We start from the raw sequence: 110428 nt of genomic DNA, 5'->3' as shown, positions 1-110428 counted from the left end.
GCCTCATCGAGGCCGCAGATCACCGGGATCTGCGTGTCCGAGAGGCATCCTTCCTTCGTTGTGAACGGTGGGGGTCCGCCGCCGGTGTGCAGACCTGCCTCAGACCGCTTCAGACCCCGGAGCGACGAACTCGACCTTCGTCTTCCGATGGTCCGTGATCGCGCGTGCCTCTCCCTCCAGCGCGACACGGAGGTCGTCGGCAGCGATCCAGTACTCCGGAGGATCGGCTTCCACGGTCTCGAGGTACGCGTTGCACGAGCGGTACATGGCGCGGAGCGGTGCGCGAGCGGGTGACCCGGTGCGTTCCTCCCGAATCGTGGCGCGGATCTCCTCTCGGATACTCAGCACGGACCTCCGCATGCGGTCGAAGTCCGAACCAGCGGTGATGTCGGGGGACGGGATCCGGCGGCGGTCGGGGATCAGGAACACGCGCCGCCGCCCCAGATCGAGGAGGAGCAGGTCGAGTGCGCCCCACTCGCGCTTGCGGTCCGTGGCGCTCCGCCGCCAGGACTCGATGTACAGCGTGGCGCCGGCTCCGACCACAGCACCGACGATCGCCGCGAGAAGCTCGTTCACAGCGCGCGGGTCACTCCGACGTCCCCATGCAGAACGCCGCGGCGAACGCGCCGGTGCTCGTCTGCTCCGCGATGATCTCGCCGTCGAGGGTGATGCGGCAGGTGATCGCGCCGGTGTCGTCGGCGCCGGTGGTCGCGGTGAGGGACTGGACCTGCACGGCGAACTCGCCGGCGGCGGGCACCTGCACCTCCTTCGTGAAGGGGAGGGGCTGATCGGCGGCGGCCGCGGTGCCGTCGGCGAGGTCGCTCGAGGTGGCGTAGCCGATGGAGGCGTCGGGGGCGTCGCCGGTGACCTCGAGGAGGAGGGTCCGGGTGGGGCCGGCCGGTTCCGTGCTCTCCGACAGGGGTGCGCGGCTCGACTCGGCGTCCTCGACGGCGTTCGTGACTCCGGTCACGAAGCCGGCCGTGTAGATCACGGCGAGCACGATCGACAGGATCAGCGCCACCAGGTTCAAGGCCGTGCCGGCGATCGCGGCCTTGCGGCTCCGGTTCTTCAGGAACAGGGCGATCACTCCGAGCACCAGACCCACGAAGGCGACGAAGCCCGAGACGTAGTTCACGATCGGGATCGCGGCGCCGATGAGCGCGACGATGCCGATGATGAGGGACGCGAGACCGAGTCCGTTCCCGGTCTTCCGCCCGGGCGGGGGCGTCGACGGGCCGGGAGCGGGCTCGGGGAAGACGGCGGGGTTGTACAGGGTCATGCCGCCAGTCAACCAGCAGTGGCATTGACCGGGCCATCTCTACATAGCTAGATTTGCGCCATGATCCCGCTCGCCCGCCTCACGCCCGCCACGGTCGACGTGCTGCGCGTCCTCCTCGACGACGGCGCCTCCGTCTGGGGGATGCTCGTCATCAAGCGCACGGGACGCCCGGCGGGCAGCGTCTACCCGATCCTCGAGCGGCTCGAGGGGGCGGGCTGGGTGGCCTCGTCGTGGGAGCCGGACACCGACCGCAGCGGTCCGCGGCGGCGGCTGTACGAGCTGACGGGCGACGGGGCGCAGGCGGCGCGCGCGGCGGTCGAGCGCTTTGCCGCGGCAGCGGTGGCGAAAGCATCCAAGGCAAGCCGGCCCGCTCCGGCCGCCGTCCGTCTCTCCGGAGCGGAGGCCCGCGCGTGATCGACCTGCTGCTGCGCCTGCTCGCCCGCCTCCTCCCGCCTCTCGCCCGTGAGCGCTACCTCGAGGAGTGGCGAGCCGATGCGGCCGGCGCCGCCGAGGCGGGTCTGCCCCGCCGCGACGTCGTGCTCGGCGCCCTCGTGCTCAGCGCGACCCTCGATCGCGCGCTGCCGGCGCACTCGGGGGAGCCGCGGTTCCTCCGCCCGCGCCGCCTTGCCCGCCGCGGGCTCGGGCTGCTGACGGCCACCGCGGTCGTGCTGATCGGCTTCTCTTTGACCGCCGGCGGCATCGTGCCCGAGAACGCTCCGGAGGGTGTCGTCGCCACAACGAGTGCGGTTCGCTGGCTCGTCGTCGCTCTCGCGCTCCTCGCGGGGGTCGTCGGAGTCGCGCACCTGATCGGCGCCGCCCGCTCGGCCGAGACCCGCACGGCCCGGGTGTCGCTGCTCCTGGCGGTCGTCGGGCCGCTGACGGTCGTCCTCGGCACCCTCCTCCCCGGGGCGCCCTGGTGGCTGACCCTGCTCGGCTTCGTGATCGTGCTCGCCGGGCTCGCGACCGGCCTCGCCGTCATCGGAGGCACGCGGCCGGTCGCTCTCGAGCACCGCGTCGCGACCCGGCGGCAGCGCCTCCCGGTCGCGGTCGCCGGTGCCGCGCTGATGCTCGCCGTCATCGTGCTCGGCTCGATCGACCTGCTCGTCTGGAATCCGCTCGCCAAGGTGCCCGGCACCGAGCTCTCGACGATCTACGCGCTGATGGCCGAGCGCGACGGGTTCTCGCTGCAGCCCACGCTCGTCGCGCTCGTGGTCTGGGTTGTCTTCTGGACGGTGCCGACCTTGCTCATCACCGCGCTGGCCGTGCATCGCGCAGGTGGCCCGCTCACTCCTCGACGCCTCGCGATCGCGATGCTCGCGCTCGTCGGCGCGGCGATCTTCTGCCGCTTCTTCACCGGATTCGGCATCGGCATGTCGATCGCCGACACGTTCTCCACCTCGGGCGGCGACGGCTCGGTCGTCTCGGCGGCGCTCGCGATCGTCGGCCAGCTGTCGTTCGCGGCGGCCGCGATCCTGCTTGGCTGGGCTCCGCGGGTCGTGGTGCGGCCGGCCGAGAGCGCGGTGGCGGCGTAGCTGCAGGGAGGAGCGCCTCCTTCTGCTGATCGAGTAGCCCGCGGAGCGGGCGTATCGAGATCCACGATGTCTCGGAGTGGGCGGGTCTCGATACGCCCCTCCGGGGCTACTCGACCAGCGAGCAACGGCCGCTGGCACGATGCACGCAGAAGCGGGGCCGACTCTCGTCGACCCCGCTCCGGCGTCCGTCCTACTGCTCGCTCGGGCGGCGGCGCCTGGTCAGGGCGAGCACCGCTCCTCCTCCTGCCACGAGGGCGAAGGCGAGGGCGGCGAGACCGGTCGTCCCCTCCGCTCCGGTGTGCGCGAGGGCTGCAGCGGGCTTCGCGGTGCCGGGGTTCGGAGTGGACGACGGCACGGGCGCGACGGGAGCCGCGGTCGCGGTCGGCGCCGCGGTCGGCTCGGCCGTCGGTGCGACCGTCGGCGTCACGGTCGGCTCCACCGTCGGCGTCACGGTCGGCTCCGGCGTCGGCTCCGCCGCCATCAGCTCCGGAGTCGACGCCGGCGCCACGCGGTGCAGCGTCGCCTGCTCGTAGTCGTACGACATCGCCAGCAGCGCCGCGTCCTGGCTGCGCGGGGCGGCCAGCTCGAGACCCGCGGCCGCTCCGGTCGAGGTGAACCCGGCGGGCAGCGAGACCGTCGGGATGCCCGTGTTCGCTCCCACATCGCAGAACGTCGTGCCCGCCCACTCCGGAGTCGCGGACGTCGCGCTCGTCGGCATGGCGAGGGCGTCGAGGTCGTGGTCGACGAAGTACTGGTCCATCGCGATCTTGCCGGCGTCCTGCTCGGCGACCGCCGCGTCGTAGGCGGGGTTCGGGATGTCCTCGTTGCTCTGGAAGTACTCGACGTCGCCGGGGAGCAGCGACGTCTTGCCGTCCGCGATGACGTCCGAGAAGGTGAGCGCATCGGCCGGCTCGGTGAGTGCGGCGAGGCCCTCGGGCCAGGTCGCGTCCGTCGAGGCGAAGAACGAGTCGATGCTCGGGCGCATGTCGATCCAGCCGCCGCTCTTCAGCGTCCCCGAGACGAACTCGCGGGTGAAGTCGGGCACGGGCACGATCTCGGCGCCCTGTGCGGCCAGATCGCGGACCGCCTGGTCGACCAGCGCGGTGGTCTCGGCGAGGCCCGGACGCGCAGGGTCCTCCTCGTAGTCCCAGCGCACGTAGCCGATCCGCTTGCCCTCGAGCGCGGTGTCGCTGAGGCCCTCGACGTACGAGTCGGTGTCCTGCTCCGCGGCGATCACGGTCTGCGGGTCGGTCGGATCGACGCCGGCGAGCACCTCCATCAGCAGCGCGGCATCCGTCACGGTCGTCGTCATCGGCCCCGACACGTCCTGGCGGAGCGACAGCGGCACGATGCCGGTGACGCTCGTGAGTCCCATGGTCGGGCGGTAGCCGACGAGGCTCTGGTGGGCGCTCGGCCCGACGATCGACCCGCAGGAGTCGGTGCCCAGGCCCGCGGGGGCGTAGCCGGCCGCGACGGCCGCGCCCGTTCCTCCGCTCGACCCGCTGGCGCTGTTCGCCTGGTTGTACGGGTTGGTGGTGCGGCCGCGCTCGGAGCTCAGCGTGTAGGTGCCGTGCCACGCGAACTCGGCCATGTTCGTCTTCGCGAGGATGATCGCTCCGGCGTCGCGCAGGCGCTCGACCGCGGTCGAGTCGAGCTTCGTCTGGTACGTGTGCAGCGAGGCGCTGCCGGCGGTCGTGGGCATGTCGAACGTGGCGTAGTTGTCCTTCACCAGGATCGGGATGCCGTGCAGCGGTCCGCGGATCGTGCCCTCGGCGCGCTCGGCGTCGAGCTCGGCGGCCGTGGCGAGGGCGTCGGGGTTGGCGAGGATCACGGCGGCGAGGCCGGGCTGGTCGCCGTACGGGTCGTCGTAGGCCGCGATGCGGTCGAGGTACTGCTGCGTCAGGGCGACCGACGTGGTCGCTCCGGACTCGAGGAGGGCGAGAGCGTCGGTGATGCTCAGATCGACGACCGCGGGGGCGGACGCGGGGGCCGTCGCACCGACGGCGGCGGGGGCGGTGATCGCGGCGCCGAGCGCGAGGCCCGAGCAGAGGGAGACGGCGGCGGAGAGTCGGGCGACCCTCCGGAAGGAGGAATGGGACAAGCGAGGACCTTCGGATCGAGTGGGAAGAGGCTTGGAACCTCCCCAGTCTTCGGGTCGCGTGTTGCGGATCCGTTTCCGACCGGTTTCGATCTCGGCCGATCAGGCCCGTCGCTGCGCTCAGCCGCGGTCGAGAAGCGCTGCGAGCACTCCGCTCGTCATGAGGGCCCAGCCCACGAGCAGGGCGGCGCCGACCGCCCCGAGCAGGATCGCGACCGCGCGCCGCTCGCTCCGGGTCACCGCGCGGCCTCGGGAACGGGGAGTTCCTCCGGAGCGAACGTTAAGATGTCGCCCGGCTGGCAGCCGAGCACCGAGCAGATCGCGTCGAGCGTCGAGAAGCGGATCGCCTTCGCCCGGCCGTTCTTCAGGATCGAGACGTTCGCCGTCGTGATGCCGATCGCCGAGGCCAGCTCGGTCACCGACATCTTCCGCTTGGCGAGCTCGACGTCCAGCTGCAGCACGATCGCCATCAGACGATCTCCGCCAGCTCGCTGCGCTGCTCGACCGCGAGGTGCAGGAGCCGCCGCATCACCATGACGAGAAGGCCCAGCGTCGCGCTCGACACCGCGACCAGCCCGAAGGCGAGCGCGGGGATCGGAGCGGGCACCACCGCGAGGACCGCGACCGCACCGCCCGCGGCGAGCACGGCCCCGAACAGGAAGGCGCCGATGGCCAGATCGACCCACAGGTCGGAGCGGTGATCGCCGGCGAAGAGCGCGTCGTCGCGCACCAGCGACACCAGCCGCCAGACCGCGACGAGCACGGCCTCGACGCAGAGGCCGCCCGCGACGAGGACGGCGACGAGCACCCCGTCGATCGGACCGCCGTCGAGCGCGGTCGCGGCGACCGGGCCGACGGCGACCTGCACGACGACGCAGCCGAGCAGCAGCACGGCGAGCAGGGCGCGGAGTGCGACGAGGAGTGAGCGGGGCATCGAGATCCTCTCGGAGGGTGCGGCGTATCGAAGATCGAGCGATTCGTATCGACATTCGATACTGCCAGCTCGTAGCGGGGCCCCGCAAGACCCTTCACCCGCCTTGTCAGCGCCCGAAGTCCTGCACAGATGAGGCTGAGCGCCGCGAGTCGCCGCGATCTCGCAGAATCGACCCTCCCAGCCTTATCTCTGCAGGAGCAGCGCCCCTCAGGCCCCGCCCGTCCCCGCCCCGAACACGTCCTCGTACAACCCGGTCAGCTCCGGCGAGCTCGGCCCCGTCAGTCCGCAGCCCAGCAGCGCGTTCTCGTCGGCCGCGAGCAGGTAGTCGGTCCCCGTCTGCCAGGTGACGCCTCGGCCCTGCGTCACGGTGACGCTGTCGCCGACCTCCCCGGCGAACCGCTCGAGCACCCTCAGCTCGACCGTGCCGTCGTCGATCGAGCGCACCTCGGCCCGGAACGCGACCTGCGCCGAGGCGAGCGCCGCCGCGGGATCCGCGGGGCAGCCGTTCGTCGCTCCCGACAGCCGTGCCGACGACGTGGCCAGGGCGAACGCGAGCGGCAGGAGGAGGGAGGCGATGGCCGCGACGGCGAGCGCGCCCACTCCCGCGATCAGCCAGGGCGAGCGGCGGCGCGGCGGTGCGTCGTCGCGGTCGGTGCCCGCGAGGACCACGGCCAGCTCGCGGTCCGAGAGCGGAGGCAGGCTCGCAGCCGGATCGATCGCGCGGAGGAGCGCGCGCAGATCGCCGTCCCTCTCGGGCGATCCCCGCAGGAGCTCCTGCCCGATGCGGCGGCGTCCGCGCTCGAGACGGTCCGTCGCGTCCTCCTCGGGCATGCCGAGCACGATGCCGATCGCGTGCGCGTCGAGGCCGTCCCACGCCCACAGGCGGAGCGGCTCCGCATCCGATTCCGCCACGCGCGAGAGGGCCAGGCGCACCCGGTCGTGCAGCCGCCGCGACTCCTCGTCGGTCTGCAGCTGCGGCGGTTCGACCAGCGCGAGCCGCTGCGAGAGGAGGGACTGCCGGCGCTGACCGCGGAGCGCGTTCCGCAGCAGGGCGCGGGCGATCGCGAGCGCCTGCGCGACCGGATCGGGCGGGGCGATCCTCCGCTCGCGCAGCACGGTGATCGTCAGCGCGAGGACGTCGTCGGCGGTGCCGGCGTCGGCGCGGCGCCACAGGTAGCGGCGGACCGGGTCGGCGACCGTGGCGGCGAGCACGGCGAACCGTTCGGGGTCGGCGAGAGGATCCTGCATGACCTCATGGTCGCCCCTCGCGCGCCGGATCGCACATCCGGGGTCTCGAGGGGCCGGTGGCGATCGGGGCCGGGGCGCGGGAGGCTGGAGGCATGGATCACGATGGACGCCCGGCCTCCGCCCGCCCGGTGGCGCCTGCTGCGGTGGCGAGCTCCGCTCTCGGCCTGGTCGCGCTCGTCGCGTTCCCGGTTCCGCTGCTGTCCGCGGCCGCGGGTCTCGTGGCGGTCCTTCTCGCCCGCTCGTCGCGGGAGCAGCTGCGCGCCGAGCCGTCGCTCCGCGGGGCCCGCGCGAGCCTGCTCGGCTTCGTGCTCGGGACGGCCGCGCTGGTCGTGGGCGCGGCGCAGGTGCTGGCGCCGTACGTGCTGATGGTGCTGTTCTTCCTGTAGTCGCGCGCCTTCTACGACGTCAGCGTCCCGATCACTGCGATGACCTGGATCGCGGTCAGGAGCCAGCCCACGATCACGGCGTAGGTCGCGAACCCCCAGCCCGCGCGCCCCGACCGGCGGATCCGCGCACGGCCGAGCAGGCCGCAGACGATGGCGGCGGGTCCCACCAGGAACGCGAGCACGAATCCGGCGATCGCCATCGGCTCCACGGCCGGATCGGTGACCAGCCCCGCGTCCCTCCGCGCCCGCCCCTGCGCGTACGAGACCGGCACGGCGATCGCGAGCACGATCACCGGCGAGAGCACGAGCAGGATGATCGCGATGTGCCATCCGACGAGTCCGTAGAACATCCGGCGAGCCTACGGACGCGGACCGGCGGAGTCGTCACCCGCGCGGGGGAGCCCGCTCGCTAGCCTGTACCCCGGCGATCCGCCCGCCCCGCCCCTTTCCCCGCCCGAGGAGCCTCATGCCCACCTGGTCCCTGCACGGAGACGGCCGCACCGTCGAGCCCGGCGCCGTCGTCGCCCCCGACGAGCGGCTCAGCTGGCCCGCGACGATCGCGATCGGCATCCAGCACGTCGTCGCCATGTTCGGAGCGACGTTCCTCGTCCCCGTCCTCACCGGCTTCCCCGTCGCCACGACCCTGCTCTTCTCGGGTGTCGGCACGCTCCTCTTCCTCCTGATCACGCGCAACAAGCTGCCCAGCTACCTCGGGTCGAGCTTCGCGTTCATCGCTCCCGTCACCGCCGCGACCGCCGTGGGCGGAACCGGGTCGGCGCTCGCCGGGATCGTCGCCGTCGGCCTCCTGCTCGCCGCGGTCGGGGTCCTGGTGCAGTTCGTCGGCCTCGGCTGGATCGACCGCCTGATGCCCCCGGTGGTGTCGGGTGCGATCGTGGCCCTGATCGGCTTCAACCTCGCTCCCACCGCCTGGGACAGCTTCGAGAAGGCGCCCGTCACCGCGACCGTCACGCTCGCCGCGATCATCCTCGGCGGAGTGTTCTTCCGCGGCTTCCTCGGCCGCGTCTCGATCTTCGTCGGCGTCGTGATCGGCTACGTCGTGGCGCTGCTGCGCGACGAGATCGACTACTCCGCGGTCGGTGACGCAGCCTGGATCGGCCTGCCGCCCTTCTCCTTCCCCGACTTCGCGTCCGGATCGACGTGGTCGGGCATCGCGATGTTCCTCCCCGTCGTGCTCGTCCTCATCGCCGAGAACGTCGGCCACGTGCGCGGCGTCGCGACCATGACCGACTCCTCCGTCAACGCCCACACCGGCCGCGCCCTGATCGCCGACGGCGTCGCGACCGCGGTCTCGGGCACGTTCGGCGGCTCGGGCACCACGACCTACGGCGAGAACATCGGAGTGATGGCCGCCACGCGCGTCTACTCGACCGCCGCGTACTGGGTCGCCGGCGTCACCGCCGTTCTGCTCAGCCTCTCGCCCAAGGTCGGCGCGGTCTTCAACTCCATCCCCGCGGGCGTCCTCGGCGGCGCGACCACCGCTCTCTACGGCCTCATCGGCGTCATCGGCATCAAGATCTGGGTCGACAACCGCGTCGACTTCTCGCGTCCGGTCAACCAGTACACGGCCGCCGTCGCCCTGGTCATCGCGATCGCGGGCTTCAACTTTGCCTCCGGTGGGTTCCAGCTCGGCGGCATCGTGCTCGGAGCGGGAGCGGCGCTGGTGATCTACCACCTGGGCAACGCGATCGCGCGCTGGCGCCGGACGGGCGCTGACGACGGCGGGCCGCTGCCGGCGATCGGGCAGCTGGGCGGGGACGTGCAGAAGTAGGGGAGGGGCGAGTCGCCGCTAAGGTGCCGGAATGGTCGACGATGCCCCCTCCGCTCTGTCCTTCCTCCGCTACGACATGAGCGAGGCGGGGTCTGCGGCGTCGCTGTTCACGGCGTCCGGCGCCGTAGGGCTGTGCGGGATCTACGTGCTCGAGTTCGAGAACGGCCAGCGCTACGTGGGCCAGACGACGAACATCGTGAGCCGGTACGCGTCGCATCGTCGTCACCACGGAGACGTGGTGGCCTTCCGTTTCGCGAAGTGCCCGCGAGCGCGGCTCGACGAGGAGGAGCGCGCGGAGATCCGCCGTCAGGAGCAGACGCACGGTCTGCGCAACCTCACGCTGACGGGCTGGCCGGGTGGTACCGGCGACCGTGCCGCGACGGTCGAGGAGGGCAAGAGCGTCCTGCTGCCGTGGGAGCGCGAGCGGCGCGGGAGGATCGGCGAGGAGGGGGCGTCGACGCTTCCGGGTCGCTTCTGGGAGCTTGCGCGCCGTGACGACTACGCGGCTTTGTCACGAGTACTCGCTCGATACACCGCCGAGACGATCGCCGATCCGTTCGGAACACAACGTGTGCTCTGGGTCCTGTCTGCCCAGCCGTCGACGAAGCGGTCCAAGACTTCGCGCCGTCTCTTCACGTTCAGCTGCGGAACGCTCGAGACCGTCTTCGCGGTCGAGTACTTCGACGGGGGCGAGTGGCACGTCGCGGTCAGGGCCAACGTCGATGCGCCGACGTTCGACGCGGCCGTGGAGGCGCTGGGCGAGATCCCGGTCGTCTTCTACGACGGCGAGGATGCCGCCTATCGCAGCGCTGACGTCGCGTCCTACCTGTTCGCCGGGTGGGAGGAGTTCGCTGCAGCGCTCGAGTACCCGCCGTTCCTCGAGGCCGCGTACAAGCTGAACACGACGATGATGCGCCGAGGCGGATCGCCTCTGCGCAGGCATCACAACGCGTTCTTCGCGGACGATGTGCTGCGTCGCGCCGCCGTCGAGACGTCCTTGAGTTGACTTCACACCTGCTGTACGCGTCTTCTTCTCCACAGATGAGCCGAACTCGTGTTCGAATGTCGGTGGTCGCTGGCATCATCCGTGTATGGCCACGATCGACCCGTACACAGCACCCGCCGAGGGCGTTCCCTCGGTGCACGCGTGCTTCGAGGAGGCGTACGGCGGCGCGATCGATGCGGCCGAGGCGCTGCGGCGGTTCCGGGGGCGGATCGACGGTGAGCAGGCCGAGCTGATCGAGCTGTCGCGGCGCCTCGCGATGGCGGTGCCGGAGGCGCTGGTCGACGCCGGCGTGCTCGGCAGGGGCGAGCGGATCGAGGCGGCGGCCCGTGCGCACATCGCCGAGATCGCCACGTCGTTCCGGCTGTCCGAGGCGCACGCCGGGGCCCTCGTCGAGGAGAGCCGCCTCCTCGTGAACGAGCTGCCGGCGACGCTCGCCGCCCTGAAGGAGGGGGCGTGCGCCGCCGAGCACGCGCGGGTCGTGGTCGCCGAGGCGGCGACCGTGCCGCCGGAGGTGCGCGGCCGGTTCGACGAGGAGGCGGCGGTCCTCGCCGCGTCGTGCACACCTCCGCAGCTGCGGCGTCGGCTCCGTGCGCTGCGCGAGCGGCTGCACCCCGAGACGTTGCGCGAGCGCCACCGCCGCTGCCGGGAGGATCGCGCCGTCTGGGTCGACGGCGAGCTCGACGGCATGGCGACGCTGCACCTCCATCTGCCCGCTCAGGACGCGTTCGGCGCGTACGACCGGATCGATCGTGCTGCGCGCTCCGTCCAGGAGGCGGGTTCCGACGCGACGCCCGACGAGCGCGACGCGCGGAACCTCCGGCAGGTCCGCGCCGATGTGGCGACGGCGCTACTGCTCGACGGCGAGACCGTGGCTGCTCCGGAGGAGGCGCACGATGCGCGAGACCCCCTCGCCGGGCCCGCCCGCACCGCCGTCCCGCGCGGCATCCGTGCTGTGGTCGCCGTCACCGTCCCGGTCCTCACCCTGCTCGGCCGCTCCGACGAGCCCGCGATCCTCGACGGCTACGGGCCGGTCGACGCCGAGACGGCGCGGGAACTCGCTGCCGGCGCCCCGAGCCTCATCCGCATCCTCACCGATCCGCACACCGGAGCGACGCTCGGCGTCGGACGCCGCAGCTACCGCCCGCCCGCCGAGCTGCGTCGGGCGCTCGCGCACCGAGACGAGACCTGCCGGTTCCCGGGGTGCCTCCGCACGGCGCGCACCGCCGACCTCGACCACACGGTCCCGTGGCAGCACGGAGGCGCGACCGACGCCGCGAACCTCGCCCACCTCTGCGCCTCCCACCACCGACTCCGGCACCTCAGCACCTGGAGTCCTGAGAACCTCGGCGACGGCGGCGTCCGCTGGCGCAGCCCGGCGGGACGAGTGCTGACGGTGGAGCCGCCGGGGCCACCGCCGATGAGTCGCGAGAAGGTGCCGTTCTGAGCGCGGGGGCAGTGGTCCACCGGGACTCCGACGCGCCTTGTGCGAGCAGCCCGCCTTCGCGCCCTCAGGACTCTGAGCCCCTCACGACTGCGAGCCCCTCACCCCGTCGCGCCCCTCAGATCTCCACCGTGCACAGCGCCTGCACCGCGCTCCGGAACTCCGCCTGCATGTCGAGCGAGTCGCGCTGCAGCAGCCACTGCACCTGCAGCCCGTCCATCGTCGCGATCGTCCGGATCGCCGCGCTGCGCGGGTCGACGCCGGGGAGGAGCTGGCCGCGGGTGAGCATGTCGCCGAACGCGTCGGTGAACAGGTCGATGATCACGCGGTACCGCTCGGCGAAGTACCCGTGCGCCGGGTGGTCGGCGTGCGTCGCCTCCGCCGAGAGGGCGCACTGCAGCTCGATGAGCCCGGGGATGCACGTGTTGTACGCCACGAGGTCGACGAGGGCGCGCACGGTGTCCACCCCCGGGATCGTCCCGCCGCTCGGCACCCGCGCGATCGACCTGTCGTCCCGCAGGGCCAGCACGGCCGAGAGCAGCTCCCACTTGTTCGCGAAGTGGTGCAGCACGCCGGCCTGGCTGAGCCCGACCTTCTCGGCGATCTCGCGGAGGGATGCGGCGTGGTACCCGCTCGCCGAGAACACCTCGAGCCCGGCGGCGACGATCTCGGCACGCCGGGCGGCGGTCTTCGCGTACTGGCCGCGCGGTCGCCGCGGAGGAGAAGTGGGGAGTGCCAACGTGTGCCTCCTGGCGCTTCGGTGCGGTGGTGAGGGGCGGACGGGTCGATGCGGGATGCGCTGGTACGCGGTCCGAGAAACCTAACTCCTCGTGGTTTCTCCGTCAAAGCCCCAGGGGTGCCCTGGCGGAACCACCCACTCCGACATCCTGCACGGTCCCTCCACGCCCTTCCCTGGTAAACCGAGCGGTGCTAGGTTTTCTGGGACGGTCGTCCGCCGCCCCCTTCAGCGTAGAAAGAGACTCCTCGTGACCGACAGCTCCACCGCCTCTCCGACCGGCACCGCCCTCTCCTCCGGCACCGCCCCGCGCCCCAGCGCCGAGGGCCCCGACGCCGACGCCCGCTTCACCGAGCTCCTCGGCCGACTCACCCTCGAAGAGAAGGTGCAGCTGCTCACCGGCCGCGACTTCTGGACCACCTGGCCGATCGAGAAGATCGGCCTGCGCCGCATGCTCGTCTCGGACGGCCCCTCCGGTGTGCGCGGCGAGGTCTGGGACGAGCGCTCGCCCTCGCTGAACCTGCCCTCGGCGACGGCGCTGTCCTCCTCCTGGGACCGCTCGATCGCGAAGCGCTACGGAGCCGCCGCCGCGGTCGAGGCCCGCCGCAAGGACGTCGACGTCGTCCTCGGCCCGACCATCAACCTGCACCGCTCGCCGCTGGGCGGCCGCCACTTCGAGGGCTTCAGCGAGGACCCGGTCCTCACCGCCGATCTGGCCGCGGCCTACGTGAGCGGCGTGCAGGAGAACGGCGTCGGAGCGACTCCGAAGCACTACATCGCCAACGACTCCGAGACCGACCGCTTCACCGTCGACGTGCGCGTGGGCGACCGCGCGCTGCGCGAGCTCTACCTCCTCGCCTTCGAGCGCGCGATCGTCGAGACCCGCGCCTGGCTCGTGATGAGCTCCTACAACTCGATCAACGGCACGACCGCCACCGAGAACGACCTGCTCGAGACCCCGCTGAACAGCGAGTGGGGCTTCGACGGCGTCGTCATCAGCGACTGGACCGCGGTGCGCTCCGTCGACAGCGCCCGCGCGGCGCAGGACCTCGTCATGCCCGGCCCCGACGGGCCCTGGGGAGCCGCGCTGGTCTCCGCGGTGCGCGCGGGAGAGATCGAGGAGTCGGTGATCGACCGCAAGGTGCGCCGCATCCTCCGCCTCGCCGCCCGCGTCGGCGCGCTTGAGGGCTTCGAGCCCGCCGTCGCCGAGCCGGTCCTCGTCGAGGACGGCCGTGCGTTCGCGCGCGAGGCCGCCGCGGCCGGCAGCGTGCTGCTGCGCAACACGGGGGAGCTGCCGTGGGACGCCTCCGCCCTCACCTCCGTCGCCGTCATCGGCCACAACGCCCGCGACGCCCGCACGCAGGGCGGCGGATCCGCGACGGTGCTGCCCGAGAAGGTCGTCACTCCGCTCGACGGCGTCCGGAACGCCCTCCCCGGCGCCCGCGTCGACTACGCGCTCGGCGCGGTCGTGCAGGACGGAGTCGCGCCCCTCGCGCTCGAGACCATCACGAACCCCGCCACGGGCGAGCCCGGCCAGCGCGTGCGCTTCCTCGACGCGGAGGGATCCGAGCTGTTCGTCGAGGACCGCCGCGCCACCGCGCTCGTCTGGTTCGGCGGCAGCGCGCCGATCGCGGCGTCCGCTCGCGTCGAGTTCTCCACGGTGCTGACCCCCGAGGCCGACGCGACCGTGCGCCTGGGCTTCGCGGTCGTGGGCACCGCGCGGATCTTCGTCGACGGCGACCTGTTCCTCGAGGAGACCCTCGCCCCGGTCGGCGCCGACCTCGGAGCCGCGCTCCTGGCGCCGCCGTCGGTCTCGGGCCCGCTGCAGGTCACCGCGGGCACGCCCGTCGACATCCGCATCGAGTACGACATCGAGCACACCGACGGCGAGCTCGAGGGCGCCCTCGGCTTCACCTACGGCATCGAGCCCGAGGACACCCCGGCCGAGCAGCTCATCGAGGAGGCGGTGGCGCTCGCCCGCGACGCCGACGTCGCCCTCGTGGTCGTCGGCACCAACTCCGCCGTCGAGTCCGAGGGCTACGACCGCAGCTCGCTCGACCTCCCCGGTCAGCAGGATGCCCTGGTGCGCGCCGTCGCCGCGGCGAACCCGCGCACGGTCGTCGTCGTCAACTCCGGATCGCCCGTGCTGCTGCCCTGGCGCGACGAGGTCGCCGCCGTGCTCGTCGGCTACTTCGGCGGCCAGGAGATGGGCGACGCGGTCGCCGACGTCCTGCTCGGCACCGTGGAGCCGGGTGGACGCCTCCCCACGACCTGGCCGGCCGCGATCGAGGACGTCCCCGTGCTGTCGACGCTGCCCACCGACGGCGAGCTGCACTACGACGAGGGCATCCACATCGGCTACCGCGCGTGGCTCCGGAGCGAGGTCGAGCCGGCCTACGGCTTCGGCCACGGTCTGGGCTACACCTCCTTCGACCTCGTCTCGGTCGCCCCGGTCGCGCCGACCCGCGCCGGCGAGGACGCCGAGCTGCTCGTCGACGTGGTCAACACGGGGGAGCGCGCGGGCAAGATCGTGCTGCAGGCGTACGCCGAGCGCCGCGACTCCGCCATCGAGCGCCCGGTGCGCTGGCTCGTCGGGTTCGAGAGCGCGCGGATCGAGGCGGGAGCGGCGGCTCAGCTCACCGTGACCGTGCCGACGCGCCTGCTCGCGACGTGGAACGACGGCTGGGACTACGAGGCCGGCGCCTTCACGATCCGCATCGGCACCTCGCTCGAGGACGTCCCGCTGACGACCCCGCTCGAGCTGGTGGTCTGAGACCGGAGCGGGACTCCCGGGCCGTTCCTGGGAGTTCCGCTCCGCCTTCCTGGGAGCGGGGTCCGGAGCGGGTTTCTATCACGTTCGGGTCATCCCGCAACCCGGTGCGTTCCCAGGCGGCTCGCGCTTAACGTCGAGGAAGACGGCCGCAAGAGCGGACCGCCGCACACCGAGTGAGACAGCAAGGAGCACCACCGTGCCGCAGATCATCGAGACCGTCGACGTCAACGTCCCCGTGTCCGTCGCCTACAACCAGTGGACCCAGTTCGAGGAGTTCCCCAAGTTCCTCGACGAGGTCGAGTCGATCCAGCAGGTCACCGACGTCCTCACCGTCTGGAAGGTGAAGGTCGGCCCCGTCGAGCGCGAGTTCGAGGCCAACATCACCGAGCAGCACCCCGACGAGCGCGTCGCGTGGAACAGCACCGGAGGCGAGACCGACCACGCCGGTGTCGTCACCTTCCACAAGCTCTCGGACTCCGAGACCCGCGTCACCGTGCAGCTGGACTGGGAGCCCAAGGGCTTCCTCGAGTCGATCGGCTCGCTCGTCGGCGCCGGCAGCCACGCGGTCAAGAAGGACCTGAAGAACTTCAAGGAGTACATCGAGTCCAAGGGCACCCCGGACGGCGCCTGGCGCGGCGACGTCGAGGCCTGAGCCGTGTCCGACAACGGCACGACCCTCAACGACTCCGAGGGTGAGAAGAAGGACGGCGGCCTCGGCGACGAGGGCACCATCCCCGACTCCGAGAGCGGCCTGGCCGTCGGCGTTTCGGGCGACTCCCACTTCAACCCCGAAGAGGACGCCCCCGCCGAGGACGAGTCCTAGGACTCACCCGGGTCACGACCCCGCGAGATGCCACTCGTGCGCACGCCTGACGGCGTGTCGCAGACGCGAGTGGCATCTCGCGTTTCCGCGCCCCGGGGATCACTGAACCCTCAGCGCCAGGCGCGCGTGTACTGCGGCGGCAGGACGGAGCCGAGGTCCGCCCCCAGCTCCTGCGCCATGCGCGAGGCGGCGTGCGGGTCGCGGAGCAGCTCCCGCGCGAGCAGCACCACGTCGGCCTCGCCCGCCGCGAGCACGCCCTCGGCCTGCTCCGCCGTCGTGATCAGGCCCACCGCTCCCACCGGCGCCCCGGTCGTCCGGCGCACCGCGCTCGCGAACGGCACCTGGTAGAGCGGGGCAACCGGGATCTCGGTGCCGCGGACCAGGCCGCCGGTCGAGACGTCGAAGAGGTCGGCCCCCGCCTCCCTCGCCCAGCCGGCGACCACGACGGTCTCGTCGAGGTCCCAGCCGCCCTCGGCCCAGTCGGTCGCCGAGAAGCGCACGAGCAGCGGCAGCTCGCCGATCTCGGCGCGCACCTCGCGCACGATCTCGAGCAGGAGCCGCGCGCGGTTCTCGAGGGAGCCGCCGTACTCGTCCTGGCGCCGGTTCGACAGCGGCGACAGGAACTGGTGCAGCAGGTAGCCGTGGGCGGCGTGCAGCTCGATCACGTCGAAGCCCGCCTCGACGGCGCGGCGAGCGGAGTCGCGGAACGCGCGCACGAGGCCCGGCAGCTCGTCCGCCGCGAGGGCCCGCGGCGCGGCGTAGCCCTCGAACGCCACGGCCGACGGAGCGACAGTTCTCCAGCCGCCCTCCTCCGCCGGCACCGTGCCGCGCCCGCTCCACTCGCGGTAGGTCGACGCCTTGCGGCCGGCGTGGGCGAGCTGCACCCCGGCGAGCGCGCCCTGCTCGTGCACGAAGTCGACGATCGGCGCCCACGCGTCGCGCTGCTCGTCGTTCCAGAGCCCGGTGTCCCAGGGGCTGATCCGCCCCTCCGGGACCACTCCCGTCGCCTCGGCGATCACCACGCCCACGCCTCCGCGGGCGATCGAGCCGAGGTGCACGAGGTGCCAGGTGGTGGGCACGCCGTCGCGCGCCTCGACCGAGTACTGGCACATCGGAGCCGCCCACAGGCGGTTGCGGGCGGTGAGGGAGCGGAGGGTGAGGGGCTGGAAGAGAGCAGGAGCGGTGGTCATCCAGGGGACAACCGCTCCCGCCCGCGGATTATGCCGGGAGCCGTCAGCTCGGCCAGGTCGAGCCGGGCGCCTCCTGCCAGACGGCGCTCGAGGGAGCCAGCGCCGCGAGCTCCTCGAACAGCGAGTCCGGGATCGCGAGCGCGTCGTCGGCGACGAACTCGTCGAAGTGCTCGGCGGTCGTGGCGCCGACCACGGTGGTCGTGATCCGCTCGTCGCGGGTCGAGAACTGCAGAGCGGCCGCGCGCAGCGGCACGCCGGCGCGGTCGCACGCCTCGCCCATCTCGGTGACCGCCTGCACGATCTCGGGGGGAGCGGGGCGGTAGGCGTACGTCTCGACCGGCTGCGGCCAGCGCGCGAGCGCCCCTCCTCCGTAGACCGCCGCGTTCACCACGACGACGCCGCGGTCGACCGAGACGTCGATCAGCTCGTCCGACGAGCGGTCGACCAGCGTGTAGCGGTTGTGGGTGATGACGGCGTCGAAGAGCCCCGTCTCGACGTAGTGCTGCAGCATGGGCGCCGGTCCGCCCGAGATGCCGATCGAGAGCGCGACTCCCGCCTCCTTCATCGCGACGAGGGCGCGCACGGGGCCGTCCTCGGCGAAGGCCTCCTCGTACGAGATCCGCTCCGGGTCGTGCAGGTAGAGGAGGGGGAGGACGTCCATGCCCAGGCGCTCGCGGCTCTCGTCGAGGCTGCGCCGCATCCGCTCGCCCGAGTAGCTGCCGGTCTCGGGATCGCGGTCGAGCTTGGTGACGACGGTGATGCCCTCGGGCACGCCGCCGTGCGCCCGCAGGGCCTCGCCGATCAGGCGCTCGCTGTGACCCTGGGCGTACTCGTTCGAGGTGTCGATCACCGAGACGGCGCGGTCGGCGGAGGAGTCGAGCACGCGTTCGAGGGCGGGCACCCGCTCGAGGTCGCGGACGCGCTCGGGCTTCCACGACGTGCCGAGGGTGAGGCGCGTGACCTGGGCGCCGGAGGGCCCGAACGGGCGGAGGAGGGGTGAGGCGGGAGTCGAGGACTGCGATGTCATGGCACCCAGCTTGTCAGTGCGCGCCTGTCAGTGCGGAGCCGTGCCCTCAGGTGCCCGCAGCTCCACGATCGCCTCGGCGACCCGCGACACGAGCTCGGCCGGCAGCTCCCGGTTCCACGGCAGCGCCACCGTGTCCTTCCCGGTGCGCAGCGCCGCGAGCTCGTGCTCGAGCTCGGGCGACAGGCGCGGCACCGGATGCAGGCCGACGTGCGTCTTCCACCCGGCCCAGTGGATCGCGTAGCGCCCGCCGAGCATCACGGCGGGCATGCCGTAGCGGATGCGCTCCTCGGCGTCGGGGACTGCCTGCAGGAGCAGGCGCCGCACCTCTTCCAGCCTCGCCCGCCGCTCGGGCGGGAACGCGGCGAGGTACTCCTCGACGGTGGCGACGGAGGCGCTCATGGCGCCATTCTGCTCCTCGCCGACGCGATCGGGAACTGTCAGGATCGGGAGCATGGCCTCCGCCTCCGCGCCCGTCCCCGCCCCCGCGCATGTCCTCGACGCCCTCGTGACCCCCGCGCTCGTCCTCGACGAGGCCGTCCTCGACGCGAACGTCGCGGCGACCGCCGACCGGGCTCGCGAGCGCGGCCTGGCGCTGCGCCCGCACGCCAAGACGCACAAGTCGCTCGAGATCGCGCGCCGCCAGCTCGCGGCGGGCGCCGTCGGCCTCACGGTCGCGACGGTGGCCGAGGCCGAGGTCTTCGCCGCGGGCGGCTGCGACGACCTCTTCATCGCCTACCCGCTCTGGCTCGACGCCGAGCGCGCCGGACGCCTGCGCCGGGTCCTGCGGACCGCGCGCGTGCGCATCGGAGTCGACTCCGCGGAGTCCGCCGAGCGCGCGGCCGCGGCGATCCCGGCCGCCGAGCGCGAGCGCCTCGAGGTCGTCGTCGAGGTCGACTCGGGCCACCACCGCAGCGGAGTCCCCTCGCAGGAGGCGGGCGGGGTCGCGGCCGCCGCCGTCGCCGCCGGGCTCGACGTGGTCGGCGTCTTCACGTTCCCCGGGCACAGCTACGCGCTCGAGGCGCGCGCCGCCGCGGCCCGCGACGAAGCGGAGGCGCTCGCCGCGGCCGCCGCGTCGCTCGCGTCGGTCGGCGTCCAGGCCCGCGTGATCAGCGGGGGATCGACTCCCTCCGCCGACTTCGCCGATCCCGGCGTGCTCACCGAGCTGCGACCGGGGGTATCGGCCCTCGGCGACGCGCAGCAGTGGGAGATGGGCACGATCGGCCCCGAGTCGATCGCGGTCACGGTCCTCGCCACGATCGTCTCCCGCCGCGCCGACCGGCTGATCGCCGATGCCGGGAGCAAGGTGCTCTCCTCCGACCGCGGCGCCGTGTCGAGCGGGTTCGGGCGCCTGCCCGAGCACCCGGAGGCGCGGGTCACCGTGCTGTCCGAGCACCACGCCACGATCACCGGGCTCGACCTCCCGGTCGGATCGCGCGTGCGGATCGCTCCGAACCACGTCTGCGTCGCGGTGAACCTCGCCGACGAGTACCGCGTGCTCACCCGCGACGGCGGCGCGGCCGTCTGGCCCGTGGACGCCCGCGGGCGCAACAGCTAGAGCGCGCGGCTCCGCGGGATCCGCAGTCCGACCAGCGCGGTGAGCGCGAGCAGCACGAACGCCGAGCCGAACGCGGCGGTCGGCGAGGCCGCATCCGCCAGCGCTCCCGCGAGGAGGGGCCCGATCACTCCGCCGAGGTCGGACGCCGCCTGGAACACCGAGACGGGCCGCCCGCCGCGTCGCCCACGAGAGCGCCCGGCGCCGTCCCCATGAAGGCGGCGGCCGCTCCGTAGAAGCAGAGCAGCAGCACGAGCAGCCAGAGCTCCGACACCAGCGGCATCGCGAGCATCGCCAGCGCCGCGACCGCGAATCCGCCGATCAGCGCCGGGCGGCGACCCACCGTGTCGACGAAGCGACCGGCCGGAGCGAGCGCGACGGTCTGCACGACCGCGGCGATCGCGAAGGCGATGCCGGTCCACGCCGGGTCGTCGCCGAGACCCTCGACCACGAGGACGGGCACGAGCGTCGCCCGCACCCCCATGGCCGACCAGCCGAGCGCGAAGTTCGCGAGCACGGCGCTCTGGTAGCGGCGATCGCGGATCACCTCGCGCATCGGAGTGACGACCGCCGCCTTCGCCGCGTCCGCGTCCCGCTCCGGCCGCCGCAGCAGGACCAGGCCGACGAGTCCGGCCACGGCCAGCGTGCCGGCGTAGAAGAAGAACGGCGCGGTCAGCGAGATCGCCGTCAGCACGCCGCCGACGGCGGGCCCGGCCATGCCGCCGAGCAGGAACCCGCCCTGGTAGAAGCCGATCGAGCGGCCCCTCCGCTCGGGCGCCGCCGTGCGCAGGAGGAGCGTCATCGCGGCGACCGAGAACATCGCCGAACCGATGCCGCCCGCGCCGCGCAGCAGCAGCAGGTGCGCGTAGTCGCCCGCCAGGCCGACCAGCGCGCTCGAGAGCGCCACGATGCCGATGCCCGTCGCGAGCACCACGCGCTCACCGAGCCGGTCGACGAGCGGTCCGACGAACGGATTCGCGACCAGCCGCATCAGCGCGAAAGCCGACACCACCGCTCCGACCTCGACGTAGCCGACCCCGAAGCTGCGCACGTAGACCGGCAGCACGGGCACGACGACGCCGAAGCCGAGCATGACGAAGAACGCCACGATCCCGAGGACGAGGACGTCGCGCGGAAGCCTCTCGCGCCCGCCCCGGTCCTGCCACGGAAGTCTCACCCCCCGACGCTACCGGTCATGTCCCCCATGAAGGGACGAGGCGCAAAGCCGTCAGCCGGCCAGCGGCACGACCGAGGGCAGGATCCCCGGGTAGCTGACGTAGTAGAGGACGCCGTCGCTGTGCAGCACGCCGCGTCCGGGGTAGCTCTCGTCCTCCACGTCCGGTCCGTTGAGGAATCCGGGTGCCGAGGCGTCGTCCACCGTGAAGCCCTCGGACAGGAACCCCTCCCGGGCGGTCGGCCACTGCTCATCGCTCAGGGCGAGCTGGCCGACGACGACGTACACGTCGCCCTGCCCGGTCCACCGGCAGAGCAGGCCGGCCTGCTGCATCTCCTCGACGATCGGGTAGTCGAAGTACGTCGCCGGCTCCGGATTCAGCCGCAGCCCCTCGGACTCGAGGTCGGCGAGCTCCGCCGCGATGAGCAGCTCGGGGCAGGGGGTGAGGCCGCCGGCGACCGGGGCCGCCGGGGCCGCCGGTGCTTCGGCTGCGGGTGCTTCCGCGGCAGGTGCCTCGGCCGCCGGCGCCGCCGTCTCGCCCGTCGGCGACTCCGCGGTCGGAGTGGCAGCCGCGGCGGTGGCGGTCGGAGTCGCGGCGGGAGCGCGGGTGGCCGTGGTCGTCGCCGTCGGGGCCACTGTGTCGACCGGCGCGGGCTCCGTGCACCCGGTCAGCGCGAGCACCCCCAGGAGGCCGAGGCCCAGCGGCACCGTGCGTGTCCGCATCGTGCTTCGTGTCGGCCCGATGCTGTCCCTCGTGAACCGGCTCATCGTCGTCCCCCTTCGTCGCGGGTGCTGCCCCTGCGCCGAGGCTACCCGCGACGCCCGGGTCCCGCACCGATCGACCAGACCCGCGGAGGAAGTGCCCCGGTCACGGAGTGATCGCCGACGATCCGCGCCTTGAAGACCCACGGGTTGTGGCTGGCGGCGGTGCGCGAGTTGCGCCAGTGCCGGTCGAGGTTCTTCGAGGTGCTCACTCCGGAGGCGCCGAGCGCGTCGAAGACGTCGGAGGTCGCGCGGGTGGCGAGCTGCGTCAGCACGATCTGCGCCTGGGCCGTCTCGAGCTCCGCGAGGTCGTTCAGGTGCTCCTCCTGCACGAGATCGTCGCCGGAGGCGGCGTCGTGCGCGAGCTGCAGGGCCTGCGCGGCCTTCTCGACGATCGCCGAGCCCGCCCACGCGGCCGCCGAGATCTGGCCGACGACCTGCAGGATCTGCGGGTCCGCCGCGTACGAGTCGGCGTTGCCGTGCGAGTAGATGCGGGTGCGGGCGCGGACCGCTTCGGCGAGCTCCCGCTCGGCGGCGGCGATCGACCCCGCGAGCACGGACAGCAGCACCGCCTGGTAGAACGCGGTCTGGTAGCGGAACCGGGTCCCGAAGTCGATCACGTCCTCGGCGGCGACCTCCGCGTCCACGAAGGTGCTGGTGCCGGAGCCCGTGGTGCGCTGGCCGAAGCCGTCCCAGTCGTCGGCGTGCGTCACTCCGCTCTGGTGCGCGTCGACGATCGCGATCACCGTCGCACCCGTGTCGGAGCGCTGGGCGAAGGTGTCGATCCAGTCGGCGAAGATGCTGCCGGTGGAGTAGTACTTGGTGCCGTTCACGCGGAACCGGGTCGGGTCGCCCTCGATCGGGCTGACCTTCGTGTTCACGTCGCCGATCGCGACGGTGCCGATCTCGGTCCAGGCGTTGCCGCCGAGCTGCCCGTCGGCGAAGCGCGACAGCCAGCGCTCGCGGGTGCCGTCGGTCGCGACCAGGCGGTCCTCGACGAGAGCGAAGTGGCCGCGCAAGGCCTGCGGGATGTTGGAGTCGGCCGCCGCGAGCTCGGTCAGCAGGCGGAAGAGCTGGGGGAGCGACGCCCCCGCTCCTCCGTTCTCGATCGGGACGCGGACGGCGCCGAACCCGGCCTCGGCGAGGGCTCGGATCTGCTCGGCGGGCAGCACGTGGTCGCGCTCGCGAGCGGAGGCGCCCGCCGCGATCTCGGCGAAGAGCGGCCGGAAGCGCGCGGCGAGGGTCTCGTAGGGGACCTTCTCGGTCGTCGCGGTGGGCGCGGCGGTGGTGGCGACAGGCATGTCGGCTCCTCTCGATCGGCGCGCCGGAGTGGCGGCACGGGTGCGACGGTAGCCGCCGGCGGTGGCGGGCCGCCGTCTGTGTCCAGGTGTTACGGGGAGGGAGGAACGGACGAGTCGCCTGGGGAGGACGGCCACGGCGGGACCCGGTAGGGAATGCCTCGCGGCGGTCGGCGTTGCCCCTGGGGATGACTTCGACGCACCCGTCCACCCCGTCCACCTCCTCCACCACTGCCTCCGACTCCGACGCCTCCGCGACCGACCGCCGCGCCCTCGTCGTCGGTGCGACCGGCATCGGCGGCTCCGCCCTCGTCGACCTGCTGACCGGGCAGGGCTGGCCCGTGACGGCCCTCTCCCGCCGGCCGATCGCCGAGCGGCCCGGTGTCCGCCCCCTGTCGGCCGACCTCCGCTCGGCCGAGGACCTCGCCCGCGTCCTCGCCGACGAGCGCCCCACCCACGTCTTCTTCACCGCCTGGTCGCGCCAGGAGACGGAGGAGGAGAACATCGCCGTCAACGCCGGCATGGTCCGCGACCTGCTCGCAGCACTGGCGCACGCGCCGCTCGAGCACGTCGCCCTGGTCACCGGGCTCAAGCACTACCTCGGACCCTTCGAGGCCTACGGACAGGGCGCGATGCCCGACACCCCGTTCCACGAGGAGGAGGAGCGCCTGGACGCTCCGAACTTCTACTACGCGCAGGAGGACGAGCTCTTCGCCGCCGCCGAGCGCGCGGGCTTCACCTGGTCGGTGCACCGCTCGCACACGGTGATCGGGCACGCGGTCGGCAACGCGATGAACATGGGACTGACCCTCGCGGTCTACGCCTCGATCCAGCGCGAGCTCGGAGAGCCGTTCGTGTTCCCGGGCTCGCTCACCCAGTGGAACGGCCTCACCGACATGACGGATGCCACCGTGCTCGCCGCGCAGATGGTGTGGGCCGCGACCTCCGAGGCCGGCCGCGACGAGGCGTTCAACGTCGTCAACGGCGACGTGTTCCGCTGGCGCTGGATGTGGACGCGCCTGGCCGAGTACTTCGGCGTGGAGCCGGTGGGCCCGGGGGAGCAGCCGCAGCCGCTCGAGCAGCAGATGGCCGACGTGCAGCCCGTCTGGCAGCGCCTGGTCGAGCAGCACGGCCTGATCGAGCCCGACCTCGCCCGCGTCGCCTCCTGGTGGCACACCGACGCCGACCTCGGCCGCGGGATCGAGGTCGTCACCGACATCAGCAAGTCCCGCCTCGCCGGATTCACGCTGCACCACCGCACGGTCGACTCCTTCACCGCGCTGTTCGACCGCTACCGCGCCGAGAAGCTGATCCCGTAGGGCGGGTCCCGGCGCCCCTCCCCGGTCTCCCGACCGTCGCCGTCCCGTCGTCTCCGCGTCACTCCGATGACACCGACCGCCCCTAGCGTCACGGCATGGCGGCGGCGGTGAGCGGAGCATGATCGAGCGGGTCGACCCGTTCCTCGGCACGGAGCCCACGGACCTCCCGGATCCCGTCGGCCTCGCCGCGACCTGGTGGTCGCCGAAGCCGCAGATCGGCAACACGCATCCGGGCGCGACGTACCCGCTGGGCATGGTCTCGGCGTGCTCCTACTCCGGGGCGTACCCGACGGGCTACGGACGCTACGACCTGGCGCTGGAGGGAGTCCCTCCGCGGATCCGCGAGGGCATCGAGGCGTCGGGCTTCACCCACTTCCAGCAGTCGGGCACCGGCGCGATCCGGAAGTACTACAACTACCTCCGCGTCACGCCGATGATCGAGCCGCTCGACGAGCTCGGCCGCAGCTGGGACGTCGTCGACGAGGTCGCCGAGCCGGGCTACTACGCCGCGACCCTCTCCTCGGGAGTGCGCGCCGAGCTCACGGTCGGCCCCGCCTCGGCGGTGCACCGCTACACGTTCCCGCGCCACCGCAGCGCCCGCGTCGTCGTCGACCTGTCGCTCGGCGGCCTCGCGATCCCGAGCGGAGCGACGATCCCGCTGCGCGCGCAGCTGCGCTCGATCTCGCCCGGCGTCGCGAGCGGCGAGATCGTGATGGAGGGCGCTCCGCTGGCCGTGCACCTCGAGTGCGACGCGCTGCAGTGGCGCCAGATGCTCTGGTACGACCGCCGGCTGATGCCGGGCGGCACGCGGCTCGACTTCGACCACATCCGGCCGACGACCCTCCGCCCGTTCGGCCTGATGTGGGCGGGACCGAGCGAGCCCGGCACGACCGTCGAGCTCCGGATGGGCTTCTCTCTCCGCGGCACGGAGCGCGCCCGCGAGAACCTGCACCGCGACGTGCCGCCGACCGGCACCGGCTTCGACCAGCGCCGCGACCGCACCCGCAAGACGTGGCGGAAGCACCTGCGCCGGATCGCCGTCGACACGCCGTCCGTCGACCGCGAGACCGTCTTCTCGACCGCGCTGTACCACTCGCTGATCAAGCCGTGCCTCGCTCCATCCGAGAGCCCGTTCTGGCCGACCGACGGTCCGTTCGTCTTCGACATCAGCACCATGTGGGACATCTACCGCACCCAGCTTCCGCTGCTCACGGCGCTGCTGCCCGAGCGCGCCGTCGAGATCGCGGCGGCCCTGCTGACCATCTGCGAGGAGGAGGGCAACTTCCCGATCGGCTACCGGATGGCGAAGGGCAGCGACCGCTTCTCGCGGCAGGGCAGCGCCCTCGCGCACACCTTCCTCGCCGACCTCTGCCGACTGGGTCTGCCCGGAATCGACTGGGAGGCGGCCCTCGTGCACATGGCGGAGGATCTCAAGCGCACCTACGGCGAGGAGTTCCTCGCGGCCGGCGAGGCGCATCCGATCAGCCACACCCTCGACCTCGCTCACGGCTACTGGTGCACCGCGGTCGTCGCGCGTCACGTCGGAGACCGGGTGCTCGCCGAGCAGCTCGAGGAGCGCGCGGCGCAGTGGGTGAACGCCTTCGACCTGCGGACGGGCCTGCTGAAGGACTCGACCTACTACGAGGGCACGCGGCACAACTACTCCTTCCGCCTGCTGCACGACATGGCGGGGCGCATCGCGCTGAGCGGAGGGGACGACTCCTTCGTCGCGCAGCTCGACGAGTTCTTCGGCTACGGCGCCGAGCCGGTGCGCCAGCCCGGACTCCGGCCCGAGCGCGCCGAGATGCTCGCGGGTGCAGCGCTCGGGCGCTTCGAGGGGCTCAACAACGAGCCCGACATGGAGTCGCCGTGGGCCTACCACTACGCCGGCCGGCCCGACCGCACGGCCGAGATCGTGCACGGCGTGCTGCACCAGCGCTTCGGCACCGGCCGCGGCGGACTGCCCGGCAACGACGACTCCGGAGGCCTGAGCTCCTGGTACGTCTGGGCGGGTCTGGGCCTGTTCCCCGTCGCGGGGCAGGGGCTGCTCCTCGTGAACGCCCCCGCGTACTCCCGCGTGTCCGTGGCCGTCGGCGGCGCCGACTTCGAGATCCGCACGACCGGCTTCGTCGAGCCCGTGCCCGGCGGGCCGGTGCAGTACGTGCAGTCGGCCGAGCTGAACGGAGCGCCGCTCGAGGCGAGCGTCCTGAGCGCCGCCGAGCTGCACCGCGGCGGCGAGCTCACCCTGCACCTCGGACCGGAGCCGTCGGACTGGGCGACCGCGTCGGAGCACCGACCGCCGTCGCATCCGGTGCGGCCGACCACGACCACCACCCCGACCAGCACCATCCAGTCCAGCACCATCCAGCCCTAGGAGGAGACCATGGACCAGAGCACTCACGCGAGCACCGTGCAGAACCGGCTCGTGATCGTCGTCCGGGCGGATCCGGTGATCTGCGGCCACTCGGTCGAGGCGCGCAACCTGGCCGAGACGGCTCGCGAGCGCGGCTTCGACGAGGTCCGCATCGTCACCTGGCCGATCGAGCGCCTCGAGGCGGCGGGCCTGCCGCTGAAGCCGCTGGACGCGGTGCTGCCCTACAGCGACGGCATCATCGTCGAGCGACCGGCTCCGGTGGGCGACTACAAGGTGCCGGACGGCCGCTACCTCGCCGGCATGATCGGCCGCCTGGTCGAGCTCTTCACCGACGGCGTGCCCACCGTCTGCCTCTCGCTCTACCTCAGCCCCCACACGATCGCGGTGGCGGATGCGCTGCGCGCGGCCTGGAGCACCGGACTGCCCGTCGACGTCACCACGGTCGCGGAGGCGGTCGGCTCGGACGTCACCAACGTCGTCCGCCGGGCCGTGGAGGAGGGGCGCCTGGGCGCCGCCGCCCACATCTTCGCCTCGTACCTCTCGCAGGACCACTGCGTCGCGGTGTCGGAGTACACCCGCGACCTCATCGTCGAGGAGGCCGAGCGGATCGACGCCGCGCACGGCACCCGCTTCGCCGAGCAGTGCCGCGCCCGCATCGAGATCTCGTACCCGGCGATCGACTCCGACGCCTACTCCGACCTCGACCCGGTCGCCCTCGAGGACCTCGTGCGCGCCCGCGGACTGCGCAAGGACGGCTACGTGCTGTTCCTCTCCCGCCTCACCGAGGCCAAGGGAGTCGAGGACCTCATCGCCGGCTACGAGCGCAGCCGCGTGCACGAGCAGCACGAGCTCGTCATCGCGGGCCGCGGACCCCAGGAGGCGGAGCTCCGCCGGATCGCGGCGGCGTCACCGCTGGCGCACCGCATCCGCTTCCTCGACGACGTGGGCGACGCCGAGAAGCCCTACCTGATGGCCGGATGCTCGGCCTTCGTGCTGCCCAGCAAGCCGCGCCCGGAGTTCGTCGAGACCTTCGGCATCGCGCTCGCCGAGAAGATGCTCGCCGGAGGCGGCCCCGTGATCACGACGCTCACCGGCGGGATCGGCGAGGCGATCGGCGAGCACGCGTTCATCACTCCCGTCGAGGACCCGGACGCGATCGCCGCCCTGCTGGACCACGCGATCCTCGAGCTCGACGACGCCGAGCGGGCACGACTCGCGGTGGCTGCGCGCGAGTACGCGCTGCGCTTCGACCGCCGGGCCGTGTTCGACCGGCTGTTCGCGCGGCTGCCGCAGTCGGTGCGACCGGAGCCTGCGCTCTAGGGGCGCCGAGGTCAGCGCCGGTCGCGTCGCTCCGGCGCCTCCTGCGGCTCCGGCGCGATCTCGGACGGCAGCGAGAGCCGGTAGCGCACGAAGCGGAGCGTGAAGCTGCGGCGCTCGGTCCCGGCGGGACTCGCGGCGCCCTCGAGGCGTTCGGCGAGCACGCGGATGCCGAGGACGGCGACGATCCGCCACTGCTCGAGGCCGCCCGAGGTGACGGCGGTGAACACCGCTCCGGGGTGCGCGAGGTCCTGCGCGGGCGCCGCGGCGGTCTGGTCGACAGCACCGCCGTCGGTGCCGTCGGTGCTGTCCGTGTCGTCGCTGTCCGTGTCGTCGGTGCTGCCGCTCGTGCGGGAGGTGGTGTCGAGGGTCATGTCGCCGGGCTCCTGAGGGGTGGCGGACCTGATCACGGCGCGTCGGATGCGCCTCGAATCCGGGCGCCGGCCTCGGGCAGGGGGACCCGGGCCGGCGACCGGCCATGCGTGCGGTGCGAGGACGAGCCCGCCGGAACGTCCCCTGCACCGCCCTCGAAGTGTAGGGCTCGTCATCACCCGGTGGCGGGAAATGTCAACCACCTTCGAGCGAATTGCGAGGAAGAGCCATCCGTGCTGTACCCGGACGCGACGAAGGCCCGCTCCAGGGAGAAGCGGGCCTTCGTGGGTGCTGCTGCCGGATCGGCTCGTCGATCGGGAGTCGTCGGATCCGGGGGAGTGGTGGCCGGTGGGGCTAGGCGGCGGGCTCGGCGCGGCGCAGCGGCACGGCGGCCTGCGCAGCGGGCTCGGGCACGATGCGCAGGCCCGCTCCGCTGTTCGCCCGCTCCATCAGCGACTCGACCCACTCCGGGTTGATCGTGGGCTGGCGGCTGCCCTTGAACTCGAACTGGATCGGGATGGTCGGGTGCATCCAGACCCCGCGGCGGCCGGTGCCGGCCTGGGGGGAGGCGTCCAGGGTCAGCAGGAAGCGCTCGTCGCGGCGGAACTTATTGATGATCACGATCTGGAGGTGGGCGAGTGCCCGGTCCTCGACCTCGATGGCGGCGGGAGGCGTTCCGTACAGGATGTTGCCCATGATCTTCTCCGATCAGACGAGTGGGTGCGGTCCGATCAGCATATCGCTAGACAGACTTCCTACTAGTCAAGCTAGCTAACAGCACCAGGGGGATTGACCGGATGCCGCTCCGCCGATAGTGCCCCGCCCCGTGTCGAAGAGGATGCGCCAGGCCTTGTGCGCACGACGGATCGACGGTATCGCCCGGAGGTGAACGGAGATCGAGAACTCCGAGTCGGCGGAGCGGGGTCGCGTGCGACCTCAGGCGCGTCGGCGCTCCTGCGTGCTGTCCACGAGCTCGTCGGCGAAGGCCTGGTCGGCGAAGGCGATGTCGGCCGTCTCGGTCGGGTTCTCGACGATGTCCCGCATCGTCTGGAGGAAGCGGATGATCGTTCCCGCCTCGGTCGCGTCGAGCCTCTCGGCCGCTTCGAGCATCCGGCGGTGCATCTCGTCGAGCGTCTCGCGCACCTCGCGGTGGGAGGTGGGGGTCGCGACGATGCGGATCGCGCGGCGATCGCTGGGGTGGGGCTGGCGCACGACGTGACCGCTCTTCGCGAGCCGGTCGATCAGCACGGTCGTCGACGCGGAGGAGATGCCGAGGTAGGCGGCGAGGTCCTTCGGGCTCACGTGCTGGCCGGTCTGCTGACGGCGCATGAGGAACTGCACCGCGAGGAGGTCGTTCTCGCCCATGCCCATCGATCCGCGCGTGCGGCGGCGCATCGCGGTCTCGGCGGTCCGGAAGGCTCGCATCGCGGCGAGGACCTCGACGGCTCCGGGCTCGCTCGTCTCGCCCGGGAACCAGAAGGCTCCGGGTCGAGGGGTCGCGACGTCGTCCATGCAGGACAGTCTAGACAGTCGTGTAGCAAGAACATCTAGTGATCGGGAACCCCGGGCGACCGGCTTGTGCGGGAGCGGTCCGTACCGATAGAACTCTCATAGCTAGTTAGACAAGCTAGCGATTCCGGAACGAGGAGGTGCGACGTGATCGAGACGATCGGCCTCCTGCCTCCGAGCGCGGTCGCCGACCCGCTCCTGGGCGCCACCCTGGCCGGCCGCTACCTGGTGCTCGAGCGCATCGGCGAGGGCGGCAGCGCCACCGTCTACCGGGCCCGCGACCAGCGCCTCGCCCGTCCCGTCGCCGTGAAGGTGCACCGCGCCGTCGCCGACACCCCCAACGAGCGCTCGCGCCGCGAGCGCGAGATCCGCTTGCTCATCGACTCCCGCCACTCGGCCGTCGTCGAGATCCTCGACCAGGGCGAGATCGCGCACGAGGAGGGCGAGCTGTCGTACCTCGTCCTCGAGTACTTCGACCCCGCCGACCCGGCCGCCGCCTGGTTCTCCTCCTCCGACGAGCGGATGATCGCCGAGGTCGGCGCTCAGGTCGCCGACGCGCTCGCCCACCTGCACGCCCGCGGAGTGCTCCACCGCGATGTGAAGCCCGAGAACGTCCTCGTGCGCTCGCGGCCCATGCCGGCCGGCGCCTCCCTCCGCGAGGCGAAGCTCAGCGACTTCGGCATCGCCCGCGCGGTCGACGACGCGCGGCTGACCCGCCCCGACCTGCTCGTCGGCACCGCCGGCTACCTGAGCCCCGAGAGCGTGGGAGCCGGCCCCGTCGGTCCCGCCTCCGACGTCTACTCCCTCGGTCTCGTGCTGCTCGAGGCGCTCTCGGGCCGCCGCGCCTACGAGGGCACCACGCTCGAGATCTCGCTGCAGCGGATGCACCACGCACCGGTGGTGCCCGCGAACGTCCCCGAGCGCTGGCGCCCGCTGCTGACCGCGATGACCGCGCTCGACCCTGCCGAGCGGCCCTCGGCGTCGGCCGTCGCCGACCAGCTCTGGACCGGACTGCAGGGCGGACAGGTCACCGCCCCGGCGCGGATGCGCCTGCACGGGCTGCTCGCGACCGTCGCCGCCGTCGCGGTGGGAGCGCTGTCGGCGCTGTCGCTGACGCACGTCCTGGGCTGAGTGCGCCATCGGTCGTCCGGCTCAGGTCCTCCGGAGCCGGGGTGCCGTAGTCTCCCGGCCATGAGCCCCCGTCGACTCTTCCGCGTCCTCTCGATCGTCGAGGCGGTGACCTGGACCCTCCTGATCGTCGGCATGCTGCTGAAGTACGCCGTCGGCGTCGGCGACTGGCCCGTCAGCGTCGCCGGTCCGATCCACGGCTTCGCCTTCCTGGCCTACGGCGCCGCCGCTCTCGTGCTCTCGGTGAACCAGCGGTGGTCGATCGGAGCGACGGTCCTCGCGGTCGCCAGCGCGGTGATCCCGTACGCCACCGTGCCGCTCGAGCGCGGCTTCGAGCGCCGCGGGCTCCTCGAGGGCGGCTGGCGCCGGGTCGCCGGCGAGGATTCGCGCGATCAGCGGGTGACGAGCAGGCTGCTGCGCTGGGCGCTCGTGCGGCCCGTGCTCGCGGGAGTGCTGGTGCTCGCGGCCGTGGCCGTCGTGTTCACGGCGCTGCTGATCGTCGGTCCGCCCGGGGGCGGCGAGGCGTAGGGATCCGCGGTCAGGCCGCTCGGCGCGCTTCGGCGTCGATCAGCACGACGGCCGCGCGGCGCGCCTGCAGGGCCGCCTCGGGCGTCCCGGCGATCGCGGCGGTCGTCTGCGCGCCCTCCGCGAGGATCGCGAGCTGCGCCGCCAGCTCGGCGTCGCCTCCGATCTGCTCGGCGAGCTCGGCGAGGAAGCGCTGGAACGACGCCTTGTGCTCGCGGGCGAGCTGCGCCACGGCCGGATTCGAGGAGCCCAGCTCGCCGAAGGCGTTGATGAACCCGCAGCCGCGGAAGGTGTCCTCCGAGAACCAGTCGAAGAGGAAGTCGTAGATCGCGAGCAGCTTCTCGCGCGGGCCGTCGGCTCCGGCGACCCGGGCGGTGACACCGGCGGTCCAGGCGTCGTGCCGGCCGTGCAGCACGGCCACGACGACGGCCTCCTTGCTCGGGAACTCCGCGTAGAGGCGCTTCAGCGAGACGCCCGAGGCGGTGCGCAGCTCGTCCATGCCCACCGACAGGATCCCGCGCTCGTAGTAGAGGCGGTCGGCCGCGGCCAGGATCGCTGCGCGGGGGGACAGGATCGCTGCGCGCGGGGAATGGATCGCTGCGCGCGGGGACGGGGCCTCGGCGCGCGACGAGGTCGTCGCTACGTCGGGATCGGCGGTGGGCGCGGGCATCCTCCCATCGTACGCGCCGAGGGAACGCGCGTTCTCGGACCGACGGGAACCGGCTGCCGCGATGTCGGCGGCCGGTGCTAGCGTCGGCCGCGCCCGGGCCTTCCCGGGCCGCGATCCCGGAGGGGGAACGGCATGGTCCTGGCGATGCAGGCGGACGACTACTCGGGCACCTCGCTGCGCGCGGTCGAGGTGGAGCTCGGCGAGCCGGGGCCCGGAGCGGTGCGCGTGCGCGTCCGCGCGGCGGGAGTGAACCCCTCCGACGCCAAGCTGCTGCAGGGCGTCTTCGGGCAGGGCCGCACTCCGGTGCGCCCGGGCTCCGAGGTGTCGGGAGTCGTGACCGCGGTGGGCGACGGCGCCGTCGGCCCGCTCGGTCCGCTGCACGTCGGCGACGAGGTCGTGGCCTTCCGGGTCGCGGGCGGCTGGAGCGAGGAGCTGATCGCGCGGGCGTCCTCCGTCCTGCCCAAGCCCGCCGGGCTCGGCTGGGAGGCGGCGGCCGGGCTCCTGCTGACCGGCACCACGGCCGTGCACCTGCTCGAGGCGGTGCGGGTCGCCGCCGGCGAGACCGTGCTCGTGCACGGGGCGAGCGGAGCGGTGGGGAGCCTGCTGGTGCAGCTCGCGGTCGCCCGTGGCGCGCGGGTGCTGGGCACGGCGAGCGCCCGGGGTGAGGCGGTCGTCCGGCGCTTCGGCGGCGAGCCGCTGGCCTACGGGCCGGGTCTCGAGGAGCGCGTGCGGGCAGCGGCACCCGACGGCGTCGATGCCGCCCTCGACACCGCGGGGACCGACGAGGCCCTCGACGTCTCGGTCGCCCTGATCGCCGACCGCTCCCGCATCGCCACCATCGCGGGCTTCGAGCGCGCCGAGCGCCTCGGCGGCGTGCTGCGGCTGGGCGGGGGAGCCGGCGCCGATCCCGGCACCGCGCTCCGCGACTCCGCCCGCGCCTCCCTCCTCGACGCGGCGGGCCGGGGGGAGCTCGAGGTCGTCCTCGCACCCTCGTTCCCGCTCGCCGAGGCGACCGCAGCCCTCGAGCTCGTCGCCTCCGGCCGCGCTCGCGGCAAGGTGGTGCTGGTCCCCTGAGCGAGGTGCGCACTCTCGAGCTGCGGGCGAACGGGCCGGTCGACCTCCCGGCGACCGCGAACCTCCTCCGGAACCACGCGCTGCCCGGAGCCGAGCGGGTCGCCGACGGCGGCCGCCGGCTCGAGCGGCTGCTGAGCATCGGCGGTCGCCCGCGGCTCGTCGTGCTCGAGCCGACGGCGTGGGGCGCGCTCGTCACCGCCGAGGCCGATGCGGTCGATGCTGCGGCGGCGCTCGTGCGGGCCTGGCTCGATCTCGACTCCGACGTCGAGGCGATCGGCCGCTCGTTGTCCGTCGATCCGCTGCTCGCGCCCTCCGTCGCCGCGCGGCCGGGGCTGCGGGCGGTCCGGTATCCCGAGGCGTTCGAGGCCGCGGTCGTCGCGGTGCTCGGCCAGCAGGTGTCGGTCGCGGCGGCGCGGACCTTCGGCGGCCGGGTGGTCGCGGCCTTCGGCGGTGCCGGCGCGGCGGGGCTGCGGTCGTTCCCGACTCCGGGCGCCCTCCTGTCCGTGCCGCTCGAGGAGCTGCGCTCGGCCGTCGGAGTCACGAACGCCCGAGCGCGCACCGTGCGGGCCGTCGCGAGTGCGTTCGCGGACGGGCTGGTGCTCGACCCCGACGCCGACCTGCCACAGCAGCGGCGGGCGCTGCTCGCGATCCCGGGGATCGGCCCGTGGACGGCCGACTACCTCGCGCTGCGGTTCCTCGGCGACCCCGATGCGTTCCCCGCGGGCGACCTCGTGCTGCGGCGCGCCCTGGGCGGGGTGACGACCGCGGTCGCCGACGCGCTGTCGGAGCAGTGGCGGCCGCATCGCGCGCACGCCGCGTTCCACCTGTGGGCCTCGACCGGGGCGATCTGAGGGCGGCGCCCCCGGCGTCCTCTAGCTCAGGTACTCGACGTCGTCGTAGTGGAACGGCGCGTCCTCGGCGTCCGGGTCCTCGGCCGGCACGTCCTCGTGCTCGAGGATCACGGCGACTCCGGGGGAGACCAGGACGCAGACCTCGCGCTCGCCGGCGACGGTGAAGCTCACCATGTCGCCGTGATCGCGGACCGCTTGGACGAGGCGCTTCTCGAGCGCCTCCGTGTCGAGCTCCAGGCTCAGCAGGAAGCGGCGTCCGTCGATGCTGAGGACCGTGCGTCTCATCGTGTCCTCCTGCTCCGGGCCGCCACCGCGCGACGAGCGACCGGGGGTGACCGCCTTGACGCGCAGCGAGGCGGCGTGCATCCGGATGACGGCGTTCATGTGCTCTCCGGTCGGGACTCGTGGTGACGGCGGCCCGCCGTTCGGCGGTCCTCCTTCATCTCGGACTCGAAGAGGTGGCGGCGGCCGTCGGCGAGCTCGTCGCGGGCGGCGCGCTCCTGCTCGCGGAACGCGCTGTAGTAGGTGTCGTCGTAGTCCTCGACGATCTGGAAGGTCCAGCGGCCCTCGATGACGTTGCGGCCGACCAGCTGCGACTCGAGGCGTTCGGCGACCTCGTCGTGCCCCGCCTCGCGGAACGCGTCGACGGCCTCGCCGAGCGCGAGGTCGGCGGCTCCGGTCAGGCGGTGGAAACCGTAGAGGAGGCCGCGGGCGTGCTCGACGGTCTCGAGCGCCTCCGAGAGCTTGCCCAGTGCGGCGACGGTGGCGTCGTCGAGCCCGGCCGGGCGGAGGTGCGCGGTGTCGGGGTTGTCGTGCGAACCGGTCATCTCAGTGAGCTTAGGCGGACCATACTTCGCTGCCACCCCCTTGCGCCGGGCTCGCGAAACGTCCCGGAACGAGCGCGAGGGGGTTCGTCAAGGCCCTCCCCGAACCCGACGGGCGTCGCTTAGCGTCGCGTCGTCGGGCCCCCCGAGCGACGACGTGGTCGCGGGGTCCGGCGATCGGGAGGCACCGTGCTCGGCTCCGGAATCGCGGAGGAGTTCGTCCTGCTGGACGCCACCGGCCTGCATCCGCTGGACCTGGGGAACGCGGTCTACTCCGAGTTCTTCGGCGACCCGAACTTCGGCGGGTGCCTCGGCCGCGAGTTCCTCGCCTGCCAGCTCGAGTTCACCTCGCCGGTGCTGCGGAGTCTCGCTGAGGCGCACTCCTGCCTGTCGAGGTTCCGCTCCCGGCTGACCGCGACGGCCGCGGCGTTCGACGCTCTCGCGGCCGGCGTGGGGGTGCCGTTCGCGTCGTCCGGGCAGCCGGCGCTTTCCCCGGAGCCGCGCTACAGAGAAGTAGGCGAGCGGATGGGCGCGCTGATCGACGAGCACCGGGTGCAGGCGCTGCACGTGCACGTCGAGGTGCCCGGCCGCGACGCGGGAGTGGCGGCGCTCAACCGGCTCCGGATCTGGCTGCCGACGGTGCTCGCGCTGTCGGTCAACTCGCCGTTCCGCTCGGAGGCCGACACCGGCTTCGGCAGCTGGCGGAGCGTGGCGCTGCGCCGGTGGTCGACCGCCGGATGCCCGCCGCGGTTCGCCAGCGCCGACGACTACGACCGCCGCGAGCGCGCGCTGATCGGCCTCGGGGCGACGGTCGACCGCGGAGCGATCGCCTGGCAGGCGCGGCTCTCGTCGCGCTACCCGACGCTCGAGATCCGGGTCGCGGATGCGCAGCTCGATGCGGCCGACGCCGTGCTGATCGCGGGGATCTGCTGCGCTCTCGTGCGCTCGGCGCTCGACCGGGCCGAGGGCGGGGAGCCGTGCTCGCCGATCGCCCCCGAGCTGCTGGACGCGGCCCTCTGGCACGCGGGCCGGTTCGGTCTCGACGGCACCCTGCTCTCGCCCGGCGAGGGCCGCGCCCTGCCGGCCGCCGAGGTCGTGGCCGAGCTGCGCGAGTGGATCGACGGGGCTCTGCACGACCTCGGCGACGCGGAGGCGGTGGACGACGGACTGGAGCGGCTGGCCCGTCTCGGCACGGGCGCCGCTCGGCAGCGCCGGGCCTTCGCGGAGGGGGGCACGCGCGGGCTGAGCGAGCTGCTGGGCACGCCGGGCAGCCCCGCACCGCGGAGCCTGCTGCGCGAGCTGTCGAGGAGGCGGGACTAGAGGGACTCGCGCGACGGCGCTCCTCGCGGCACGGCCGGTGCCCGCGGCGGCAGTTCCACGAGCCGGACGTCGTGCAGCGCGCCCGCCTCGGCGACCGCGGTGAGGTAGGTGCAGGCCGGCTGACGGCGTCGATCCGTCGGGGAGCCCGGATTGAGCAGGCGCAGGCCTCCCGGGCTCACCGAGTCCCAGGGGATGTGGCTGTGGCCGAAGACGAGCACGTCGACGTCGGGGTGCGCGGCGTCGGCCCGCGCCTCCCGGCCGCTCGCGGCGCCCGTCTCGTGGATCACGGCGACGCGCAGACCTCCGACGACCGCGTGGGCGACCTCGGGCAGGCGGGCGCGCAGCCCCTCCGGATCGTTGTTGCCCCAGACGGCGAGCAGCCGCGGCGCCCGTACCTCGAGGGCGTCGAGGCTCGCCTCGTCGACCCAGTCGCCCGCGTGCACGACGAGATCGGACTCGTCGACGGCGCGCCAGACCTCCTCGGGTAGCTCCCTGGCCCGCTTGGGCAGGTGCGTGTCGGCGAGCAGCAGGAGGCGGACCGGTCCGTCGAGGCGCGGGGGAGCGCCGGTGGCGTCCGGGACGAGGAGGGCCATCAGCGCCCGGGGGTCGGCTCGACCCCGCCCTCGGCGCCCGGCTGCTCGGGAGTGCCGCTCCGGTCCAGGCGCTCGTCCAGAGCGTCCAGCGCCGGCACGAACCAGAGGTGGTCGCCGCCGTTGGACTCGACGACGAAGTCGTGGAAGGTGCTCGACTCCGAGACCGCCGCCGTGATGTCTCCGACGACCACGAGGCGCTTGCGGTAGTCGACGAGTGTCTGCACGAAGCCGCCCGCGATCCCCGAGCGCAGGTGGAAGAACTCGGGATCGAGACGGCCGACCGGCACGACGACCGTCTCGACCTCGCCCTCGTAGCTGCCGCCGACGATCGCGAGCGCGTCCTCGGGGGTGGAGAGGGCGGGGCCGTCGTCGTCGACGAGGAGGAGGGGGACGCCCTGACGGGTCTCGGTGCGCATCGTCCCAGTCGATCACGGCGGAGTCGGGAGCGCCAGGGTGCGCCGGCGGGCACCCGGCCTCTGTGCTCAGCCCTGCGCTCGGAAGCCGCGCAGGCGCAGGCTGTTGAGCACCACGAACACGCTCGAGAACGCCATCGCCGCGCCCGCGACGAGCGGGCCGAGCAGTCCGGCCATCGCGAGCGGGATCGCCGCGACGTTGTACGCGAAGGCCCAGAAGAGGTTGCCGCGGATGATCCCGAGGGTCCTCCTGCCCAGCCGGAGCGCGTCGGGCACCCGGGCGAGGTCGTCGCCGACGAGCGTGATGTCGCTCGCCTCGATCGCGGCGTCGGTGCCGGCGCCCATCGCGATGCCCAGATCGGCCGCGGCGAGGGCCGCCGCGTCGTTCACTCCGTCGCCCACGAGCGCGACGCTGCGGCCCTCGGAGCGCAGGCGCTCCACGACCGCGAGCTTCTCCTCCGGGAGCACCTCGGCGATCACCTCGTCGATGCCGACGGCCGCGGCGGCCGCTGCGGCCGCGCGGGGGTTGTCGCCGGTGAGCAGCAGCACGCGGAGCCCGCGGGAGCGGAGCGACGCCACGGCGCGGGCGGCCTCGGGGCGCGGCTCGTCGCGCAGCACCGCCAGACCGCGGAGCTCGCCCTCCCAGCCCACGCCGACCACGGTCCCTCCGCTGCCTCCGGCCCGCTCGGCCTGCTCGGCGAGCGCTCCGGCAGCGAAGCCCCACTGCTCCTCGAGCCAGCGGAGGCGGCCGGCGACCACGAGTCGGCCCTCGACGCGGGCGCGGACGCCGAAGCCGGCGCTGGCGCGGAACCCGCTCGCCTCGGGCACGCTCAGGCCGCGCTGCTCGGCGCCCCGGACCAGTGCCGCCGCGAGCGGGTGCTCCGAGCCGCGCTCGACGGCGGCGAGCATCCGCAGCGCTTCGTCGCCGCTGGACTCGACGACCTCGAAGGCGCCGGTGGTCAGGGTGCCGGTCTTGTCGAACACGACCGTGTCGATCCGGCGGCCGGCCTCGAGGACCTCGGGTCCGCGGATCAGGATGCCCAGCTGCGCGCCGCGGCCGGTGCCGACGAGCACCGCGGTCGGAGTGGCGAGGCCCAGCGCGCACGGGCAGGCGACGACCAGCACGGCGACGGCGGGCGAGACGGCCGCCGCGAGGTCGGCGCCGGTGAGCAGCCAGCCGACGAGGGTGGCGAGCGCCAGTACGACGACGACGGGCACGAAGACCGAGGAGACGCGGTCGGCGAGCCGTTGCACCCGCGCCTTGCCGGCCTGCGCCTCCGAGACGAGGCGGCCCATCCGGGCGAGGACGGTGTCGGAGCCGACGCGGTCGACCCGCACGGTCAGCACGCCGTGGGCGTTGAGCACGCCGCCCGCGACGGCGGAGCCCGGGCCCACCTCGACCGGCACGCTCTCGCCCGTGAGCATGCTCGCGTCGATCGCGCTCGACCCCTCGAGCACGCTGCCGTCGGCGGCCACGACCTCGCCGGGGCGGACGCGGATCCTGTCGCCGACCGCGAGCGACGCCGCGGCGACCCGCTCCTCGGAGCCGTCCGCGGCCAGGCGCACCGCGTCCTTCGCGCCGAGGTCGAGCAGGGCGCGCAGCGCCGCTCCGGCGTCGCGCTTCGAGCGGGCCTCGAGGGAGCGGCCCGCGAGGACGAAGACCGGCACCGCCGCCGCGACCTCGAGATAGATCTCGTCGTGGCCCGAGCGCGAGCCGAGCAGCTCGAACGGCATGCTCATCCCGGCTCGACCCGCGTCGCCGAGGAAGAGGGCGTACAGCGACCAGCCGAACGCGGCGAGCACGCCGAGGCTGATCAGCGTGTCCATCGTCGTGGAGCCGTGCCGCAGCGCCTTCACCGCGTTCCGGTGGAACGGCCAGGCGCCCCAGACGGCCACCGGGGCCGCGAGCGCCAGGCACAGCCACTGCCAGTTCGCGAACTGCAGCGGAGGGATCATCGACAGCAGGACGACGGGCGCGGCGAGCAGGGTCGAGACGCCCAGGCGGGTGAGGAGAGTGCGGCGCTCGAGGTCGGCGGGGTCGGAGGCGGCCGGCTCGGCGCTCTCTCGGGCGGGCACCGTGGCCGTGTAGCCCGCCGCCTCCACCGCGGCGATCGCGTCGGCGGCCGTCGTGCCCTCGGGCAGCACGACCGTGGCGCGCTCGAGCGCGAGGTTCACGGTGGCCGTGACTCCGGGCAGTGCGACGAGGCGCTTCTCGACCCGGGCGACGCACGACGCGCAGGTCATGCCGCCGATCGCGAGCTCGAGCGCGGCGGGAGCGGTCGTGCCGGACGATCCGGGCGCGTCGGGCGAGGGCACGTCAGGAGAGGGGTGCGAGGCGGTAGCCGGCGTCCGCGACGGCGGCCGCGATCTCCTCGCGGCCGAGCGGGCGGAGCGAGCCGACGGTGACGGACGAGACGCCCTCGGGGGAGAGCGAGACGTCGACGCCGGTGACCTCGGGGTACGCGGCGAGCTCCTCCGTGACGCTGCGGACGCAGTGCTCGCAGGTCATGCCGGCGACGCCGAAGGTCTGCACGGAGGGGGCGGCCATCGAGGTCGAGGCGCCGTGCGATCCGCCGTGGCCGCCGCAGGCGCAGCCGCCGGTCGCGCCGCAGCCGCAGGAGCCGCCGGACGGCGCCTCCGCGGTCGTCTTCGCGGTCAGGCCGAGGTCGAGTCGAGTGGTCATGCCGGTGCTCCTCGTGGTGACGGCGGGGTCGGCGCCGTGGTGATGGGATACCCCAGGGGGGTACTCCCATCGTAGGTCGGAGCGGGCTCCCGGGCAAGACGCGGGACGGCGGGGGAGAATCGGGAGGGACAGCGCAACCGGAGGAGGGGACGTGGACGCAGGTGCACCGCCGCCGTGGGGCGCTCCGACCCGGGAGTCGACCCGGGGTCCCGTGCGGGCCGCGCCGCTCCCGCCGCGCACGCGGTTCGAGCCCACCGGGCTGCTCACCTCGCCCGGCGAGCTGCTGCGCGTGCGCGAGAGCGTCCGGGCACGGATCCACCACGCCGCTCCCGCCCGCCAGCGCCGGCTCGCCGAGCTGGCCGACGTGGGCGAGGGCTTCACGATCCTCGGCGCCCGCGAGCTCGAGCGCTCGCTGCACCGGGCCGCCGCCCCGCCGCCGCGCGGCGCCCCGACCCGGTCTCGGTCGTCGTGCTGGGCTCCGACGGGCCGGCGCTCGCCGCCGAGCGCTCCGACTCGCTCCGCATCGCGCTCTGGGAGGACGTGGTCTCGGTGCAGGTCGCGACGGTCGCCCTCGGCGCCCGGCGGGTGCGCGCCCTCGCCCTGGGAGTGCTCGCCCCGGGCCGCCGTCGCCGGCGCACCGTGCTCGTGCCCCTCGTCGTCGCCTCGCCCGGTCCGCTCGGCTGGAACGTCGCCGACGACCGCTCCTTCCTCCGCGCCCATGACCGGCTGCTCGCGGCTCGGCCCCGGGGCGGCCGGTGAGGGCGCGGGTGCCGTACCTGCTCGCCGCCGTGGCGGCCCTGGCGCTCGGCCTCGCCCTCCGCTTCCTCCTCGTCGGGCTGCCGGCCGATCTGGCGGGCGGCGTCCTCTACGTCGTCCTGGTCGCGCTCCTGGTGGCGGCGTGCCTCCCGCGACTCGCGGGCGTGCCCGCCGCGGGCATCGCGCTCGCCTGGTCGATCGCGATGGAGCAGCTGCAGGCGATCGGAGTCGCCGCGCGGCTCGTCGAGCAGTGGCCGCCTCTGCGCCTGGTCCTCGGCACGACCTTCGCGTGGCTCGACCTCGTCGCCTACGTGCTCGGCGCGGTGCTCGCGGCGGCGGTCTTCACGGCGCTCGGCCCCCGGAGGCGTCCCGATGTCGACCCGACCCTCGTCTAGGGTGAGCGGGATGGAGGCCCAGCAGAGCACCGTCGAGAACAGCGGCACCGTCGAGCGGGGCGGCAGCGTCGAGCAGAGCGGCACCGGCGAGCAGAGCGGCCGCGACCGGCACCACCGCGATCGCCGCACCGACCGCCGCATCCCCGAGCCCGTCGACCGCTTCGCCACGGGCGAGGACTTCCCCGAGTACCGGGTGGACCTCGAGCGGATCCGCTTCTCGCCCTATTTCGCGCGGCTCTCCGCCGTCACCCAGGTCATCTCGCCCTCGGGGGTCGGGCAGGTCGTGCACAACCGGCTGACCCACTCCATCAAGGTCACCGCCGTCGCCCGGGCGATCGCCATGCAGCTCACCACCACCGACCCGGGCCAGCGCGACCTCGTCGAGCGGCTCGGCGGCTGCGACCCGGTGGTCGTGCAGGCCGCGGCGAGCGCGCACGATCTGGGGCACCCTCCGTTCGGCCACCTCGGCGAGCAGGCGCTCGACCGCCTCGCGCGCGAGCGGCTCGGGCTCGAGGAGGGCTTCGAGGGCAACGCGCAGTCCTTCCGGATCCTGTCGGAGCTCGACGTCTGCGAGACCGTCGAGGCCGGGCTCAATCTGACCGCCGCCTCCCGCGCCGCGGTCCTGAAGTACCCCTGGGGCAGGACCGTCTGCCGGCCGGGCATCGAGTCGGCCGACCCCACCGAGCTGCCGCGCGGCTCGACCGCGAGCCGGTGGGAGACCGCGCCGCCCAAGTTCTCGGCGTACACCCTCGATCTCGACGACCTGCTCGATGCGCGGGGCGTCTTCGAGGCCATCGCCCCGTGGCAGCAGACGCTCGAGTGCTCGGTGATGGACGTCGCCGACGACATCGCCTACTCCCTGCACGACCTCGACGACTTCTACCGGGCCGGAGTGCTCCAGCAGGCCGCGGTCGCCGTCGAGTTCCGCGCGTTCCTCCGCGAGCAGAACGCGCTCGCCGCCCTCGACGCGGGCGAGCTCTGGGCCCGCGCGCCCGGGCACTCGCTCGAGATGCTGCGGCGCCGGCTCGTCGCCCGCGACCCGTGGATCGCCAGCGACGAGCACTTCCGCTCCTCCGTCGAGCGGGTGTCGACCGAGCTCGTCGAGGGACTGCTCGCGGTGCCGTTCGACGGCTCCACCCGCACGGAGCGGGCGATCGAGGCGTTCGTGTCGTCCTGGATCGGCCGACTGCAGCGCTCGGTGCTGGTGCTCGCCGAGCCGAACGTCCGATCGGGGCACGTGTCGCTGCTCCCGGACGCCTGGCACGACGTGGCCGTGCTGAAGTTCGTGCACACCCGCTTCGTCATCGACCGCCCCGACTTCGCGACCTACCAGCGCGGTCAGTCCCGCGTGCTCGAGACGCTCGTCACCCACCTCGACGACTGGCTCGACGACCCGCGCGACGGCTCGCGCGCGCCGCAGAAGCTGCTCGACCTCATCGAGCTCGCCACCGACGGGTACTTCCGCCTGCGCGCCGACCGGCCCGAGTGGCTGCCCGCGGGGGAGCGCGGGAGGCCGCGCGTGGATCCGGAGTCGCTGCAGCGGCTGGGCCGCGCCCGCGGCATCGTCGACTACGTCGCCACGCTGACCGACGAGCAGGCGATGGCGCTCGCCGCACGGCTGCGGGGCGACCGCGAGCCGTGGGCGATGGGCACCTGAGCCGTCGCGTCCGGGGAGGTTGACAGCGGCCTCCCGGTGTGACCGTCGGCCGCGATCCGCGCGGGGACGGGGGAGAGGTCGGTCGGAGGGGGTTCCCGTCGCACCCAGCCGCCGTCCAGGATTCACGGAGTGAACGAAAGCGTAAAATCATCGCGGCACCTGCCACGATCGACAACTCGACAGGGAGTTCCGTTGGACGGAAACGCAACGACCACGCACCGCAACGTCGCGTTGCTGTCCGTCGCGACCACGATCGCTCCGAACGTCACGACCTCCGAGGAGATCGACGCGCGCCTGGCGCCGGCCCTGAAGCGGCTGCGGCTGCCCACCGGCCTCCTCCAGCGGGTCGCCGGAGTGCACGAGCGCCGCAACTGGGGCGCCGGTCAGACCTTCGACGCCGCGGCGATCGACGCCGGCCGTCGCGCGCTCGAGGAGGCGGGGGTGCGGCCGGACCAGATCGGCCTCATCATCAACACCTCCGTCACCCGCAAGCACCTCGAGCCCTCCGTCGCCGTGCGCCTGCACCACGGCCTCGGCCTGCCGTCGTCGGCGATCAACTTCGACATCGCCAACGCCTGCCTGGGCTTCGTCAGCGGCATGACGCTCGCGGCGCAGCTGATCGACTCCGGCCAGATCCGCTACGCGATGATCATCGACGGCGAGGACGCCGACGAGATCCAGGTCAACACCATCGAGCGCTTGAGCCGCGACGGCGTCTCGCGCAAGGACTTCATGAGCGAGTTCGCCAGCCTCACCCTCGGGTCGGGCGCGGCGGCCGCCATCCTCGGCCCCGCCGACGCGCACCCCAAGGGGCACCGCCTCCTCGGCGGCATCACCCGCGCCGCGACCCAGTTCAACGAGCTCTGCGTCGGCAGCGTCGACGGCATGTTCACCGACGCGAAGGCCCTGCTCAAGGGCGGCATGGAGCTCGTCGTCTCCGCCTGGAAGGAGGCGAAGCGCGACTGGAAGTGGAGCGGCATGGACCGCTACATCATGCATCAGGTGTCCGAGGTGCACACGAGCGCGCTGGTGAAGGCCGTGGGCCTGGACCGCGATCGCGTCCCCACGACGTACGCGACGCTCGGCAACGTCGGCCCCGCCTCCATCCCGATCACCCTCGCGCAGGAATCGAAGACCCTGCAGCCCGGCCACCGCGTGCTGCTGATGGGCGTGGGCTCGGGCATCAACACCGCGATGCTCGAGATCGCCTGGTGACCCCGACCGCCGGCACCCATCCGGCCGAGCGGATCCGCTCCGCGCTCGGCTCCACCGCGCCGGCGCAGCTGCCGCCGCCCGGGCTGGAGGGGCTCGACCCGTCGTGGTCGCGGCTCGTCGACGCTCCGGACGCGCACGGCGCGACCCGGCGCTGGCACCTGCTCGACACGCTCGACGCCCTCGGCACCGAGCCCGTCGGCACGATCCTCTGCGTGCACGGCAACCCGACCTGGTCCTACCTCTGGCGCCGCCTCGCCGCCGCCACCCTCGAGACCGCACGGAGCGGCGGGCCCGCCTGGCGCGTCGTCGCCGTCGACCAGCTCGAGATGGGCTTCTCGGAGCGCTCCGGCGCGCTGCACACCCTCGCCGACCGCGTCCGCGAGCTCTCGAACCTCACCGACGTGCTGGGCCTCGACCACGACGTCGTCACCCTCGGGCACGACTGGGGCGGAGTCGTCTCGCTCGGCTGGGCCGTCGACCACCCCGACGCGCTGTCGGCCGTGATGCTGCTCAACACCGCCGTGCACCAGCCCGACGGCGAGCCGATCCCCGCGCCGCTGCGCCTGGCCCTCGCGTCGGGGATCCTCGGCGCCTCCACGGTCGGCACCCCGGCGTTCCTCGAGACCACGCTCGCGATCGCGCATCCGGCACTTCCCGCCGCCGTGAAGGAGGGGTACCGCGCCCCCTACCGAGGAGCGGAGCGACGGGGCGGGGTCGGCGGATTCGTCGCCGACATCCCGGTGGACGCCGCGCACCCGAGCCACGGCGAGCTGACCCGCATCGCGGCCGGCGTCTCCGGTCTCGCCGTCCCCGCGCTGATGCTCTGGGGCCCGCTCGACCCGATCTTCTCGGACCGCTACCTCGACGACCTCGTCACCCGCCTGCCGCACGCGCAGGTGCACCGCTTCGAGGGCGCCGGCCACCTCGTCGCCGAGGACGTCGACTACGCCCTGGCCGTGCTGACCTGGCTCGGCGACGCCTTCTCCGAGACGGGAGCCGCTCCGGACGTGCGTCGTCCGACGGCGCCGATCGAGCCGCTCTGGCGCCACCTCGAAACGCACGCTGACGACGACGGTCTCGCGCTCGTCGAGATGGCCCCGCCGAGCGGGGACGGCCCGCGCCGCGTCTCCTGGCGACTGCTCTCGCGCCGGGTGCACGAGCTGGCCGCGGGGCTCCGCGCCTCGGGCGTGCGCCCGGGCGACCGCGTCTCGCTCCTGGTGCCGCCGGGTGCCGATCTCACCGCGCTGCTCTACGCGTGCCTGCGCATCGGAGCCGTCGTGGTCGTCGCCGACGCCGGGCTGGGTCTGAAGGGCCTCACCCGCGCCGTCCGCGGTGCCTGGCCGGATCTCGTGGTCGGCGCGCTCCCGGGACTGACCGTCGCGCGCGCCCTCGGCTGGCCGGGCGGACGCGTCTCGACGCAGACGCTCCCGCGCGCGTCCGCGGCGGCCCTCGGCGTCGACTCCTCGATCGGCCAGCTGATCGAGCTGGGCCGCGCCGAGCTCGCCGCCGAGCCCGAGCTGCTCGCCGAGGCGCCCGCGGCCGACGACGTCGCCGCGATCCTGTTCACCTCGGGCTCGACAGGGCCGGCGAAGGGCGTCGTCTACACGCACCGCCAGCTCGCCGGCGTCCGCGACGCCCTGGCCCGCCAGTACGGCATCGGCCCCGGGACCGGACTCGTCGCCGGGTTCGCCCCGTTCGCTCTGCTGGGCCCCGCGCTCGGCGCCCGCTCCGCCACTCCCGACATGGAGGTCACGGCACCGCGCACGCTGACGGCCGCGGCGGTCGCGTCGGCCGCCGCGCAGGTCGAGGCGACCGTCGTGTTCCTCTCGCCCGCGGCGCTCGCGAACGTGGTCGCCACCGCGGAGCAGCTCACCTCCGACGACCGTCGGGTCCTCGCGGAGGTGCGGACCTTCCTCTCGGCCGGCGCGCCCGTGTCCGAGGGCCTGCTCGCGCAGGCGCAGGCGCTGATGCCGAACGCGTCGGCGCGCACCCCCTACGGCATGACCGAGGGGCTGCTCCTCACCGACGCGTCGCTCGAGGGCATCCGCGAGGCCGCCACCGACGACGACCCCCGCGGCGGCGTCTGCGTGGGCGTGCCCGCGGCGGGCGTGCGCGTGCGCATCGCTCCGCTCGACGCCGACGGCCGCGCCGCCGACTCCTTCGACGAGCTGGTCGGCACGACCGGCGAGATCGTGGTCTCGGCCGGGCACGTCGAGGACCACTACGAGCGGCTCTGGCTGACCGACCGGGCCGCGCGCATCGGCGCCGTGCCCGGTGAGCGCTGGCACCGCACCGGCGACGTCGGGCGCGTCGACTCCGACGGCCGGCTGTGGGTCGAGGGCCGACTGCCGCACGTCGTCGTGACCGCCGAGGGCGTCGTCACTCCCGTCGGCCCCGAGCAGCGGATCGAGGCGCGCGTCGCCGCGGTCGCCCGCGCCGCGATCGTCGGCGTCGGCCCGCGCGGCACCGCGCAGCTCGTCGCGGTCATCGAGCGGAGGGACGCCGTCGCGAGAACGCGCCTCGCCGATCCGGAGCTCGCGGCCGACATCCGGGCCGCGGTCGGCGCTCCCGTCGCCGCCGTGCTGGTCGTGCCGGCGCTGCCCACGGACATCCGGCACAACTCCAAGATCGACCGTGCGGCGCTCTCGCGCTGGGCGGGTGCGATCCTCGCCGGCGGACGGATGACGGCACCGTGACGGTCCTGGTCACGGGAGCGAGCGGGCTGCTCGGAGGAGCGGTCGCCGCCCTCCTCGCCGCGCAGGGTCACGAGGTCCGCACCTTCCAGCGCCGCCCCTCGGGAGTCGCCGGGGTCGAGGACGCGCGCGGCTCGCTGACCGACCCCCGTGCGGTGGCGGAGGCGCTCGAGGGCGTCGACGGCGTCGTCCACCTGGCCGCCAAGGTGTCGCTCGCCGGCGACCCGGGGGACTTCGACCGCGTGAACGTCGACGGCACGCGCCGCCTCCTCGCCGCCGCCCGACGAGCCGGAGTGGAGCGCTTCGTGCAGGTGTCGTCGCCGTCGGTGGCCCACGCGGGCTCCTCCATCACGGGGGACGACGCGGAGCCGGCCGACCCCGAGCACGCGCGCGGCGACTACGCCCGCACGAAGGCGCGGGGCGAGCTGCTCGCCCTCGCTGCCGACGCTCCCGGATTCGCCGTGGTCGCGGTGCGGCCGCACCTGGTGTGGGGTCCCGGTGACACGCAGCTCGTGGCCCGCATCGTCGAGCGGGCGCGCACGGGGCGCCTGCCGCTGCTCGGCGACGGGCAGGCCCTGATCGACTCGACCTACCTCGACAACGCCGCCTCGGCGATCGTCGCCGCCTTCGACCGGGCCCCCGAGGTGCACGGGCAGGCCTACGTGGTCACGAACGGCGAGCCGCGCCCGGTCGCCGAGCTGCTCGCGGGCATCTGCCGCGCCTCCGGAGTCGAGCCGCCGCGCTGGTCGGTGCCCGCCTCCGTCGCGCGCGTCGCCGGCTCGCTCGTCGAGCGGATCTGGGCGGTGCGCCCGGGCGAGGACGAGCCTCCGATGACCCGGTTCCTCGCCGAGCAGCTCTCGACCGCGCACTGGTTCGACCAGCGCCGCACCCGCGCCGATCTGCGGTGGGCGCCGGCCGTGACGCTCGACGAGGGCCTCGCCCGGCTGGCGGAGGCGTCGCGCTGAGCGCAGCCCGACGCCCGTGCCTCCGGTCGGACCCGATCAGTCCGCGAGGATGAGGTACAGCGCTCGGCGCGCCTCGTCCAGCTTCTCGGAGGCCGCGGCGCGCTGGGCGTCGCTCGCCCCGCGGAACTGCTGGATCACTCCCATCAGCTTGCCGACGTTCTCCATGAACGCGCGGGCGCTGTCGCTCGCACCGGGAGTCGCCTCCCACGCGGCGGCGAGCTCGTCGGCGTGCTCGCGCACGTAGGTGCCGCCCGCGTCGGTGAGCTGGTACTCGGTGCCGCGGCCCTCGCCGACGGCCGTGATCAGGCCCTCGTCGACGAGCTGCTGGAGGGTGGGGTAGACGGAGCCGGGGCTGGGGCGCCAGGCGTCGCCGGTCTTCTCGGCGATCGCCTTGATCAGGCCGTAGCCGTTCGAGGTCGTCTCGGCGAGGAGGGAGAGGAGGGCCGCGCGGACGTCGCCGCGGCGGGCGCGTCCTCCGCCGCGGCCGGGGCCGCCGAAGGGGCCGCCGAAGCCGGGGCCGAAGCCGAAGCCGGGACCGAAGCCGCGTCCGTGGCCGCCGGGGCCGCGGCGCTCACGGCGGCCGGGGTGGTCGTGGCCGGAACGGCCGGAATCGTGCTGCGCGCCGTCGTGGCGCGAGGAGTCGTGGTCGGGGAAGAAGTTCCTGGGGTGCATGTCTGCTCTGCTCTCGGTCGTGTGGACGCCTTCCGGAATCCGATCGCCCGTCTCGGAGCGAGTGCTCTTCGATCTGTCGGCGATGCAGTAAAGATATATCGCTACTGTTCGGTAAGTCAACACCCGATATCCTGGCGACGATGCGCACCGACGATCCCGACCTCGCCGCCGTCCTCGACTCCACCCTCCTGACCGGGGCCGTGCTCACCGACCGGTCGAGCAACCTCGGCAACCTGCGCAAGCTCGCCGCGCGCGATCCCGCCCACCTGTACGGCGTCGACGTCGCCGAGCACTGGGACCTGCCGGAGCTGCTCGCGCTGATGGGCGAGCGCGTCGGCATCAGCACGGACCCCGCGTTCGAGAGCGGGCAGGACCGCATCGACGCGACCCTCACCGTCGCCCGCCTCGACGCGTACCGCCGCCGTTTCGCCGAGTCCGTCCGCCGCGGTGACCTGATCCTCTTCGCCACCGCCCACCCGGCGACCCTGATGGACCTCTACCGGCGGCTGGCGTCGGCCGCGACCGAGGCGGGCGCGCGCGTCCTCGACGTCAACACCCTCCCGTTCGCGGCGGCCGACCGCATCCGCGTTCCGCTCGCCGACGAGCACCAGTTCCTCTGGTGCACCGGCGGCGTCACCTGCGTCTACCGCGGCGGCAGCCTGATGCACACGCACTCGCCCGAGCCGATGAACGCGCTGCTCGACCGCCTCGACGCCCTCGGCATCCGGCCCGACCTCGTCGTCGCCGATCACGGCTGGGCGGGCGCCGCCGGCCGCCGGGGCCTGCCGACGATCGCGATCGCCGACTGCAACGACCCCGCGGTGTTCGTGGCCGAGGCGCAGGGCTCGATCGAGGTCGTCGTCCCGATCGACGACGGACTCGCCGTCCACCTCTACGAGCCCGTCCTCCGCTACGTCCTGGCAGCCCTCTCCGAGCCCCGTCACGGTTCCGACTCGTAGACTCGTCACCTTCCCCACCTCTTCTGCAGTCGGAGCATCCGTGACCCAGCCCCAGGACGGCGTCCTCCCGCGCTTCGCCGTCGGCGTCGACATCGGCGGAACGTCGATCAAGGCGTCCCTCGTCGACGTGACCACCGGAGAGAGGGCCGCCCGCCGCTTCGCCGTCGCGAACCCGCTGGGCAAGGAGCCCGAGGACTTCGCCGCGGCGATCGCCGGCATCGTCCGCGACGTCTCGCCGATCGCGGGGACGCCCGTCGGAGTCGGCTTCCCCGGCATCGTCCGCGGCGGCGTCGTCCGGCAGACCACCCACGTCTCGCAGCGCTGGGTCGGCCTCGACGCCCAGGCCCTGCTGTCCGAGGCGACCGGGGTCGACGTGGTCGTCGTGAACGACGCCGACGCGGCCGGAGTCGCCGAGCGCGAGTTCGGCGCGATGCGCGACCGTGAGGGCCTGCTCCTGCTCACGACCCTCGGCACGGGCATCGGCACCGCGCTCGTGCACGAGGGCGTCGTGATCCCCAACTCCGAGCTCGGCCACGTGCACATCGACGGTCCCGACTTCGAGCCTCGCGTGGGCTTCTCGGCCGTCCGCCGCGAGGGCATCACGCTCGAGGAGTGGGCGGGCCGCCTCAGCGTCTACTACCGCCACCTCGAGATGCTGCTCTCGCCGCAGCTGTTCGTGATCGGAGGCGCCGCCGCGCACGTCTTCGACGAGTTCGCCGGCTTCCTCGACATCGGCACCGAGATCGTCCCGGCCCGCTTCGGCAACGACGCGGGCTTCACCGGCGCCGCGATGGTCGCGGTCTCGCCCGACCGGCTCGCCCCCTGGTACCGCTCGACGAGCGGCGCCCGCCTCGATCCGGGCACGGTGCCGGTCGTCGACTAGCGGGACGATCTAGCGGATCAGCCCGCGGTACAGCGCGTCGAGCTGCTCGGCCGCCGCACCCCAGCTGTGCGCCGCCGCCCAGGCGACGCCTCCGTGGCCCAGCCGCTCCCGCTCGTCGGGGTCGGCCAGCAGCTCGCGGATCCGCTCGGCCCACTCGCCCGGGTCGGCGGAGTCGATCAGCACGCCGCTCCCCGCGTCGCGCACCGCGTCGACCAGCCCGGTCGTCCGGCGGGCGACCACGGGCGTCCCCGACGCCGCGGCCTCGAGCGCGATGAGCCCGAACGTCTCGGCCGCCGACGGCACCAGGGCCAGGCGGGCGCGCCGGAGCCGCTCCGCCACCCCGTCGCGGTCGGCCACTCCGTCGAAACGGACGCTCGCGGCGACGCCCAGCTCGCGGGCAGCCTCCTGCACCTGCGCCAGGTACTCCTCGCGGCCGGGCGCGGGTCCGCCGACGATCCGGAGGAGGGGCCGCTCCGCGACCGGGATCCGGGCCAGGGCCTGCACCGCGAGCAGCTGCCCCTTGAGCGGCTGGACCCGGCCGACGAGCACGATCTCGTCGGCGCGCTCGCCGCCCCCGGGACGGAACCGCGGATCGACCCCCGGCGGCACGACGACGACGCGCGACGGATCCACGCCGTAGCCGCCCTCGACGTCCGCCCGCTCGGCCGCGCCCGCGACCACCACGGCGTCGGCCGAAGCGAGCACCGAGCGCTCGGCCTCGATCCGCTCGGGCGGCTCGGGCGAGTCGCCGGGGGCGAGGCGCGCGTTCTTCGCCAGCGAGCTCGAGTGCATCGAGTGCACGTGCGGCAGCCCGGTCAGGGCTCCCGCCAGTCCCGAGACCCAGTAGTGCGAGTGCACCACGTCCGCTCCCGCCGCGGCTCGCGCGAACACGGGGGCGGCCTGCGCCAGCGCGTACTTGTCGCCCGCCCCGACCGGCACGCCCACGACCTCGACGCCGGGAGCGAGCCGGCCGGACTCCTCGCCGCGGGTCAGCACCACCACGTCCCAGCCCCGCAGGGCGAGCTCCGGCAGCACCGCGGCGAGGTACACGTTCATCCCGCCCGCGTCCCCCGTCGACGGCTGCTCGAGGGGGGAGGTGTGCGCCGAGACGACGGCCATACGGGGCATCCGACCATCGTAGGCAGGCTGCACGCCTCCACGGATCCCGGCCCGCGGCTCGCAGCGGCTCCGGAATCGGGTTGAATGGACGGATGCGCTCCGTTCGGAGCGCGGAGAGCGTGAGGTCCATGGCCCGCCGGAGTCCCTCGAGCGACGCGCAGCCCTCGGCCGCGCCCGCCCCGCAGGAGACCGCCGAGGCCTCGGAGACCGCCGCGCAGGAGCCGTTCTCCGAGCAGGACATCCGTGCGCTCGTCGGCACCGCCGCGTTCGAGAAGGGCACCGTCTACGCCGACGAGGGCCGGGTCGGCGAGCTGCAGTGGTTCGGCGGCCGCACCCGCCTGTTCGGCCAGGTCCGCGGATCCGGGCGCTCGCCCTACGCCGTCAGCGTGCAGCTGCGCGAGGACGCCGGCCGCTCGATCCTCCTCGGCGGCGCCTGCAGCTGCCCGGTCAAGCACGAGTGCAAGCACGTGGCGGCGGTGCTCGTCGAGGCCCTGCGCCGCGAGCGCGAGGGCGGCCTCGCCGGCCCGTTCGCGGGCGAGACCGGCGCCGACGCAGTCCCGGAGTGGCGCAGCGCGCTGGCACCGCTGCTCGCCGGCATGGAGCGGTCGCGCTCCGGCATCCCGCTCGGCCTGCAGTTCGAGCTCCTCCCGGGCGAGCCCGTGCGGCGCCCGCCCGGCCGCTACAACAGCTACCGGCCGCCGCCCGAGCCGCGCCCGCGACTGGGCGTGCGCCCGGTGCGGATGGGCGACCGCGACCGCTGGGTCCGCACCGGCACCAGCTGGCGCGACCTCGGCTACCTGCACTACAGCCACGACTACGACGAGCGCCAGATCGACGTCGTCCGCGAGATCCAGGGGCTGCTCTCGGGGCACAGCGCCTCGAGCTACTACTCGCCCGACACCTGGCTCTACCTCGACGGCTGCCGGAGCGAGGCCATCTGGGCCGCTCTGCACGGCGCGGTCCGCGCGGGCATCGGCCTGGTCATGGGCGACCGCGACCAGACCCCGCTGCGGATCCTCGACACCACCGCGACCGCCTCCATCGACGTCACCCGCACATCGACCGGCCTCGAGCTGCGCTCGCTCGTTGCGATCGGCGACAGCCCCGCACCCGAGGAGTTCGGCTTCATCGGCGACCCCGCGGTCGGCCTCTACCTCTGGGAGCCCGGCGACGAGCTGCGGGCGCGCCCCGTCACCCTCGTGCCGTTCGCGGCTCCGCTGCTCTCCTCCGCCCGCACGTTCCTCTGGAGCCGCGAGCCCATCCGCATCCCGGCGCAGGAGGAGGCGGCGTTCCTCACCGAGCACTACCAGCGCCTGCACCGGCTGTTCGCGATCGTCTCGCGCGACGACTCCTTCGAGGCCCCCGCGGTGCCCGAGCCGCGCCTCGGCCTGACGCTCGAGCACACCGACGGAGCGGGTCTGCGGGGCTCGTGGTGGTGGCGCTACGGCGTCGAGGGCGCCCGCGGCGGCGACGCCGAGCGCCTGCCGCTGCGGCTGGACGACGAGACCGGCTACCGCGATCCCGAGGCGGAGCAGCGGATCCTCGACTCGCTCGGCGCGGCCGGCATCGACCCCGAGGCGACTCCCGCCCTCGTCTCGCCCTCGAGCAGGCGGCTGCGCCCGACCTTCGACCTGCGCGGCATGGCCACCGTGGGCTTCCTCACCGGCGAGGTGGAGCGCCTGCGCGAGCTCGGCTCGGTCGAGATCGAGGAGATCGGCGAGCGCGTCGAGTACCGCGAGGCCGAGACCGCGCCCGTCGTCGCCGTGCAGACCGTGGCCCAGCCCGACAGCCGCGACTGGTTCAACCTCGAGATCTCGGTCACTGTCAACGACGAGGCCGTGCCGCTCGCCGAGATCTTCCTCGCCCTGGCCCGCGGCGACGAGTACATGGTGCTGCCCAGCGGCGTGTACTTCGCCCTCGACGACGAGCGCTTCGGGCGGCTGCGCGAGCTCATCGCCGAGGCGCGCGAGCTCTCGGACGACCCGGGCGAGACCCTCCGCATCAGCCGCTTCCAGTCCTCCCTGTGGGACGAGCTCGTCGAGCTCGGTGTCGTCGAGGCGCAGGCCGCCGCGTGGCGCCGCGCCGTCGAGGGCCTCTCGGGCTTCACCGCCACCGGTGCGCTCGAGTCGCGCCCCCTGCCCGACGGCTTCCAGGTCGAGCTCCGGCCCTATCAGCAGCTCGGCTACGACTGGCTGTCGTTCCTCTACGACAACCAGCTCGGCGGCGTGCTCGCCGACGACATGGGCCTCGGCAAGACCGTGCAGTCGCTCGCCCTCATCGCCCGCGCGATGCAGGAGCAGCGGGCCGCCGCGGGCGACGCGGGCACCTCCCCGCGCCCGTTCCTGGTCGTCGCGCCGACGAGCGTCGTGCCCAACTGGGTCGGCGAGGCGAAGCGGTTCGCACCGGGGCTCACGGTCGTCGGCATCGACGAGACGTCGAAGAAGAAGCGCCGCGCCCTCACGAGCACGATCGGCGAGGCCGAGCTCGTCGTCACCTCCTACGCCCTCTTCCGCCTCGACTACGAGTCCTACGCGGGCATCCAGTGGGCCGGTCTCATGCTCGACGAGGCGCAGTTCGTCAAGAACCGGCAGTCGGCGACGCACCAGCTCGCCCGCCGCCTCGACGTGCCGTTCAAGCTCGCCATCACGGGCACGCCGATGGAGAACAACGTGATGGAGCTGTGGTCGCTGCTCTCCATCGTGGCTCCGGGCCTCTTCCCCTCGCCGGCCGGCTTCGCCGAGTACTACCAGAAGCCGATCGAGCGGGAGGCCGACACCGAGCGCCTCACGCAGCTGCGCCGCCGCATCCGCCCGCTGATGCTGCGCCGCACGAAGGAGCTCGTCGCCACGGAGCTGCCGCCGAAGCAGGAGCAGACCATCGAGGTCGAGCTCGGTGCGCGCCAGCGGAAGGTCTACGACACCTATCTCGCCCGGGAGCGGCAGCGGGTGCTGGGACTGATCGGCGACTTCGAGAAGAACCGCTTCGCGATCTTCCGGGCGCTCACGGTGCTCCGCCAGGTCGCGCTGGACGCCGCGCTCGTCGACGAGGCGCACGCCACCGTGCCCTCGACCAAGCTCGACCTGCTCGACGAGCTGCTCGCCGACGCGCTCTCCGAGGGCCACCGCGTCCTCGTCTTCAGCCAGTTCACCCGCTTCCTCGGCCGCGTGCGCGACCGCCTCGACGGGGCGGGGATCGAGTACGCCTACCTCGACGGCGCGACGAAGAAGCGCGACGAGGTCATCGACCGCTTCCGCTCGGGCGAGGCGGGCGTGTTCCTCATCTCGCTGAAGGCGGGCGGCTTCGGCCTCAACCTCACCGAGGCCGACTACTGCATCCTGCTCGACCCGTGGTGGAACCCGGCGACGGAGTCGCAGGCCGTCGACCGCGCGCACCGCATCGGCCAGACCCGCTCGGTGATGGTCTACCGCCTTGTTGCGAAGGACACGATCGAGGAGAAGGTCATGGCGCTCAAGGAGGCGAAGGCCGCCCTGTTCGCCGCGGTCATGTCGGACGACGGAGCGGCGTCAGCCGGCGGCATCACGGCCGAGGACGTGCGGGAGCTGCTGGGCTGACCCGCACGGTCGTCAGAGCTGACCCGCGCGGTCGTCAGCGCGAGGCCTGCTCCGCGGCCTCGCGCGCGGTGCGGACCGCGTGCACGACGTCGGCCGCGCGGCGACCGACCGCGGTGGCGGCGCGGAGCGACGGCGCTCGGTGCGGGTGCACGAGGCGCTGAGCGGCGGTGCAGGGCAGGCAGAACGCGCCGGTGACTCCCGCGTCGATGCCCTCGAGACCGCCGTCGTCCCTCCCGAAGATCAGCTCGCGGCCCTCGCGGGCGAGCGCCTCGGGCAGGTCGGCCTCGCCGATCGGGAGGTGGAGCGCCCAGAGCAGTGTCGCGGCCGCGATCCGGCCGGGCAGCGGGCGCCCCAGATGCGAGGCGGCGAGCTCGCCGAAGAAGTCGGCGTGGCGCTCGAGGATCCCCGTGACGGCCTCCGCGAGGCGCTCCATCTCGGGGTGCAGCGAGAGCCGTGCGAGGCGGCGGTAGGCGTGCAGCGCGATGTGGGAGTCGACCGCGAGCACGAGCGCGACCGGCCCGGGCAGGAGCCGCGCGACGCGGGCGCGCAGGGCCGACGGAGCGGCGACCGGCTCCGGCGGCGCGGTCTCGACGCCGCGGATGCGCGGCGAGGCGGTCAGCACGTCGCCGAGCGCGTCGGCGATGCGGTGCCGCTCGGCGGCCCAGGCGCTCGCGAAGCCGCGGACCCGGGCGTCCGGGTGCGTCCGGGCGACGGGCAGGACGCGCGCGATCACCGCGTGCTCGAGAGCGCGGAGGTAGGCGGTGGCGACGATCGCCTCGCGGTCGAGCGGCACGTCCTCGAACTCCCGGATCGAGAAGTCCTCCCGGAGACTGCCGTGGGCGCTCCTGCTGTAGCTCTCGACGTCGAACGGCTCCGCGATGCCCATGACCCCGCCTCTCCTGCCGACGGCGTCGACGCTACCCCTCATCCTCCGCCGCCCGCTCGACGGGATCCTGGGAAACGACGGAACGCGCGGCGCCGGGTGCGAGTCGGGTCGCGGGCGCGCGTCCTGGAAGACTGGTGCGGCGCGCCGACCGGTGCGGGATCGGGGACCGGATGAACGCGCGCCTGCCGGCGATCGGCGCCGTGGTCCTCGCCGCCGTCTGCTTCGGCACCACCGGAACCGCTCAGGCGCTGGGCGCCGAGGGACTCGATCCGCTCCTGCTCGGGGCTGCGCGCATCGTCCTCGGCGGTGCGCTGCTGGCGTTGCTCCTCGGCGTCGAGACCGCCCGGTCGCGTCGGGTCGCGCGGCCCTCCGCGGCGGTGCTCGTCCTCGTGCTGCTCGGGGCCGCGGGAGTCGCGGCGTACCAGCCCGCCTTCTTCACCGGCACGGCCGAGAACGGAGTGGCCGTCGGCACGATCGTGGCGCTGGGCTCCGCGCCGGCGTTCACCGGGCTGCTCGAATGGCTCGTGCTGCGCACCGCGCCCAGCGCGCGCTGGTTCGCGTCGACGGCGCTGGCGGCCGTCGGCGTGGTGCTGCTCGCGGGGCTCGTCACGGGCGGCGGATCCGCAGGCGTCTCGGTGCCGGGGCTGCTCGGCTCCGCGGGCGCGGGCGCCTCCTACGCCCTCTACGCCGTCTGCGGCAAGCTGCTGCTCGAGCGCGGGTTCACGCCCGCGGCGGCGATGGGGTCGCAGTTCGGGGTCGCCGCTCTGCTCTCGCTGCCGGTGCTGCTCGCGCGCGATGCGAGCAGGCTGGGCCCGGCACTCCCCGCCGTCCTCTGGCTCGGCGTCGTGACGGTGGCGATCGCCTACACCTTCTTCGCGCGGGGCCTCCGGGTCCTGCCCGCCGCGACCGTGTCGACCCTGACCCTCGTCGAGCCCGCGACGGCGACCCTCCTGGGCGTCGCGCTGCTCGGCGAGCTCCTCACGCCCGACGCGGTCCTCGGAGTGGCGGTGCTCGTCGCCGCGGTGCTCCTGCTGGCTGTGCCCGGCCGCCGTCGCGCAGGGGCGCTCGGCCGCTGACCGGGCCCGCCCGCACCTTCCCCTGCGCGACGTCTCCGCGACGGTCAGACGGACGGCTGGGGCGGAGCGGTGGCCGTGGCGCCCGTGCTCAGGCGCAGTCCGACTTCGGAGCCCTTGACGACCGACGTCCCCGCTGCGGGCTCCGTCAGCGCGACCTGTCCCGTCGGCACCTCCGAGTCGATCTGGGCGGTGTCGCCGACCATCAGGCCGGCCGCTCGGAGCGCACTCGTCGCCGCGTCGACGCTGCGACCGGACACGTCGGGGACGATCACCTGCGGTGCCGTCAGGAAGGACTCGTCCGCGCGCGTGAAGGCGCGGCCGCCGTAGGCGTCGTCGTACGCCGCCATCACCGGATTCCAGATCCGATGGCGCGCGAGGATCGCGGACCCGCTGTCGAAGTCGATCGAGTCCAGCGCCATCCGGTCGCCCGCGGGGTTCAACGGCGAGATGCTGCCGACCCACACGGCCAGCGCGACCTCAGTGGAGGCACCGAGCGTCCACCCGTCCGCCGCCGCATCGGTCGTCCCGGTCTTGGTGATGTGCTCGGTGCCGTCCCCCGGGCTCGCGGCCGCGCCGGTCCCCTGCGACGTGACCTGGAGGAGGGCGTACTGAGTCGCGTGGGCGACGTCAGAGCCCATCGAGCGAGTGCAGGTGGCTTCGGGTGCGGCGATGTCCTGTCCGTCGGGGCCCACGATCGAGTCGATCGCGACGGCCGAGCAGGTGACTCCGTCGTTCGCGATGCCGGCGTAGGCGACGGCCATCGTGAGCGGGGCGATCTCGTTCGTGCCGAGCACGGTCGCCGGCGACTTCAGGAGCGCCGTGGCATCGGCCCGGTGCACGCCGAACGCCTCGGCCGTCTCGCGGATCGCGCAGAGATCGAGCAGGTGCGCCATGCCGATGAATCCGGTGTTGATGGACTGGATCGTCGACTCGAGCGCGTTCAGCGAGTCGGGGAAGATCTGCCCGCCGTTGTTCTGCGGGTTGAAGGAGGCGTAGTTCTGCGTCCCGTCGCAGCTGTCGTGGAAGCCGGTCCAGTTCTGGTTCCGCGCGTCGAACTGCTCGAGCAGCGTGTGGTCGTTCTCCAGCCACTCGATGAGGGTGAAGACCTTGTAGGTCGAACCCGTCTGGAAGCCGTTCCCGCCCCCGTATGCCGCGTCGACGTTCAGATTGATCGCGGAGTACTCGCCGCCGTCCTCCGACGCGATCTGCTCGGGATCCTGGCTGTAGCGCTTGTTCTGCACCATCGAGAGGATGCGCCCTGTTCCGGTCTCGACCCCGACCGCGGCCGCGCCGACGTCGAAGCGGGGATCCGTCGCGGGGACCTGCTCGGACATGACGTCGGCCGAGCGCTCCTGCATCGCGAGGTCGATCGTCGTGTAGACCTTGAGTCCGCCGCGCTTCACCGCCGCGTACCGCTCGTCATCGGTGTCGCCGAGCGCGCGGTCGTTCCGCAGCACGTGCGAGACGTAGTCGCAGAAGTACGCCGCGTCCCCCGCGGTCTGGCAGCCGGTCGACGGCGGGGTGATGCGGGGCTGGAGCGCCTCCTCGACGGCGGCGTCGTGCGTCGCGGCGTCGATCCTCCCGTACTCGAGCATGCGGTCGAGGATGTAGTCGCGGCGGGCGGTGGTCAGCGGATAGCCGTTCGCCTCGCCGTTGTCCGCGTCGTCCGGACGGTCGAAGCGGAACTTCTCGGGATTGTTCACGATGGCCAGGAGCGCGGCGGACTGCCCCACCGTCAGGTCGGCGGCCGAGACGCCGTAGTAGTACTCGGCCGCAGCCTCGATGCCGTAGACCGTCCCTCCGAACAGGGCGATGTTGAGATAGCCGAGCAGGATGTCGTCCTTCGAGTACTCCTTCTCGAGTCCGATCGCGAGGCGCATCTCCCGGAGCTTGCGCTCCGGTGTCGTCGCCGTGGCGTCGGCGTAGGCCTTCTCGCGATCCGCCTCATCGCTGATCGTCTCGGCCTTCTGCACCAGCACGTTCTTGACGTACTGCTGAGTGATCGACGACCCGCCCTGCGTCTCGCTGTTCAGGACGTAGGTGCTCGCGATCGCGCGCAGGGTGCCCTGGAGGTCGATGCCGCCGTGGTCGAAGAACCGCGGATCCTCGCTGGCGACGAGCGCGTCCTTCACGGAATCGGCGATGCGGTCCGACGAGACCTCGATGCGGTTCTGGTCGTAGAAGGAGGCGAGGAGTGTCGGATCCTCCGGGTCGCCGGCGTAGACGTCGGTCTTCTGCATGAGCGCCCCGACCTCGAGGTAGCTCGGCAGCGACTGGAACGCCGAGATCGTCCCGGAGGTCGCCGCCCCGGTCAGGGCGACGGCAGGGGCGACCGCGAGGCTCGCCAGCAGGCCGGCGAGGACGCTGACGATGACGAATCCGAACAGCGCGCCGAGGGCTCCGTGGACGGTTCGACGGGGCTGGAAGACGGGGACGTTCGGTCGCTTCAGGATGGATCCTCTCGCTGCACCAGCACTGTAGGCGAGGCGGCGGTGCGACCCGGGCAGGCGCGCGGCGATCGAACGAGCGCCTCCCCGATCACTCGGTGAGCAGGTCGCCGTTGATGTCGGCGGCGTCGCTCGGGTTCACCGGCGCCTTGCCCGAGCTGATCTGCAAGGGGATCACGGCGCCGTCGACCGCGTCGAGACCGGCGCTCGGGGTCGTCCAGACCACGGATCCGGCGGGGACCGTCGCGGAGTCGACGACCTCCTGGTGCCCCGCGGTGAAGCCGACCGCCTGCAGCGCCGCGGTCGCCTCCGCGACGGTGGCGCCCGTCACATCGGGGACCTCGGTGACCGACGAGGCGCGGGTGGAGTAGCCCAGCATCGAGGAGGGCGGGTCGATGAAGTCGTCTCCGCCGTACTTGGAATCGAGCGCGGTCATGATCGGACGGAAGATCGCGTGCCGCGAGGAGGCCGCCTGGATGGTGCCCTCGTTGCCCGTGATGCGGACCTGCCGGAGGTTGGCCTTCTTGCCGTTGTCGAAGCCGTTGATGCTGCCGACCCAGACGGCGAGGGAGGCGGAGCGGCTGGCACCGGCGGTCCACACGTCGGCCGCGTCATCGGTCGTCCCGGTCTTGCCGATGTGCTCGATGCCGTCGTTCGGGTTCGAGGAGACTCCGGTACCGGAGGTCATGACGCGCTGCATCGCGTACTGCATGCCGTGCGCGACCTCGGCGGAGACCGCCGGGGCGCAGTCCGCTCCCGGCACGGCGACGGGGGCGCCGTCGGCGCCCGTTATGCGGTCGATCACGATCGGGTCGCAGGCGACTCCGTCGTTGGCGATGCCGGCGTAGGCGCCCGCGACCGTCAGCGGGGCGATGGTGTTCGTGCCCAGCACCGTGGCGGGGGTCGACCACATCTCGGTGTTCGTCGCGGTGTGCATCCCGAAGGCCTCGGCGGTGGAGCGGATGTCGCAGAGGTCGAGCTGGCGCGCCATGCCCATGAAGCCGGTGTTGATCGAGCCCTGGGTCGCCGTGACGGCGCTCATCGACTCGCGGTTGTCGGACGGGGAGTCGTTCTTCGGACGCCAGCTGCCGACGCCCGTCGTCCCGCCCGCGTCGACGTTGCACTTCTGCGGGTAGCTGCGGAAGCCGGACGTCGGGGAGGGGAAGCTCTCGTTCAGCGTGTGGCCGGCGGTCAGCCAGTTCGCCAGCGTGAAGACCTTGTACGTGGACCCGGTCTGGACCCCGCGGCTGCCGCTCATCGCCTCGTCGACGTTGAGGTTCACCGCACTGGTGCCGGGCGTCGCAGCGAGGACCTCGGGATCCTGGCTGTAGACCGTGTTCTGGACCATCGAGAGCACCCGGCCCGTGCGCGCCTCGACGCTCGAGGCGGTCGCGCCGATCTCGAACCGCGGGTCCGTCTGGGGCACGTAGGCGTTCAGCGCCGCCTGCGACACCTGCTGGATGTCGAGGTCGAGCGTGGTGACGACGTCGAAGCCGCCCTGACGGATCTTGGCGTAGCGCTCGTCGTCGGTGGCTCCGAAGACCTCGTCGTTGCGGAGCACGTTGAGCACGTAATCGCAGAAGTACGCGGCATTGCCGGCGGTCGCGCATCCCGTCGACGGCTGGGTGATGGCCGGGGTGATCGGCTCGGCGATCGCGGCGTCGTAGGTGACCTGGTCGATCTTCCCGTACCGCAGCTCCTCGCGGAGGATGTAGTCGCGGCGCTCCTTGGTCACGGCGTAGCCGTTGGCGGCGCCGTTCACCTCGCTCGAGGGGTCGTCGAACCGGAACTTCTCGGGATTGTTGACGATCGCGAGCAGCGCCGCCGCCTGCGAGGTCGAGAGCTGGCTCGCCGGGATGCCGTAGTAGTAGTTCGCGGCGGCCTCGATGCCGTAGACGGTGCCGCCGAAGAGGGCGATGTTGAGGTAGCCGAGGAGGATGTCGTCCTTCGAGTACTCCTTCTCGAGGCCGATCGCGAGGCGCATCTCCTTGAGCTTGCGCTCCGGCGTCGGCGCGGTGGCGACCTTGTACGCCGCGGCGCGCTCGGCCTCGTCGGCGATCGACTCCGCCTTCTGCACCAGCACGTTCTTGACGTACTGCTGGGTGATCGACGAGCCGCCCTGGAGGTCGTCGCCCGAGAGGGTCACCGCCAGAGCGCGCAGGGTGCCCTGGACGTCGATCCCGCCGTGCTCGTAGAAGCGCGGATCCTCGCCGGCGACGGCGGCGTCCTTGGCGGTCTGCGCCACCTCGTCCCAGCCGACCTCGACGCGGTTCTGGTCGTAGACGGAGGCGAGGAGCGTGGTGCCGTCGCCCGCGAAGATGTTGGTGCGCTGCATGGTCTGGCCGACGTCGAGGTAGCCGGGCAGGTTCTGGAACAGCCCGATCGTGTTCGTCGTCGCGAGGCCCGTCAGCGCGAGCGCGGGGGTCACCCCGACCGTGATCAGGACCCCGGCGACCGCGCTCATGCCGATGAACCCCATGACGGCCCTCAACGACATCCCGAGCGGCCTGTCGGAGCGGCGGGACGCGGTGGGGAGAGCCATGGAGCGGAGGTCCTTTCGGCGCGGCGGACCGCGGTCTTCGGAGGGGGACGGGCGGCGCAGAGCCTCGCGGCCGTCGCGCGATGTCCCCCGTGAGAATGGTACGTGACCGGCCCCGCGCGCAGGGGTCCTCCGACAGGACGACATCCGCTCTGGCGGGGGATGTACAGCGGACGCTCCGAGCTGATAGCGACAGGGGCGGATCGCCGTGGAGCGGCGCGGCGTCACAGGGCTTCCTCCGAGCCGATGCATCCGTATCGTGGGGGGTGCGGGCCCTCGTGAGCACCGCACCAGCACCTCGACCCAGCACCACTCGGCACCAGCGCCGGCCCGGGGCCCCGGGACGGCCCCTCCCGGCAGGAAGCACACACCATGGCACGCATCCACGACGACGTGACGCAGCTCGTCGGCAACACCCCGCTCGTCCGCATCAACCGCCTCTCGGGCGCCGAGAGCGCCACGGTGCTCGCGAAGCTCGAGTTCTACAACCCGGCGAACAGCGTGAAGGACCGCATCGGAGTCGCGATCGTCGACGCGGCCGAGGCCTCGGGCGAGCTGCCGCCGGGTGGCACCATCGTCGAGGGGACGAGCGGCAACACGGGCATCGCGCTGGCGCTCGTCGGCGCGGCGCGCGGCTACAGGGTGATCCTGACGATGCCCGAGACCATGTCGGTCGAGCGTCGGGTCCTGCTGCGCGCCTACGGGGCCGAGATCGTGCTCACCCCGGGCGGCGAGGGCATGCGCGGCGCGGTCGAGCGCGCTCGGGCGATCGTGGCCGAGACGCCCGGGGCGATCCTCGCGCGCCAGTTCGAGAACGCCGCGAACCCCGAGGTGCACCGCCGCACCACCGCCGAGGAGATCTGGAACGACACCGACGGCGAGGTCGACGTGTTCGTCGCCGGCATCGGCACGGGCGGCACCATCACCGGCGTCGGCCAGGTCCTCAAGGAGCGCAAGCCCGGCGTGCAGATCATCGGCGTCGAGCCGATCGACTCGCCGCTGCTGACGCAGGGCACCGCCGGTCCGCACAAGATCCAGGGCATCGGGGCGAACTTCGTCCCGGCGAACCTCGACCGCGACGTCTACGACGAGATCATCGACGTCACCCTCGACGACTCGGTCCGCGTCGCCCGCGAGATGGCGTCGCAGGAGGGCATCCTCGGCGGCATCTCCTCGGGCTCGATCATGTGGGCGGCGCTCGAGGTCGCGAAGCGGCCCGAGAACGCGGGGAAGACGATCGTCGCCATCGTGTGCGACTTCGGCGAGCGGTACATCTCGACCGTTCTGTACGAGGACCTCCGCAGCTGAGCCCCTCGGCAACCCGCCCCGGAGTGCTGACCCGGCTCCGGGAGGACGTGCGCAGCGCCCGAGTGCGCGATCCCGCCGCGCGCAGCTCGCTCGAGGTGCTGCTCTCGTACCCGGGTCTCCACGCCGTCTGGGCGCACCGCGTCGCGCACCGCTGGTGGCGGCGCGGCTCCCGCCTGCCGGCGCGACTGCTGTCGCAGCTGGCGCGGGCGCTGACGGGGGTCGAGATCCATCCGGGCGCGGTGATCGGCCGCCGCCTCTTCATCGATCACGGCATGGGGGTCGTGATCGGCGAGACGGCGCGCATCGGCGACGACTGCCTGCTGTACCACGGGGTCACGCTCGGCGGGCGCTCGACCCGGCGTGAGCGCCGGCACCCGTCGATCGGCGACCGGGTCGTGCTGGGCGCGGGATCGGTCGTGCTCGGGCCGATCGTCCTCGGCTCCGACGTGAGCGTCGGCGCCAACGCGGTCGTCGTCAAGGATGCGGGCGACGGAGCGGTGCTGGTCGGGATCCCGGCCCGCGACCTCCGCGCACTCGGCCGCGCCGAGGAGTCGGTGGCCGACCCGGCGTTCTTCATCGATCCCGCGATGTACATCTGACCCGTCGCGGGGCCGCCGCTCAGTCGTCCGAGGGGTGCGCGATGCTCCGCGGCGAGCTCTTGATCCGGGCGAAGGCGTCGAGCGCGTGCGCCCGCGTCTCCTTGAGGTCGAGGATCGGCGCCGGGTAGTCCTCGCCCTCCGGAGTGAGGGTCTCGGCGAGCGTCCACGGCTCGTGGATCGCGGAGCCCTCGACGGAGGCCAGCTCGGGCACGTTCTTCCGCAGGTAGTCGCCGGCGGGATCGAACTTGTGCGACTGCGTCACCGGGTTGAAGACGCGGAAAAACGGAGACGCGTCGGCGCCGGACCCGGCGACCCACTGCCAGTTGGCCGCGTTGCTCGCGGGATCCGCGTCGACGAGCGTGTCCCAGAACCACTCCTCGCCCACACGCCAGTCGACGAGCATGTTCTTGATCAGGAACGAGGCCGTGACCATCCGGACGCGGTTGTGCATGTACCCCGTCCGCCAGAGCTCGCGCATGCCGGCGTCCACGAGCGGATAGCCGGTGCGGCCCCGATGCCAGGCGTCGATGTCGTGCTGCGTCGCGTGCGCCCAGGGGAAGCGGTCGAAGCGGGTGTCGAAGTTGGCCGTCGCGAGATCGGGCCAGTGGAACAGCAGGTGGTAGGAGAACTCGCGCCACAGCACCTCCGAGGCGAAGCGCTCGCGCCCCTGCTCGTGGTGCGGTCCCTCGCCGCGCGACTCCACGACGGCCTGCCACACCTGGAACGGGCTGATCTCGCCCCAGCGCAGGTGCGCCGAGAGGTTCGAGGTGGCATCGTCGGCGGGTCGGTCGCGGCCGTCGGAGTAGTCGTCGAGCTGCTCGGCGATGAAGGCCCGCAACCGATCGGCCGCGGCCTTCTCGCCCGGCACCCAGCGCTCGCGGAGCCCGCCGGCCCAGTCGGGACGGGTCGGCAGCAGGCCCCAGTCGTCGAGCCGGTCGGACTCGACAGCGGAGGAGACTCCGTCGATCGAGCGCGGCCGGGGGAGCGGCGCGCGGGGCGCCTCCTTCTTCTTGCAGGCGCGGGCGAACGGGGTGTAGACGGAGTAGGGGCCGCCGCCGCCGGTCTTCACGGTCCACGGCTCGAACAGGAGCGATCCCTGGTGGCTCTCGGCCTCGGTGCCGCGCGAGCGGAGCCCCTCCTTCACCGCGGTGTCCACCGCGCGCTCCGCGCCGCCGTACCGCCGGTTCCAGTGCACGGCGCCGGCACCGAGCTCCTCGGCGAGCTGCAGGATCACGGCCTCCGCGGGTCCGCGGCGCAGGATCAGCGTTCCGCCGATCGCGGAGAGGTCGTCGCGCAGCGCGCTGAGGCTGCCGTGCAGCCACCAGCGGGCAGCGCCGCCCAGTGGCCGGATGCCCGGCGACTCGTCATCGAGCACGTAGCAGACCGCGATCGGGGCGCCGCGATCGATCGCCGCACGCAGCGCGGGATTGTCGGCCAGGCGGAGGTCGTCGCGGAGCCAGACGAGGGTCGGGGAGGAGGTGCTCATGGTCCCTCCATGATCCGCGAGGCCGACCGCACCGCGAAGTGCTGGCCGCGTCGTCCGTGGAGTGCTAGCGGCGAGCGCGCCTGGGGAGGAGCGGCCCGCGCGCTGTTCCCGATGCGGGGGTCAGGCGGAGGCGACGCCGGCGCGGAGCTTGTCGCAGAGTGCCGTCAGCTGCGCGAGCTCGTCGTCGTCGAGTGCGTCGCCGACGTGCTGCGAGATCGTCGTCATGTGGCGGAGCGCGACGGCGCGGAACAGGTCGTAGCCCTCGTCGGTGATCGCGATGACCGTGCCCCGGGCGTCGTTCGGATCCTCGCTCTTGCTGACGTAGCCGCGGCTCACGAGCCGGTCGATCAGGCGGCTGACGCTGGGCTGGGTGAGCAGCACGTGCTTGTTGAGGTCGCGCAGCCGGGCACGGCGCTCGGGCTGACGCGTGAGGTTGAAGAGGACGTCGTACTCGTTGAGCGAGATCTCCTTGGACGGGAACTCGCTGCTGAGCGCCCGCATCACGTGCACCTGAGCGCGGAACAGCGCCTCCCAGGCGGCGACAGCGCGTCTCGAACCCACCGGACCTCCTCCGTCGTGCCCAGGATACGGGGTCGCCCGCCCGCGGGGAGCGCGACTGCGCGATCGGTACGGCGCCCGTACCGGCGTCTCGGAGGCACCGCTACGGAACGACAGAAGGCCGGCCGCTGAGGCGAGCGGCCGGCCTTCATTCCCTTGCACCAAGAGTGTCCTGCAATCACATTCGCGCTTCGCCGCCACAGCAAACGACTAACGCTCTTGAACTATATAACGGATCGATAACGCCGCAAGCGCCCATTTCCTGACACTTCCCTGAGCCCCGCATCCGCCCGCGCGCTCACCCTCGAACGCGCGCCCGAGCTCCTCCGTCCGGAGCTGCAGACCATGCGTCCCGCTCCTGATGAGGGCCACCGACGGCTCGCCCGCTCCCGGTACCGAGGCGCGCTGGAGTTCCCACGAAGAGAGCGTTCTCGGCCTGCTGGAGCGGGCCGCCCACCAGCCTCTCGTCCGAGCAGGGCACCGGTCCGACCGGACTTCCGTCGCACCGTGCCGGCGAAGCCGCACCTCGTCCAGACCGTGCCGGCCAAGCCGCACCTCAGGCTTCGCGCCTCGACCAGCCGCCGGTCTCGAAGGCGATGGGCGAGAAACGCGTGCCAGCGTTTCGAGCGAGCCGAAGGCACCCCGCTCCATGGAACGCGGCCCGTCGCGAAGCCGACTGCGGTTGAGGGAGCGCTCGCGCTTCCTCAACGAATAAGCACCGCCCGACCCCTGAGGGAGGAGCGCTCGCGCTCCTTCCTCAGAAAAGGTCGGGCGACGGCGTGGACGCGTACCGGATGGCGACGTCGGCGTGACGGTCGAAGCGGTAGCCGACGCCGCGGACGGTGCGGACGATGTCCTCGTAGCGGCCGAGCTTGGCGCGGAGGCGGCGGACGTGGACGTCGATGGTGCGCTCGTTGGGCGCGTCGTCGTCGGCGGCTCCCCAGAGGGAGGCGATGAGCTCGGCGCGCTCGATGGTGCGGCCCTCGCGGAGGACGAGGTACTGCAGCAGCTCGAACTCCTTGTAGGTGAGGGCGGTGGTCTCGTCGTCGAGGATGACGCGCTTGCGGGAGATGTCGATGACGACTCCGCCGGGTGCGCGGTCGAGGTCGGGCTCGGCGTCGGCGCGGCGCTTGGCGACGGCGGCCGGGTCCTGGAGGGCGAGGCGGACGACGTCCACGTCGCGGCCGCCGGCGCCCTGGGGCGCGAGGGCGACGGAGGCGTAGGTCTCGGCGTCGGGGGCGAGGAGGGCGGTGACGCGCTTGAGCTCCTCGACGAGGCGGCCGAGGTCGACTCCGGCGGCGCGGGCCTTGGCCTCGTCGATGCCGACGTAGAGGGCGAAGCCGCGGGCCTCGGTGCCCTGGGGCACGGCGCGGAGGCGGGGGGTGGTCGGGGTGCTCTCGGGAGCGGCCTGGAGGCGGGGGGCCTCGAGGGCGGCAGGAGCGGGGACGGTGCGAGCGTGGAGGAGGGACATGGCGAATCCTTGGGGCTGGTCGGATCCGGGACGAATGTCCGGGAGAGCGGATCCGGGTGTGCGCTGTGGTGCCGGCGGCCGCGTGGTGCGGTCCGGCTGGGGCGGATGGAGTGCATCCGAGGGGTTCACCGCGCCTGCGACGCCGAGCCGATCGGACGGGGCGTGGAGCCCGGTCAGGAGGATCGGAGGGCGGAGACTGTGCGGGAACCCGGCGAGGTCAGTGCCTCACGCACACATTCGACAACACACGACGAGGCCGCCGGCCATCATCATGCCGGCATCCCCGATGGCCTCAAGGGAGGTCAGGGCGAGCGCGTTGTCAGTCATGGAGGAAAGTAAAGCGGACTGTGACGGACCGAGTCAACAGATTTCGGGTCGGTGTCCAGGATCCGGCGCGGGATCGGCTCCTCCGGGCGCGTCGCGGCACCCGGAGGGAGGACGGTCAGCCGGCGAGGCCGTAGAGGCGGTCGCCGGCGTCGCCCAGGCCGGGCACGATGTAGCCGAGCTCGTTCAGGTGGTCGTCGAGCGCGCCCAGGACGATGGTCACCTCGCGACCCTCGAACGCCTTCTCTACGGCGGCGAGGCCCTCGGGCGCGGCGAGCAGGCAGACGGCCGTGACGTCGACGGCTCCGCGATCGAAGAGGAACCTGATCGCCGCGATGAGCGACCCTCCGGTCGCGAGCATCGGGTCCAGGACGAAGCACTGGCGGTTCGAGAGGTCGTCGGGCAGGCGCTCGGCGTAGGTGGTGGGCTCGAGCGTCTCCTCGTTGCGCGCCATGCCGAGGAAGCCGACCTCGGCGGTCGGGATCAGCTTGACCATGCCCTCGAGCATGCCGAGGCCCGCGCGGAGGATCGGGACCACGAGCGGCTGCGGGTCGCTGAGCGCGAGACCGGTGGTCTGCGTGACGGGGGTCTCGATCGTCACGGTCCTGGTGCGGACGCCGCGCGTCGCCTCGTAGGCGAGCAGGGTCATCAGCTCCTCGGCGAGCTGCCGGAAGGTGGGGGAGGGGGTGCGCTTGTCGCGCAGCACGGTGAGCTTGTGCGTGATCAGCGGGTGGTCGGCTACGTGGACGCGCATAAGCTCAATCTACTTCCCGGTCCGAGCACGGCCGGACCGGACGCGGGCACGAGGGGGCGCGATGCGCGACAGCGACCTGCGCCTCCCCTCCGCCGCCGACGAGTGGATGGGTCTCGCGCTCGACGAGGCGCGGCGCGCCGCGGGCTGGGGCGATGTGCCGGTCGGTGCCGTGGTGGTCGACTCCGACGGCCGCGTCGTCGGGCGGGGGCGCAACGAGCGCGAGCTGCGCACGGATCCGACCGCGCACGCCGAGGTGGTGGCGCTGCGGGACGCGGCGGCCGCCCTGGGCGACTGGCAGCTCACGGGCTGCACGCTCGTCGTGACGCTCGAGCCGTGCGTGATGTGCGCGGGAGCGATCCTGGCCGCTCGCGTCGAGCGCGTCGTGTTCGGGGCGTGGGACGAGAAGGCGGGGGCGGTGGGCTCGCTGCACGACCTCCTCCGCGATCGGCGGCACACCTGGACGACCGAGGTGTACCCGGGGCTCCGCGCCGAGGAGAGCACTCGGCTGCTGCTCGACTTCTTCCGCGCGCGGCGCTGAGCGGGCGGCCTCAGTCGCGGGAGTGGCCGCCGAGCCACTCGGCCAGCATCAGCTCCGTCGCCTCCCGCATCCGGTCGAAGCGGCCCTCCTGCACGTCGTCGCGGAGCTGCTCGGCCGTGTAGCCGGCTCCGGCCGCGTACTCGGCGTCGCCCTCGAGCCAGCCCGCGGCCATCGCGCCGCTCAGCTCGGGGTGGAACTGCACGCCCAGCAGCCACTCGTCGATGCCGAACGCCTCGACGGCGTAGGCGTCCGAGGAGGCGAGCAGCGTCGTGCCCGCGGGGAGGTCGAAGGTGTCGCCGTGCCACTGCATCACCGGCACTCCCGCCAGGTGGCGCAGCGGTGAGCGCATCCCGGCGTCCGTGGGGTCGACGCGGCGGAAGCCGACCTCGCGGGTCGGACCGGGACGCACCTCGCGTCCGAGCGCGGCGGCGATCAGCTGGGCGCCGAAGCAGATGCCGAGGGTCGGCCGTCGGTGGTGCAGCCGCTCCTGCAGGAGGGCGATCTCGGGCGAGATGAACGGGTGCCGCGCCGTCTCGTAGACGCCGGCGCTGGAGCCGAGCGTGACGACGAGCTCGGGCTCGTCGAGGTCGACGGAGCCGAGATCGGTGCCGGCCACGGCGTCCACCGTCCAGCCGTGCTCCCGCAGGATCGGCTCGAGGACGCCCAGGCCCGCGCCGCGCTCGTTGACGATCGCCAGTGCGCTCCGCACCTCAGCCGACGTCCTCGGCGCGGAGCGCCGGGGCCGGGGCGGCCGGGCCGCGGTCGACGTCGGGCTCGAGGTAGACGACGCGGGCGGCCGGGACCGCGGCGCGGATACGCTGCTCCGCCGCATCGATGCCGGCGGCGACGTGCTCGAGGGTCTCGGCCGCGGGGAACGCGACCTTGGCGGCGACGAGCAGCTCGTCGGGCCCGAGGTAGAGGGTCTTCATGTGGATGACGCGCTCGACGTCCTCGCCCGACTCGATGGCCGAGCGGAGCGCGTCCGCGTCGGCGTCGCTCGCGCCCTCGCCGACCAGGAGGCTCTTGGTCTCGATGCCCAGGATCACGGCGACCACGATCAGCAGCGCCCCGATCATCAGGGTGCCGATCGCGTCGAAGACCGCGTTCCCGGTGATCGCCGACAGACCGACTCCGAGCAGCGCGAAGGTCAGGCCGGTGAGCGCCGCGGCGTCCTCGAGCAGCACGACGGGCAGCTCCGGGGCCTTCGCCCGGCGGATGAAGCGGAACCACGACTGCGTGCCGCGGCTGCGGTTCGACTCCTTCACCGCGGTGCGCAGCGAGTAGCCCTCGAGGCAGATCGAGACGGCGAGCACGAGGATCGGCAGCCAGACGTTCTCGAGCTCGTGCGGGTTCGTGATCTTGTCGACGCCCTCGTAGAGCGAGAAGACGCCACCGACCGTGAAGAGGATGATCGCGACGACGAACGCGTACACGTAGCGCTCGCGCCCGTAGCCGAACGGGTGCTCGGCGTCGGCGGCCCTGCGGGACTTCCGGCCGCCGAGCAGCAGGAGGAGCTGGTTGCCGGAGTCGGCGAGCGAGTGCACGCCCTCGGCGAGCATCGAGGCCGAGCCCGAGAAGAACCACGCGACGAACTTGGTCAGGGCGATGCCGAGGTTGGCGGTCAGCGCCGCGAGGATCGCCCTGCCGCCTCCGGATGCGCTCACGTGGTCTCCTCGTGGATCCTGGTGGTGCCGGTCGGTGGTCGGATCATCCTAGGGTCCTGCGGATCGGGGGAGGACCCCCGTCCGGGCCGCGGTCGCTCGCGGTTCGTAGGATGAGCGGGTGACCGACGACACCGTGCTGCTCCCCTCCATCGCCGTACTCGGCCTGGGCTCGATGGGCGGTGCGATCCTCAGCGGACTGCTCGCCCCCGGCGTCCGCATCGACGGCGGTGTCCGGGTGACGAACCGCGACGCCGCCAAGGCCGCCGCGTGGAAGGACCACCCGGTCGTCACCGCGTTCGCGACCGAGGAGGACGCCGAGGCGAACCGCCGGGCCGTCGCGGGCGCCTCCGTCGTGCTGGTGGCGGTGAAGCCGCACATGGTGCCCGCGCTGCTGGAGGAGATCGCCGACGCGCTCGCTCCGGGGACCGTCGTCGTGAGCGTCGCGGCCGGAGTCACCGTCGCCGCGTTCGAGAGCCGACTGCCCGACACGGTGCCGGTGCTGCGCTCGATGCCGAACACGCCCGCCGTCGTCGGACGCGCGGTCACAGGGCTGAGCGCGGGGACGCGCTCGAGCGACGAGGACCTCGCGCTCGTCCGCCGCCTGTTCGAGACCGTCGGCGAAGTCATCGAGGTCCCGGAGTCGCAGCTGGACGCGCTCTCGACGATCTCGGGCTCGGGACCCGCCTACGTGTTCCTCCTGATCGAGGAGCTGATCACGGCGGCGATCGCCAAGGGCTTCACGCGCGAGCAGGCGTCGACGATGGTGACCGGCACGTTCCTCGGCGCCGCCGAGCTGCTCGTGCACTCGGGCGAGGAGCCCGCCGAGCTGCGCCGCCGGGTCACGAGCCCGAACGGCACGACCGAGCGGGCGATCGCCGTGCTGCAGGAGGCGGACCTGGCGTCGCTCTTCACCCGGGCGACGGACGCGGCGCTCGCCCGCGCACGGGAGCTCGCCGCGTCCTGAACGCCCGGGCCTAGGAGCCCAGGGCCGCGAAGCGCTCGATGTCGCTGGGTGTTCCGCTGACGACGATGAGGTCGTGGTTCGAGACCACGGTCTGCTCGGTCGCGTAGGTGAACGGCTTGCCGGGGCTCTTGACGCCCACCACAGTGACCCGGTGCTTGCGCCGGACCCCCGACTCCGTGAGCGTGAGCCCGCGGATGGGCTTGGGCGGGTACATCTTGGCGAGCACGAAGTCGTCGTCGAACTCGATGAAGTCGAGCATGCGGCCCGAGACCAGGTGCGCGACGCGCTCGCCGGCCTCGGCCTCGGGGTAGATGACGTGGTTCGCACCGATGCGCTCGAGGATCTTGCCGTGCGAGCGCGAGATGGCCTTCGCCCAGATCTGCGGGATCTTGAGGTCGACGAGGTTCGCGGTGATGAGCACGGACGCCTCGATCGAGGAGCCGACGGCGACGACGGCCACCTGGAAGTCCTGCGCGCCGATCTGCGCGAGGGCGTCGAGCGAGCGCGCATCCGCCTGGACCGCGTGGGTGACCCGCTCGGACCACTTCTGCACGAGCCCGGCGTCGGCGTCGACGGCGAGCACCTCGCGGTCGAGTCGGTCGAGCTGGCCGGCCGTGGCGGCACCGAAGCGCCCGAGGCCGATCACCAGCACCGGGGCGTCGTACCTGATGCGGTCAACCAACGATGGGCCTCTCTTCCGGTCGTCTGAACAACTGCCTCCGCTGACTCGCGGCGAGCGCGGCGGCGAGAGTCACGGTACCAACGCGGCCCATGAACATCGTCAGCGCCAGAACGTAGACGCCGGACGGCGGGAGCTCGGCCGTGAGCCCCGTCGACAGCCCCGACGTCGCGAAGGCCGAGATCACGTCGAACAGCACGTAGTCGAGGGAGGCCTTGGTGATGTGCAGGATGATCACCGACGAGACGGCGACGGTCGTCGCTCCCCACAGCACGACCGAGACCCCCAGGCGCAGCACGTCGTTGGGGATCCGGCGGCCGAACGCCTCCATGTCGTTGGTGCCGCGGGCCTCCGCGAACGCGGCGAGGAACAGGATCGCCAGCGTCGTGACCTTGATCCCGCCCGCGGTCGAGGCCGAGCCTCCGCCGATGAACATCAGCATGTCGGTGACGAGCAGGCTGGAGCCGTTCAGGTCGGGGACGGAGATCGTCGAGAAGCCGCCCGACCGGGTCATCGTGGAGAGGAAGAACGACTGGAAGACGGTGTCTCCCGCGTCGAGCACGCCGAACGTCTTCGGATTGTCGAACTCGAGCACGATGTAGAGCGCCGCCCCGGCGACCAGCAGGATCAGCGACGTGACGAGCGTGAGCTTGACGTGCACCGACCACTTGCGCGGGCGGCGCCAGCCGCGCGAGAAGGCGTAGATGACGGGGAAGCCGATCGAGCCGAGGAAGACGCCGATCATCAGGATCCCGAGGAACCAGTAGTCGTCCTGGAACGGGGTGAGCCCGGCGGCGTTCGGCGAGAACCCGGTGTTGGTGAACGCCATCGCCGAGTAGTAGAAGGAGTGCCACACCGCCTCGCCGATCGGGATGCCGTCGATCAGCATCCGCGGGAAGAGCAGGAGGGCGACGACGATCTCGATGACGGCCGCGCTCACGGCGACGGTGGTGAGCAGTCCGCCGATCTCGCCGAGCCGCACCGCCTGGCCCTCGGCGACGGGGCCGGAGTGGATCCGGAGCGGGTTCGAGTCGCTCGCCACCATGAGCTTGGCGCGGAGGCCGAGGCGGCGCGAGACGGCCATGCCCATGATCGAGGCGAGGGTCAGCACGCCCAGGGCGCCGATGTTGACGCCGATGAAGATGACGGAGTGGCCGAACGCCGACCAGTGCGTCGCCATGTCGACCGTGGCCAGGCCCGTGACGCAGATGACGGACATGGCGGTGAAGAACGCGTCGTGCAGCGGAGTGACCTCGCCGGCGGTCGTCGAGACCGGCAGGGAGAAGAGGAGCGTGAAGACCAGGATCAGGGCCGAGAAGATCAGGATCGCGAAGCGCGAGGGGGAGCGGCCGGCGAAGTCGTCGATGAGGTCGCGGGCCCGCTCGAAGCCCGACCACGGGGAGACGGGCGAGACCCCGACGGGGCTGCGGAACTGCTGGCGAACCACCACGGCGGATCCTCCACTCGATCGCGGCCATGCTACCCGGTCGCCGTGCGGCTCCCGGGCCCGCCGGCCGGCCGCTCTCCCGGGCGCCGCAGAGGGCGGCCTGGCTACTCTGGGCGCATGCCGGACATCTTCGCGGTGATCGCCGACGGCACCCGCCGCGACATCCTCTCCCTCCTGCGCGCGCAGAGGGAGGCGGGACCGTCGGGCGCCGGGGGCATCAGCGTCTCGCAGCTCGTCGCCCTCCTCGAGCTCAGCCAGCCCACCGTGTCGAAGCACCTCAAGGTGCTGCGCGACGCGGGACTCGTCACCGTGCGCGAGAGCGGGCAGCACCGGTTCTACGCGCTGCAGTACTCGCCCCTGGAGGAGGTCGAGGACTGGCTGATGCCGTTCCTCGAGACCGAGGACGAGCCCGCGCTGCTCGACGCGGCGGCCGCGGCCCGGGCGGAGTCGCTGGGCCGGGCGATCGCGGAGCGGACCCACCAGGTCAGCACGGTCGTGCAGGACATCCAGCGCGGGGTGAGCGAGGGGGCGACGAAGGTCGCCGAGGCGCTGCGCATCCGGAAGTGACGCGTGTCGGGGCGCTCGCCGCGTCGGGGGTCTGCTAAGCCGTGACCCGGGCGCCCGCTCGGTCGTGTAAGCTCGCGTGAGGCATTTTCTCGTAAGCGGCCGTCCGTCGGGCGGTCGACCCCCCTGAACGTTGTGAGGTCTTCGTGGGTTCTGTTATCAAGAAGCGTCGCAAGCGTATGGCGAAGAAGAAGCACCGCAAGCTGCTTCGCAAGACTCGCCACCAGCGTCGCAACAAGAAGTAGGCCCCGGCCTCTTCCCCTTCGAGCGTCCGCTCCCCACCGGGATCGGGCGCTCGTCTGCGTTCGGGCGCGATGCGGTCCTGTCGCGGTTCGGCCTGCGCCAGCGGGGTCGGGCCGCCCGAGCCTCCCGTCTAAACTGGGAGCATGGTGGACATCGCGCTGACTCTCGTGGGGAAGCCCGGCTGCCATCTCTGCGACGACGCCCGCGCGGTGGTGCAGGGAGTCCTCGCCGACCTCGGGCCCGCCGCTCCGGCCGTCTCGCTGTCGGAGGTCTCGATCCTGGACGACGCCGAGCTGCACGAGCGCTTCGTCGAGGAGATCCCCGTCCTCCTGATCGACGGTCGAGTCCACAACTACTGGCGCATCGACCCCGTCCGCCTCCGCCGAGCCCTCCTGGAGCACCCATGACCGTCCGCCACGTCGTCGCCTGGAAGCTGAACGCCGTCGACCCCGCGCAACGGGCCGAGCACACCGAGCAGATCTCGGAGGCGCTGCGCGGGCTGCTGCCGATCATCCCCGAGATCGAGTCGATGACGATCGGGAAGAACACCCTGTTCCCGAAGGACAACTTCGACATGGTGCTGATCGCGGACTACGCCGACGCCGACGCGCTCAACATCTACGTCGAGCACCCGGAGCACCGCCGCGTCGCGGGCTTCATCCGGCCGCTCGTGCGCGAGCGGGCCTGCGTCGACTTCGAGGTCTGAGCGGCGGGGTCTGACGGCGACCCGTCCCGAACCGACACGCGTCCGTGACCGGATCGTTGCGGTGAACCCCACACACGGGGGACGGACTGGCCGACGAGTGGGGCATGGATCCGCATAGTCTCTTTGCGGGGACCGCCGCTCCCCGCATCCGGGGTGCACTCAGCACTCCGACGGGGAGGAACATCCATGTCACGTCAGCGACGCCGCACCGCGGCCTCCGCGCTCGTCCTGGCCGCGCTCGTCGCCGGCCTCGCGCTGCCCGCCGCCGCCCAGGCGACCGAGCTGGTGCCCGGAGTCTCGGCGCCCGCGGTCACGGAGCCGGTCCTCGCTCCGGTGGTCGCGCCGGTCGTCCCGCCCGTCGAGGAGGTGCCGCCGGTCGTCGAGCCGGAGCCCGAGCCGGAGCAGCCGACCGTGCCGAGCGTGCCCTCCGAGGAGCCGGCGCCCGAGGTGCCGGGCGTTCCGTCCGAGCCGGAGCCGACCACGCCGACGCAGCCCCAGCCGCAGCCGAGCACGCCGACCCAGCCGGAGCAGCCGGCGCCGGAGCAGCCCTCGCAGCCGACGCAGCCGGCCCAGCCCGCGCAGCCGAACCAGCCCGCCCAGCCGAATCAGCCCGCGCAGCCGCAGGCCCCGGCCGGGGGGACCACCGGCGGCACCGCCACCACCGAGGCCGGCACGACGGCTCCGCGGCCGTCCGCTCCCGGACGCACCCTGCTCTCGACCTCCGCCGCCGACCCGGCCGCGGCGCCTGCTCCGGTCGCCGAGGGCCAGCCGGTCGCCGAGTCCGCGGCTCCCGCCGTCTCGGTCTACCTCACCCGCGACGCGGGAGTGGACCCGGGCGCGCTGACGGTCGACCTCGCCCGCTTCTACGGTGTGGGTGCCGCCTACGCCGGATTCCAGCGCGGCGAGAGCGCGACGGGCGTGCTGCGCGCGCCCGACGGCACCGAGACTCCGCTGACCGGCGACGACCGCCAGGACGGCGCGACGACCAGCACCGGCTCGGCCACCGTGCCGGCCTCAGCGCTGTCGGCGACGGGCGAGTACTCGATCACCGTGACCGGCGACCGCGGCTCCACCGCCTCGACCACCTTCTCGCTCGTGGCCTCCACCGGGCCGGGGGTCCTCGTCGAGCCTCGCGACGGCTCCGGCACCGAGACCGGCGCTCCCCGCGGCGCGGTCTGGGGCTTCGACTCCGGCGAGGCCGTGACGATCGCCGCGGTCACGCCCACCGGTGTGAAGGCGGACCTCGCGGTCGGCGCGCTGTCGGTCCGGGTCGACGACCTCGGCTGGTCGGACCTCGTGCTGGGCGACGCGATCGTGGCGACGCCCACCGCTCCGGTCTACTGCCTCGTCGCGACGGGGACCGCCTCCGGGCGCACCGCCGCCGTGACGGTCGGCTACCCCGTGGACGGCGTCTCGGCCGATCTGCCCGACGCGGCGCAGGTCTGCGGCATCGCGATCGCGACCGCCGGCGCCGAGCCGGTGCTCCCCTCCACCGAGGCCTCCGGGCAGACGGCCGGAGTGGCTCTGACGATCGGCGCGGGCGCGCTGGTGGCCGTGATCCTGGCGATCGTCATCGCGAACATCGTGATCCGCCGCCGCCGCGAGTACGACGACCTCTTCATCGGCGGACCGCTCCCTCACCAGACGCAGGAGTGACCCGACGCCGGCGGGAACGCCGGTCAGGACGCGGAACGCCCGCGGGACGACGAGGTCCCGCGGGCGTTCCGTGGTTCAGGGACGACTGCGTGCTCAGTCGATCGGGCTGAACCGCAGGAGGATCGTGCGCGCCTCGGGTCGCAGCTGGAAGTCGGGCCAGACGTCGGGGCCGCACGCGCGGGAGCCCAGGCCGTGCTGGGCCGCGTCGATCGTCAGCACCGAGCGCGTCGACTCCGGGAGCTCGTGCGGGTGCTGCGCGACCCCGATCTCCTGCGGGGTGTGCCGGGCGAGGGTGAAGCCGGGCAGGCGGCCGTGCAGATCGGGGGCGGCCTCGATCCGCAGGCTCGCCGCGCCGTTCTCATGCAGTACGAGCTCGCGCAGCGAGGAGCGGTGCCCGCTCTCCTGCGGGCGCGCGTACGGCGTCGTCAGGGCGTCGATCCCCGCCGAGAAGCGTCCGACGCGGGCCGCGCGGAGGCTGTCGGGGTAGGACTCGAGCGGTCCTGTGCCGAACCACGCGGCTCCGTCGATCGACCCGGGGAGCTCGAACGTGAGCCCGAGGCGGGGCCAGACGAGATCCCAGCGGCCGGTCGGCGCGAGGTCGGCGCGGAGGACGACCGCGTCGCCGTCGGCCGTCCAGTGCTCGTCGACCAGGAGCGCCGCGTCGAGGTCGGCGGCGGACCAGCGGGTGCGGCGGCGGAGGCCGTCCGAGGTGTCGAGGCTCTCGAGTCGGGACGTCAGCCGGTCCAGGCCGACCTCGCGCCAGCGGGCGGCCGAGGACGGGGCGGGCACTCCGCGTCCGTCGCCGGCGTTGGGGTCGCCGCTGAGGTAGGCGGGGAACCCGGCGCCCTCGTCGTTGTCGGTCGGGGCGCGCCAGAGCTCGGCGCGCGGGCCGTCGACCGCCAGCCCCGCGAGCGACCGGAGCCGTCCGCCGGCGAAGCGCGCCGCTCCGACCTCGTCGCCGCCCTGCGTGCCGCGTCGGGCCCGGGCCCACGCGGGCTGCGGCGCGGGGGCGGAGAGGCGGCGCTGCGCCGTGGAGACGACGTGACCCTCCGGGGCCCAGGCGGTCGCCGCGGCGAGCACGACGTCGACGGTCAGCCAGGTCTCCCCTTCCGCGGCGACGTCGACCTCGGGGAGCGCGACGGTCGCGGAGTCGCCGGCGGCGATCGCTCCGGTCTCGAGGACGCCGTCGGCGATCCTCCGCCCGTCGACCTCGGCGCGCCAGAGAACGCGGAGATCGGCGGTCGAGGCGTCGTGCCGCCGGTTCTCGACCAGCACGGAGTCCCCGCCGATCCGGGCGCGGACGGGAGCGACGATCTGCTTCCACTCGAACAGGCCCGGGCTCGGCGTGCTGTCCGAGAGGACCATGCCGTCCATCACGAAGTTGCCGTCGTGGACGACCTCGCCGAAGTCGCCGCCGTAGGCGTAGTACTCGACGCCGTCGGGCGTCCGGGCGCGGAGCCCGTGATCGCGCCACTCCCAGACGAAGCCGCCGTGCAGCCGCGGGTAGCGCTCGACGAGGTCCTCGTACTGGTCGATGGCGCCCGGTCCGTTGCCCATCGCGTGCACGTACTCGCAGAGCAGGAACGGCTTGGAGCGCTGGCGCGCGGACTCGCCGGGGGAGCAGCCCAGGAGCGTCGTGCGCGAGTCGTCGTCGCCGATCTGCCGCGTCTCGGGCACCGAGGAGTACATCCGCGAGTACACGTCGGTGTACGCGCCGGTGTAGTCGCCCTCGTAGTGCACCGGGCGCTCGGGGTCGCGCCCGTGCACCCAGGCCGACATCGCGGCGAGGTTCGCTCCGGTGCCCGCCTCGTTGCCGAGCGACCAGATCACGATGCTCGGGTGGTTCTTGTCGCGCTCGACGGTGCGCTCGATGCGGTCGAGGTACGCCTCGCGCCAGGCGGGGTCGTCGCTGGGGTTGCCGGCCCAGCCCCAGCGCTCGAAGCCGTGCGTCTCGAGGTCGCACTCGAGGATCACCCAGAAGCCGAGCTCGTCGGCGAGGTCGAGCAGGCGCGGGTGCGGCGGGTAGTGGCTGGTGCGGATCGCGTTGACGTTGAACCGCTTCATCAGGGCGAGGTCCTCGCGGGCGGCGTCCTCGTCGAAGGCGCGTCCGCGGTCCGGGTGGGTCTCGTGGCGGTTCACGCCGTGGAACACGACGCGCTCGCCGTTCACCAGGAAGCGGTCGCCGCGGATCTCGACGGTGCGGAAGCCCAGTCGGAGCGACACGGTCTCGCCGGTGGACGCGATCTCGGCGTCGTACAGGCGCGGCGACTCCGCCGACCACGGCTCGACGGCGTCGATCGCGATCGGAGCGACGTCCTCGGCGCTCGCCCACTCGACCTCGAGGTCGAGCGCGGGCACCCGGAGCACCACGGGGTAGGCCTCGGGGGACGCGACGAGCTCGGTCTCGAGCCGGCCGGCGCCGTCGGCGAACGCCGTCCGCACCCAGACGTCCTCGATGCCGCCGACCGGACGGGCGATCAGGTGCACGGAGCGGAAGATCCCCGGCAGCCACCACTGGTCCTGGTCCTCGACGTAGCTCGACGCCGACCACTGGTGCACGCGCACCACGACGAGGTTCTCGCCCGGGCGCACCGCCTCGGTCACGTCGAACTCCTGCGCGAGGCGGCTGCCGGATCCGATGCCGATCTCGACGCCGTTGACCCAGACGCGGTACCGGGACTCGACCCCGTCGAACCGCAGGACGACCGCCTCGGCGCCGGTCCACGACTCCGGGACCTCGATCGTGCGGCGGTAGTCGCCGGTGGGGTTCTCATCCGGTACGAACGGCGGCTCCGTGGCGAACGGGAACTGGACGTTCGTGTAGGCGGGGAGGCCGTAGCGGCCGTCGCCCTGCAGCACCCAGTGCGCGGGCACGGGGATCGAGTCCCAGGCGGAGTCGTCGAAGGACTCGGCGGCGACGTCGTCGACGCCCTCTCCCTCGGGCAGCGCGTCGATCCCGCCGAGGGTGCCCGGAGCGGCCGGCAGCAGGCGGAACCGCCACTGCCCGTCGAGCGGGATCGTCGGGGCGTCGGTGTGCAGCCACGATCGGGCGCGGCGGCGCAGTCCCCGTCCGGGACCCGTGTCGGTGAGGTAGTGCTCGGAGGTGGGGGTCACTGCGCGGAGCCTTCCGTCAGGCCGCCGCGCCGGGACGCCGCGGCATCGCGCGCCTCGGAGCATCCGATCGGAGTCGAGTCGTCACGTCGTCGTGTGGGGCGCCGCCGCGGGCGGCTGCGCCGTTCTGGACGCTACCACAATGTCGAGTAGCCACTCGAAATTGGAGGGGAGGGGGTCACATCGTCACGAACGAGATGATGGTCGGCCCCAGCACCGCGATGAAGAGGACCGGGAGGATGAAGAGCATGAGCGGGAAGAGGATGTTGACCGGGATCTTCATCGCCTTCTCCTCGGCGCGCATCCGCCGCTTCAGGCGCATCTCCTGCGCCTGCGTGCGCAGCACCGCGCTGACCGAGACGCCGTACGCGTCGGCCTGCACGATCGCGCGGACGAAGGTGCGCAGATCCGGGACCGACGTCCGCAGCTCCAGTGCGCGGTACGCGTCGCGGCGGGTCATGCCCACGCGCATGTCCTGCAGGGTGCGCACCAGCTCCTCGGCGAGCGGCCCCTTGCCGTTGTCGCCCGCGCGGGCCATGGCGGCCTCGAAGCCGAGCCCGGCCTCGACGGCGATCAGCATCTGGTCGAGGGTGTCGGGCAGCTCGAGGCCGATCGCCGCCTGCCGCTCGAGACCGCGGCTGTGCAGGAGGAGGTCGGGCACGAAGTAGGCGACGATCACAACCACGAGGATCAGCAGGACGAGGATCGGCGGCGGCTGCCGGACGAGGACGAGGAATCCGGCTGCCGCCGCGACGAGCAGCAGGAGCGGCTTGGCCAGGACGACCCGGCCCAGCGGCCACCCGGCGGGGCGCCCGGCGTGCGCATGCAGGCGGTCGAGCCGTGCGAGGGCCCCGGGCGGCAGGAGCCGCTGGGCGATCCGCTCGAGCCGCTCGGCCGTCGAGCGGGCGTCGACCGTCTCCTCGACGAGGCCCTGGGTCAGGTTGCGCCGGGCCGCGGTGCGCTCGTCACCGGCCGGCGCGAGAGCGGCGAACAGCAGGGGGAGCGCCGCCAGCAGGCAGAGGGACGCGATCAGCACGGGACAGCTCCTCAGAACTTGAAGCTGATGACGCGGCGCATCCAGAGACCGCCGATCACGAACATGATCGCGGCGACCACCATCAGGACGAAGCCCAGCCAGTGCTCGGTGAACTTCGCCACATAGGAGGGACTGGTGAGGGAGAGGATGCCGATCACCGCGAACGGCATCGCCATCAGGATGTAGACCGACATCTTGCCCTCGGCGGCCAGCGCCGAGATCTGGCGGCGGATCTGGTTGCGCTCGCGGATCGTGTGGCCGACCTGGTCGAGCACCTCGGCCAGGTCGCCGCCGACCTCGCGGTGGATGCCGATCGCCTGCCCGACCCAGCTCAGGTCCTCGCTCCGCATGCGCTCGGCCATCTGGGCGAGCGACACGTTCAGGTCGCGGCCGAGGCGCGTCTCGTTGACGACGCGCGCGAACTCCTCGGCGGTCGGCGACTCCGACTCCCGCGAGGCCGCGTCGATCGCGCGGAGCAGCGAGTGACCCGCGCGCAGGCCGCTCGCGAGCAGCTGGAGCGTGCCGTCGAGCTGATCGGCGAAGCGGCGCCGCCGTCGATCCGCGAGCGTGCGGAGGAGCACGACCGCACCGCCGAGGACGACGACGACGAGCAGGACGCCCAGGATCGCGGATCCCGCGAGCAGACCGAGCAGGAACGCCACGACGACGGCGGCCGACACGAGGATCAGCAGCTCGGAGGGGGACTTCTTCAGGCCCGCGTCGCGCAGGGCTCCCGTCAGCCGCTCCGTCCAGCCCTGCTTCAGCAGCGCCGCCGAGATCACCTCGCTCGTCGAGCGGGTGAGCTGGGTCAGACCGGAGTCCTCTGCTCCCGCATCCGGGCGCCGACGCTCGATCGGCAGCCGGGGGCGGGAGGAGGCGAGCACTCCGAAGACCACGACGAGCACCGCGGCGTAGCAGAGCACGGCGCCCAGGACCGCCATCATCGGCGCTCACCCGGCACGGGCTGGGCGAACACCCGCGGCGAGACCGTGATGCCCAGCTCGGCGAAGCGGTCGAGGAACCGGGGCCGGACGCCGGTCGCGACCGGGCCGCCCTGGATCCGACCCGAGGCGTCGACTCCCGCGTAGTCGAAGACGAAGGCGTCCTGTAGCACGACCACGTCCCCCTCCATGCCCTGCACCTCGGTGACGTGCGTGACCCGGCGGCTGCCGTCGCGCATGCGGGTGAGCTGCACGATCACGTCGACGGCCGACGCGATCTGCTCGCGGATCGCCCGCAGCGGCAGATCCATCCCCGCCATCAGCACGAGCGTCTCGAGACGGGCGATCGCGTCGCGCGGGGAGTTGGAGTGCACGGTCGAGAGCGAGCCGTCGTGCCCGGTGTTCATCGCCTGCAGCATGTCGAGCGCCTCGCCGCCGCGGCACTCGCCGACCACGATGCGATCGGGGCGCATCCGGAGGGAGTTGCGCAGCAGCTCCCGGATCGAGACCTCGCCGCGGCCCTCGATGTTCGCCGGGCGGCTCTCGAGCCGCACCACGTGCGACTGCTGCAGCTGCAGCTCGACCGCATCCTCGATGGTGATGATGCGCTCGCCGTGGGGGATGAAGGAGGAGAGCACGTTGAGCAGGGTCGTCTTGCCCGTGCCGGTGCCGCCCGAGACGATGATGTTGAGGTGCGCGCGCACGCAGGCGTCGAGCAGCTCGGCCATCTCGGGTGTCACGGAGCCGAAGCCGACGAGGTCGGACACGGTGAGCGGATCACGGGAGAACTTGCGGATGGTGAGGGACGAGCCGTTCACCGCGAGCGGCGGGATGACGGCGTTCACGCGCGAGCCGTCCTCGAGCCGGGCGTCGACCAGCGGCGACGACTCGTCGATGCGGCGCCCCACGCGGGTGACGATCTTCTCGATCACGGCGCGCAGCTGCGCCTCCGAGCGGAACCGCGTGCCGCTCAGCGTCAGGCGGCCACTGCGCTCGACGAAGATCTGCTCGTGCCCGTTCACCATGATCTCGGTGAGGGTCGGGTCGTCGAGCAGCGGCTGCAGGGGGCCGAAGCCGAGCACGTCGTCGGCGATCTGTGCGACGAGCCGCTGCCGTTCCTCGGGCGTGAGCGGGGCGGACTCGGCGTCGACGATCTCGCCGAGGATCTCGCGGGCCTGGCCGAGCAGGTCGGCCTCGGCGAGCGTGGGGTCGTTGAGCCTCGACCCCATCCGGCGGAAGAGCTCGTCGCCGACCCGGCTCTTGAGGGCGAGCAGTCCGTCCTCCCGCGCGCGCTCGTCCTCCTGCGGCTCGGGGTCCGGTTCGGGCGCGGCAGGGGGGAGCGGCGCGGCGACCGGCACGTAGGGCGCGTCGCGCTCGGCGTGCTTGGAGGCGAGGCGTTCGGCGAGGCTCACTGGATCCTGACCCTTCTGCGCGGGGCCGTGCCGACCGCGCCGGTGAACGAGCCCGCGAGCCTGCCGAGCAGCACGGCGGCTCGGGAGCGGCGCTTCGAGAGCAGCAGCGGCTGCCCCATGTTGACCGAGAGCGCGAGGTCGGCCGATCGCGGCACGACGGCAGTGACGGACATCCGCACGGTGGCCTCGATGTCCTTGACCGTGATGCCCGACTTCTTCTCGGCGAGGTTCACCACCAGGTGGCGGTTCTCGGGCAGGAGGCCCAGCTCCTCGAGCACGGTGAGCTCGCGGCGGAGCCCCCGGACGCCGGGGACGTCCATCGCCGTGACGAAGAGGGCGTCGGTCGCGATCTCGAGTGCGGCGAGGGTGTGGTCGGTGAGGCCGGCGGACGTGTCGACGACGACGTAGGCGAAGTCGGAGGACAGCTGGCGGAGCAGGTGCGAGACGGCGTCCGAGGAGATGCGGTCGGCGTCGGCGGGGTCCTTGGGCGCGCTCAGGGAGTAGAAGCCGGCCTCGTGCACGGCGAGGTAGGCCTTGAGGACGAGGAGATCGGACGCGGCCGCCGCCCCGACGGCGTCGCGGAGCGTGTGCACCGGATCCAGGCCCAGAGCGCTCGCGACGTCGCCGAACTGCGCGTCGAGGTCGACCAGGACGGTCGAGAGCGGAGCGACGCGGCCGAGGGCGACGGCGAGGTTGACCGAGAGCGTGGTCTTGCCCACTCCGCCCTTGGGGGACAGGACGACGACGACCTTGCGCTGCGGGCCGCTCCGGGCCGCCGGGCGATCGCCGATCCGGGCCTGGGCCGCGCGGCTCGAGCGGCGCAGCACCTCGCCGAGGGCGTCAGCGTCCGCATCGGGGGCGATCACGTCGCGGACGCCGGCGCGCATCGCGGCGACAGCGAGCTCGGGATCGGGGTCGTCGACGAGCACGAGGGTGATCCGCGGGAAGGCTGTGTCGAGCGCGGCGGCGAAGCGCAGCGCGGCGGTGCGCTCGATCCCGGGGCCGATCAGGACCACGTCGATCGGCTCCTCGCCGGGCGGAGGGAGGATCGCCTCGGGACGCAGGCCCGTCGCTTCGGCGGGCACGGCGGTCACGCCGGAGCCGTCGTCGCCGACGAGGGCCGCCGCGACGCGGTCGACGAAGGAGGCGGAGTCGGTGACCGCGAGGAAGCGGGTCATCGGAAGAGGTCCTCGGGGGTCACGACGCGCGTGCCGTTCGGGTCCGCGTCGAGGGGCTCCTTGGTCAGCCAGATCAGATTGAACTCCGCGGCATTGACGACCAGTTCCGCGTCGGACGCGGTGACCGCGAGGGTCACGTAGACCGAGCCCTCGGGGATCGGAGCGACGCCGCTGGCGTCCGCCTCCTCGGACGGCGAATCGAGGCCCTGGATCGTGGTGACGAGGACCTTCTGGAGGCGCATGTGCGTCTGACCGGTCCCGATCCTGGAGAAGATCACGCCCACCGTGTCGCCTGCCGCGAGGCCGCCGCCGACGACGCGCTCGGGGCTCAGGAGGACGGTCACCTCCTGCAGTCCGGGCGGCACGTCGACGCGACCGGGGACCTCGAGGGCGTCCGGCGAGACCATCCGCGAGACCAGCAGCTGCTCGCCCGTCACCAGATCGATCGACGTGACCAGGCCTCCCAGCCCGTCGAGAGTCGTCGCCGCACCGGGAGCGACGGCGACCTCGGGCAGGGCCTTCACCTCGAGGTACGGCGAGAGCTGGTCGGCCGGGGTGCCCGCCGGGGCATCGCGGGAGAGCACGAGGACGTCGACCGGCCGCTGATCCGCCACGGCACGCTGGTCCGCACCGCGCGCGTAGAGGGTCACGGCCATCACGCCGACGACGGCGAGCACGAATCCGAGGATCGCGAAGAGGATGCGGAGCTTCACGGGGCGGGGGTTCCTAGTCCGTCAGGGTGATGATGGAGGTGCCGAGATCCACGAGATCCGGGCTACCCCGGGTGAACGCGGCGTCGAGCGAGACGAACGTGACGAACTTCCCGATGAGTCCCTTGCACGTCCCCTTGCATCCCGCCCCCGGATAGGTCTGGTTGTTCCAGCTCATCCCGGGGAAGTTCCAGCCGAGCACCTGGAAAGCGGCGAATCCGCTGATCGTGTACCAGCCGCCCGATCCGGTCCCGCCCTTGTCGGAGTACACGGGGAGCAGCACCGTGGTGCCGCCGAGCTTGGACAGCTGGGCGGAGCAGCCGGGGGGCAGGCTGACTCCGGTGCTGCCGGAGACGGGCGCGGGCTTCTTCGTGTCGACCTTGGCGCGGCACGTTCCCACGGGATCGTGGAGCCAGCCGAATCCGCCGGGGAGGAGCTGCCCGGACGGGCTCGTCGTCTGGCAGGCGGTGCCGCCGGAGTCGCCGTGCATGCTGATGACCTGCACGGCTCCGTCGAGGCGGAACACGCACGGCGCGAAGGCGAGCGCGAGTGCCGCTTCGCCCGCCCCGGGACTGCCCCAGGACGAGGTGGCCGACTGCCCGACCTCGAGGGAGTCGATCCCGAAGACCGGAGCGAACACCGTCGCCAGAGAACCGGCGCCGGTGGAGCCGTCCTCGGCGGAGGTGGTGACGCGCACCGAGTTCGCGGTGGGGAAGGTGGTGACGGCACCGGAGGCTCCGTCGCCGGCATTGGCATCGGCGTAGGCCGCGGCCAAGAGCGCGGCGGCCGACTTCCTGGCCGTGGTGGTGCAGGGGCTCGCGGCGCAGCTCTGAGCCACGGCGAGGGCGGCGGCGTCGGCGCCGTTCTGCAGCTCGGCGCGCTCGAGATTCAGCCGGGCGAGGTCGATCGCGAGGGCGGCGCAGGCGAGCACGACGACCATGGCGACGGCCACGACGATCGAGACGGCTCCGCGCTCGTCCGAGAGGCGCGCTGTCAGCCGCCGCATCGCATCGCCGCCTTCCCGGTCAGGGTGATGCCGTCGCCGAAGAGGCCGGTCATCAAGTGGTACTGGTAGCGGATGGTGGTCGTGGTCCGGGCGCCTGCAGTGCAGGCGGTCGGCGAGACGGTGATCTGAGCGTCGGTGAGCCCGGGGGACAGGTTGAACGCCGAATTCTTCACGGCACTTCTCGCCGTCGCGGGATTGTTGTAGAGCGCCATGCTTCTTGCGCCTTCTCGAGCCGCATTCGTGATGGTCGTCTGCGCAGTGAAAAGGAGTGAGAACTCGATAATCCCGACGAGGACGACCATGAGGATGGGGAGGACCAAGGCGAACTCCAGGGCGACGGCGCCCTTGTCTTCTCCGAGTCTTCTATTCATGAGAGTCCTCAGGAACGAGAGACCGGGACGGCGCGGCGGAGGACCCGCTGCACCGTCCCGGCAGAGAGGGATCGACTACTCGGCGGCGGGCGCGGCGGGCAGGTCGTCGCTGATGGTCTGGAAGATCCCCGCCAGCTGCGGGCCGAGGAGCACGACGACGCCGATGATCACGACGGCGATGAGTCCGACCAGAAGGCCGTACTCGACCGCGGTCGCGCCCTTCTGCTCCTCGCGGAGGCGGTCCTTCGCGGTGGTGACGAGAGTCTGGAGAGTGATGAGGAGAGAGAGCATGGTGAACCTCCGAGATGGGGTGAGCGAGACCGGTTTACAAGGGGAGCAGGCAATCGACGACCCAGTGTGAGACCGATCGTGCGATAGCCGGTGGTGCTGTCGCGGAGAAAGAGGAGCAGTCGGATCACGGGGGTGATCGAGAGCCCGCCGATATTCATTCGGCTGCATTCACTTCTGCGACATCACTGATGATAGAGAGAACGCCCGGTCCGTCTCGTACCCTTCCGGGGGACAAAGCGACTGACGATACGTCCCTCCGCGTTAGACCGGGAGAGCGAGCACCAGCACGGCCCCGGCGAGTATCATCGGCCCGAAGGGCAGCGGCGTCCCCCGCCGTGCTCGGCCGGTCAGCAGGAGTACCGCCGCGGCCAGCGCGGCGAGGACGAATCCGGCGGCGGCGCCCAGGAGCAGCTCCGTCCAGCCGCGCGACGCGAGCATCGTGCCGATGACCGCCGCGAACTTGACGTCGCCCATCCCGAGGCCGCCCGGTGAGACGAGGGCGAGCACGAGGTAGACCGCGAACAGCGCCAGCCCGCCCAGCAGCGCGCGGAGCCCGTCCCCGGGCCGCCCGTCGACGAGGCTCGCGACCAGGACGAGCAGCCCTCCGAGAGCGATCGCGGGCAGGACCAGCACGTTCGGCAGCAGATGGTGCCGCAGGTCGATCGCCGAGAGGTGCACGCCCACGACGGTGAGCAGCACGAGCACGGCCAGCACGGCGCTCGGCCCGCTCGCGGAGGTGAGGGCCGCCGCGCCCAGGGCGCTCACCACTCCCGTCGCGATCGCCACGGCCGCCGACGAGCGTCCCGGCGGCAGCCCCCGCTCGACGCGGGGGAGGCGGTGGAGCGCCGCGTCGATCAGGGCGCCCGCGGCGAAGGCGACGACGGCCGCGATCACGACGAGGGCGGCGGAGGAGGGCATGCGCTCCATCCTGCACGCCGCGCCGTCGGACACGGCTCATTCCCGGGTTGACGGCGCATACTCGCGGCGGCCGCGCGCGGGAGACCCCGCGGTCCGCCGGCGTTCACGTCGGCGAGCGGGAGAGCGAGACCGTTCCACCGCTACACGGGAGCCCCCTGGCGTGAGACCCCGGGGGGCTCCTCCACCTCCTCCCCGGGACCTCCGCTCCTCCTGCTCGGCGCGGCTGCTCGACGGAGCTACTTCACGGACCCCTCGGTGAGCCCGCCGCGCCAGAACCGCTGCAGCACGATCATCGCGATCGCCAGCGGGATGATCGACAGCAGCACGCCTCCGGTCGTCAGCTCGTAGAACTCGGGCAGGCGGTCGACCTGGCTGAGCCAGTTGTTGAGCCCCAGCGTGATCGGGAACAGCTCCGTGTCCGACAGCATCACCAGCGGCAGGAAGTAGTTGTTCCAGATGCCCACCAGCTGGAAGAGGAACACGGTCACCAGCGCCGGGGTCAGGATGCGCAGCCCCAGCGTGTGGAAGATCCGCAGCTCGCTCGCCCCGTCGATCCGCGCCGCCTCGATGACCGCGGTGTCGACCGTCGCCTGCGCGTAGATGCGGCAGAGGAAGAGCCCGAACGGCGAGACCAGCGAGGGGATCAGCACGCTCCAGTACGTGTTCGCGATGCCCATCTGGCTGAAGAGGAGGAACAGCGGCAGGGCCGTCGCGGTGCCGGGCACGAGCACTCCCGCGAGGATCGTGCCGAACACGAGCCGGTTGCCCCGGAACTCGTACTTCGCGAGCGCGTAGCCGCCCGCCGCGGCGAGGTACGTCGCGAGCAGGGCGCCGACTCCGGCGTAGAGCACCGAGTTGAGGAACCAGCGGACGAAGATGCCGCCGTCGTACGACAGCACCTGGCCGAGGTTGTCCCAGAGCGCGAACGTCGGCGCGAACCAGAAGCCGTAGGTGGCGAAGAGGTCCTCGGTGGTCTTCGTCGCCGCGACCACGACCCAGTAGACGGGGACGAGGAAGTAGACCGCGACGATCACGAGGATCGCCGTGACGATGATCGTGGAGGCGCGGTTGCGGCCGGCCGAGCGGTCGGGGCCGCGACCCGCCTTGGCGGGCCGGTTCGCGGTGACGACTCCGGTCGTCGTGGGCTGCGCTTCGGTACGCGTCGCCTGGCTCATGAGGACTTCCTGTTCGAGATCGAGAGGAACGTGAAGGAGAGGACGAACGCGACGAGGGCGATCAGCACGGCCTGCGCGGCGGCGACGTTGTAGTCGTTGTAGGCGAAGGCGGTGGTGTATGCGCTGAGGTTCGGCGTGTACTGGCTGTCGATCGCGGGCGCCACGGTCTTGAGGACCTGCGCCTCGGCGAAGAGCTGCAGGGTGCCGATGATCGAGAAGATCGTGGTCAGCACGAGCGCCGGGCGGATGAGCGGCAGCTGGATGCTGCGCGCGACGCGGAACGTGGACGCTCCGTCGACCTTCGCCGCCTCGTACAGCTCGACCGGGATCGCCTTCAGCTGGGCGACGATGATCAGCATGTTGTAGCCGGTGTAGCTCCACAGCGAGATGTTCGCGATCGACCACAGCACCGAGTCCGCGCCGAGGAAGTCGGGCTCGAGACCGACCACGTTCGCCGCGTCGATGATCGGGCTGAGCCCCGGCACGTACAGGAACGACCAGAGGATCGTCGCGATCACTCCGGGCACACCGTAGGGGAGGAAGTAGGCCGCGCGGAAGAACCCGGGGAACCGGGCCGAGGCCGACTCGAGCATCAGCGCGAGCACGGTGCAGAGCGCGATCATCACCGGCACCTGGACGACGCCGAAGAGGAACATGCGGCCGATCGAGGCGAGGAAGTTGCCGTCGGCGAGGGCCTGCGCGTAGTTCCCGAACCCGGCGAACTCGGTCGTCACTCCGGCCTCGCCGAAGAGGCCCGAGCGGGTCACCTTCGTGAAGCTCGAGCCGATGGCCACGACGATCGGGATGATGAAGGTGAGGACGAACAGGGCGAGGAACGGGGCGAGCAGGATCCACGGGGCGCGCCCCTGGGCTCCGCCGCGCTTGCGGTTCCGGGTGTCGCCGGTGGCCGCGATGGCGGCTGCAGCGGGGGAGGTCGTCGTGGTCATGCCGAGGCCTTCCTGATGCTGAGGCCCTTGTTCTGGAAGACCGTGATGATCTGCTGCTCCGCCTCGGCGACCGCGTCGACGAGGGTGGTGCCCGACGCCTTCTTCCGGAAGCCGTCGCTGAGGATGTTGAAGGACTGCTGGGTGACCGGCCACCAGGACCAGTCGGGGTTCTGCTCCTTCGCCGCGGGCACGAGGATCTCCTCGTTGTAGTTCTGGCCCGAGAAGAACTCGCTCGGTCCCTTGCGCGCGGTGCCGATCTCGCCGACGGCGGGCGACCAGCCGATGCCGCTGTTCGCGATCATCGCGTCGATGCCCTCCTGCGAGGTCGTCATCCACACCGCGAACTCGAGCGCCTCCTTCGGGTGAGCGCTGCTGGCGAAGACGGCCGCCGTGGATCCGCCGAGGAAGCTCGAGCCGAAGCCCGTGTCGCCCCAGACCGGCATGGGCGCCGCCCGCCACTTGCCGGAGCCGCCGCTCACGCCCTGGATGAGCGCGTCGCCCCAGCTGCCCGTGGTGCAGGAGGCGATACCGCCCGTCGCCGCCGCCGCGAACCACGCGGGGGAGTAGGCGCCGTAGCCGGTCTCGACGAGGTCCTGATCGATCGCGGTGTCGAAGAAGGAGGCGACCTGCGTCGTGGCCTCGTCGGTCATGTCGATGACCCAGCCGTCCTCCTCCGCCGTCAGCCACTGCGCGCCGGCCTGCGTGGCGAAGGCCGCGAAGACGGAGGCGTCGGCGAGCGGGAAGCAGTCGATGTAGGAGTCGGCGCCGCGCAGCTCGGTCGCGACCGCCGCCCAGTCGTCCCAGGTGCGCGGCGGCTCGGCTCCCACGCGCCCGAGCACCTCGGGCTGGTAGAAGAAGGCCATCGGACCGCTGTCCTGGGGGATCCCGTAGACGCCGCCGGTGTAGCTGACCTGCCCCCAGAGAGTGGGGTCGTAGAGGTCGGCGTAGTCGGCCGCGCCGTAGCGGTTGAGGTCGACCAGCCCGTTCACGAGCATGAACTCGGGCAGCGAGCGCATCTCGACCTGGCCCAGGTCCGGTCCGCCGCCGGCCGCGAGGGCCGAGTACAGCTTCTGGTAGCCGCCCGCGTTGCCGCCGGGGATCCAGACCGCGTCGACCTGGACGTCCGGATGCGAGGCGTTCCAGACATCGCAGACCTTCTGCAGGTCCTTCAGCCAGGCCCAGTACTGCAGGCGGATCGGTCCGCTCGCGGCCGGGATCGCCGGCGCGGTGTTGACCGAGGTGGTGCCCGGGGTGGCGCAGGCCGCCAGGGTCCCGAGTGCGGCCGTGCCGAGTCCGGCGGCCATGAGCTGTCTCCGTGTGAACGGCTTCACTGTCCCTCACTTCGTCGTGGATGGGTGCCGTGGAGGTCTCCCGGCCCGGTGGATCGGACGCTATCACAAATTCGAGTAGCTGCTCGAAATTGGTGGGGACGCGGCCGGAGCGCGCGCTACGCTGGCCGCCTGAGAGCGGTTCCCGCTCTCGTGACCAGCGGAGGAAGGCGTCATGTCCGAGACCACCGAGCCCGTCCGCACCCGCCGGGGGCCCTACGCGAAGTCGGCTCAGCGGCGCCGCGCGATCATCGAGGCGGCCCACGCGGTCTTCGCTTCCCGCGGCTACGCGCGCGGCTCGCTGCAGGAGGTCGCCGACCGGGTGGGCCTCAGCCAGACCAGCCTCCTGCACTACTTCCCGACCAAGACCGACCTGCTGCTCGCGGTGCTCGAGCACCGCGACGCCATCACCGGCGACGGCTCGGCTCCGCCCGACCCCGACGAGAGCATGGTCGAGGGGATCCTGCGCCAGACCCGCTACAACGAGACGGCCCCCGGAGTGATCGAGCTCTACGCGGTGCTGTGCGGCGACTCGACCACGGCCGATCATCCGGGCCGCGAGTTCTTCGCCCGCCGCTTCCGGTCGCTCCGCCAGGGCTACGCCGACGACCTGCGCGCCCTGCAGGCCGAAGGGCGGCTGCGCGAAGGGGCCGACCCCGACCGGGTGGCGGCGTCGATCATCGCGCTGTGGGACGGCATCCAGCTGCAGTGGCTCCTCGAGTGCGACGCGGTCGACATGGTCGCGTGCCTGACGGACTACCTCGACCTGATGGTCCTGCCGCCCCGGTGACCAGGCCCTAGGCTCCGGGCATGGGGACGACCTGGAACGACACCGGCTGGATCTGGATCGGCTTCGCGCTCGTGACCGCGGGGCTCGCGGAGCAGAAGGGGCGCTCGCGCTGGCGCTGGTTCGTGCTGGGCCTGCTGCTCGGGCCGCTCGCGCTGGCGCTGGTCGTGATCTGGGCGAGGCCCGAGCCGGGAGTGGTCACGGACGTCCGCTGGAACTTCGCGATCGGAGCGGGGATCGCGGCCGTCGCCCTGCTGATCCTGGCGGTGACGTCGAGCCTGTGGCTCCTGCTCGTCCCGGCGGCGCTCGCGGCGGTGATCGCGGGTCTGCTGGCCTGGCTCAGCCGCCGCGTGCCGTTCGAGCGCCTCCCGCGCTGACCCCGGCTCCCGCACTCGAGCCGCCGACGACGAGACGGCCCGGTGCCGTCGAGACGTCCCGCTGGAACGGGCTGTCTCGACGGTACCGGGCCGTCTCGTGCGTGGCCCGGCCTACGGCAGCAGGCGCGACGGGCCGCGGAAGAGGTAGGTGACCTCGCGCAGGTTCGCCTGGTGCAGCATCAGCATGATCACGCGCGAGAGGCCCATGCCGAATCCTCCGTGCGGCGGGACGCCGTAGCGGAAGAAGTCGAGGTAGAAGCCGAGCTCCTCGGGGTCGAGACCCTTCTCGCGGGCCTGCTCGACCAGCACGTCGACGCGGTGCTCGCGCTGCGCTCCGGTCGAGATCTCGACGCCGTTGTAGATGAGGTCGTAGCTGTTGGTGATCGCCCCGTCGCCCTCGCGGCGCATGTGGTAGAACGGCCGGATGCTCGAGGCGTAGTCGGTCAGGAACACGAAGTCGTGCCCGAACTCCTCCTTCACGTAGGCCGCGATGCGGCGCTCGCCCTCGGGGTCCATGTCGTCGTCGGCGCGGGGCACCTCGTAGCCGCGCTCGGCGACGATCCGCTTGGCCTCGGCGAGAGGGATGCGCGGGAACGGGGTGGTGGGCACCTCGAGGTCGATGTCGAAGAGCGCCTTCACCTCGGCGCCGTGCTTCTCGACGACGGCGGTGAGGCCGGCGACCATCAGCTGCTCGTGCAGCTCCATGACGTCCTCGTGCGACTCGATCCACGAGACCTCGGAGTCGACGCTCGTGAACTCGGTCGCGTGACGGGAGGTGAAGCTCGGGTCGGCGCGGAAGGCCGGCCCGACCTCGAACACCTTGCCGAAGCCCGCGGGCTGCGCCATCTGCTTGAAGAACTGCGGGCTCTGCGCGAGGTACGCCTTGGTCTCGAAGTACTCGACCTCGAACAGCTCGGCCCGCGACTCCGAGGCGCTCGCCATGAGCTTCGGGGTGTGGATCTCGATGAAGTCGTTGTCGATCCAGTAGGTGCGCAGCGCGTGCTCGAAGGTGGTCTGCACGCGGGCGATGAGGTTCTGCTCCGGGCGACGGAGGTCGAGGAAGCGCCAGTCCATGCGCTTGTCGATGCCGGAGTCGGGGGCGATGGGCGCCTCGGGGATCGACGCGGCGACGATCTCGAGCGACTCGAGCTTGACCTCGATGCCGCCGAGCTTCACGCGCTCGTCGTGCTTGAGCTGACCGGTCACCGTGACGAAGGAGCCCTGGGCGAGGCCCGAGATCTCCTCGGTGATCGCGAGCTTCGCGCCGGCGACCTCGTCGCCCTGCTCCGCCTCGCGGACGGCCGGGTTCACCAGCTGCACGGCGCCGGACTCGTCGCGGAGGACCACGAACTGCACCTTCTTCTGGTCGCGCACGGTCTCGACCCAGCCGGACACGCGGACGGGTCCGTCCTCGAGCGCGGCGAGCTTCTTGACGGTGGTTCGGGGGAGGCGGGTCTCGTCGGTCACGGTAGGGGAGTCTACCCGCGGGGCGGCGCGGGGGCCGAGGGCGCCGGGTAGCGTCGGAGCATGAGCACCGCACTGATCACCGGAGCGTCCACCGGCATCGGAGCCGCCTTCGCGCGGGCGTTCGCGCGCCGCGGCTGGAGCCTCGTGCTCGTCTCGCGCGACGAGGCGCGGCTCGAGGAGGCGGCGACCGCGTTCCGCGCGCTCGGCGCCCCGCACGTCGAGGTGCTGCCGGCCGACCTGACCGATCGGGAGCAGGTGGAGCGCGTGCGGGCCCGGCTCGTCGATCCGGAGCGGCCCGTGCGCGTGCTGGTCAACAACTCCGGATTCGGGATCGACGGCGGCTTCTCGGAGCCGGACGTCGCCGCGCAGGACGCGGCGTTCGAGGTGATGGTCCGCTCGGTGGCCGTGCTCTCGGGGGCGGCCGCCGAGGTCATGCGCGCCCGGGGCCGCGGAGCGATCCTGACGGTCGCGAGCGTCGCGGGGTTCGTGCACCTGGGCCCCTACTCCGCGGTCAAGGCGTGGGCGACCGCGTTCACGCAGTCGCTCGCGGTGGAGCTCCGCGGCACGGGCGTGCGGGCGGCGGCCCTCTGCCCCGGCTGGGTGCGCACCGAGTTCCACGAGCGGGCGGCGATGGACACCTCCTCCATCCCCTCGTTCCTCTGGCTCGACGCCGATGCGGTGGTCGAGGAGTTCCTCCGCGACGTGGCGCGCGGGCAGGTCGTCTCGGTGCCGTCGTGGCGCTTCGGAGTGCCGGTCGCCGTGGCGAAGCACCTGCCGGACGCGCTGGTCCGACGGATCTCGGCGGCAGTGCTGGCCAGGCGGTGAGAGCACGGCGCTGAGCACCCGTTCAGCCCCCGCCCAGACCCGCTGTTCCCGGCGTTCCCCCACGCGGCGTTCCGTACACTTGACGCTCGTGGTTGCCGATCAGATCCATCTCGTGCGGCACGGCGAGGTGTTCAACCCCGACCGGGTCCTCTACGGGCGACTCCCGAACTTCCGGCTCTCGGAGCTGGGCCACCGCATGGCCCGCGCCGCGGCCGACGACCTGCTCGAGCGGCGCCGCCACGTGACGACGCTCGTCGCCTCTCCGCTCCAGCGCACGCAGGAGTCGGCCCAGCCGATCTCGCAGGCGTTCGAGCTCGAGATCACGAGCGATCCGCGCGTGATCGAGCCGAGCAACCGCTTCGAGGGCAAGTCCCTCGCCGCCCGCAGCTCGGCGCTGAAGAACCCGAAGCACTGGCCGTGGCTGCGCAATCCGTTCGAGCCCAGCTGGGGCGAGCCCTACCTCTCCATCTCGGCGCGGATGTACGCGGCGATCGAGGCGGCGTGGCAGAGCACCGTCGAGGGCGACGCGGTCATCGTCAGCCACCAGCTCCCGATCTGGACCGTGCACCGCGCCCTCGCGGGGGAGCGGCTCTTCCACGATCCGCGCAAGCGCCGGTGCGCGCTCTCGAGCATCACCACGATCGAGCGTCGGGGCGACGGCTTCGTCGAGGTCGGCTACTCCGACCCCGCCGCGGGCCTCCAGGGGCTCGCGACCGACGTGGGCGCTGTCTGATGCGCCGTCGCGTCGTCGCCGCCACGGCCCTCGCGCTCGTGGCCGGAGCCGTCCTCGCGGGCTGCACCCAGGATCCGCTCGCCGACCAGTACCGCAGCGGCAGCAACAAGGGTTACATCTCGGGCGACGGGACCGTCACCGAGATCGCGGCAACCGACCGCAGCGATCCGATCGTCTTCTCAGGCACCGACGAGAACGGCGAGGCGATCGACTCCGACGACCTCGCGGGCCGCGTCGTCGTCGTCAACTTCTGGTACGCCAGCTGCGCTCCGTGCCGCGCCGAGGCCGCCGACCTCGAGTCGGTGAACGCCGAGTTCGACGGCCAGGACGTCTCGTTCGTCGGCGTGAACGTGCGCGACCAGGCACCCCAGGCCGCCGCCTTCGCGAAGACCTACGGCATCACCTACTCCTCCATCGTCGACGTCGACGGATCCGCGCAGCTCGCCTTCAGCGGCAAGGTCCCGCCGAACGCGGTGCCCACCACCCTCGTGCTCGACCGCGAGGGCCGCGTGGCCTCCCGGATCCTGGGTCAGCTGCAGGAGGCGTCGATCCTGTCGACCCTCGTCGGCGACACGCTCGTGGAAGAGGAGTAGCGCGGTGGGCGAGATCGTCATCAGCGGTCAGCTGCTCCTCGCGGTCCCGATCGCGCTGCTGGCCGGCCTGGTTTCGTTCGCGTCGCCGTGCGTGCTGCCGCTCGTGCCGGGCTATCTCGCGTACGTCGGCGGCTTCACGGACGCCGACGAGCGCCGCGCTCGCGGACGCAGCCGGGTGCTGCTGGGCGTGCTGCTCTTCGTGCTGGGCTTCTCCCTCGTGTTCGTGCTCTACGGAGCGGCCGCCGGGTCGATCGGGTTCTGGATGAGCCGCTACAGCGATGTCATCACCCGCGTCCTCGGCGTGGTCGTCATCGCGATGGGCCTCGTCTTCGTCGGCCAGTTCTCGTTCCTCCAGCGGACCCTCCGCCCGAGCATCCGCCCCGCGACGGGCCTGATCGGGGCGCCGCTGCTCGGCATCGTCTTCGGCATCGGCTGGACGCCGTGTCTGGGCCCGACGCTGAGCTCGATCCTGGCGCTCGGACTCGGCGCCGGCTCGCCCTGGCGCGGAGCGCTGCTCGCGCTGATGTACTGCCTGGGCCTCGGCCTCCCGTTCCTCCTGGTCGCGTTCGGCTTCAGCTGGGTCACGTCGACCCTCGCGTTCGTGAAGCGCCACATCCGCGCGATCAACATCATCGGCGGAGTCGCCCTCGTGGTCATCGGCCTGCTGATGGTCACCGGCGTCTGGAACGCCCTCGTCTACGGAGCCCTCGGCGAGGTGATCTATGGCTTCCAGCCCGCGATCTGATCGCAGCGACGTCGACGCGCAGAAGCGCGCCGACGCGAACTTCCGCCCGTCCGACCACTTCGACTCCGACGCCGACACGATCACGCAGCCCAAGCTCGGCGTCGTCGGCTGGCTGCGCTGGATGTGGCGCCAGCTGACGAGCATGCGCACCGCGCTGTTCCTCCTCCTGCTGCTGGCGATCGCGGCGGTGCCCGGCTCGCTCGTGCCGCAGCGCTCGTCCGACCCCAACGGCGTCACCCAGTACTTCATCGACAACCCCGACCTGGCGCCGCTGCTCGACAGCGTGCAGGCCTTCGACACCTACACGTCGGCCTGGTTCTCGAGCATCTACCTGCTGCTGTTCGTCTCGCTCATCGGCTGCATCATCCCGCGCACGAAGCACCACTTCGAGGCGATGCGGTCGCGTCCGCCGAAGACCCCGGTGCGCCTGCAGCGCCTCGCGGGCTACACGGTGCGCGACGTCGAGGGGGCGACGACGGAGGAGGCGATCGCCTCCGGGCACGCCGTGCTGCGCCGCGCGGGCTACCGCGTCGAGCGCTACGACGACCCGCGCGGGCGCTGGAGCAGCGTGTCGGCCGAGCGCGGCTACCTCCGCGAGACCGGGAACCTGGTGTTCCACTCCGCGCTCGTCGGGATCCTCGTCGCCGTCGGAATCGGCGGCGGGTTCGGCTACAGCGGGCAGCGCGTGCTCGTCGAGGGCGGTCAGGGCTTCGCGAACAACCTGGCGGCCTACGACTCGTTCAACCCGGGGCGCTTCTTCGACAGCTCGCAGCTCGACCCGTACCAGCTGACGCTCGACGGCCTCGACGTGGAGTACGTGACCGAGCGGGGCGAGGCGTTCGGTCAGCCGATCGACTTCACCGCGAACGTCACGACGACGCAGCGCGGCGGCGGCACCGAGGAGCGGACCGTGAAGGTCAACGAGCCGCTCGCGGTCGGCGGCACCAACGTCTACCTGCTCGGCAACGGCTACGCGCCGACGATCACGGTGCGCGACCCCTCCGGCACCGCGATCTTCACCGACTCGGTGCCGTTCCTGCCGCAGGACGCGAACCTGACGTCGGTCGGCGTCGTCAAGGTCCCGGACGGCCTCGCCGAGCAGATCGGCATGACCGGCTTCTTCTACCCCACGCAGGACGAGCTCCAGACCGGCGCCTCGACGTCGATCTTCCCGGACCTGCAGTACCCCGTGCTCTCGCTCAACGTCTTCTCGGGCGACCTGGGCCTGGACGCCGGGGTGCCCACCTCGGTCTACGTGCTGAACACCGACTCGCTCACCCGCCTCACCGGCGGTGACACCGGTGTCGCCCCGCTGACGCTCAAGCCGGGCGAGACCGCTCAGCTGCCCAACGGCCTGGGCTCCGTGACCTTCGACAACGTCGGAGCGGACCCGGAGGTCGTCGGCACCGACAGCGTGCGCCGGTTCGCCTCGTTCGACATCCACCACGACGCTACCCAGGGCTGGGTCCTCCTGTTCGCGATCCTCGTGCTCGCCGGGCTGCTGACCTCCCTGTTCGTGCCCCGACGACGGGTCTGGATCAAGGCGACGCCCGCCGAGGACGGCTCGCTGCGCCTCGAGTACGCGGGGCTCGCGCGCGGTGAGGATCCGCAGCTCGTGCGCGCGGTCCGCACTGTCGCCGACCGGCACGCACCGCTGGACTGAACCCCGCGGATCCGCCGAACCTGTGCATCCGTGCAGGGGTGGTTCCGAGCAGCGTCGCCTATCCTTGTCCGGTGATCGAGACCCTCTCCCAGTACTCGGTGCTGACCCTGTCCTCCGCGATGGGCATCTACGCCCTCGCCTTCATCTTCTTCGCGATCGACCTGGCGCGCCGGTCCTCGCTGGCCGACGGTGAGGCGCTCGGAGTCGTGCAGGAGGCCGAGCGGGTCGCGTCCGTCGCCGCCGCCGACAAGGCGGCCAGCGGCAAGGCCACCGTCGCCGCCGGCACGGGTCGCCCCACCGCGACGCTCTCGGGGCTCGGCAGCCGCGTCGAGGACGAGGTCTACAACGCCCCCGCCCGCTCGAAGACGATGCGCATCGGGTTCTCGCTCACGCTCCTGGCCTTCGTGCTGCACGCCGCCGCCGCGGTCCTGCGCGGAGTGGCCGCCGGTCGGGTGCCGTGGGCCAACATGTACGAGTTCTCGCTCACGGGCACGCTCATCATCATCGGCGTGTTCCTCGTGGTGCAGCTGCGCTGGGATCTCCGCTTCCTCGGAGCGTTCATCACCGGTCTCGTGCTGGTGCTGCTGGGCATCGCGACGGTCAACTACTACGTGGCCGTCGTGCCGCTCCCGCCGGCCCTGCAGTCGTACTGGCTCGTCATCCACGTGCTCGTGGCGATCCTCGGCACCGCGTTCTTCGCGCTCGGCTTCGCCCTGTCGGTCACCCAGCTGCTGCAGGCCCGCCGCGAGGGGGCGGAGGAGAACCCGCGCTCCGTCCTGCGGTTCCTGAAGACGCTGCCCAGCGCGCTCACGCTCGAGAACCTCGCCTACCGCGTCACGATCATCGGCTTCATCCTCTGGACCTTCACCCTGATCGCCGGCGCCGTCTGGGCCGAGAAGGCGTGGGGCCGCTACTGGGGCTGGGACACCAAGGAGGTCTGGACGTTCATCATCTGGACCATCTACGCCGGCTACATCCACGCCCGCGCGACCCGCGGCTGGCGGGGCACCCCGTCGGCGTGGCTCGCCATCATCGGCTTCGCGGCCGTGATGTTCAACTTCGGCGTGGTGAACGTGTTCTTCAAGGGGCTCCACGCCTACTCCGGCCTCGACACCGGCATGTAGTCGGCGGGCGCCGGCGGGGCCGCTCGCGGCGTTGTCGTCGGGGCTCGTAGCGCCGCTCCGCGCCCCTCCTCCGCCTTGCGATCGACCCCACCGGCACCCGCCGACGGGCGGGCCGCAGAACGAAGGCCGAGAGCCCCGGATCCGCCGAAGTGCGGCTGCCCGGGGCTCTCGGCCTTCTCTGTGCGGGCGTCAGGCGTTCGAGACGATGACGTCGATCAGGTGCGGAGCGAACGGCTCGTCGAGGGCGAGCACGAAGCGGGTGCGGGAGCCCTCGGGGTGCACGTCGCGGTAGATGCCGCGGAGGTCCGGGAGGGTCTGCCCGCGACCCGGGCCCCAGGTGGCGTCGACCTCGACCGGGACGGTCGGGGCGGAGGCGATGCCGATCGCGTCGAGGGCGATGGCGGCGGCCATCGGGTCGTGCATCGCGGCGGTGCGCTCGCCGAAGTGGCCCACGTAGAAGTCGAAGTAGTAGTCGAGGGCCTCGCCGATCGCCTCGGCGAGCGGGTCGCCGGAATCGAGCAGGATCGCGCGGTGCTCCTGGCTCATCAGGTGCTTCATCGTGACGTCGAGCGGTACGAGGGTGAGGTCCCAGTCGGCGGCGACCACCTCGGCCGCGGCGGCCGGGTCGTGCCAGATGTTCGCCTCGGCGACGGCGCTGATGTTGCCGGGCACGAGTGCGGCTCCGCCCATGACGGTGACGGAGTGCAGCAGCCCCGGCAGCTCCGGGTGCTTGCGCAGCGCGAGGGCGATGTTGGTGAGGGGTCCGACGGCGATCAGCCGCAGTTCGCCCTCGTGCTCCCGGGCGAGGCGGAGGAGGAGGTCGGCCGGGTCCTCGTCGACCGGGCTGCCGCCGTCGGGGAGCTCGACGCCTCCGATGCCGTTGTCCCCGTGCACGTGCGGGGCGCCGCCGGCGTAGGGCTCCTCGAGGAAGTCGTGGGCGCCGACCGCGACCGGGACGCCGATGCGGCCGGCGAGGGCGAGCAGTCCGAGCGTGTTCACGGCGGCCTGGCGCGCATCCGTGTTGCCGCTGACGGTGCTGATGCCGACGAGGTCGGCGCGCGGAGAGCGGAGCAGGTAGGCGAGGGCGAGGGAGTCGTCGATGCCGGTGTCGCAGTCGAGGAAGACGGGAACGGTCGGTGCGGTCACGGGACTCCGATGCTCGAGGGGGAGGGGTGCGCCGCGGGCATCGGCGACCGGGCGGGGTCCATCATGCCGCAGTGCACCACTCGGTTCACACCGGGGGCGCCGCGATCCGCTCGCGAGCGAGGGCCAGCGCGCGGACGACGTGCCCGGACCAGCGTCGGAGCGAGGCGGGATCCTCGGCGAGCGGAGGGACGGAGACCCACTCCTTCAGCGTCCGCCGCCCCATCACGACCGGCTCGGCCGCGCCCGTCTCGACCAGGTCGAGCATCTCCTGCCGGGTCAGCTTGACGATCAGGTGCTCGTCGTGGCCGAGGAAGCACACGATCGTGCCCTGGAGGCGGATCGCGGGGGCGCCGAACATGGTCGCGATGTCGATGCCGTCGATCCCGCTCGCCTCGATCAGGTCCTCGAGGAGCGCCCGCCGGCGCTCGATCCCGCTGTCCCCGGCCATGCGGTGAGGGTAGCGCTGCACGGCCGCCGAGCCCAGGCCTCAGAGCAGGGCGTGCGCCGAGCGGAGGCGGTCGCGCCACCAGGCGAGGCGCTCGGGAGCGACGGCACGGCGCTCGAGAAGGGCTTCCGACACCTCGACCCGCTCGACCGGGATCGACCCGTCGACCGGTCGCAGCGGCCGCTCGGTGACGTCGGCGGCGAGGAGGGAGGCGGTGCCGAGTCCGCAGTCGTAGGGCAGCTCGGGCAGCGCGGCGGCTAGGGCGGCACCCATCGCGAGGCCGACGGAGCTGTCGAGGGCGCTCGAGACGACGGCCGGCAGCCCCGCCTCGGCCGTGATCGCCAGGGCCCGGTGCACGCCGCCGAGCGGCTGCGCCTTCACCACGAGCAGGTCCGCGGCTCCCGCCCGGGCGACGGCGAGCGGATCGGCGGCCTTGCGCACGCTCTCGTCGGCCGCGATCGGGATGCCCATGTACTTCACCCGCTTCCGCAGCTGCGCGAGCTCGTCGACGCTCGCGCACGGCTGCTCGACGTACTCGAGGTCGTACTCGGCGAGTGCGTGCACCGCGTGCTCGGCCTCGTCCACGTTCCAGCCGCCGTTCGCGTCCACGCGGATCCGCCCCTCCGGCCCGAGGACCCGGCGCACCTCGGCGACGCGCGCGACGTCGTCGGCGAGCGTCTGCCCGCGCTCGGCCACCTTCACCTTGGCCGTCCGGCAGCCGTGGTAGCTCGCGAGGATCGCCGCGACCTCGTCCACGCGGACGGCGGGCACGGTCGCGTTCACCGGGATGCGGTCGCGCAGCGGCGTCGGCAGCGGGTTCCAGCCGTAGTCGAGCGCGGCGCGGAGCCAGGCGGCCGACTCCTCCGGTCCGTACTCGAGGAACGGCGAGAACTCCGTCCAACCCTCCGGACCGCGCACCAGCGCGATCTCGCGGTGGTCGACTCCGCGGAACCGAGTCAGCAGGGGCAGCGCGACGACGCGCAGGCCCGCGTCGACCTCGTCGAGGGAGGGGTGAGCGGAGGGGGGCACGACGTCGTCCATGCCGCCATCATCCTCCGGGCCGGCCGCGCGGACGCCCGGACCGCGCGGCTCCCGTGCGATCTTCAGGGCGTGCAAAACTGGCGGGGTCTGCCGCTCGACACCCGGAGGAACCCGATGAGCCAGGTCCCGACGAGCCCGGTCCCGACGGACCCGCCGCCGTTCCCTCCCGCCGCACCGCCCCAGCGCCCGCCGCTGGGCGCCGGCGCCTGGACCGCGCTGGCGGTCAGCGCGGTGGTCGGCCTGGTCTACACCGGTGTGCTCGGAACGCTGCTCGCGCTCGGCATCGGTGCGGCGCTCGACACCGCGGGGTCGGCGACCACGAGCGCTCCCGCCCCGGGCGGCGCCGAGGGCCCGTTCGGCGAGGACCCGTTCGAGGACCCCTTCGGAGAGGACCCTCTCGGCGAGGACCCGGGCGACGCGTCCGACCCCCTCTACGGCTACCCCGGCTACGAGGACGGCGACGCCGCCGACGTGCTCGACCAGCCCTCCGCCGAGGAGGCGCTCGCCCTCTCGGAGGAGGCCGTCGCCGCGGTCGAGGCCGCCCTGATCGGCGAGTGGGACTCGGCCGACGACGAGTACTACGAGCGGTCCGAGAACCTCTACGGCGGCCCGTCCCTCCTCTACGACTACATCTCGGCCACCGGCTACGCCGCCGCCGACCTCTCGACGGACGCCGACAAGCAGGCCGTCGTCGACCGCTTCACCGCGACGCTCGCGCCGCTCGGCTTCGACACCGTCGACATCGCCGACTCGCCGTCGGAGTGGGCCCAGCTGGGCTACGGAATCGACGACGGTCTCGGCGCCGAGGAGGCGAGGGCGACGTTCTGGGTCGTCACCGCGTACTCGAGCGATCAGGCCGTGCCGGCCGTCGAACTCGGCCTCGTCGACCTCGACTCCGACCCCTCCGGCGCCGTGGAGCGGATGCTGGACGACGTCGGCCTCGTGCCGCCGACGCAGGGGGCGTTCCTGGCCGGCTACGCGAACAGCCTCCTCGAGGAGGGCGACCGCGACGAGTTCACCGCCCGCATGGAGGAGTTCGGCGGGGTGGCGACGGCCTGATCCGAGGCGCCGGTATCCGCATCCGCCCGCCCCCGCAAGCCCAGGTCCGCCGCAGGCGTGCCGCCTAGCGTGAGGGCATGGCGGAACCCCGAGCGACCAGACCCCTGCGCGACTACGCGGCGATCGGCGACGGGAGGACGGTCGCCCTGATCGCGCGCGACGGCAGCGTCGACTGGCTGCCGGTGCCCGACCTCGGCTCGACCCCCGCGTTCGCCGCGCTGATCGACCCGGAGTCCGGCGGCTGCGTCGAGCTGCGGCCCGAGGATCCCGCGGAGGTCACCCGCCGCTACCTGCAGGACACGAACGTCCTCGAGACCACCTTCACGACCGAGAAGGGCTCGGTCACGGTCACCGACGCCCTCGTGACCGGCATCGCGGGCCGCCTCCCGTGGGCCGAGCTCGCCCGCCGGGTCGACGGCGTGACGGGCGAGGTGCGGATGCGCTGGGCCGTCCGTCCCGGCACCGGCCTCGGCACGGTCTCGCCGTGGATCCAGAACGCCGACGGCCGCTCCCTGATCCGCGCGGGCGACGTCACGATCGGCGTCACCGGTCAGGAGCACGGACCGGACGGCGACGACGCCCCCTCCGGAGCAGGCGACGAGCTCACCGGGTCCTTCACCGTCTCGGGCGGGAAGAAGCCCAGCCGCCACGTCCTCGTGGTCTCGGCCACCCATGACGAGCCGCTGCACTTCCCCGACGCGCACAACGTCGACCGGGGCATCGACCGGACGATCCGCAGTTGGCGCGCCTGGTCGGAGGAGTTCTCCTACGACGGCCCGTGGGCCGACGCCGTGCAGCGCAGCGCCCTCGCGCTGAAGCTGCTGATCTACTCGCCCACCGGTGCCATCGCGGCCGCGGCGACGACCTCGCTCCCCGAGTCGCCGAACGGCGGCAAGAACTGGGACTACCGCTTCGCCTGGGTGCGCGACGCCGCCTACACGGCGCACGCGCTCGTCCGCTTCGGACTGCGGGAGGAGACGCACGCGGCGCTGTCGTGGCTCCTGCGCACGATCAAGGAGCACGGCCCCGACCTGCACATCTTCTACGGCCTCGACGGGTCCCTGCCCTCCGGAGTGACGGAGTACGACGTGCCCGGCTGGGCCGGCATCGGACCGGTCGTCTCGGGCAACGGCGCGCAGAACCAGCTGCAGCTCGGCGTCTTCGGCGACCTCTTCGACATCTGCCGCATCTACGTCGACTCGGGCAACGTGCTCGACATCCAGACCGGGCGGCTGCTCTCGCGCGTCGCCGACACCACCTGCGACCTCTGGCGCAACCGCGACGCGGGCATGTGGGAGCTCGAGGAGGAGCAGCACTACACGTCCTCCAAGATGGGCTGCTGGCAGGCGCTCGACGCCGCCGTCCACCTCGCCGAGCTCGGCCAGATCCCGGGCAGCCCCGACCGCTGGCGCTTCGAGCGCGACCGCCTGCGCGAGTGGATCGAGGAGCGCTGCTGGTCGGACGATCTGGGTTCGTACGTGATGTACCCGGGCTCCTCGGAGCTCGACGCCTCGGTGCTGCTGCACGCTCCGAGCGGGTACGAGCGCGGCGAGCGGATGATCTCGACGATCGACGCCCTGGTGGGCGAGCTCGGCCGCGGCGCGCTGATGTTCCGCTACTCCGGGATGGAGGGCGAGGAGCATCCGTTCGTCGCCTGCTCGTTCTGGCTGGCGTCGGCGCTCGCCTGCGTCGGGCGGCACGACGAGGCGATCGCGCTGATGGACGAGCTGGTCGCCACCCTGCCCAACGACGTCGGCATCATGTCCGAGATGGTCGCGACCGACGACCTGGCCTTCTGGGGCAACCTCCCGCAGGGCCTCAGCCACCTGGCGCTCGTCAACGCGGCGATCACGATCGAGGAGCTCGCGCCCGAGAAGGTCGGGTCGAGGAAGCCCGGGGCCAGGAAGCCCGGGAGCGGCAAGAGGAGGAGTTCATGAGCGAGCTGACTGCACGGCTGTTCCGCGACACGAGGGCGATCCTGGTCGAGAGCCCGTTCTGGCTCGACGGCCGACTGCTGTGGTGCGACATCTCGACCGGCACGATCCACGCGAGCGCGATCGACGGTGCCGTCGACGGCTCCGACGACCTGGTCGTGCCCGTCGAGGCGCCGCTGGGATCCTTCCAGCCGGCGCGCGGGGGCGGCTTCGTCGCGGCCCTGGGCGACCGGATCGTGCTGCTCGACGACGCCTTCGCGATCGAGCGCGAGCTCGCTCCGATCGAGCACCTGCACGCCGGCCTCCGGATGAACGAGGGCAAGTGCGACCCCTCCGGGCGCTTCGTCGCGGGATCGATGAACCTCACCACCGAGGAGCAGGACGGCGCGCTCTACCGGATCGACGCCTCCGGGCGCCTGGAGACGCTGCTCGGCGGCTTCGGAGTGGCGAACGGGTTCGAGTGGTCCGACGACGGCGCGACCTTCTACTTCACCGACACGAGCGTCTCGACCGTCTTCCGCTGCTCCTACGGCGACGAGCTCGGCGAACCCGAGCCGTTCCTCGTCGGCCGCTCGTTCGACGGACTCGCGCTCGACGTCGACGGCTGCTTCTGGACCGGCGCGAACGGCGAGAGCGCCGTGCTGCGCTGGAGCCCCGAGGGGGAGCTCCTCGACGAGATCGCGATCCCCGCGCCGAACGTGACCGGGCTGGGCTTCGGCGGCGCAGACCTCTCGACGCTGTTCGTCGGCACCGCGCGCGAGAAGCTCGAGGAGCAGCAGCTCGTCGACTCCCCGCTCTCGGGCGGCGTCTTCGCGATCGACACCCCCACGCGCGGTAGACCTGTGGAGGTGTTCGGCGCAAGTCGTTGAGCGGCTCGGGCGGGGGAGCGTAGACCGGAGGCATGGACTTAGGAATCACCGGACGCACCGCCCTCGTCACCGGAGCGGACTCCGGCATCGGACTCGCCACCGCGACGCTCCTCCTCGCGGAGGGGGCGACCGTCGTGATCTCGGACCGCGACCAGGAGAAGCTCGACGCCGCAGCCGCAGGGCTCGACGCACCGGAGGGACGCCTGCACGCCTTCGCCGCCGACGTCACGAGCGTCGAGGAGCTCGCCGCTCTCCACGCGAAGGTCGCCGAGGCCGTCGGAGAGATCGACATCCTCGTGCAGAGCGCCGGAGTGACCGGCGCCCAGGGTCTCTTCCACGAGATCGACGACGAGGGCTGGACCAGCACCCTCGAGACCGACCTGCTCGGGCCGGTCCGGCTGGTGCGCGAGTTCCTCCCCGACCTGCGTCACGGAGGATGGGGGCGCCTCGTGCTCGTCGCCTCCGAGGACGCGGTGCAGCCCTACGACGACGAGCTGCCGTACTGCGCCGCGAAGGCCGGCGTGCTCGCCCTCGCCAAGGGCCTCTCGCGCTCGTACGCCCTCGAGGGCCTGCTCGTGAACGCGGTCTCGCCCGCGTTCATCCGCAGCCCCATGACCGACGCCATGATGCAGAAGCGCGCGGAGCAGCGCGGCACGTCGACCGACGAGGCGATCTCGTCGTTCCTCGACGAGGAGCGGCCGTACATGGAGCTCAAGCGCCGCGGCGAGACCGACGAGGTCGCCGCCGTGATCGCGTTCCTCTGCTCCGACCGCGCCTCGTTCGTGAACGGGTCGAACTACCGGGTCGACTCCGGGTCCGTCGCCACGATCTGAGCCGTCCTGCGCGCCCGGAGTCAACCCCCCTTCGCTCACGGCCCCCGTCCGGGCGCCGTCCAGCCACAGCAGTCACACTCGATGGAGGGGATCACCCCGACACCGTCAAGAGAAAGGAATGGTCCATGACCACCACCCTCGAACGCCACGTCGAAGCCCCCGCCGGCTCCGGAGCCAAGACCAGCCGTCGTCAGAACGCCGAGAAGGGCTTCAAGGCCTCGAAGGAGCTGCTCGACAGCCTCCAGATCGTCCTCGTCGACCTGATCGAGCTCCACGTGCAGGGCAAGCAGGCGCACTGGAACGTCGTCGGCAAGAACTTCCGCGACCTGCACCTGCAGCTCGACGAGATCATCGAGGCCGCGCGCGAGTTCAGCGACGACATCGCCGAGCGCATGCGCGCGCTGCACGGGATCCCGGACGGCCGCAGCGACACCGTCGCGGCGACCACCACGCTGCCCGAGTACCCGCACGGCGAGATCGACACCGCCGAGACGGTCGACCTCGTCACCATCCGCCTCGAGAACACCGCCGCCACCATGCGCGAGGTGCACGACCAGGTGGACGAGGAGGACCCGACCAGCGCGGACCTCCTGCACGCGATCATCCAGAGCCTGGAGCAGTTCGCCTGGATGGTGTCGGCCGAGAACCGCCGCACCTCCACCGCGAAGTAGCACTCCGCAGCACTGACGACAGAGGGATCCCGCGTACGCGGGGTCCCTCTTCGCGTGCTGCCGGGCTCTGGTCTCGATACGCCGCCTGCGGCGGCTACTCGACCAGCAAGGGTGCTGATCGAGGAGCGCGCGTCTCGAGATCCACGTCTTGCTGGCCCCGGCGTCCGCTCGGCCCGCGACAGTAGGGTCGAGGGCATGAGCACGCAGGTTTCCGAGCTGTTCGACGCGAGCCGGTGGGAGCCGGTCCGCGGCTTCGACGCTCTCGAGGACATCACCTACCACCACGACCGCACCGGGCGCATCGCCCGCGTCGCCTTCGACCGCCCGGAGGTGCGCAACGCGTTCCGGCCGCGCACGGTCGACGAGCTCTACAACGCCCTCGAGGATGCGCGGATCAATCCGCGCATCGGCGTCGTGATCCTCACCGGCAACGGCCCGAGCCCGAAGGACGGCGGCTGGGCGTTCTGCTCCGGCGGCGACCAGCGCATCCGGGGGCGCGACGGCTACCGCTACTCCGACGGCGAGACGGCCGAGGGGATCGACGCGGCGCGCTCGGGCCGCCTGCACATCCTCGAGGTGCAGCGCCTCATCCGCTTCATGCCCAAGGTCGTCCTCGCGGCGGTCCCCGGCTGGGCGGCGGGCGGCGGCCACTCCTTGCACGTGGTCTGCGACCTCACGATCGCCTCGGCCGAGCACGGCCGCTTCAAGCAGACGGACGCCGACGTCGGGTCGTTCGACGCCGGCTACGGCTCGGCGTACTTCGCCCGCCAGATCGGGCAGAAGGCCGCCCGCGAGGTGTTCTTCCTCGCCCGCGAGTACTCGGCGCAGCGCGCGTACGAGATGGGCGCGGTGAACGCGGTCGTGCCGCACGCGGAGCTCGAGACGACGGCGCTGGAGTGGGCCGAGACGATCCTGACCAAGTCGCCCACCGCCATCCGCATGCTCAAGTACGCCTTCAACGCGGTCGACGACGGACTCGTCGGCCAGCAGCTGTTCGCCGGCGAGACGACGCGCCTCGCCTACGGCACCGACGAGGCCGTCGAGGGCCGCGACTCCTTCCTCGAGAAGCGCGATCCCGACTGGTCGCCGTTCCCGTGGCAGTTCTGAGCGCATGACCCGGGAGCTGATCGCGGTCGACTCCGCTCCGGAGCGGGTGCTGATCGCCCTGCGCGCCGCCCTCGACGGCAGCGGCCCGGCGATCCGCGTCGCCGCGCCCGGAGCGTCCGGAGTCGTCGCCGCGGTGGTCCCGCAGCGCGTGGCCGTCGTGGTCGAGACCTCCGGCTCCTCCGGTCCGCCCAAGCGCGTCGCTCTCGCGACCGGGGCGCTGCTGACCAGCGCCGCCGCCACCCTCACCGAGCTCGGCGGACCGGGCCGCTGGCTGCTGTGCCTCCCCACGCACTACATCGCCGGCGTGCAGGTGCTCGTGCGCTCGATCACCGCCGACGCCGATCCCGTCGTGTTGCCGGAGGGGCACTTCGATCCGCTCGCGTTCCTGGCGCTCGCGCGCACGATGCCCGCGGGGGAGAGGCGATACTCCTCCCTCGTGCCGGTGCAGCTCGCGCGGCTGCTCGACGCAGCGGAGGCGGATCCGGCCGAGGCCGCGACTCTCCGCTCCTTCGACGCGCTGCTGATCGGCGGACAGGCGGCGCCGCGACCCCTGCGCGAGCGTGCCGCCGCGCTGGGCGTGCAGGTCCGCCTGACCTACGGATCGAGCGAGACCGCGGGCGGCTGCGTCTACGACGGGTCGCCGCTGCGCGACGTGCGCGTCCGGATCGACGACGGCCAGGTGCTGCTCGGCGGCCCGACCCTCGCCGAGGGCTACCTCGACGCCGACGGCGGATTGGACGTCGACCGCACCGCCTCCGCCTTCAGCAGCGTCGCGGGGGAGCGCTGGTACCGGACGGGCGACGCGGGCGAGCTGGTCGACGGTCGACTCCGCGTCACCGGCCGTCTCGACCGCGTGATCGTCTCGGGCGGCGAGAAGGTCTCGCTCGACGCGGTCGAGAAGGTGCTGCGCGACGGCCCCGTCCCCGACGCGGTCGTCGTGCGCCGGGCCGACGCCGAGTGGGGCGAGGTGCCGGTCGTCGTGACCGCCGCGGCTCCCGTCCCCGTGCTCGCCGAGGTCAGGGCGGTCGTGCAGGAGGCTCTCGGCCGGGTCGCTCGGCCCGTCGCGGTCGTGCGCGTGGAGGCCGTGCCGCTGCTCGCCTCCGGCAAGCCGGACCGCCGTGCGCTGGAGGGCCTCGCCGCGACCGCGGACTGAGGCGTCTCGGTAGGATTCCCTCCGTGTCGAGTACGAGTCGCAAGAAGAAGCCGCAGGCGAAGCCCCGGAGCGGCCGTCCGGGCGGCAACCCGCAGAAGGTCCAGGTGGCGCCGGCCGGCGCGCGCGAGTGGATCGCCGGAGCGCGCCTGCGCACCCTGCCGCTCGCGATCGCTCCCGTGCTCATCGGCACCGGAGCCACGCAGGTCACCGACGAGGGCTGGCACTGGGTGCGCGCCCTGCTCTGCCTCGCCGTCTCGCTCGCCCTGCAGATCGGCGTGAACTACGCGAACGACTACTCGGACGGCGTGCGCGGCACCGATGCGAACCGCGTCGGCCCCTCGCGCCTCACCGGCTCCGGAGCCGCGAAGCCGAAGCACGTGCTGACGGTCGCGCTCGTCTTCTTCGGCCTCGCCGCCCTCGCGGGCCTCGTGCTGACCGTGCTCTCGGGCCACTGGTGGTTCCTGCTCGTCGGCGCCGCCGCGATCGCCGCCGGCTGGTTCTACACCGGCGGACGCCGTCCCTACGGCTATCTCGGACTCGGCGACGTCTTCGTCTTCGTCTTCTTCGGCCTCGTCGCCACCGTCGGCACGACCTTCGTGCAGATCGGCCGCACCAAC

Annotated in this window: 108 protein-coding genes (1 of these 108 running past the window's edge); 53 read left to right on the top strand and 55 right to left on the bottom strand. The window is 72.7% G+C overall.

Features of this window, described 5'->3' with window-relative positions; genetic code table 11:
* Positions 1-99: 99 nt before the first annotated feature.
* The gene (locus C1I63_RS01575) at positions 100-576 is read right to left on the bottom strand and encodes a hypothetical protein (RefSeq protein WP_107573508.1); all 477 of its coding nucleotides are present in this window, start codon (positions 574-576) and stop codon (positions 100-102) included.
* 10 nt (positions 577-586) lie between these two features.
* Complete coding sequence (locus tag C1I63_RS01570; RefSeq protein WP_107573507.1) at positions 587-1279, bottom strand: MmpS family transport accessory protein; 693 nt, start codon at positions 1277-1279, stop codon at positions 587-589.
* A 60-nt stretch (positions 1280-1339) separates the two neighbouring features.
* Here C1I63_RS01570 and C1I63_RS01565 point away from each other — a divergent pair, with 60 nt between their 5' ends.
* Together C1I63_RS01565 and C1I63_RS01560 are read left to right on the top strand one after the other, a co-directional pair.
* Positions 1340-1693: a PadR family transcriptional regulator gene (locus tag C1I63_RS01565; protein WP_107573506.1), complete on the top strand. Its 354-nt coding sequence runs from the start codon at positions 1340-1342 to the stop codon at positions 1691-1693.
* On the top strand, positions 1690-2811 hold the full coding sequence (locus tag C1I63_RS01560; protein ID WP_107573505.1) for a hypothetical protein: 1122 nt from the start codon (positions 1690-1692) through the stop codon (positions 2809-2811). Before C1I63_RS01565 ends, C1I63_RS01560 begins: the two co-directional genes overlap by 4 nt.
* A gap of 190 nt (positions 2812-3001) precedes the next feature.
* Here the strand turns inward: C1I63_RS01560 and C1I63_RS01555 are convergent, their stop codons facing one another.
* The 4 genes from C1I63_RS01555 to C1I63_RS01540 all read right to left on the bottom strand — a co-directional run bounded on the left by C1I63_RS01555 (position 3002) and on the right by C1I63_RS01540 (position 7091).
* On the bottom strand, positions 3002-4912 hold the full coding sequence (locus C1I63_RS01555; protein ID WP_107573504.1) for an amidase family protein: 1911 nt from the start codon (positions 4910-4912) through the stop codon (positions 3002-3004).
* Positions 4913-5145: 233 nt separating this feature from the next.
* Entirely contained in the window at positions 5146-5379 is a 234-nt protein-coding gene (locus tag C1I63_RS01550) for a helix-turn-helix domain-containing protein (RefSeq protein ID WP_107573503.1), read from the bottom strand.
* A complete protein-coding gene (locus C1I63_RS01545; protein ID WP_107573502.1) occupies positions 5379-5843 on the bottom strand; it encodes a DUF2975 domain-containing protein in 465 nt (154 codons plus the stop codon). The genes C1I63_RS01550 and C1I63_RS01545 overlap by 1 nt, the downstream gene beginning before the upstream one ends.
* Positions 5844-6050: 207 nt before the next feature.
* Positions 6051-7091, bottom strand: a complete 1041-nt coding sequence (locus C1I63_RS01540) for an RNA polymerase sigma factor (protein ID WP_107573501.1) — start codon at positions 7089-7091, stop codon at positions 6051-6053.
* A 92-nt stretch (positions 7092-7183) separates the two neighbouring features.
* On the opposite strand from C1I63_RS01540, the gene C1I63_RS01535 reads away from it, so the two are divergent.
* A complete protein-coding gene (locus tag C1I63_RS01535) occupies positions 7184-7477 on the top strand; it encodes a hypothetical protein (RefSeq protein WP_146168332.1) in 294 nt (97 codons plus the stop codon).
* 11 nt (positions 7478-7488) lie between these two features.
* Here C1I63_RS01535 and C1I63_RS01530 read toward each other — a convergent pair whose 3' ends face one another.
* On the bottom strand, positions 7489-7827 hold the full coding sequence (locus C1I63_RS01530) for a DUF4190 domain-containing protein (RefSeq protein WP_107573499.1): 339 nt from the start codon (positions 7825-7827) through the stop codon (positions 7489-7491).
* Positions 7828-7943: 116 nt separating this feature from the next.
* Between C1I63_RS01530 and C1I63_RS01525 the strand changes: the two genes are divergently transcribed.
* The 3 genes from C1I63_RS01525 (at position 7944) to C1I63_RS01515 (ending at position 11716) form a co-directional block, all read left to right on the top strand.
* Positions 7944-9266: a uracil-xanthine permease family protein gene (locus C1I63_RS01525; RefSeq protein ID WP_107573498.1), complete on the top strand. Its 1323-nt coding sequence runs from the start codon at positions 7944-7946 to the stop codon at positions 9264-9266.
* Positions 9267-9297: 31 nt separating this feature from the next.
* Positions 9298-10272 carry a GIY-YIG nuclease family protein gene (locus C1I63_RS01520; protein ID WP_107573497.1) on the top strand — a complete coding sequence of 325 codons (975 nt, stop codon included), beginning with the start codon at positions 9298-9300 and terminating at the stop codon, positions 10270-10272.
* A gap of 85 nt (positions 10273-10357) precedes the next feature.
* The gene (locus C1I63_RS01515) at positions 10358-11716 is read left to right on the top strand and encodes an HNH endonuclease signature motif containing protein (protein WP_107573496.1); all 1359 of its coding nucleotides are present in this window, start codon (positions 10358-10360) and stop codon (positions 11714-11716) included.
* Positions 11717-11831: 115 nt separating this feature from the next.
* Here the strand turns inward: C1I63_RS01515 and C1I63_RS01510 are convergent, their stop codons facing one another.
* Positions 11832-12452: a TetR/AcrR family transcriptional regulator gene (locus C1I63_RS01510; protein ID WP_107573495.1), complete on the bottom strand. Its 621-nt coding sequence runs from the start codon at positions 12450-12452 to the stop codon at positions 11832-11834.
* A gap of 247 nt (positions 12453-12699) precedes the next feature.
* Between C1I63_RS01510 and C1I63_RS01505 the strand changes: the two genes are divergently transcribed.
* The 3 genes from C1I63_RS01505 to C1I63_RS19610 all read left to right on the top strand — a co-directional run bounded on the left by C1I63_RS01505 (position 12700) and on the right by C1I63_RS19610 (position 16045).
* Positions 12700-15222 carry a glycoside hydrolase family 3 protein gene (locus C1I63_RS01505; RefSeq protein WP_107573494.1) on the top strand — a complete coding sequence of 841 codons (2523 nt, stop codon included), beginning with the start codon at positions 12700-12702 and terminating at the stop codon, positions 15220-15222.
* 196 nt (positions 15223-15418) lie between these two features.
* Positions 15419-15874: an SRPBCC family protein gene (locus C1I63_RS01500; protein ID WP_055790290.1), complete on the top strand. Its 456-nt coding sequence runs from the start codon at positions 15419-15421 to the stop codon at positions 15872-15874.
* A gap of 3 nt (positions 15875-15877) precedes the next feature.
* Entirely contained in the window at positions 15878-16045 is a 168-nt protein-coding gene (locus C1I63_RS19610; RefSeq protein WP_170116286.1) for a hypothetical protein, read from the top strand.
* Between the two features lie 110 nt (positions 16046-16155).
* Here C1I63_RS19610 and C1I63_RS01495 read toward each other — a convergent pair whose 3' ends face one another.
* From C1I63_RS01495 to C1I63_RS01485, 3 genes are read right to left on the bottom strand one after another with little or no spacing between them, the layout of a single operon-like run.
* A complete protein-coding gene (locus C1I63_RS01495; RefSeq protein WP_107573493.1) occupies positions 16156-17235 on the bottom strand; it encodes an NADH:flavin oxidoreductase/NADH oxidase in 1080 nt (359 codons plus the stop codon).
* A gap of 43 nt (positions 17236-17278) precedes the next feature.
* Entirely contained in the window at positions 17279-18262 is a 984-nt protein-coding gene (locus C1I63_RS01490; protein ID WP_107573492.1) for an aldo/keto reductase, read from the bottom strand.
* A gap of 27 nt (positions 18263-18289) precedes the next feature.
* Positions 18290-18661: an iron chaperone gene (locus tag C1I63_RS01485; protein ID WP_107575684.1), complete on the bottom strand. Its 372-nt coding sequence runs from the start codon at positions 18659-18661 to the stop codon at positions 18290-18292.
* 52 nt (positions 18662-18713) lie between these two features.
* On the opposite strand from C1I63_RS01485, the gene C1I63_RS01480 reads away from it, so the two are divergent.
* Complete coding sequence (locus C1I63_RS01480) at positions 18714-19817, top strand: alanine racemase (protein WP_107573491.1); 1104 nt, start codon at positions 18714-18716, stop codon at positions 19815-19817.
* On the opposite strand, the gene C1I63_RS20245 is transcribed toward C1I63_RS01480, so the two are convergent.
* The 4 genes from C1I63_RS20245 to C1I63_RS01465 form a co-directional block, all read right to left on the bottom strand.
* A complete protein-coding gene (locus C1I63_RS20245) occupies positions 19814-19945 on the bottom strand; it encodes a hypothetical protein (protein ID WP_280523106.1) in 132 nt (43 codons plus the stop codon). The genes C1I63_RS01480 and C1I63_RS20245 overlap by 4 nt on opposite strands.
* A complete protein-coding gene (locus C1I63_RS01475) occupies positions 19942-20991 on the bottom strand; it encodes an MFS transporter (RefSeq protein ID WP_244906947.1) in 1050 nt (349 codons plus the stop codon). The genes C1I63_RS20245 and C1I63_RS01475 overlap by 4 nt, the downstream gene beginning before the upstream one ends.
* A gap of 51 nt (positions 20992-21042) precedes the next feature.
* Complete coding sequence (locus tag C1I63_RS01470) at positions 21043-21711, bottom strand: hypothetical protein (protein WP_107573490.1); 669 nt, start codon at positions 21709-21711, stop codon at positions 21043-21045.
* A gap of 86 nt (positions 21712-21797) precedes the next feature.
* The gene (locus C1I63_RS01465; protein ID WP_107573489.1) at positions 21798-23051 is read right to left on the bottom strand and encodes an acyl-CoA dehydrogenase family protein; all 1254 of its coding nucleotides are present in this window, start codon (positions 23049-23051) and stop codon (positions 21798-21800) included.
* A 185-nt stretch (positions 23052-23236) separates the two neighbouring features.
* Between C1I63_RS01465 and C1I63_RS01460 the strand changes: the two genes are divergently transcribed.
* From C1I63_RS01460 to C1I63_RS01450, 3 genes are all read left to right on the top strand, one after another.
* Positions 23237-24367 carry an SDR family oxidoreductase gene (locus C1I63_RS01460; protein ID WP_107573488.1) on the top strand — a complete coding sequence of 377 codons (1131 nt, stop codon included), beginning with the start codon at positions 23237-23239 and terminating at the stop codon, positions 24365-24367.
* Positions 24368-24485: 118 nt separating this feature from the next.
* Entirely contained in the window at positions 24486-26741 is a 2256-nt protein-coding gene (locus C1I63_RS01455; protein WP_107573487.1) for a glycoside hydrolase domain-containing protein, read from the top strand.
* Between the two features lie 9 nt (positions 26742-26750).
* Complete coding sequence (locus tag C1I63_RS01450) at positions 26751-28061, top strand: glycosyltransferase family 4 protein (RefSeq protein ID WP_107573486.1); 1311 nt, start codon at positions 26751-26753, stop codon at positions 28059-28061.
* Positions 28062-28072: 11 nt separating this feature from the next.
* On the opposite strand, the gene C1I63_RS01445 is transcribed toward C1I63_RS01450, so the two are convergent.
* The 3 genes from C1I63_RS01445 to C1I63_RS01435 all read right to left on the bottom strand — a co-directional run bounded on the left by C1I63_RS01445 (position 28073) and on the right by C1I63_RS01435 (position 29942).
* Entirely contained in the window at positions 28073-28432 is a 360-nt protein-coding gene (locus C1I63_RS01445; protein ID WP_107573485.1) for a hypothetical protein, read from the bottom strand.
* A gap of 352 nt (positions 28433-28784) precedes the next feature.
* Positions 28785-29126, bottom strand: coding sequence for a DUF7882 family protein (locus C1I63_RS01440; RefSeq protein WP_107573484.1), 342 nt, complete (start codon positions 29124-29126; stop codon positions 28785-28787).
* Positions 29127-29366: 240 nt separating this feature from the next.
* A complete protein-coding gene (locus tag C1I63_RS01435; protein ID WP_107573483.1) occupies positions 29367-29942 on the bottom strand; it encodes a MarR family winged helix-turn-helix transcriptional regulator in 576 nt (191 codons plus the stop codon).
* A gap of 144 nt (positions 29943-30086) precedes the next feature.
* Here C1I63_RS01435 and C1I63_RS01430 point away from each other — a divergent pair, with 144 nt between their 5' ends.
* Positions 30087-31070, top strand: a complete 984-nt coding sequence (locus tag C1I63_RS01430) for a serine/threonine-protein kinase (RefSeq protein ID WP_107573482.1) — start codon at positions 30087-30089, stop codon at positions 31068-31070.
* 60 nt (positions 31071-31130) lie between these two features.
* The gene (locus C1I63_RS01425) at positions 31131-31595 is read left to right on the top strand and encodes a DUF3817 domain-containing protein (RefSeq protein ID WP_107573481.1); all 465 of its coding nucleotides are present in this window, start codon (positions 31131-31133) and stop codon (positions 31593-31595) included.
* Positions 31596-31605: 10 nt separating this feature from the next.
* Here the strand turns inward: C1I63_RS01425 and C1I63_RS01420 are convergent, their stop codons facing one another.
* Positions 31606-32262, bottom strand: a complete 657-nt coding sequence (locus C1I63_RS01420) for a TetR/AcrR family transcriptional regulator (RefSeq protein ID WP_107573480.1) — start codon at positions 32260-32262, stop codon at positions 31606-31608.
* Between the two features lie 132 nt (positions 32263-32394).
* Between C1I63_RS01420 and C1I63_RS01415 the strand changes: the two genes are divergently transcribed.
* Complete coding sequence (locus C1I63_RS01415; protein ID WP_211315542.1) at positions 32395-33336, top strand: NADP-dependent oxidoreductase; 942 nt, start codon at positions 32395-32397, stop codon at positions 33334-33336.
* Between the two features lie 5 nt (positions 33337-33341).
* Positions 33342-34187, top strand: coding sequence for a DNA-3-methyladenine glycosylase 2 (locus C1I63_RS01410; RefSeq protein ID WP_107573479.1), 846 nt, complete (start codon positions 33342-33344; stop codon positions 34185-34187).
* Between the two features lie 21 nt (positions 34188-34208).
* Here C1I63_RS01410 and C1I63_RS01405 read toward each other — a convergent pair whose 3' ends face one another.
* Entirely contained in the window at positions 34209-34571 is a 363-nt protein-coding gene (locus C1I63_RS01405; RefSeq protein WP_055790326.1) for a hypothetical protein, read from the bottom strand.
* A complete protein-coding gene (locus C1I63_RS01400) occupies positions 34568-35014 on the bottom strand; it encodes a hypothetical protein (RefSeq protein ID WP_107573478.1) in 447 nt (148 codons plus the stop codon). The genes C1I63_RS01405 and C1I63_RS01400 overlap by 4 nt, the downstream gene beginning before the upstream one ends.
* 186 nt (positions 35015-35200) lie before the next feature.
* Between C1I63_RS01400 and C1I63_RS01395 the strand changes: the two genes are divergently transcribed.
* Positions 35201-36331, top strand: a complete 1131-nt coding sequence (locus C1I63_RS01395; RefSeq protein ID WP_107573477.1) for a carboxylate-amine ligase — start codon at positions 35201-35203, stop codon at positions 36329-36331.
* Here the strand turns inward: C1I63_RS01395 and C1I63_RS01390 are convergent.
* The 4 genes from C1I63_RS01390 to C1I63_RS20085 form a co-directional block, all read right to left on the bottom strand.
* Positions 36328-36924 carry a metallophosphoesterase family protein gene (locus C1I63_RS01390; RefSeq protein WP_107573476.1) on the bottom strand — a complete coding sequence of 199 codons (597 nt, stop codon included), beginning with the start codon at positions 36922-36924 and terminating at the stop codon, positions 36328-36330. The genes C1I63_RS01395 and C1I63_RS01390 overlap by 4 nt on opposite strands.
* Positions 36924-37340, bottom strand: a complete 417-nt coding sequence (locus C1I63_RS01385) for a DUF4180 domain-containing protein (protein ID WP_107573475.1) — start codon at positions 37338-37340, stop codon at positions 36924-36926. Before C1I63_RS01385 ends, C1I63_RS01390 begins: the two co-directional genes overlap by 1 nt.
* Positions 37341-37406: 66 nt before the next feature.
* A complete protein-coding gene (locus C1I63_RS01380; protein ID WP_107575682.1) occupies positions 37407-39581 on the bottom strand; it encodes a heavy metal translocating P-type ATPase in 2175 nt (724 codons plus the stop codon).
* Positions 39582-39654: 73 nt separating this feature from the next.
* Positions 39655-40020: a heavy-metal-associated domain-containing protein gene (locus tag C1I63_RS20085; RefSeq protein ID WP_244906946.1), complete on the bottom strand. Its 366-nt coding sequence runs from the start codon at positions 40018-40020 to the stop codon at positions 39655-39657.
* 468 nt (positions 40021-40488) lie between these two features.
* On the opposite strand from C1I63_RS20085, the gene C1I63_RS01370 reads away from it, so the two are divergent.
* From C1I63_RS01370 to C1I63_RS01345, 6 genes are all read left to right on the top strand, one after another.
* Positions 40489-40779, top strand: a complete 291-nt coding sequence (locus C1I63_RS01370) for a hypothetical protein (protein WP_107573474.1) — start codon at positions 40489-40491, stop codon at positions 40777-40779.
* Between the two features lie 8 nt (positions 40780-40787).
* Positions 40788-41171 carry a DUF2809 domain-containing protein gene (locus C1I63_RS01365; RefSeq protein ID WP_056868123.1) on the top strand — a complete coding sequence of 128 codons (384 nt, stop codon included), beginning with the start codon at positions 40788-40790 and terminating at the stop codon, positions 41169-41171.
* Between the two features lie 10 nt (positions 41172-41181).
* On the top strand, positions 41182-42828 hold the full coding sequence (locus tag C1I63_RS01360) for a deoxyguanosinetriphosphate triphosphohydrolase family protein (RefSeq protein WP_107575681.1): 1647 nt from the start codon (positions 41182-41184) through the stop codon (positions 42826-42828).
* 192 nt (positions 42829-43020) lie between these two features.
* Complete coding sequence (locus C1I63_RS01355; protein WP_055790347.1) at positions 43021-44043, top strand: 3-oxoacyl-ACP synthase III; 1023 nt, start codon at positions 43021-43023, stop codon at positions 44041-44043.
* Positions 44040-46739 (top strand): alpha/beta fold hydrolase, encoded by a 2700-nt coding sequence (locus C1I63_RS01350; RefSeq protein ID WP_244906945.1) that lies wholly within the window; start codon positions 44040-44042, stop codon positions 46737-46739. Before C1I63_RS01355 ends, C1I63_RS01350 begins: the two co-directional genes overlap by 4 nt.
* Positions 46736-47701 carry an NAD-dependent epimerase/dehydratase family protein gene (locus C1I63_RS01345; RefSeq protein WP_107573472.1) on the top strand — a complete coding sequence of 322 codons (966 nt, stop codon included), beginning with the start codon at positions 46736-46738 and terminating at the stop codon, positions 47699-47701. Before C1I63_RS01350 ends, C1I63_RS01345 begins: the two co-directional genes overlap by 4 nt.
* Positions 47702-47737: 36 nt before the next feature.
* Here the strand turns inward: C1I63_RS01345 and C1I63_RS01340 are convergent, their stop codons facing one another.
* Positions 47738-48373, bottom strand: coding sequence for a PadR family transcriptional regulator (locus C1I63_RS01340; RefSeq protein ID WP_107573471.1), 636 nt, complete (start codon positions 48371-48373; stop codon positions 47738-47740).
* Between the two features lie 140 nt (positions 48374-48513).
* Here C1I63_RS01340 and C1I63_RS01335 point away from each other — a divergent pair, with 140 nt between their 5' ends.
* Positions 48514-49332 carry a phosphatase gene (locus tag C1I63_RS01335; protein ID WP_107573470.1) on the top strand — a complete coding sequence of 273 codons (819 nt, stop codon included), beginning with the start codon at positions 48514-48516 and terminating at the stop codon, positions 49330-49332.
* 40 nt (positions 49333-49372) lie between these two features.
* Positions 49373-50215, top strand: coding sequence for an ROK family protein (locus C1I63_RS01330; RefSeq protein ID WP_056868119.1), 843 nt, complete (start codon positions 49373-49375; stop codon positions 50213-50215).
* 9 nt (positions 50216-50224) lie between these two features.
* Here the strand turns inward: C1I63_RS01330 and C1I63_RS01325 are convergent, their stop codons facing one another.
* A complete protein-coding gene (locus tag C1I63_RS01325; protein WP_107573469.1) occupies positions 50225-51343 on the bottom strand; it encodes a glycosyltransferase in 1119 nt (372 codons plus the stop codon).
* 119 nt (positions 51344-51462) lie between these two features.
* Here C1I63_RS01325 and C1I63_RS01320 point away from each other — a divergent pair, with 119 nt between their 5' ends.
* Positions 51463-54906 (top strand): DEAD/DEAH box helicase, encoded by a 3444-nt coding sequence (locus C1I63_RS01320; protein WP_107573468.1) that lies wholly within the window; start codon positions 51463-51465, stop codon positions 54904-54906.
* Between the two features lie 34 nt (positions 54907-54940).
* On the opposite strand, the gene C1I63_RS01315 is transcribed toward C1I63_RS01320, so the two are convergent.
* Positions 54941-55792, bottom strand: coding sequence for a hypothetical protein (locus C1I63_RS01315; RefSeq protein ID WP_107573467.1), 852 nt, complete (start codon positions 55790-55792; stop codon positions 54941-54943).
* A gap of 170 nt (positions 55793-55962) precedes the next feature.
* Here C1I63_RS01315 and C1I63_RS01310 point away from each other — a divergent pair, with 170 nt between their 5' ends.
* Positions 55963-56868 (top strand): DMT family transporter, encoded by a 906-nt coding sequence (locus C1I63_RS01310; protein ID WP_107575679.1) that lies wholly within the window; start codon positions 55963-55965, stop codon positions 56866-56868.
* Between the two features lie 44 nt (positions 56869-56912).
* Here C1I63_RS01310 and C1I63_RS01305 read toward each other — a convergent pair whose 3' ends face one another.
* Complete coding sequence (locus C1I63_RS01305) at positions 56913-59108, bottom strand: transglycosylase domain-containing protein (protein ID WP_107573466.1); 2196 nt, start codon at positions 59106-59108, stop codon at positions 56913-56915.
* Between the two features lie 298 nt (positions 59109-59406).
* The gene (locus tag C1I63_RS01300; protein ID WP_170116285.1) at positions 59407-61857 is read right to left on the bottom strand and encodes a penicillin-binding protein; all 2451 of its coding nucleotides are present in this window, start codon (positions 61855-61857) and stop codon (positions 59407-59409) included.
* A 369-nt stretch (positions 61858-62226) separates the two neighbouring features.
* Here C1I63_RS01300 and cysK point away from each other — a divergent pair, with 369 nt between their 5' ends.
* Both cysK and epsC read left to right on the top strand, forming a co-directional pair.
* Positions 62227-63162 carry a cysteine synthase A gene (gene cysK, locus C1I63_RS01295; RefSeq protein WP_107573464.1) on the top strand — a complete coding sequence of 312 codons (936 nt, stop codon included), beginning with the start codon at positions 62227-62229 and terminating at the stop codon, positions 63160-63162.
* A gap of 47 nt (positions 63163-63209) precedes the next feature.
* The gene (epsC, locus tag C1I63_RS01290) at positions 63210-63761 is read left to right on the top strand and encodes a serine O-acetyltransferase EpsC (RefSeq protein ID WP_244906944.1); all 552 of its coding nucleotides are present in this window, start codon (positions 63210-63212) and stop codon (positions 63759-63761) included.
* Between the two features lie 19 nt (positions 63762-63780).
* Here the strand turns inward: epsC and C1I63_RS01285 are convergent, their stop codons facing one another.
* From C1I63_RS01285 to upp, 4 genes are all read right to left on the bottom strand, one after another.
* Complete coding sequence (locus tag C1I63_RS01285) at positions 63781-65247, bottom strand: cryptochrome/photolyase family protein (RefSeq protein ID WP_107573463.1); 1467 nt, start codon at positions 65245-65247, stop codon at positions 63781-63783.
* A 120-nt stretch (positions 65248-65367) separates the two neighbouring features.
* Positions 65368-65748 carry a MarR family winged helix-turn-helix transcriptional regulator gene (locus C1I63_RS01280; protein WP_082481348.1) on the bottom strand — a complete coding sequence of 127 codons (381 nt, stop codon included), beginning with the start codon at positions 65746-65748 and terminating at the stop codon, positions 65368-65370.
* Positions 65749-66562: 814 nt separating this feature from the next.
* A complete protein-coding gene (locus C1I63_RS20080; protein WP_107573462.1) occupies positions 66563-67276 on the bottom strand; it encodes a winged helix-turn-helix domain-containing protein in 714 nt (237 codons plus the stop codon).
* Between the two features lie 442 nt (positions 67277-67718).
* Positions 67719-68354 carry a uracil phosphoribosyltransferase gene (gene upp, locus C1I63_RS01270; protein ID WP_055790386.1) on the bottom strand — a complete coding sequence of 212 codons (636 nt, stop codon included), beginning with the start codon at positions 68352-68354 and terminating at the stop codon, positions 67719-67721.
* 61 nt (positions 68355-68415) lie between these two features.
* Here upp and C1I63_RS01265 point away from each other — a divergent pair, with 61 nt between their 5' ends.
* Positions 68416-68892: a nucleoside deaminase gene (locus C1I63_RS01265; RefSeq protein ID WP_055790389.1), complete on the top strand. Its 477-nt coding sequence runs from the start codon at positions 68416-68418 to the stop codon at positions 68890-68892.
* 10 nt (positions 68893-68902) lie between these two features.
* On the opposite strand, the gene C1I63_RS01260 is transcribed toward C1I63_RS01265, so the two are convergent.
* Positions 68903-69601 carry a glutamine amidotransferase-related protein gene (locus C1I63_RS01260; RefSeq protein WP_170116284.1) on the bottom strand — a complete coding sequence of 233 codons (699 nt, stop codon included), beginning with the start codon at positions 69599-69601 and terminating at the stop codon, positions 68903-68905.
* Between the two features lies 1 nt (position 69602).
* Entirely contained in the window at positions 69603-70556 is a 954-nt protein-coding gene (locus C1I63_RS01255; protein ID WP_107573460.1) for a cation diffusion facilitator family transporter, read from the bottom strand.
* 118 nt (positions 70557-70674) lie between these two features.
* Here C1I63_RS01255 and proC point away from each other — a divergent pair, with 118 nt between their 5' ends.
* Positions 70675-71520: a pyrroline-5-carboxylate reductase gene (proC, locus tag C1I63_RS01250; RefSeq protein WP_107573459.1), complete on the top strand. Its 846-nt coding sequence runs from the start codon at positions 70675-70677 to the stop codon at positions 71518-71520.
* A gap of 10 nt (positions 71521-71530) precedes the next feature.
* Here proC and C1I63_RS01245 read toward each other — a convergent pair whose 3' ends face one another.
* Together C1I63_RS01245 and C1I63_RS01240 are read right to left on the bottom strand one after the other, a co-directional pair.
* Positions 71531-72202 (bottom strand): potassium channel family protein, encoded by a 672-nt coding sequence (locus C1I63_RS01245; RefSeq protein ID WP_055790397.1) that lies wholly within the window; start codon positions 72200-72202, stop codon positions 71531-71533.
* A complete protein-coding gene (locus C1I63_RS01240) occupies positions 72195-73565 on the bottom strand; it encodes a TrkH family potassium uptake protein (protein ID WP_056868600.1) in 1371 nt (456 codons plus the stop codon). Before C1I63_RS01240 ends, C1I63_RS01245 begins: the two co-directional genes overlap by 8 nt.
* 198 nt (positions 73566-73763) lie before the next feature.
* Here C1I63_RS01240 and C1I63_RS01235 point away from each other — a divergent pair, with 198 nt between their 5' ends.
* The 5 genes from C1I63_RS01235 to C1I63_RS01215 all read left to right on the top strand — a co-directional run bounded on the left by C1I63_RS01235 (position 73764) and on the right by C1I63_RS01215 (position 76815).
* A complete protein-coding gene (locus tag C1I63_RS01235; protein ID WP_107573458.1) occupies positions 73764-74213 on the top strand; it encodes an ArsR/SmtB family transcription factor in 450 nt (149 codons plus the stop codon).
* Positions 74214-74356: 143 nt separating this feature from the next.
* Positions 74357-74455 (top strand): 30S ribosomal protein bS22, encoded by a 99-nt coding sequence (locus C1I63_RS01230; RefSeq protein ID WP_003792170.1) that lies wholly within the window; start codon positions 74357-74359, stop codon positions 74453-74455.
* Positions 74456-74596: 141 nt separating this feature from the next.
* Positions 74597-74860, top strand: coding sequence for a glutaredoxin family protein (locus C1I63_RS01225; RefSeq protein WP_055790402.1), 264 nt, complete (start codon positions 74597-74599; stop codon positions 74858-74860).
* Positions 74857-75159, top strand: a complete 303-nt coding sequence (locus C1I63_RS01220; protein WP_055790406.1) for a Dabb family protein — start codon at positions 74857-74859, stop codon at positions 75157-75159. The genes C1I63_RS01225 and C1I63_RS01220 overlap by 4 nt, the downstream gene beginning before the upstream one ends.
* 186 nt (positions 75160-75345) lie before the next feature.
* A complete protein-coding gene (locus C1I63_RS01215; RefSeq protein WP_107573457.1) occupies positions 75346-76815 on the top strand; it encodes a hypothetical protein in 1470 nt (489 codons plus the stop codon).
* A gap of 93 nt (positions 76816-76908) precedes the next feature.
* Here C1I63_RS01215 and C1I63_RS01210 read toward each other — a convergent pair whose 3' ends face one another.
* The 13 genes from C1I63_RS01210 to C1I63_RS01150 all read right to left on the bottom strand — a co-directional run bounded on the left by C1I63_RS01210 (position 76909) and on the right by C1I63_RS01150 (position 91242).
* Positions 76909-79992: a glycoside hydrolase family 2 TIM barrel-domain containing protein gene (locus C1I63_RS01210; protein WP_107573456.1), complete on the bottom strand. Its 3084-nt coding sequence runs from the start codon at positions 79990-79992 to the stop codon at positions 76909-76911.
* Positions 79993-80104: 112 nt separating this feature from the next.
* Complete coding sequence (locus tag C1I63_RS01205) at positions 80105-80962, bottom strand: type II secretion system F family protein (RefSeq protein ID WP_211315541.1); 858 nt, start codon at positions 80960-80962, stop codon at positions 80105-80107.
* Positions 80963-80973: 11 nt separating this feature from the next.
* Positions 80974-81906 carry a type II secretion system F family protein gene (locus tag C1I63_RS01200; RefSeq protein ID WP_107573455.1) on the bottom strand — a complete coding sequence of 311 codons (933 nt, stop codon included), beginning with the start codon at positions 81904-81906 and terminating at the stop codon, positions 80974-80976.
* Positions 81903-83315 (bottom strand): TadA family conjugal transfer-associated ATPase, encoded by a 1413-nt coding sequence (locus tag C1I63_RS01195; RefSeq protein WP_425326969.1) that lies wholly within the window; start codon positions 83313-83315, stop codon positions 81903-81905. The genes C1I63_RS01200 and C1I63_RS01195 overlap by 4 nt, the downstream gene beginning before the upstream one ends.
* Positions 83312-84493 carry a CpaE/TadZ family protein gene (locus C1I63_RS01190; protein ID WP_107573454.1) on the bottom strand — a complete coding sequence of 394 codons (1182 nt, stop codon included), beginning with the start codon at positions 84491-84493 and terminating at the stop codon, positions 83312-83314. Before C1I63_RS01190 ends, C1I63_RS01195 begins: the two co-directional genes overlap by 4 nt.
* A complete protein-coding gene (gene cpaB / locus C1I63_RS01185) occupies positions 84490-85206 on the bottom strand; it encodes a Flp pilus assembly protein CpaB (RefSeq protein ID WP_107573453.1) in 717 nt (238 codons plus the stop codon). The genes C1I63_RS01190 and cpaB overlap by 4 nt, the downstream gene beginning before the upstream one ends.
* Before the next feature lie 13 nt (positions 85207-85219).
* Entirely contained in the window at positions 85220-86209 is a 990-nt protein-coding gene (locus C1I63_RS01180) for a pilus assembly protein TadG-related protein (RefSeq protein ID WP_107573452.1), read from the bottom strand.
* Positions 86197-86580 (bottom strand): TadE/TadG family type IV pilus assembly protein, encoded by a 384-nt coding sequence (locus C1I63_RS01175; RefSeq protein WP_107573451.1) that lies wholly within the window; start codon positions 86578-86580, stop codon positions 86197-86199. The genes C1I63_RS01180 and C1I63_RS01175 overlap by 13 nt, the downstream gene beginning before the upstream one ends.
* Positions 86581-86655: 75 nt before the next feature.
* On the bottom strand, positions 86656-86871 hold the full coding sequence (locus C1I63_RS01170; protein WP_107573450.1) for a Flp family type IVb pilin: 216 nt from the start codon (positions 86869-86871) through the stop codon (positions 86656-86658).
* A gap of 261 nt (positions 86872-87132) precedes the next feature.
* Entirely contained in the window at positions 87133-87789 is a 657-nt protein-coding gene (locus tag C1I63_RS01165; protein ID WP_107573449.1) for a prepilin peptidase, read from the bottom strand.
* A 236-nt stretch (positions 87790-88025) separates the two neighbouring features.
* Positions 88026-88964, bottom strand: a complete 939-nt coding sequence (locus C1I63_RS01160; protein ID WP_055790439.1) for a carbohydrate ABC transporter permease — start codon at positions 88962-88964, stop codon at positions 88026-88028.
* Positions 88961-89911 carry a carbohydrate ABC transporter permease gene (locus tag C1I63_RS01155; protein WP_107573448.1) on the bottom strand — a complete coding sequence of 317 codons (951 nt, stop codon included), beginning with the start codon at positions 89909-89911 and terminating at the stop codon, positions 88961-88963. Before C1I63_RS01155 ends, C1I63_RS01160 begins: the two co-directional genes overlap by 4 nt.
* On the bottom strand, positions 89908-91242 hold the full coding sequence (locus tag C1I63_RS01150) for an ABC transporter substrate-binding protein (protein ID WP_107573447.1): 1335 nt from the start codon (positions 91240-91242) through the stop codon (positions 89908-89910). The genes C1I63_RS01155 and C1I63_RS01150 overlap by 4 nt, the downstream gene beginning before the upstream one ends.
* Before the next feature lie 172 nt (positions 91243-91414).
* Between C1I63_RS01150 and C1I63_RS01145 the strand changes: the two genes are divergently transcribed.
* Together C1I63_RS01145 and C1I63_RS01140 are read left to right on the top strand one after the other, a co-directional pair.
* Complete coding sequence (locus C1I63_RS01145) at positions 91415-92029, top strand: TetR/AcrR family transcriptional regulator (RefSeq protein ID WP_107573446.1); 615 nt, start codon at positions 91415-91417, stop codon at positions 92027-92029.
* A gap of 20 nt (positions 92030-92049) precedes the next feature.
* The gene (locus C1I63_RS01140) at positions 92050-92403 is read left to right on the top strand and encodes a hypothetical protein (protein WP_107573445.1); all 354 of its coding nucleotides are present in this window, start codon (positions 92050-92052) and stop codon (positions 92401-92403) included.
* Between the two features lie 111 nt (positions 92404-92514).
* On the opposite strand, the gene aspS is transcribed toward C1I63_RS01140, so the two are convergent.
* Positions 92515-93870, bottom strand: a complete 1356-nt coding sequence (gene aspS, locus C1I63_RS01135; RefSeq protein WP_107573444.1) for an aspartate--tRNA(Asn) ligase — start codon at positions 93868-93870, stop codon at positions 92515-92517.
* A gap of 60 nt (positions 93871-93930) precedes the next feature.
* Here aspS and C1I63_RS01130 point away from each other — a divergent pair, with 60 nt between their 5' ends.
* From C1I63_RS01130 to ccsB, 6 genes are all read left to right on the top strand, one after another.
* Positions 93931-94695 carry an SDR family NAD(P)-dependent oxidoreductase gene (locus C1I63_RS01130; protein ID WP_107573443.1) on the top strand — a complete coding sequence of 255 codons (765 nt, stop codon included), beginning with the start codon at positions 93931-93933 and terminating at the stop codon, positions 94693-94695.
* Between the two features lie 88 nt (positions 94696-94783).
* Positions 94784-95428: a histidine phosphatase family protein gene (locus C1I63_RS01125; protein ID WP_107573442.1), complete on the top strand. Its 645-nt coding sequence runs from the start codon at positions 94784-94786 to the stop codon at positions 95426-95428.
* Entirely contained in the window at positions 95428-96021 is a 594-nt protein-coding gene (locus C1I63_RS01120) for a TlpA family protein disulfide reductase (RefSeq protein WP_107573441.1), read from the top strand. Before C1I63_RS01125 ends, C1I63_RS01120 begins: the two co-directional genes overlap by 1 nt.
* 4 nt (positions 96022-96025) lie before the next feature.
* The gene (locus tag C1I63_RS01115; RefSeq protein WP_055790466.1) at positions 96026-96766 is read left to right on the top strand and encodes a cytochrome c biogenesis CcdA family protein; all 741 of its coding nucleotides are present in this window, start codon (positions 96026-96028) and stop codon (positions 96764-96766) included.
* Positions 96744-98429 carry a cytochrome c biogenesis protein ResB gene (resB, locus tag C1I63_RS01110; RefSeq protein ID WP_107573440.1) on the top strand — a complete coding sequence of 562 codons (1686 nt, stop codon included), beginning with the start codon at positions 96744-96746 and terminating at the stop codon, positions 98427-98429. The genes C1I63_RS01115 and resB overlap by 23 nt, the downstream gene beginning before the upstream one ends.
* A 71-nt stretch (positions 98430-98500) precedes the next feature.
* Positions 98501-99553 (top strand): c-type cytochrome biogenesis protein CcsB, encoded by a 1053-nt coding sequence (gene ccsB, locus C1I63_RS01105; protein ID WP_244906942.1) that lies wholly within the window; start codon positions 98501-98503, stop codon positions 99551-99553.
* A 189-nt stretch (positions 99554-99742) separates the two neighbouring features.
* On the opposite strand, the gene C1I63_RS01100 is transcribed toward ccsB, so the two are convergent.
* The 3 genes from C1I63_RS01100 to C1I63_RS01090 form a co-directional block, all read right to left on the bottom strand.
* Entirely contained in the window at positions 99743-100699 is a 957-nt protein-coding gene (locus C1I63_RS01100; RefSeq protein ID WP_107573439.1) for a nucleoside hydrolase, read from the bottom strand.
* Between the two features lie 85 nt (positions 100700-100784).
* Positions 100785-101147 (bottom strand): TfoX/Sxy family protein, encoded by a 363-nt coding sequence (locus tag C1I63_RS01095; RefSeq protein WP_146168331.1) that lies wholly within the window; start codon positions 101145-101147, stop codon positions 100785-100787.
* Between the two features lie 39 nt (positions 101148-101186).
* Positions 101187-102185, bottom strand: coding sequence for an o-succinylbenzoate synthase (locus C1I63_RS01090; protein WP_107573437.1), 999 nt, complete (start codon positions 102183-102185; stop codon positions 101187-101189).
* A gap of 114 nt (positions 102186-102299) precedes the next feature.
* On the opposite strand from C1I63_RS01090, the gene C1I63_RS01085 reads away from it, so the two are divergent.
* The 8 genes from C1I63_RS01085 to C1I63_RS01050 form a co-directional block, all read left to right on the top strand.
* Positions 102300-103244, top strand: a complete 945-nt coding sequence (locus tag C1I63_RS01085) for a hypothetical protein (RefSeq protein ID WP_107573436.1) — start codon at positions 102300-102302, stop codon at positions 103242-103244.
* Positions 103245-103321: 77 nt separating this feature from the next.
* Entirely contained in the window at positions 103322-105181 is a 1860-nt protein-coding gene (locus C1I63_RS01080) for a glycoside hydrolase family 15 protein (protein WP_107573435.1), read from the top strand.
* The gene (locus C1I63_RS01075) at positions 105178-106047 is read left to right on the top strand and encodes an SMP-30/gluconolactonase/LRE family protein (RefSeq protein WP_107573434.1); all 870 of its coding nucleotides are present in this window, start codon (positions 105178-105180) and stop codon (positions 106045-106047) included. The genes C1I63_RS01080 and C1I63_RS01075 overlap by 4 nt, the downstream gene beginning before the upstream one ends.
* A 32-nt stretch (positions 106048-106079) precedes the next feature.
* Positions 106080-106880, top strand: a complete 801-nt coding sequence (locus C1I63_RS01070) for an SDR family NAD(P)-dependent oxidoreductase (RefSeq protein ID WP_107573433.1) — start codon at positions 106080-106082, stop codon at positions 106878-106880.
* A gap of 125 nt (positions 106881-107005) precedes the next feature.
* Positions 107006-107551: a Dps family protein gene (locus tag C1I63_RS01065; protein WP_055790487.1), complete on the top strand. Its 546-nt coding sequence runs from the start codon at positions 107006-107008 to the stop codon at positions 107549-107551.
* Between the two features lie 195 nt (positions 107552-107746).
* Positions 107747-108658 carry a 1,4-dihydroxy-2-naphthoyl-CoA synthase gene (locus C1I63_RS01060; protein WP_056868076.1) on the top strand — a complete coding sequence of 304 codons (912 nt, stop codon included), beginning with the start codon at positions 107747-107749 and terminating at the stop codon, positions 108656-108658.
* Positions 108659-108662: 4 nt separating this feature from the next.
* Entirely contained in the window at positions 108663-109811 is a 1149-nt protein-coding gene (locus tag C1I63_RS01055) for an AMP-binding protein (protein ID WP_107573432.1), read from the top strand.
* 23 nt (positions 109812-109834) lie between these two features.
* Positions 109835-110428: the 5' portion of a 1,4-dihydroxy-2-naphthoate polyprenyltransferase gene (locus C1I63_RS01050; RefSeq protein ID WP_056868074.1), read on the top strand. 366 nt of this gene lie beyond the right edge of the window; the window shows 594 of its 960 coding nt (coding positions 1-594); it begins with the start codon at positions 109835-109837; the stop codon falls past the right edge of the window.

The organism is Rathayibacter caricis DSM 15933 (assembly GCF_003044275.1).
Taxonomy (GTDB): domain Bacteria; phylum Actinomycetota; class Actinomycetes; order Actinomycetales; family Microbacteriaceae; genus Rathayibacter; species Rathayibacter caricis.
Note: the sequence above shows the minus strand (reverse complement) of the source record. Positions and strands in the feature narration are given on the sequence as shown.

Excerpts from the sequence above, each read along its gene's own strand:
- upp (WP_055790386.1), bottom strand. The coding sequence starts at position 68,354 with ATGCGCGTCCACGTAGCCGACCACCCGCTGATCACGCACAAGCTCACC.
- C1I63_RS01235 (WP_107573458.1), top strand. The coding sequence starts at position 73,764 with ATGCCGGACATCTTCGCGGTGATCGCCGACGGCACCCGCCGCGACATC.
- C1I63_RS20080 (WP_107573462.1), bottom strand. The coding sequence starts at position 67,276 with ATGTCCCTCCTCCACGCTCGCACCGTCCCCGCTCCTGCCGCCCTCGAG.
- C1I63_RS01170 (WP_107573450.1), bottom strand. The coding sequence starts at position 86,871 with ATGCTCTCTCTCCTCATCACTCTCCAGACTCTCGTCACCACCGCGAAG.
- C1I63_RS01055 (WP_107573432.1), top strand. The coding sequence starts at position 108,663 with ATGACCCGGGAGCTGATCGCGGTCGACTCCGCTCCGGAGCGGGTGCTG.
- C1I63_RS01455 (WP_107573487.1), top strand. The coding sequence starts at position 24,486 with ATGATCGAGCGGGTCGACCCGTTCCTCGGCACGGAGCCCACGGACCTC.
- C1I63_RS01530 (WP_107573499.1), bottom strand. The coding sequence starts at position 7,827 with ATGTTCTACGGACTCGTCGGATGGCACATCGCGATCATCCTGCTCGTG.
- C1I63_RS01540 (WP_107573501.1), bottom strand. The coding sequence starts at position 7,091 with ATGCAGGATCCTCTCGCCGACCCCGAACGGTTCGCCGTGCTCGCCGCC.
- C1I63_RS01300 (WP_170116285.1), bottom strand. The coding sequence starts at position 61,857 with ATGGCTCTCCCCACCGCGTCCCGCCGCTCCGACAGGCCGCTCGGGATG.
- C1I63_RS01320 (WP_107573468.1), top strand. The coding sequence starts at position 51,463 with ATGGCCCGCCGGAGTCCCTCGAGCGACGCGCAGCCCTCGGCCGCGCCC.
- C1I63_RS01445 (WP_107573485.1), bottom strand. The coding sequence starts at position 28,432 with ATGACCCTCGACACCACCTCCCGCACGAGCGGCAGCACCGACGACACG.
- C1I63_RS01570 (WP_107573507.1), bottom strand. The coding sequence starts at position 1,279 with ATGACCCTGTACAACCCCGCCGTCTTCCCCGAGCCCGCTCCCGGCCCG.
- C1I63_RS01130 (WP_107573443.1), top strand. The coding sequence starts at position 93,931 with ATGAGCACCGCACTGATCACCGGAGCGTCCACCGGCATCGGAGCCGCC.
- C1I63_RS01435 (WP_107573483.1), bottom strand. The coding sequence starts at position 29,942 with ATGGACGACGTCGCGACCCCTCGACCCGGAGCCTTCTGGTTCCCGGGC.
- C1I63_RS01315 (WP_107573467.1), bottom strand. The coding sequence starts at position 55,792 with ATGGGCATCGCGGAGCCGTTCGACGTCGAGAGCTACAGCAGGAGCGCC.
- C1I63_RS01415 (WP_211315542.1), top strand. The coding sequence starts at position 32,395 with ATGGTCCTGGCGATGCAGGCGGACGACTACTCGGGCACCTCGCTGCGC.
- C1I63_RS01390 (WP_107573476.1), bottom strand. The coding sequence starts at position 36,924 with ATGGCCCTCCTCGTCCCGGACGCCACCGGCGCTCCCCCGCGCCTCGAC.
- resB (WP_107573440.1), top strand. The coding sequence starts at position 96,744 with ATGGCTTCCAGCCCGCGATCTGATCGCAGCGACGTCGACGCGCAGAAG.
- C1I63_RS01440 (WP_107573484.1), bottom strand. The coding sequence starts at position 29,126 with ATGGGCAACATCCTGTACGGAACGCCTCCCGCCGCCATCGAGGTCGAG.
- C1I63_RS01480 (WP_107573491.1), top strand. The coding sequence starts at position 18,714 with ATGGCCTCCGCCTCCGCGCCCGTCCCCGCCCCCGCGCATGTCCTCGAC.
- C1I63_RS01525 (WP_107573498.1), top strand. The coding sequence starts at position 7,944 with ATGCCCACCTGGTCCCTGCACGGAGACGGCCGCACCGTCGAGCCCGGC.
- C1I63_RS01340 (WP_107573471.1), bottom strand. The coding sequence starts at position 48,373 with ATGCACCCCAGGAACTTCTTCCCCGACCACGACTCCTCGCGCCACGAC.
- C1I63_RS01065 (WP_055790487.1), top strand. The coding sequence starts at position 107,006 with ATGACCACCACCCTCGAACGCCACGTCGAAGCCCCCGCCGGCTCCGGA.
- C1I63_RS01515 (WP_107573496.1), top strand. The coding sequence starts at position 10,358 with ATGGCCACGATCGACCCGTACACAGCACCCGCCGAGGGCGTTCCCTCG.
- C1I63_RS01190 (WP_107573454.1), bottom strand. The coding sequence starts at position 84,493 with ATGACCCGCTTCCTCGCGGTCACCGACTCCGCCTCCTTCGTCGACCGC.
- C1I63_RS01145 (WP_107573446.1), top strand. The coding sequence starts at position 91,415 with ATGTCCGAGACCACCGAGCCCGTCCGCACCCGCCGGGGGCCCTACGCG.
- C1I63_RS01165 (WP_107573449.1), bottom strand. The coding sequence starts at position 87,789 with ATGCCCTCCTCCGCCGCCCTCGTCGTGATCGCGGCCGTCGTCGCCTTC.
- C1I63_RS01175 (WP_107573451.1), bottom strand. The coding sequence starts at position 86,580 with ATGAATAGAAGACTCGGAGAAGACAAGGGCGCCGTCGCCCTGGAGTTC.
- C1I63_RS01550 (WP_107573503.1), bottom strand. The coding sequence starts at position 5,379 with ATGGCGATCGTGCTGCAGCTGGACGTCGAGCTCGCCAAGCGGAAGATG.
- C1I63_RS01335 (WP_107573470.1), top strand. The coding sequence starts at position 48,514 with ATGCGCACCGACGATCCCGACCTCGCCGCCGTCCTCGACTCCACCCTC.
- C1I63_RS01265 (WP_055790389.1), top strand. The coding sequence starts at position 68,416 with ATGCGCGACAGCGACCTGCGCCTCCCCTCCGCCGCCGACGAGTGGATG.
- C1I63_RS01215 (WP_107573457.1), top strand. The coding sequence starts at position 75,346 with ATGTCACGTCAGCGACGCCGCACCGCGGCCTCCGCGCTCGTCCTGGCC.
- C1I63_RS01090 (WP_107573437.1), bottom strand. The coding sequence starts at position 102,185 with ATGGACGACGTCGTGCCCCCCTCCGCTCACCCCTCCCTCGACGAGGTC.
- C1I63_RS01180 (WP_107573452.1), bottom strand. The coding sequence starts at position 86,209 with ATGCGGCGGCTGACAGCGCGCCTCTCGGACGAGCGCGGAGCCGTCTCG.
- C1I63_RS01565 (WP_107573506.1), top strand. The coding sequence starts at position 1,340 with ATGATCCCGCTCGCCCGCCTCACGCCCGCCACGGTCGACGTGCTGCGC.
- C1I63_RS01155 (WP_107573448.1), bottom strand. The coding sequence starts at position 89,911 with ATGACCACGACGACCTCCCCCGCTGCAGCCGCCATCGCGGCCACCGGC.
- C1I63_RS01210 (WP_107573456.1), bottom strand. The coding sequence starts at position 79,992 with ATGCTCCGAGGCGCGCGATGCCGCGGCGTCCCGGCGCGGCGGCCTGAC.
- C1I63_RS01140 (WP_107573445.1), top strand. The coding sequence starts at position 92,050 with ATGGGGACGACCTGGAACGACACCGGCTGGATCTGGATCGGCTTCGCG.
- C1I63_RS01075 (WP_107573434.1), top strand. The coding sequence starts at position 105,178 with ATGAGCGAGCTGACTGCACGGCTGTTCCGCGACACGAGGGCGATCCTG.
- C1I63_RS01095 (WP_146168331.1), bottom strand. The coding sequence starts at position 101,147 with ATGGCCGGGGACAGCGGGATCGAGCGCCGGCGGGCGCTCCTCGAGGAC.
- C1I63_RS01400 (WP_107573478.1), bottom strand. The coding sequence starts at position 35,014 with ATGACCGGTTCGCACGACAACCCCGACACCGCGCACCTCCGCCCGGCC.
- C1I63_RS01470 (WP_107573490.1), bottom strand. The coding sequence starts at position 21,711 with ATGCGGACACGCACGGTGCCGCTGGGCCTCGGCCTCCTGGGGGTGCTC.
- C1I63_RS01520 (WP_107573497.1), top strand. The coding sequence starts at position 9,298 with ATGGTCGACGATGCCCCCTCCGCTCTGTCCTTCCTCCGCTACGACATG.
- C1I63_RS01080 (WP_107573435.1), top strand. The coding sequence starts at position 103,322 with ATGGCGGAACCCCGAGCGACCAGACCCCTGCGCGACTACGCGGCGATC.
- C1I63_RS01490 (WP_107573492.1), bottom strand. The coding sequence starts at position 18,262 with ATGACATCGCAGTCCTCGACTCCCGCCTCACCCCTCCTCCGCCCGTTC.
- C1I63_RS01220 (WP_055790406.1), top strand. The coding sequence starts at position 74,857 with ATGACCGTCCGCCACGTCGTCGCCTGGAAGCTGAACGCCGTCGACCCC.
- C1I63_RS01070 (WP_107573433.1), top strand. The coding sequence starts at position 106,080 with ATGGACTTAGGAATCACCGGACGCACCGCCCTCGTCACCGGAGCGGAC.
- C1I63_RS01425 (WP_107573481.1), top strand. The coding sequence starts at position 31,131 with ATGAGCCCCCGTCGACTCTTCCGCGTCCTCTCGATCGTCGAGGCGGTG.
- C1I63_RS01360 (WP_107575681.1), top strand. The coding sequence starts at position 41,182 with ATGGAGGCCCAGCAGAGCACCGTCGAGAACAGCGGCACCGTCGAGCGG.
- C1I63_RS01460 (WP_107573488.1), top strand. The coding sequence starts at position 23,237 with ATGACTTCGACGCACCCGTCCACCCCGTCCACCTCCTCCACCACTGCC.
- C1I63_RS01160 (WP_055790439.1), bottom strand. The coding sequence starts at position 88,964 with ATGAGCCAGGCGACGCGTACCGAAGCGCAGCCCACGACGACCGGAGTC.
- C1I63_RS20085 (WP_244906946.1), bottom strand. The coding sequence starts at position 40,020 with ATGACCACTCGACTCGACCTCGGCCTGACCGCGAAGACGACCGCGGAG.
- C1I63_RS01380 (WP_107575682.1), bottom strand. The coding sequence starts at position 39,581 with ATGACCTGCGCGTCGTGCGTCGCCCGGGTCGAGAAGCGCCTCGTCGCA.
- C1I63_RS01405 (WP_055790326.1), bottom strand. The coding sequence starts at position 34,571 with ATGAACGCCGTCATCCGGATGCACGCCGCCTCGCTGCGCGTCAAGGCG.
- C1I63_RS01465 (WP_107573489.1), bottom strand. The coding sequence starts at position 23,051 with ATGCCTGTCGCCACCACCGCCGCGCCCACCGCGACGACCGAGAAGGTC.
- C1I63_RS01485 (WP_107575684.1), bottom strand. The coding sequence starts at position 18,661 with ATGAGCGCCTCCGTCGCCACCGTCGAGGAGTACCTCGCCGCGTTCCCG.
- C1I63_RS01450 (WP_107573486.1), top strand. The coding sequence starts at position 26,751 with ATGGACCAGAGCACTCACGCGAGCACCGTGCAGAACCGGCTCGTGATC.
- C1I63_RS01385 (WP_107573475.1), bottom strand. The coding sequence starts at position 37,340 with ATGCGCACCGAGACCCGTCAGGGCGTCCCCCTCCTCCTCGTCGACGAC.
- C1I63_RS01325 (WP_107573469.1), bottom strand. The coding sequence starts at position 51,343 with ATGCCCCGTATGGCCGTCGTCTCGGCGCACACCTCCCCCCTCGAGCAG.
- C1I63_RS01200 (WP_107573455.1), bottom strand. The coding sequence starts at position 81,906 with ATGATGGCGGTCCTGGGCGCCGTGCTCTGCTACGCCGCGGTGCTCGTC.
- C1I63_RS01310 (WP_107575679.1), top strand. The coding sequence starts at position 55,963 with ATGAACGCGCGCCTGCCGGCGATCGGCGCCGTGGTCCTCGCCGCCGTC.
- C1I63_RS01060 (WP_056868076.1), top strand. The coding sequence starts at position 107,747 with ATGAGCACGCAGGTTTCCGAGCTGTTCGACGCGAGCCGGTGGGAGCCG.
- C1I63_RS01285 (WP_107573463.1), bottom strand. The coding sequence starts at position 65,247 with ATGAGCACCTCCTCCCCGACCCTCGTCTGGCTCCGCGACGACCTCCGC.
- C1I63_RS01495 (WP_107573493.1), bottom strand. The coding sequence starts at position 17,235 with ATGACCACCGCTCCTGCTCTCTTCCAGCCCCTCACCCTCCGCTCCCTC.
- C1I63_RS01085 (WP_107573436.1), top strand. The coding sequence starts at position 102,300 with ATGAGCCAGGTCCCGACGAGCCCGGTCCCGACGGACCCGCCGCCGTTC.
- C1I63_RS01420 (WP_107573480.1), bottom strand. The coding sequence starts at position 32,262 with ATGCCCGCGCCCACCGCCGATCCCGACGTAGCGACGACCTCGTCGCGC.
- C1I63_RS01305 (WP_107573466.1), bottom strand. The coding sequence starts at position 59,108 with ATGCAGAAGACCGACGTCTACGCCGGCGACCCGGAGGATCCGACACTC.
- C1I63_RS01120 (WP_107573441.1), top strand. The coding sequence starts at position 95,428 with ATGCGCCGTCGCGTCGTCGCCGCCACGGCCCTCGCGCTCGTGGCCGGA.
- C1I63_RS01280 (WP_082481348.1), bottom strand. The coding sequence starts at position 65,748 with ATGCGGGCGCTCAGCAGCGAGTTCCCGTCCAAGGAGATCTCGCTCAAC.
- C1I63_RS01225 (WP_055790402.1), top strand. The coding sequence starts at position 74,597 with ATGGTGGACATCGCGCTGACTCTCGTGGGGAAGCCCGGCTGCCATCTC.
- cysK (WP_107573464.1), top strand. The coding sequence starts at position 62,227 with ATGGCACGCATCCACGACGACGTGACGCAGCTCGTCGGCAACACCCCG.
- C1I63_RS01545 (WP_107573502.1), bottom strand. The coding sequence starts at position 5,843 with ATGCCCCGCTCACTCCTCGTCGCACTCCGCGCCCTGCTCGCCGTGCTG.
- C1I63_RS01535 (WP_146168332.1), top strand. The coding sequence starts at position 7,184 with ATGGATCACGATGGACGCCCGGCCTCCGCCCGCCCGGTGGCGCCTGCT.